Source organism: Brevibacterium siliguriense (genome assembly GCF_900105315.1).
In the GTDB taxonomy this organism is placed as follows: domain Bacteria; phylum Actinomycetota; class Actinomycetes; order Actinomycetales; family Brevibacteriaceae; genus Brevibacterium; species Brevibacterium siliguriense.
This window is the reverse complement of record NZ_LT629766.1, coordinates 3,731,801-3,847,143: the sequence shown is the minus strand read 5'-3', so window position 1 is coordinate 3,847,143 and position 115,343 is coordinate 3,731,801. Positions and strand designations below refer to the sequence as shown.

The 115,343-nt window shown below is 63.8% G+C and carries 86 protein-coding genes, 3 tRNA genes, 6 rRNA genes, 1 pseudogene and 1 riboswitch (2 of these 97 running past the window's edge); of the genes and pseudogenes, 56 read left to right on the top strand and 40 right to left on the bottom strand.

Annotated elements, in window-relative coordinates:
* Both betC and BLU88_RS17255 read left to right on the top strand, forming a co-directional pair.
* Positions 1 to 1,083 carry the 3' portion of a choline-sulfatase gene (betC, locus tag BLU88_RS17260; protein ID WP_092016682.1) on the top strand. 507 nt of this gene lie to the left of the window's left edge, so 1,083 of the gene's 1,590 nt are visible here — the last part of the coding sequence; its start codon lies beyond the left edge, outside the window; its stop codon occupies positions 1,081 to 1,083.
* Between the two features lie 121 nt (positions 1,084 to 1,204).
* Entirely contained in the window at positions 1,205 to 2,605 is a 1,401-nt protein-coding gene (locus tag BLU88_RS17255) for a TIGR01777 family oxidoreductase (RefSeq protein WP_092016680.1), read from the top strand.
* Positions 2,606 to 2,633: 28 nt separating this feature from the next.
* Here BLU88_RS17255 and BLU88_RS17250 read toward each other — a convergent pair whose 3' ends face one another.
* The 3 genes from BLU88_RS17250 to purL all read right to left on the bottom strand — a co-directional run bounded on the left by BLU88_RS17250 (position 2,634) and on the right by purL (position 7,192).
* On the bottom strand, positions 2,634 to 3,185 hold the full coding sequence (locus tag BLU88_RS17250) for a DUF1648 domain-containing protein (RefSeq protein WP_092016678.1): 552 nt from the start codon (positions 3,183 to 3,185) through the stop codon (positions 2,634 to 2,636).
* A gap of 108 nt (positions 3,186 to 3,293) precedes the next feature.
* Positions 3,294 to 4,523, bottom strand: a complete 1,230-nt coding sequence (locus BLU88_RS17245; protein ID WP_092016676.1) for a cobalamin-independent methionine synthase II family protein — start codon at positions 4,521 to 4,523, stop codon at positions 3,294 to 3,296.
* A gap of 284 nt (positions 4,524 to 4,807) precedes the next feature.
* Complete coding sequence (purL, locus tag BLU88_RS17240) at positions 4,808 to 7,192, bottom strand: phosphoribosylformylglycinamidine synthase subunit PurL (RefSeq protein ID WP_092016674.1); 2,385 nt, start codon at positions 7,190 to 7,192, stop codon at positions 4,808 to 4,810.
* Positions 7,193 to 7,421: 229 nt separating this feature from the next.
* On the opposite strand from purL, the gene trhO reads away from it, so the two are divergent.
* Entirely contained in the window at positions 7,422 to 8,333 is a 912-nt protein-coding gene (gene trhO, locus BLU88_RS17235) for an oxygen-dependent tRNA uridine(34) hydroxylase TrhO (protein ID WP_092016672.1), read from the top strand.
* 43 nt (positions 8,334 to 8,376) lie between these two features.
* On the opposite strand, the gene BLU88_RS17230 is transcribed toward trhO, so the two are convergent.
* Positions 8,377 to 9,387: an epimerase gene (locus BLU88_RS17230; protein ID WP_092017621.1), complete on the bottom strand. Its 1,011-nt coding sequence runs from the start codon at positions 9,385 to 9,387 to the stop codon at positions 8,377 to 8,379.
* A 609-nt stretch (positions 9,388 to 9,996) separates the two neighbouring features.
* Between BLU88_RS17230 and BLU88_RS17225 the strand changes: the two genes are divergently transcribed.
* From BLU88_RS17225 to BLU88_RS17185, 9 genes are all read left to right on the top strand, one after another.
* Positions 9,997 to 11,521, top strand: a 16S ribosomal RNA gene (locus tag BLU88_RS17225).
* A gap of 417 nt (positions 11,522 to 11,938) precedes the next feature.
* Positions 11,939 to 15,056, top strand: a 23S ribosomal RNA gene (locus tag BLU88_RS17220).
* Positions 15,057 to 15,254: 198 nt separating this feature from the next.
* A 5S ribosomal RNA gene (gene rrf / locus BLU88_RS17215) occupies positions 15,255 to 15,373 on the top strand.
* The 16S, 23S and 5S rRNA genes sit together here, the layout of an rRNA operon.
* A gap of 440 nt (positions 15,374 to 15,813) precedes the next feature.
* Positions 15,814 to 16,107, top strand: a complete 294-nt coding sequence (locus BLU88_RS17210) for a helix-turn-helix domain-containing protein (protein ID WP_092016671.1) — start codon at positions 15,814 to 15,816, stop codon at positions 16,105 to 16,107.
* Positions 16,104 to 17,345, top strand: coding sequence for a type II toxin-antitoxin system HipA family toxin (locus BLU88_RS17205; RefSeq protein WP_092016669.1), 1,242 nt, complete (start codon positions 16,104 to 16,106; stop codon positions 17,343 to 17,345). The genes BLU88_RS17210 and BLU88_RS17205 overlap by 4 nt, the downstream gene beginning before the upstream one ends.
* Positions 17,346 to 17,915: 570 nt before the next feature.
* A 16S ribosomal RNA gene (locus BLU88_RS17200) occupies positions 17,916 to 19,440 on the top strand.
* 417 nt (positions 19,441 to 19,857) lie between these two features.
* A 23S ribosomal RNA gene (locus BLU88_RS17195) occupies positions 19,858 to 22,973 on the top strand.
* A 198-nt stretch (positions 22,974 to 23,171) separates the two neighbouring features.
* Positions 23,172 to 23,290 (top strand): 5S ribosomal RNA (gene rrf / locus BLU88_RS17190).
* Positions 23,291 to 23,490: 200 nt separating this feature from the next.
* Positions 23,491 to 23,745 (top strand): hypothetical protein, encoded by a 255-nt coding sequence (locus tag BLU88_RS17185; protein WP_092016668.1) that lies wholly within the window; start codon positions 23,491 to 23,493, stop codon positions 23,743 to 23,745.
* A gap of 80 nt (positions 23,746 to 23,825) precedes the next feature.
* On the opposite strand, the gene BLU88_RS17180 is transcribed toward BLU88_RS17185, so the two are convergent.
* Positions 23,826 to 24,938, bottom strand: coding sequence for a DUF6882 domain-containing protein (locus BLU88_RS17180; protein ID WP_092016666.1), 1,113 nt, complete (start codon positions 24,936 to 24,938; stop codon positions 23,826 to 23,828).
* Between the two features lie 216 nt (positions 24,939 to 25,154).
* Here BLU88_RS17180 and BLU88_RS17175 point away from each other — a divergent pair, with 216 nt between their 5' ends.
* The 5 genes from BLU88_RS17175 to BLU88_RS17155 all read left to right on the top strand — a co-directional run bounded on the left by BLU88_RS17175 (position 25,155) and on the right by BLU88_RS17155 (position 33,153).
* Positions 25,155 to 26,888 (top strand): ABC transporter ATP-binding protein, encoded by a 1,734-nt coding sequence (locus BLU88_RS17175; RefSeq protein ID WP_092016664.1) that lies wholly within the window; start codon positions 25,155 to 25,157, stop codon positions 26,886 to 26,888.
* A 1-nt stretch (position 26,889) separates the two neighbouring features.
* Positions 26,890 to 29,019 (top strand): ABC transporter ATP-binding protein, encoded by a 2,130-nt coding sequence (locus tag BLU88_RS17170; protein ID WP_092016663.1) that lies wholly within the window; start codon positions 26,890 to 26,892, stop codon positions 29,017 to 29,019.
* Between the two features lie 402 nt (positions 29,020 to 29,421).
* Positions 29,422 to 31,128: a hypothetical protein gene (locus tag BLU88_RS17165; protein WP_157689184.1), complete on the top strand. Its 1,707-nt coding sequence runs from the start codon at positions 29,422 to 29,424 to the stop codon at positions 31,126 to 31,128.
* A 268-nt stretch (positions 31,129 to 31,396) separates the two neighbouring features.
* Positions 31,397 to 31,891: a peptidoglycan-binding domain-containing protein gene (locus BLU88_RS17160; protein ID WP_092016659.1), complete on the top strand. Its 495-nt coding sequence runs from the start codon at positions 31,397 to 31,399 to the stop codon at positions 31,889 to 31,891.
* Between the two features lie 482 nt (positions 31,892 to 32,373).
* Positions 32,374 to 33,153 carry a hypothetical protein gene (locus BLU88_RS17155; RefSeq protein ID WP_092016657.1) on the top strand — a complete coding sequence of 260 codons (780 nt, stop codon included), beginning with the start codon at positions 32,374 to 32,376 and terminating at the stop codon, positions 33,151 to 33,153.
* A 97-nt stretch (positions 33,154 to 33,250) separates the two neighbouring features.
* Here BLU88_RS17155 and purQ read toward each other — a convergent pair whose 3' ends face one another.
* From purQ to purD, 9 genes are all read right to left on the bottom strand, one after another.
* The gene (gene purQ / locus BLU88_RS17150) at positions 33,251 to 33,988 is read right to left on the bottom strand and encodes a phosphoribosylformylglycinamidine synthase subunit PurQ (RefSeq protein ID WP_092016655.1); all 738 of its coding nucleotides are present in this window, start codon (positions 33,986 to 33,988) and stop codon (positions 33,251 to 33,253) included.
* Positions 33,985 to 34,242, bottom strand: a complete 258-nt coding sequence (gene purS, locus BLU88_RS17145; RefSeq protein WP_039208104.1) for a phosphoribosylformylglycinamidine synthase subunit PurS — start codon at positions 34,240 to 34,242, stop codon at positions 33,985 to 33,987. The genes purQ and purS overlap by 4 nt, the downstream gene beginning before the upstream one ends.
* Before the next feature lie 115 nt (positions 34,243 to 34,357).
* Positions 34,358 to 35,779 (bottom strand): NAD(P)/FAD-dependent oxidoreductase, encoded by a 1,422-nt coding sequence (locus BLU88_RS17140; RefSeq protein ID WP_092016653.1) that lies wholly within the window; start codon positions 35,777 to 35,779, stop codon positions 34,358 to 34,360.
* A gap of 97 nt (positions 35,780 to 35,876) precedes the next feature.
* Entirely contained in the window at positions 35,877 to 36,740 is an 864-nt protein-coding gene (locus BLU88_RS17135; RefSeq protein ID WP_092016651.1) for an ABC transporter permease, read from the bottom strand.
* 1 nt (position 36,741) lies between these two features.
* Complete coding sequence (locus BLU88_RS17130) at positions 36,742 to 37,680, bottom strand: ABC transporter permease (RefSeq protein ID WP_092016649.1); 939 nt, start codon at positions 37,678 to 37,680, stop codon at positions 36,742 to 36,744.
* Positions 37,677 to 38,840 carry a polyamine ABC transporter substrate-binding protein gene (locus BLU88_RS17125; protein WP_167356914.1) on the bottom strand — a complete coding sequence of 388 codons (1,164 nt, stop codon included), beginning with the start codon at positions 38,838 to 38,840 and terminating at the stop codon, positions 37,677 to 37,679. The genes BLU88_RS17130 and BLU88_RS17125 overlap by 4 nt, the downstream gene beginning before the upstream one ends.
* 1 nt (position 38,841) lies before the next feature.
* Positions 38,842 to 40,029 (bottom strand): ABC transporter ATP-binding protein, encoded by a 1,188-nt coding sequence (locus tag BLU88_RS17120; protein WP_092016645.1) that lies wholly within the window; start codon positions 40,027 to 40,029, stop codon positions 38,842 to 38,844.
* Between the two features lie 15 nt (positions 40,030 to 40,044).
* Positions 40,045 to 41,730, bottom strand: coding sequence for an amidohydrolase (locus BLU88_RS17115; protein ID WP_092016643.1), 1,686 nt, complete (start codon positions 41,728 to 41,730; stop codon positions 40,045 to 40,047).
* A gap of 349 nt (positions 41,731 to 42,079) precedes the next feature.
* The gene (gene purD, locus BLU88_RS17110) at positions 42,080 to 44,320 is read right to left on the bottom strand and encodes a phosphoribosylamine--glycine ligase (RefSeq protein WP_092016641.1); all 2,241 of its coding nucleotides are present in this window, start codon (positions 44,318 to 44,320) and stop codon (positions 42,080 to 42,082) included.
* A gap of 33 nt (positions 44,321 to 44,353) precedes the next feature.
* On the opposite strand from purD, the gene BLU88_RS17105 reads away from it, so the two are divergent.
* The 4 genes from BLU88_RS17105 (at position 44,354) to BLU88_RS17090 (ending at position 48,282) form a co-directional block, all read left to right on the top strand.
* The gene (locus tag BLU88_RS17105) at positions 44,354 to 45,478 is read left to right on the top strand and encodes an asparaginase (RefSeq protein ID WP_092016640.1); all 1,125 of its coding nucleotides are present in this window, start codon (positions 44,354 to 44,356) and stop codon (positions 45,476 to 45,478) included.
* Entirely contained in the window at positions 45,478 to 45,879 is a 402-nt protein-coding gene (locus BLU88_RS17100) for a sterol carrier family protein (protein WP_092016638.1), read from the top strand. Before BLU88_RS17105 ends, BLU88_RS17100 begins: the two co-directional genes overlap by 1 nt.
* Entirely contained in the window at positions 45,876 to 47,318 is a 1,443-nt protein-coding gene (locus BLU88_RS17095; RefSeq protein ID WP_092016636.1) for an aldehyde dehydrogenase family protein, read from the top strand. The genes BLU88_RS17100 and BLU88_RS17095 overlap by 4 nt, the downstream gene beginning before the upstream one ends.
* Before the next feature lie 67 nt (positions 47,319 to 47,385).
* The gene (locus tag BLU88_RS17090) at positions 47,386 to 48,282 is read left to right on the top strand and encodes an EamA family transporter (RefSeq protein WP_092016635.1); all 897 of its coding nucleotides are present in this window, start codon (positions 47,386 to 47,388) and stop codon (positions 48,280 to 48,282) included.
* Between the two features lie 11 nt (positions 48,283 to 48,293).
* On the opposite strand, the gene BLU88_RS17085 is transcribed toward BLU88_RS17090, so the two are convergent.
* Complete coding sequence (locus BLU88_RS17085; protein WP_092016633.1) at positions 48,294 to 49,271, bottom strand: universal stress protein; 978 nt, start codon at positions 49,269 to 49,271, stop codon at positions 48,294 to 48,296.
* Between the two features lie 192 nt (positions 49,272 to 49,463).
* On the opposite strand from BLU88_RS17085, the gene BLU88_RS17080 reads away from it, so the two are divergent.
* Genes BLU88_RS17080 through purM form a run of 3 tightly spaced genes read left to right on the top strand, consistent with a single transcriptional unit; the run spans position 49,464 to position 52,586 of the window.
* Positions 49,464 to 49,961, top strand: a complete 498-nt coding sequence (locus BLU88_RS17080) for a hypothetical protein (protein ID WP_092016631.1) — start codon at positions 49,464 to 49,466, stop codon at positions 49,959 to 49,961.
* Between the two features lie 44 nt (positions 49,962 to 50,005).
* The gene (gene purF / locus BLU88_RS17075; RefSeq protein ID WP_092016630.1) at positions 50,006 to 51,487 is read left to right on the top strand and encodes an amidophosphoribosyltransferase; all 1,482 of its coding nucleotides are present in this window, start codon (positions 50,006 to 50,008) and stop codon (positions 51,485 to 51,487) included.
* Between the two features lies 1 nt (position 51,488).
* Entirely contained in the window at positions 51,489 to 52,586 is a 1,098-nt protein-coding gene (gene purM / locus BLU88_RS17070; RefSeq protein WP_092016628.1) for a phosphoribosylformylglycinamidine cyclo-ligase, read from the top strand.
* A gap of 299 nt (positions 52,587 to 52,885) precedes the next feature.
* Here purM and BLU88_RS17065 read toward each other — a convergent pair whose 3' ends face one another.
* Complete coding sequence (locus BLU88_RS17065) at positions 52,886 to 53,095, bottom strand: DUF3073 domain-containing protein (protein ID WP_039208206.1); 210 nt, start codon at positions 53,093 to 53,095, stop codon at positions 52,886 to 52,888.
* Between the two features lie 127 nt (positions 53,096 to 53,222).
* On the opposite strand from BLU88_RS17065, the gene BLU88_RS17060 reads away from it, so the two are divergent.
* The 3 genes from BLU88_RS17060 to BLU88_RS17050 all read left to right on the top strand — a co-directional run bounded on the left by BLU88_RS17060 (position 53,223) and on the right by BLU88_RS17050 (position 55,571).
* Positions 53,223 to 54,038: a hypothetical protein gene (locus tag BLU88_RS17060; protein WP_092016626.1), complete on the top strand. Its 816-nt coding sequence runs from the start codon at positions 53,223 to 53,225 to the stop codon at positions 54,036 to 54,038.
* A 127-nt stretch (positions 54,039 to 54,165) separates the two neighbouring features.
* Positions 54,166 to 54,690, top strand: a complete 525-nt coding sequence (locus BLU88_RS17055; RefSeq protein WP_092016624.1) for a hypothetical protein — start codon at positions 54,166 to 54,168, stop codon at positions 54,688 to 54,690.
* Positions 54,687 to 55,571 carry a hypothetical protein gene (locus BLU88_RS17050; protein WP_092016622.1) on the top strand — a complete coding sequence of 295 codons (885 nt, stop codon included), beginning with the start codon at positions 54,687 to 54,689 and terminating at the stop codon, positions 55,569 to 55,571. The genes BLU88_RS17055 and BLU88_RS17050 overlap by 4 nt, the downstream gene beginning before the upstream one ends.
* Here the strand turns inward: BLU88_RS17050 and BLU88_RS17045 are convergent.
* Entirely contained in the window at positions 55,568 to 56,473 is a 906-nt protein-coding gene (locus tag BLU88_RS17045) for a LysR family transcriptional regulator (protein WP_231939482.1), read from the bottom strand. The genes BLU88_RS17050 and BLU88_RS17045 overlap by 4 nt on opposite strands.
* Positions 56,474 to 56,545: 72 nt before the next feature.
* Between BLU88_RS17045 and BLU88_RS17040 the strand changes: the two genes are divergently transcribed.
* Both BLU88_RS17040 and BLU88_RS17035 read left to right on the top strand, forming a co-directional pair.
* Complete coding sequence (locus tag BLU88_RS17040) at positions 56,546 to 57,508, top strand: EamA family transporter (RefSeq protein WP_092016620.1); 963 nt, start codon at positions 56,546 to 56,548, stop codon at positions 57,506 to 57,508.
* Between the two features lie 25 nt (positions 57,509 to 57,533).
* Positions 57,534 to 58,739, top strand: a complete 1,206-nt coding sequence (locus BLU88_RS17035; protein WP_092016618.1) for a hypothetical protein — start codon at positions 57,534 to 57,536, stop codon at positions 58,737 to 58,739.
* Between the two features lie 24 nt (positions 58,740 to 58,763).
* Here BLU88_RS17035 and BLU88_RS17030 read toward each other — a convergent pair whose 3' ends face one another.
* Positions 58,764 to 59,645 (bottom strand): LysR family transcriptional regulator, encoded by an 882-nt coding sequence (locus tag BLU88_RS17030; RefSeq protein WP_092016616.1) that lies wholly within the window; start codon positions 59,643 to 59,645, stop codon positions 58,764 to 58,766.
* 93 nt (positions 59,646 to 59,738) lie between these two features.
* Here BLU88_RS17030 and BLU88_RS17025 point away from each other — a divergent pair, with 93 nt between their 5' ends.
* The gene (locus BLU88_RS17025) at positions 59,739 to 60,674 is read left to right on the top strand and encodes a DMT family transporter (protein ID WP_092016613.1); all 936 of its coding nucleotides are present in this window, start codon (positions 59,739 to 59,741) and stop codon (positions 60,672 to 60,674) included.
* Position 60,675: 1 nt separating this feature from the next.
* On the opposite strand, the gene BLU88_RS17020 is transcribed toward BLU88_RS17025, so the two are convergent.
* From BLU88_RS17020 to BLU88_RS17005, 4 genes are all read right to left on the bottom strand, one after another.
* Positions 60,676 to 62,157: a phytoene desaturase family protein gene (locus BLU88_RS17020; protein WP_092016611.1), complete on the bottom strand. Its 1,482-nt coding sequence runs from the start codon at positions 62,155 to 62,157 to the stop codon at positions 60,676 to 60,678.
* A 65-nt stretch (positions 62,158 to 62,222) separates the two neighbouring features.
* Positions 62,223 to 62,912, bottom strand: a complete 690-nt coding sequence (locus tag BLU88_RS17015) for a TenA family protein (protein ID WP_231939481.1) — start codon at positions 62,910 to 62,912, stop codon at positions 62,223 to 62,225.
* Positions 62,907 to 63,013, bottom strand: a riboswitch (TPP riboswitch). (Overlaps the previous gene by 6 nt.)
* Positions 63,014 to 63,056: 43 nt before the next feature.
* Complete coding sequence (locus BLU88_RS17010) at positions 63,057 to 63,659, bottom strand: nucleoside/nucleotide kinase family protein (RefSeq protein ID WP_231939744.1); 603 nt, start codon at positions 63,657 to 63,659, stop codon at positions 63,057 to 63,059.
* A gap of 71 nt (positions 63,660 to 63,730) precedes the next feature.
* On the bottom strand, positions 63,731 to 64,756 hold the full coding sequence (locus BLU88_RS17005; protein WP_092016607.1) for an ATP-grasp domain-containing protein: 1,026 nt from the start codon (positions 64,754 to 64,756) through the stop codon (positions 63,731 to 63,733).
* 122 nt (positions 64,757 to 64,878) lie between these two features.
* On the opposite strand from BLU88_RS17005, the gene BLU88_RS17000 reads away from it, so the two are divergent.
* From BLU88_RS17000 to BLU88_RS16985, 4 genes are all read left to right on the top strand, one after another.
* Positions 64,879 to 65,241 carry a VOC family protein gene (locus BLU88_RS17000; protein WP_092016605.1) on the top strand — a complete coding sequence of 121 codons (363 nt, stop codon included), beginning with the start codon at positions 64,879 to 64,881 and terminating at the stop codon, positions 65,239 to 65,241.
* Positions 65,242 to 65,288: 47 nt separating this feature from the next.
* On the top strand, positions 65,289 to 65,837 hold the full coding sequence (locus BLU88_RS16995) for a HutD family protein (RefSeq protein WP_092016602.1): 549 nt from the start codon (positions 65,289 to 65,291) through the stop codon (positions 65,835 to 65,837).
* Between the two features lie 171 nt (positions 65,838 to 66,008).
* Complete coding sequence (locus BLU88_RS16990) at positions 66,009 to 67,349, top strand: hypothetical protein (RefSeq protein ID WP_092016597.1); 1,341 nt, start codon at positions 66,009 to 66,011, stop codon at positions 67,347 to 67,349.
* A 235-nt stretch (positions 67,350 to 67,584) separates the two neighbouring features.
* Positions 67,585 to 69,063 carry a catalase gene (locus BLU88_RS16985; RefSeq protein WP_092016594.1) on the top strand — a complete coding sequence of 493 codons (1,479 nt, stop codon included), beginning with the start codon at positions 67,585 to 67,587 and terminating at the stop codon, positions 69,061 to 69,063.
* A gap of 173 nt (positions 69,064 to 69,236) precedes the next feature.
* Here BLU88_RS16985 and BLU88_RS16980 read toward each other — a convergent pair whose 3' ends face one another.
* Positions 69,237 to 70,889 carry an amino acid permease gene (locus BLU88_RS16980; RefSeq protein ID WP_231939480.1) on the bottom strand — a complete coding sequence of 551 codons (1,653 nt, stop codon included), beginning with the start codon at positions 70,887 to 70,889 and terminating at the stop codon, positions 69,237 to 69,239.
* A 284-nt stretch (positions 70,890 to 71,173) separates the two neighbouring features.
* Between BLU88_RS16980 and BLU88_RS16975 the strand changes: the two genes are divergently transcribed.
* From BLU88_RS16975 to BLU88_RS16955, 5 genes are read left to right on the top strand one after another with little or no spacing between them, the layout of a single operon-like run.
* Complete coding sequence (locus BLU88_RS16975) at positions 71,174 to 72,538, top strand: glutamine synthetase family protein (protein WP_092016590.1); 1,365 nt, start codon at positions 71,174 to 71,176, stop codon at positions 72,536 to 72,538.
* On the top strand, positions 72,519 to 73,289 hold the full coding sequence (locus BLU88_RS16970; RefSeq protein ID WP_092016587.1) for a gamma-glutamyl-gamma-aminobutyrate hydrolase family protein: 771 nt from the start codon (positions 72,519 to 72,521) through the stop codon (positions 73,287 to 73,289). Before BLU88_RS16975 ends, BLU88_RS16970 begins: the two co-directional genes overlap by 20 nt.
* A complete protein-coding gene (locus BLU88_RS16965; protein WP_092016585.1) occupies positions 73,286 to 74,638 on the top strand; it encodes an aldehyde dehydrogenase family protein in 1,353 nt (450 codons plus the stop codon). The genes BLU88_RS16970 and BLU88_RS16965 overlap by 4 nt, the downstream gene beginning before the upstream one ends.
* Before the next feature lie 52 nt (positions 74,639 to 74,690).
* Positions 74,691 to 75,503, top strand: coding sequence for a 3-oxoacyl-ACP reductase (locus tag BLU88_RS16960; RefSeq protein ID WP_092016582.1), 813 nt, complete (start codon positions 74,691 to 74,693; stop codon positions 75,501 to 75,503).
* Between the two features lie 12 nt (positions 75,504 to 75,515).
* Complete coding sequence (locus BLU88_RS16955) at positions 75,516 to 76,322, top strand: FadR/GntR family transcriptional regulator (protein ID WP_092016579.1); 807 nt, start codon at positions 75,516 to 75,518, stop codon at positions 76,320 to 76,322.
* A gap of 69 nt (positions 76,323 to 76,391) precedes the next feature.
* Here BLU88_RS16955 and BLU88_RS16950 read toward each other — a convergent pair whose 3' ends face one another.
* Positions 76,392 to 78,326 carry an aconitate hydratase gene (locus BLU88_RS16950; protein ID WP_092016576.1) on the bottom strand — a complete coding sequence of 645 codons (1,935 nt, stop codon included), beginning with the start codon at positions 78,324 to 78,326 and terminating at the stop codon, positions 76,392 to 76,394.
* Between the two features lie 233 nt (positions 78,327 to 78,559).
* Between BLU88_RS16950 and BLU88_RS16945 the strand changes: the two genes are divergently transcribed.
* Together BLU88_RS16945 and BLU88_RS16940 are read left to right on the top strand one after the other, a co-directional pair.
* Positions 78,560 to 79,405 (top strand): DNA-formamidopyrimidine glycosylase family protein, encoded by an 846-nt coding sequence (locus BLU88_RS16945; RefSeq protein ID WP_092016573.1) that lies wholly within the window; start codon positions 78,560 to 78,562, stop codon positions 79,403 to 79,405.
* Between the two features lie 126 nt (positions 79,406 to 79,531).
* Positions 79,532 to 80,494 carry an aldo/keto reductase gene (locus BLU88_RS16940; protein WP_092016571.1) on the top strand — a complete coding sequence of 321 codons (963 nt, stop codon included), beginning with the start codon at positions 79,532 to 79,534 and terminating at the stop codon, positions 80,492 to 80,494.
* A 74-nt stretch (positions 80,495 to 80,568) separates the two neighbouring features.
* Here the strand turns inward: BLU88_RS16940 and BLU88_RS16935 are convergent, their stop codons facing one another.
* Together BLU88_RS16935 and BLU88_RS16930 are read right to left on the bottom strand one after the other, a co-directional pair.
* On the bottom strand, positions 80,569 to 82,209 hold the full coding sequence (locus BLU88_RS16935; RefSeq protein ID WP_092016568.1) for a GMC family oxidoreductase: 1,641 nt from the start codon (positions 82,207 to 82,209) through the stop codon (positions 80,569 to 80,571).
* A gap of 194 nt (positions 82,210 to 82,403) precedes the next feature.
* Positions 82,404 to 84,341 carry a primary-amine oxidase gene (locus BLU88_RS16930; protein WP_092016565.1) on the bottom strand — a complete coding sequence of 646 codons (1,938 nt, stop codon included), beginning with the start codon at positions 84,339 to 84,341 and terminating at the stop codon, positions 82,404 to 82,406.
* A gap of 100 nt (positions 84,342 to 84,441) precedes the next feature.
* On the opposite strand from BLU88_RS16930, the gene BLU88_RS16925 reads away from it, so the two are divergent.
* The 4 genes from BLU88_RS16925 (at position 84,442) to BLU88_RS16910 (ending at position 89,360) form a co-directional block, all read left to right on the top strand.
* A complete protein-coding gene (locus BLU88_RS16925) occupies positions 84,442 to 85,038 on the top strand; it encodes a TetR/AcrR family transcriptional regulator (RefSeq protein WP_092016562.1) in 597 nt (198 codons plus the stop codon).
* 171 nt (positions 85,039 to 85,209) lie between these two features.
* The gene (locus BLU88_RS16920) at positions 85,210 to 86,172 is read left to right on the top strand and encodes an AraC-like ligand-binding domain-containing protein (RefSeq protein WP_092016560.1); all 963 of its coding nucleotides are present in this window, start codon (positions 85,210 to 85,212) and stop codon (positions 86,170 to 86,172) included.
* A 289-nt stretch (positions 86,173 to 86,461) separates the two neighbouring features.
* Positions 86,462 to 87,853: an APC family permease gene (locus BLU88_RS16915; RefSeq protein ID WP_231939743.1), complete on the top strand. Its 1,392-nt coding sequence runs from the start codon at positions 86,462 to 86,464 to the stop codon at positions 87,851 to 87,853.
* Between the two features lie 76 nt (positions 87,854 to 87,929).
* Positions 87,930 to 89,360, top strand: a complete 1,431-nt coding sequence (locus tag BLU88_RS16910; protein ID WP_092016553.1) for an aldehyde dehydrogenase family protein — start codon at positions 87,930 to 87,932, stop codon at positions 89,358 to 89,360.
* 51 nt (positions 89,361 to 89,411) lie between these two features.
* Here the strand turns inward: BLU88_RS16910 and BLU88_RS16905 are convergent, their stop codons facing one another.
* Positions 89,412 to 90,065, bottom strand: a complete 654-nt coding sequence (locus BLU88_RS16905) for a class I SAM-dependent methyltransferase (RefSeq protein ID WP_231939479.1) — start codon at positions 90,063 to 90,065, stop codon at positions 89,412 to 89,414.
* Positions 90,066 to 90,198: 133 nt separating this feature from the next.
* Between BLU88_RS16905 and BLU88_RS16900 the strand changes: the two genes are divergently transcribed.
* Together BLU88_RS16900 and BLU88_RS16895 are read left to right on the top strand one after the other, a co-directional pair.
* The gene (locus tag BLU88_RS16900) at positions 90,199 to 90,768 is read left to right on the top strand and encodes a helix-turn-helix domain-containing protein (RefSeq protein WP_092009028.1); all 570 of its coding nucleotides are present in this window, start codon (positions 90,199 to 90,201) and stop codon (positions 90,766 to 90,768) included.
* A gap of 8 nt (positions 90,769 to 90,776) precedes the next feature.
* Positions 90,777 to 91,643, top strand: a complete 867-nt coding sequence (locus tag BLU88_RS16895; RefSeq protein WP_231939705.1) for an IS3 family transposase — start codon at positions 90,777 to 90,779, stop codon at positions 91,641 to 91,643.
* 56 nt (positions 91,644 to 91,699) lie between these two features.
* Here BLU88_RS16895 and BLU88_RS16890 read toward each other — a convergent pair whose 3' ends face one another.
* Positions 91,700 to 92,596: a LysR family transcriptional regulator gene (locus tag BLU88_RS16890; RefSeq protein ID WP_092016547.1), complete on the bottom strand. Its 897-nt coding sequence runs from the start codon at positions 92,594 to 92,596 to the stop codon at positions 91,700 to 91,702.
* Positions 92,597 to 92,721: 125 nt separating this feature from the next.
* Between BLU88_RS16890 and BLU88_RS16885 the strand changes: the two genes are divergently transcribed.
* The gene (locus tag BLU88_RS16885) at positions 92,722 to 93,909 is read left to right on the top strand and encodes an acyl-CoA dehydrogenase family protein (RefSeq protein WP_092017613.1); all 1,188 of its coding nucleotides are present in this window, start codon (positions 92,722 to 92,724) and stop codon (positions 93,907 to 93,909) included.
* 22 nt (positions 93,910 to 93,931) lie between these two features.
* On the opposite strand, the gene BLU88_RS16880 is transcribed toward BLU88_RS16885, so the two are convergent.
* Positions 93,932 to 94,816: an oxidoreductase gene (locus BLU88_RS16880; protein ID WP_092016545.1), complete on the bottom strand. Its 885-nt coding sequence runs from the start codon at positions 94,814 to 94,816 to the stop codon at positions 93,932 to 93,934.
* A gap of 88 nt (positions 94,817 to 94,904) precedes the next feature.
* Between BLU88_RS16880 and BLU88_RS16875 the strand changes: the two are divergent.
* Together BLU88_RS16875 and BLU88_RS16870 are read left to right on the top strand one after the other, a co-directional pair.
* Positions 94,905 to 96,374 (top strand): annotated as a pseudogene (locus BLU88_RS16875) (ABC transporter transmembrane domain-containing protein); the annotation flags it as partial.
* A 239-nt stretch (positions 96,375 to 96,613) separates the two neighbouring features.
* Positions 96,614 to 98,401, top strand: coding sequence for an ABC transporter ATP-binding protein (locus tag BLU88_RS16870; RefSeq protein ID WP_092016540.1), 1,788 nt, complete (start codon positions 96,614 to 96,616; stop codon positions 98,399 to 98,401).
* 6 nt (positions 98,402 to 98,407) lie between these two features.
* Here BLU88_RS16870 and mgtE read toward each other — a convergent pair whose 3' ends face one another.
* Positions 98,408 to 99,775, bottom strand: a complete 1,368-nt coding sequence (gene mgtE, locus BLU88_RS16865; RefSeq protein WP_092016538.1) for a magnesium transporter — start codon at positions 99,773 to 99,775, stop codon at positions 98,408 to 98,410.
* Between the two features lie 105 nt (positions 99,776 to 99,880).
* Between mgtE and BLU88_RS16860 the strand changes: the two genes are divergently transcribed.
* On the top strand, positions 99,881 to 100,576 hold the full coding sequence (locus BLU88_RS16860) for an isocitrate lyase/PEP mutase family protein (protein WP_157689181.1): 696 nt from the start codon (positions 99,881 to 99,883) through the stop codon (positions 100,574 to 100,576).
* 236 nt (positions 100,577 to 100,812) lie between these two features.
* Here the strand turns inward: BLU88_RS16860 and BLU88_RS16855 are convergent, their stop codons facing one another.
* From BLU88_RS16855 to BLU88_RS16825, 7 genes are all read right to left on the bottom strand, one after another.
* The gene (locus BLU88_RS16855) at positions 100,813 to 101,304 is read right to left on the bottom strand and encodes a hypothetical protein (protein ID WP_092016532.1); all 492 of its coding nucleotides are present in this window, start codon (positions 101,302 to 101,304) and stop codon (positions 100,813 to 100,815) included.
* A 76-nt stretch (positions 101,305 to 101,380) separates the two neighbouring features.
* On the bottom strand, positions 101,381 to 102,364 hold the full coding sequence (locus BLU88_RS16850) for a patatin-like phospholipase family protein (RefSeq protein WP_157689179.1): 984 nt from the start codon (positions 102,362 to 102,364) through the stop codon (positions 101,381 to 101,383).
* Positions 102,365 to 102,423: 59 nt separating this feature from the next.
* On the bottom strand, positions 102,424 to 103,293 hold the full coding sequence (locus BLU88_RS16845) for an SDR family oxidoreductase (protein WP_092016527.1): 870 nt from the start codon (positions 103,291 to 103,293) through the stop codon (positions 102,424 to 102,426).
* A 148-nt stretch (positions 103,294 to 103,441) separates the two neighbouring features.
* Positions 103,442 to 105,391: an acetate--CoA ligase gene (acs, locus tag BLU88_RS16840; RefSeq protein WP_092016523.1), complete on the bottom strand. Its 1,950-nt coding sequence runs from the start codon at positions 105,389 to 105,391 to the stop codon at positions 103,442 to 103,444.
* 151 nt (positions 105,392 to 105,542) lie between these two features.
* A tRNA-Phe gene (locus BLU88_RS16835) sits at positions 105,543 to 105,618 on the bottom strand.
* A 70-nt stretch (positions 105,619 to 105,688) separates the two neighbouring features.
* Positions 105,689 to 105,762, bottom strand: a tRNA-Asp gene (locus BLU88_RS16830).
* A gap of 37 nt (positions 105,763 to 105,799) precedes the next feature.
* Positions 105,800 to 105,872 (bottom strand) — tRNA-Glu (locus BLU88_RS16825).
* A 162-nt stretch (positions 105,873 to 106,034) separates the two neighbouring features.
* Here BLU88_RS16825 and BLU88_RS16820 point away from each other — a divergent pair.
* A complete protein-coding gene (locus BLU88_RS16820) occupies positions 106,035 to 106,382 on the top strand; it encodes a metallopeptidase family protein (RefSeq protein WP_092016520.1) in 348 nt (115 codons plus the stop codon).
* A 207-nt stretch (positions 106,383 to 106,589) separates the two neighbouring features.
* Positions 106,590 to 107,090 carry a Cys-tRNA(Pro) deacylase gene (gene ybaK, locus BLU88_RS16815; RefSeq protein ID WP_092016517.1) on the top strand — a complete coding sequence of 167 codons (501 nt, stop codon included), beginning with the start codon at positions 106,590 to 106,592 and terminating at the stop codon, positions 107,088 to 107,090.
* A gap of 35 nt (positions 107,091 to 107,125) precedes the next feature.
* On the opposite strand, the gene BLU88_RS16810 is transcribed toward ybaK, so the two are convergent.
* Positions 107,126 to 107,737: a YigZ family protein gene (locus BLU88_RS16810; protein WP_092016514.1), complete on the bottom strand. Its 612-nt coding sequence runs from the start codon at positions 107,735 to 107,737 to the stop codon at positions 107,126 to 107,128.
* A gap of 88 nt (positions 107,738 to 107,825) precedes the next feature.
* Between BLU88_RS16810 and BLU88_RS16805 the strand changes: the two genes are divergently transcribed.
* Positions 107,826 to 109,190 (top strand): aspartate aminotransferase family protein, encoded by a 1,365-nt coding sequence (locus BLU88_RS16805; RefSeq protein ID WP_092016511.1) that lies wholly within the window; start codon positions 107,826 to 107,828, stop codon positions 109,188 to 109,190.
* Between the two features lie 345 nt (positions 109,191 to 109,535).
* Positions 109,536 to 110,612, top strand: a complete 1,077-nt coding sequence (locus tag BLU88_RS16800; RefSeq protein WP_092010052.1) for an IS110 family RNA-guided transposase — start codon at positions 109,536 to 109,538, stop codon at positions 110,610 to 110,612.
* A 46-nt stretch (positions 110,613 to 110,658) separates the two neighbouring features.
* Here the strand turns inward: BLU88_RS16800 and BLU88_RS16795 are convergent, their stop codons facing one another.
* Together BLU88_RS16795 and BLU88_RS16790 are read right to left on the bottom strand one after the other, a co-directional pair.
* Positions 110,659 to 112,290 carry an amidohydrolase gene (locus tag BLU88_RS16795; protein ID WP_092016508.1) on the bottom strand — a complete coding sequence of 544 codons (1,632 nt, stop codon included), beginning with the start codon at positions 112,288 to 112,290 and terminating at the stop codon, positions 110,659 to 110,661.
* A 70-nt stretch (positions 112,291 to 112,360) separates the two neighbouring features.
* Positions 112,361 to 114,082 carry a thiamine pyrophosphate-dependent enzyme gene (locus BLU88_RS16790; protein WP_092016505.1) on the bottom strand — a complete coding sequence of 574 codons (1,722 nt, stop codon included), beginning with the start codon at positions 114,080 to 114,082 and terminating at the stop codon, positions 112,361 to 112,363.
* Positions 114,083 to 114,270: 188 nt separating this feature from the next.
* Between BLU88_RS16790 and BLU88_RS16785 the strand changes: the two genes are divergently transcribed.
* On the top strand, positions 114,271 to 115,343 hold the 5' portion of the coding sequence (locus BLU88_RS16785) for an aminotransferase class I/II-fold pyridoxal phosphate-dependent enzyme (protein WP_092016502.1). It continues 1,750 nt past the right edge of the window; the window shows 1,073 of its 2,823 coding nt (coding positions 1-1,073); its start codon is at positions 114,271 to 114,273; the stop codon falls past the right edge of the window.

Here is a 115,343-nt window from a genome sequence, read left to right as displayed (position 1 = left end):
ACACTGCGTCACCTCAACGACCGCAAGCGCGCGAACCAGGCCGCCGGATGTGACCAGCCGTTCCTCATGGTCACCTCGTTCATCCATCCCCACGACCCGTATGAGCCGCCGAAGGCCAACTGGGACCGATTCGCCGAGGTGGCCATCCCGGACCCTGCCCACCCCGAGATTCCCGATCCGGCCGTGGACCCGCACAGCCACCGCCTGCGCACGATGTGCGGCTTCGACGAACGCGAGCCGGGCATCGACGACGTGCGGCGGGCTCGTCGGGCCTACTATGCCGCGGTCAACTACATCGACGACCACGTCGGGGCGATCCGACGCAGACTCGAGGAACTCGAGCTGGCGGACAACACGGTCATCGTCGTCACCAGCGACCACGGCGACATGCTGGGGGAGAAGGGCCTGTGGTTCAAGATGTCACCGTACGAACAGTCCTCCCGGGTCCCGCTCATCATCAACGGGCCCGCCGAGGTGATCACCCCCGGCCGGTATGCGAACCCGGTCAGCCTCGTCGACCTCGCGCCGACCCTGCTCGATATCGCCCAGGGCACGGCTGAAGACCCGGCGCCCTCCGTGCGCACGGGAGATGCGGAGGCGGGGACCGCCTCGGCGATCGACGAAGGACTGAGCGGAACCTCGATGCTCGAGTCCGCCAGGCGAGAGGCTGCCGGCGAAGTGAAGCCCGAAGATCGTGACGTCATCATCGAATACTTCGCCGAGGGCACGTACCGCCCGCAGGTCACTCTGGTCCGCGGCGATCTCAAGCTCACGGTGTGCCCGGGAGATCCGGTGCTGCTCTTCGATCTGGCTGCGGATCCCGATGAGCTGGCCAATCGTGCCGAGGACCCGGCCTATGCCCAGTCGCTGAAGGAGATGCGCGGAGAGCTCGAGTCCCGTTACGATCTCGAACACCTCGAAGAGCATGTGCTCGGTTCGCAGCGCAGCCGCCAGCTTGTCGCCGATGCGCTCAAGGTGGGACACGTCCGCCACTGGGACTTCGACCCGGAACCGGAGCACGGCTATGTGCGCGGGGACTTCTGGTCGGCGTTCCGCTTCGGCAAGATCCCCGCAGCCGACTGAACCGCTTCCACCGACTGACTGGACCGCAACCGCCTCGGCGTGAACAATTCACCTCGACTTGGGTGAGTTGCTGGTCACATTCTCAGAAACCGGTGGCATCATTCGAGGTAGGAGGGATGCCATGACCATCTTTGAGTCGTCGTCTGAAGTTCCGCTCGGTGTGGAGACCACATATGACTGGCACGCTCGGCCGGGAGCGTTGACTCGCCTCTCGCCACACTGGGCGCAGGAGATCGCCGAAGAGAGCTATCCTCCGATCGCACCGGGCTCGGTGGCGCAGGTGAAGACGAGCGTGCCGGGCACCTACGGACTCGTGCGACGGCCATTCAGCTCAGTGCACTCGGAGGGTCCGTCGCGTTTCTCCTTCGTCGACGAGTTGAAGAAGGGGCCATTGAGCCAGTGGAGGCACACGCACGAGTTCACCTCGGTCGCCGGCGGGACGAAGATCGACGATCACATCGAGTTCTCCATGGCTCCCCAGGGCTTCGACGTCATCGACCGAGGCCTCACCCACTATCTCGAGGCCACCTTCGACGCCCGCCGCAAGCGGATGCTTATGGATATCGACTTCCTCGAGTCCACGAACGCGCCCCTGCTGACGCGGAAGAAGGGCAGACACATCCTCATCGCCGGCGGCAGCGGAATGATCGGACGTCAGGTCGCTGCCCTGTTCTCCACCGCCGGGCATTTCGTCCGACTTCTCGTCCGCGAGACCCCGAAGTTCCCGTACGAGGTGCACTGGAATCCGGATCTGGGAATCCTCAATCCACGGGATCTCGCGTGGGCGGATGCGGTGGTCCACCTCGGTGGGCGATCGATCGCCACTCGGTTCACCAAGCACGCGAAGGACGAGATCTGGTCCTCTCGCATCGACTCGACGAGGCTGCTTGTCGAAACGATGCGCGGTCTGCCCGAAGCCAAACGCCCGGCTGTCTTCGTCTGCGCCTCCGCAGTCGGCTATTACGGGGCGAAAGCCGATGAACCTGTCGATGAAACCGGGCCCGCTGGCGAAGGATTCCTCGCCGAGGTGTGCCGGAAGTGGGAAGAGACAGCAGCCAGTGTCGAGGACGTCGGGATCAGGCGTGTGTCGATTCGAACCGGAGTCGTTCTGAGCTCCTTGGGCGGTCTGCTCAAACTGCAGGCGCCGCTGTTCCTTGCCGGTGCGGGCGGGCGTTTGGGCAGCGGGGAACAAGCCCTGGCATGGATCTCACTAGACGATGTTGCACGGTCCTATGTGCACGCCGTGCTCTATGACTACGTGCGCGGTCCGGTCAATGCGGTCGCCCCAGAGCTTGTCACGCAGGCGGAGTTCGCCGAGGCGCTTGCCGCTCACCTGCGCCGGCCCGCGTGGATCCCGACGCCCGGTTTCATCACCGAGATCATGCTCGGCCGTGACGGGGCGAAGGAACTCGCGCTGGCGGATCAGAGAGTGGTGCCGGAGAAGCTGCAGGAAACCGGCTACCAGTTCGCCCACCCGACCTTGAGTGACTGCTTCGATGAGGAGCTCGGCGGCGGGGCGTGAGGTGCCCGGTGATCGGCGTTTGGTCGCTCTAATCTGATTCAGTCGACTCGTCTGGGGACCACTCCGAGGGGCGAAGCCTGAGATAGTGGCGGACAGTCGCCGCTGCCAGTAGAGCAGCCAATGACGCGAAGACCATCGGCGGAATAGTTGACGGCACGGTGCGTCCGGTGGATTCGAACCACGACATCCAAAGAGCGGAGCTGAAAAGCGCACTGCTGAGCCCGGACAGAATATGCAGGTACTCGATCATCTCTTTCCGAAGGAAATCTGTTCTGTCCTCGGCGATCCAGAATGCGCCGTTGAAGACGAACGGCGCCGGCCACGCGTGCAGGGGAATTGCTTCATGCAGCGGGGCGAGGAGGAGCCCGCCGGAGATCAGCAGTGCGAGGGGACCTACGACAAACAGCAGGCCGCTCTTCGACGACCTGCCGTCGATGGTTCCGTCGATTCCGATATGGCTCGGCACGGTTTCTGGAGCATAGGCGGCGAACCACAGTATCGTGACCACCAGAACCGCCAGCAGTGCTCCTGCCGCGGTCGCGGCCCATCGGTTTGAACGCGGGGAAGACGTCGAAGCCATCGAATCAGTCTATCAAGATGCGTTGCAACAACGTCCCCTCCGTTCGGCGTGCGAGCCGAGCGGAGGGGACCGGTGTATCTGCTGTTCTGCTGTATCCGCAGTATTGGGTCAGAAGCGCTTCGAGGCGATCTCCGCGCCTTCAGTCAGGGACTGCAGCTTCGCAACGGCGATGTCCGGGTGGACTCGTCCGCCCAGGCCGCAGTCGGTGGAGGCGACGACGTTCTCGGGTCCGACGAGACCAGCGAACCGACCGATGCGTTCGGCGACGAGCTCGGGATGCTCGACGACGTTCGTCGAGTGGGAGACGATGCCGGGAATGATGTATTTGCCTTCGGGCAGCTTCTTCTCTTCCCAGATCCGCCATTCGTGTTCGTGGCGGACGTTTGCGGCTTCGAAGGTGATGCCTGCGGCGTTGATGGAGAGCACCTGGTCGACGATCTCGATGAACGGCAGGTCGGTCACGTGCGGCCCGTGCCACGAGCCCCAGCAGGTATGCACGCGCACCTGGGCCGGGTCGATTCCGCGCAGCGCATGGTTGAGTGCGTCGATGCGGATCTGGATGAACTTCCGGTAGTCGTCGAAAGCCGGCTCCGGGTTGATCTGGTCGAAGTTCTCCGCCAGGGACGGATCGTCGATCTGGACGGTCAGTCCCGCCTCGGTGATGGCGAGGTATTCCTCGCGGAGCACATCTGCCCATGCCCAGATGAATTCCTCGTCACTTGAGTAGTACTCGTTGGCGATCCGGGAGGCCGAACCGGGGGAGAGGGCATTGATGTAACCGGCACGCTCGTCGTAACCTGCGGCGGCCAGACCTGCCTTGAGGTTCGCGACATCACGGTTGACCTGGTCCTGGCCGATGTAGCTGATCGAGCCGGTGGCCTTGGGGAACTGGGGCTGCTGGCCGGTGTCGGTGCCGGCGTCAGCGTCGGAGTAGACCTTGGGGAACAGGTTGCGGTCGCGGCGGTCGCCGAAGCTGGTCAACACCGTCTTTCCGGGTTCGGAACGCACAGCAGGTGCATCCCACTTGTCGACGTCGTCGAGTTCGAGCCCACCGGTGCGGGCAAACGAGTAATGCCACCAGGCACCGTAGTCGAAGTCAGCGGCCATAGCGTGACCGTATTCGCCGTCATTGGGAAGCGAGATACCAAGGTCCTTCTGCCGCTTGACGAGGTCGGTGACGCTGGCGGTCAGCAGTTCGTCGAACTCCTGGGCCTGTTCCTGTGACACGGACTCGCCGGCGAGGCGCGCGGTGTTCTGCGCCTGCTTGACCTTGTTGGCCTCGATGAGTTCAGGGGTGCGGGGTAAAGACCCCGCGTGGGATGTGCGAATCTTCGCCATGACTGGCTCCTTAGCCTTGGACCGATCGTGCAGTGTAACTGCGGCAGGTGCGCCGCAGCATTCTCTCTCAGGCAACCACATTCGCAGTGGTGCATGTGTGGTTGTCGTCATCTAGGGACACGAGGGCAGAGCGAGTTGGCGGCTGTTCTTTCCAGCTGACACTCGTCCAGGTCGGTCGGACGCGGACCGACAGCGAAACGGCCTCTCGGCCTCGAGAGGACCAACTGCAGCTGGTCGTGTCGAGGCCGAGAGGCCGTCTTGCATCAGACTTCGCCGGTCGCGGCTCAGACCGCGGTTTCGGTCACCGCCGCGACGCTGCCGCCGAAGCGGTCGGCCAGCGTACCCTCGTGGGCCTGTCCGAGTTCGTCAAGGCCGATCGAGAAGTGGTCGACGACCTCGAGCGCGGGAGCTCCGTCGCCGGCATCGGTCATGCCGATGCGCACGAACGGGAATCTGCGTGCGGTGCACATGTCCTTGAAGCGGACCTCTTCCGACCGTGGCACTGCGACGATCGCACGCGCTGTCGATTCGGAGAACAGTGCCGTGAACACGTCGATGCCGTCGCGCTCACAGACCTCGTCGAGCCAGATCCGGGCGCCGGTGCCGTAGCGCAGCGACGATTCGACGAGTGCTTGCGACAGCCCACCTTCGGACAGGTCGTGTGCGGCATCGATCATGCCGTCGCGCGAGCAGTTGATGAGGATCTCGCCGAGTTCCTTCTCCGCTGTCGGCTTGTACTGCGGAGGAACCCCGCCGAGGTGGTCGGCCGTGACGTCGGCCCACGCCGAACCGTCGAGCTCCGCCTCGGTGGTGCCGAGCAGATAGATGGTTTGGCCCGGCTCCTGCCAGCCGCTCGGAGTGGCGCGGGTGACGTCATCGAAGACACCGAGCACACCGACGACCGGGGTCGGGTGAATGGCCACTCCGCCGGTCTGGTTGTACAGGGACACGTTGCCGCCGGTGACTGGGATTCCCATGTCCTGGCAGGCGCCTGCGAGGCCTTCGACGGCCTGCGCGAACTGCCACATGATCTCCGGATCTTCGGGGGAACCGAAGTTCAGGCAGTCGGTGACCGCACGCGGAATGGCGCCGGCGGTCGAGACATTGCGGTAGGCCTCGGCCAGAGCCAGTTGGGCGCCGCGCGCCGGGTCGAGGAAGCTGTAGCGGCCGTTGGCGTCGGTGGCGATGGCCACGCCGAGACCGGACTCCTCGTCGACGCGGACGACACCGGCATCATCCGGATAGGCCAGTGCGGTATTGCCCTGGACGTACTTGTCGTACTGCGAGGTGATCCACGACTTCGAGGCGAGGTTCGGCGACCCCGCGAGCTGCAGCATCGTCGACCGCAGCTCATCATCGGACTCGGGCTTCGCCAGGCCAGCGGCTTCAACGGTGTTCGCAGCCACCTCGGCCGTCCATGACGGTTCGGTGAACGGACGGTTGTAGACGGGACCGTCGTGGGCAACCGAGCGCGGGGGCACATCGACGATGACGTCGCCGTGCCATTCGATGACGAGACGATCGGAGTCGGTGACCTCGCCGAGCACGGAGGTCTCGACCTCCCATTTGCCGACGATCGCGAGGAACTCATCGAGGCGGTCGGGACGGACGACGGCCATCATCCGCTCCTGCGACTCCGACATGAGGATCTCTTCGGGGGTGAGCGTCTCATCGCGCAGCAGCACGTCGTCGAGTGCGATGTGCATTCCGCCGTCGCCGTTGGAAGCCAGTTCCGAGGTCGCACAGGAGATGCCTGCGGCGCCAAGATCCTGAATTCCTTCGACGACACCGGCGCGGAAGAGCTCGAGGCAGCATTCGATGAGCACCTTCTCGGCGAAGGGGTCACCGACCTGCACAGCGGGGCGCTTCGACGGCTTCGAATCGTCGAAGGACTCGGACGCGAGGATCGAGGCACCGCCGATGCCGTCGCCGCCGGTACGCGCACCGAAGAGCACAACCTTGTTGCCCAGGCCCGATGCGTTGGCCAAACGGATGTCCTCGTGCCGCATGACGCCGACGGCGAGGGCGTTGACCAGCGGGTTTCCCTGATAGACGGAGTCGAAGACGGTTTCGCCGCCGATATTCGGCAGGCCCAGGGAATTGCCGTAGTTGCTGATGCCCGCAACCACACCGTGGACGACGCGGGCGGTGTCCGGATGGTCGATGGCGCCGAAGCGCAGCTGGTCCATCACTGCGACCGGACGTGCGCCCATGGAGATGATGTCGCGGACGATGCCCCCGACTCCGGTGGCCGCACCCTGGTGAGGTTCGACGTAGCTGGGGTGGTTATGGGATTCGACCTTGAAGGTCACGGCCCAGCCGTTCCCGATGTCGACGACGCCGGCATTCTCACCGATACCCACGAGCAGGTGCTTCTTCATGTCCTCGGTGACCTTGTCACCGAACTTCGACAGGTGGACCTTCGATGACTTGTACGAGCAGTGCTCGGACCACATCACCGAATACATGGCCAGCTCCGCCGAGGTAGGCCGACGTCCGAGGATCGCCTTGATCTTCTCGTATTCGTCGGCCGTGAGACCGAGATCGGCGAAAGGCTGGTCGACGTCGGGGTTCGCCGCTGCGAACTCGACCGTCTCCTTGACCTTCTTCGATGCATTCTGCGGGGAATCGACCTGCGTGGAATCCGCAGAGCTGAGGTTAGACGTCATGTCCTCTTCGGGGCCCTTTCATACGACACGGCACTCACAGCCAATCTTAGCCGTGTCCCTGCGGCGGGGGCGAAGCGCGTCCACGGTTGAACCGCCTCGGGGGCGAGCGGGACGCCCATCCGGCGGCTTCCCCATTGATCGCCGCTGCCTCAACCTGGCGGATGATGGTCCTCGTCACGGCGGGCCGCCTCGGTGAAACCGACGCGCAGAGCCGCCTTAGAATGGGAGTATGGCAACTCCCAAGATCGTCCTGTTCTACGTCTTCACCCCGCTGGCCGACCCCGAAGCCGTCAAGCTGTGGCAGCACACGCTGGCCGAGAGCCTCGGTCTCAAGGGACGGGTGATCGTGTCGAAGGACGGGATCAACGCCACGATCGGCGGGGACATCTTCGACGTCAAGCAGTACGTCCGGGCGACGAAGTCCTATGCACCGTTCAAGGGTGCGGACATCAAATGGTCGAACGGCGAAGGTGATGACTTCCCGCGCCTGAGCGTGAAGGTCCGCGACGAACTCGTCACATTCGGCACCCCGGATGAGATCACGGTGACAGAAGACGGAGTCCAAGGCGGAGGGCAGCACCTCAAGCCGGGGGCCCTGCATAAACTCCTCGACGAACGCGGCGAGGAGGTCGTCTTCTTCGACGGCCGCAATGCGATGGAGGCTCAGATCGGGAAATTCCGGGACGCGATCGTCCCCGATACGGACACCACCCGTGACTTCATCGCCGAGATCGAATCCGGCAAATATGACGACCTCAAGGACAAACCCGTCGTCACCTATTGCACCGGTGGAATCCGCTGTGAGGTCCTTTCCGTGCTCATGAAGAACCGCGGGTTCGAAGAGGTCTATCAGCTCGACGGCGGCATCGTCCGCTACGGCGAGACCTTCGGCAGCTCCGGCTACTGGGACGGCTCGCTGTACGTCTTCGACAAGCGCATGCACGTCGAATTCGGTGACAACGTCGAATCGATCGGGCACTGTGTGTCCTGCGACAAGAAGACCCCAGAGTTCGTCAACTGTGCCAACCTCGAGTGCCGCAAACAGTACCTGCGGTGCACGGATTGCACTGACAAGGGTCTGCAGCCCGACTGCCCCGGCTGCGTCGAGCAGGGAATCCCCGCCGAGGCGGTCGCCGGCTGAACATTGCCGACTGAGTATCGCCGGTTGAATCCCGAGGACGGGCTCACCGGAGCAGGTGCTTCGTCGCCGCCTCGATATCTGTCCACTTGAAGGCGAAACCGGCAGACTCGAGTCTTTCGGGCAGAACCCAACGGCTCTTGAGAACGAGTTCCGACTCCTGCTGCAGGCCGATCATCCCTATCTCCAACAACCAGCGCGGGGCTGGAATACCGAGCGGCATGCGCACCGCTTTGCGCAACGCGGACATCAAGGCGGCATTGTCGGTGACTTGAGGGTTCGAGACGTTGATCGGACCACTGAGATCTGCGTGTGTGTCGATGAAGCGGATCGCGCGCAGGACATCGTCAATGTGGACCCAGCTGAACCGCTGTCGACCGTGAGTCGGCGGATGCCCGTGCCAGACGGTCGGTCCCGAAGCATCAGGGCCTATTCCACGGTAGCGGCGGTGGGGGAACCAGCGTCCTTCGTGCTGCGGGCCACCGGCACCGAACCTCGCTGCGGTGGCAAGCATGTTCAATGCGGCACCGTCGCCGAGTACGATGGCCATCCGCAGCGCCACCCGTCTGGTGGCGGGAAGCGTGCCTGCGAAGAACTCCTTCTCCCATGCCTTCGCGATATCGACGGAGAACCCCTCGCCGATGTCGCCGTTGCCCTCGGTCTGCGGCCGGTCGACCGCGTGCCGGTAGATAGTGGCAGTGCTCGCGTTGAGCCATAGCCGTGGAGGCGCCGAGGCAGCTCTCACGGCGTCATTGAGTGTGCGGGTGGTATCGATCCGGGAGTCCCAGATCTCGTGGCGGTTGGCATCGTTGTATCGGCACCCGACGCTGCGGCCGGCGAGGTTGATGAGCAGATCGCAGTCATCGACGAGATCTGCGATCACCTCCGGGGCATCCCAGGTGGCGTCGGCCCGCGAATGAGAGCGGCCGACGGTCCGCGTCTCGTATCCCCAGGACTTCAGTGCCTTGAGCAGCTCTCCGCCGATGAAACCGGAGGAACCGGCGACCACTGCGATCGGAGCACCAGCCGCAGCCGCAGAAGCTCGCTGTCCGCCCATGGAACGAGTGGGTTCTACGCCGAGGTCCCGGCCGTCCACAGAAGATGTCTCATCCGGCTGAAAGCTCATACAAGGACGCTAACACCTGGCGAAGTCGGGTCGCGGAAAGCGGAAGCGACAGACGTGTGGTGGGTGTCACGTGGGGAAAGTCGGTTTTGGATTTGCGTGGTCGGGTTTGCCTGGTCTAGAGTTATATCTCGTTGCCCCGCCGGAAACACCGTCACTGAGACAGGGTTTCTACCGGGTCTGACCAGGACAAACACGGTTTGATCCGGGGGTCAGAACATCGGGTGGGCAGCGGAAAATGAAACTGATACCCCCAGTGAACATGCTGTTTTTTGTGTGGTGTGGTGATGGGTGTGTGTTTGTGGTTTGAGAATCCAATAGCGTGTTTGTTTGAACAAGTTGTGATGCCAGAACATGTATTTTTCTGGTGAGACAATCACCTGATCGAACATGGTTCACCCTGGTGTGGGTGGTTCTTCGCTGAACCGTCCGCATGTGGTGGGGTGGTCTTCGTGTTTGGTTGGGAGTATTTTTTGGTCAACTGCGATCACCCCGTGGTCGTGTGTTGGCTGTCTTGCTGGGATTCATTCGTAACATAATTTTTTTATGGAGAGTTTGATCCTGGCTCAGGACGAACGCTGGCTGCGTGCTTAACACATGCAAGTCGAACGCTGAAGCCGGGTGCTTGCACCTGGTGGATGAGTGGCGAACGGGTGAGTAACACGTGAGTAACCTGCCCCTGATTTCGGGATAAGCCTGGGAAACTGGGTCTAATACCGGATATGACCATCTGACGCATGTTGGGTGGTGGAAAGTTTTTCGATTGGGGATGGGCTCGCGGCCTATCAGCTTGTTGGTGGGGTAATGGCCTACCAAGGCGACGACGGGTAGCCGGCCTGAGAGGGCGACCGGCCACACTGGGACTGAGACACGGCCCAGACTCCTACGGGAGGCAGCAGTGGGGAATATTGCACAATGGGGGAAACCCTGATGCAGCGACGCAGCGTGCGGGATGACGGCCTTCGGGTTGTAAACCGCTTTCAGCAGGGAAGAAGCGAAAGTGACGGTACCTGCAGAAGAAGTACCGGCTAACTACGTGCCAGCAGCCGCGGTAATACGTAGGGTACGAGCGTTGTCCGGAATTATTGGGCGTAAAGAGCTCGTAGGTGGTTGGTCACGTCTGCTGTGGAAACGCAACGCTTAACGTTGCGCGTGCAGTGGGTACGGGCTGACTAGAGTGCAGTAGGGGAGTCTGGAATTCCTGGTGTAGCGGTGAAATGCGCAGATATCAGGAGGAACACCGGTGGCGAAGGCGGGACTCTGGGCTGTAACTGACACTGAGGAGCGAAAGCATGGGGAGCGAACAGGATTAGATACCCTGGTAGTCCATGCCGTAAACGTTGGGCACTAGGTGTGGGGGGCATTCCACGTTCTCCGCGCCGTAGCTAACGCATTAAGTGCCCCGCCTGGGGAGTACGGTCGCAAGGCTAAAACTCAAAGGAATTGACGGGGGCCCGCACAAGCGGCGGAGCATGCGGATTAATTCGATGCAACGCGAAGAACCTTACCAAGGCTTGACATACACTGGACCGTTCTGGAAACAGTTCTTCTCTTTGGAGCTGGTGTACAGGTGGTGCATGGTTGTCGTCAGCTCGTGTCGTGAGATGTTGGGTTAAGTCCCGCAACGAGCGCAACCCTCGTTCTATGTTGCCAGCACGTGATGGTGGGAACTCATAGGAGACTGCCGGGGTCAACTCGGAGGAAGGTGGGGATGACGTCAAATCATCATGCCCTTTATGTCTTGGGCTTCACGCATGCTACAATGGCTGGTACAGAGAGAGGCGAACCCGTGAGGGTAAGCGAATCCCTTAAAGCCAGTCTCAGTTCGGATCGTAGTCTGCAATTCGACTACGTGAAGTCGGAGTCGCTAGTAATCGCAGATCAGCAACGCTGCGGTGAATACGTTCCCGGGCCTTGTACACACCGCCCGTCAAGTCACGAAAGTCGGTAACACCCGAAGCCGGTGTCCCAACCCTTGTGGAGGGGGCCGTCTAAGGTGGGACTGGTGATTGGGACTAAGTCGTAACAAGGTAGCCGTACCGGAAGGTGCGGCTGGATCACCTCCTTTCTAAGGAGCATACATAGGAACCCCAATGAACCGGCCGTGCGTGTTGGTGTTGGGTGCTCAAGGGTGGAACATCACTTCTTCCGCTCATACCTTCCAGCGTTGTCCGGTGACTGCCGTGTCGACGTTGATTGTTGTATGGGCTAGAACGGACACGTTATTGGGTCCTGGAATCACAAACCCCGCACAGTAGGTGTGGGTGTGGTTTCAACCAACAGGACCAACCCGACTACCGGGCGGCGGCGTGAAGCGGTTGTGTGGTGGTGGGTGTTTGGTAGTGGTTTGAGAATCGTATAGTGGACGCGAGCATCAAATAACACGTGAGTGTTGTTTATGTAATGTGATTTTTCTTGTCATCATCTAGTGAAGGTGAATGAAACAATTTTTCGCGCGCACGTCAGCCAGTCCCTGTGAGGGGTTGGGTGAGTGTGTAAGAGCGCATGGTGGATGCCTTGGCATCAGGAGCCGATGAAGGACGTGGAAATCTGCGATAAGCCTCGGGGAGCCGATAAACAGGCGTTGATCCGAGGATGTCCGAATGGGGAAACCCCGCCACTCGTGAGGGTGGTGACCCGTGTCTGAATATATAGGGCATGTGGGGGGAACGCGGGGAAGTGAAACATCTCAGTACCCGCAGGAAGAGAAAATAACAATGATTCCGGGAGTAGTGGCGAGCGAAACTGGATGAGCCTAAACCTTGTCAGTGTCAAGCGTGCTGGTTTTGCTGGCGGGGTGTTGTGGGGTGTGCATGGTCTGGTTCAGCATGGCTGGTCTGTGATGTGTGTTGGTGTAGTCGAACCTGGTGGGAAACAGGACCGGAGTGGGTGAGAGTCCCGTAGACGAAACGTCAGCCTGTCGCAGTGTGTGCGTTGCCCGAGTAGCACGGAACTCGTGGAATTTCGTGTGAATCTGCCAGGACCACCTGGTAAGGCTAAATACTTCCTGATGACCGATAGCGGATGAGTACCGTGAGGGAATGGTGAAAAGTACCCCGGGAGGGGAGTGAAAGAGTACCTGAAACCATGTGCTTACAATCCGTCAGAGCAGTATCTTGATGACTGTGATGGCGTGCCTTTTGAAGAATGAGCCTGCGAGTTAGCGGTGCGTGGCGAGGTTAACCCGTGTGGGGTAGCCGTAGCGAAAGCGAGTCCGAAGAGGGCGATTCTAGTCGCGTGTCCTAGACCCGAAGCGGAGTGATCTAGCCATGGGCAGGGTGAAGCGTGTGTAAGAGCGCGTGGAGGCCCGCACCCACTTCAGTTGAAAATGGAGGGGATGACCTGTGGTTAGGGGTGAAAGGCCAATCAAACTCTGTGATAGCTGGTTCTCCCCGAAATGCATTTAGGTGCAGCGTTGCGTGGTTCTTGCTGGAGGTAGAGCTACTGGATGGCTGATGGGCCCTACCGGGTTACTGACGTCAACTAAACTCCGAATGCCAGTCAAGGTTCAGCGTGGCAGTGAGACAGTGGGGGATAAGCTTCATTGTCGAGAGGGAAACAGCCCAGACCATCAACTAAGGCCCCTAAGCGTGTGCTCAGTGGGAAAGGATGTTCAGTTGCGAAGACAACCAGGAGGTTGGCTTAGAAGCAGCCATCCTTGAAAGAGTGCGTAATAGCTCACTGGTCAAGTGATTGAGCGCCGATAATGTAGCGGGGCTAAGTACACCGCCGAAGTTGTGGCAGCATCACGTATAGCCGTAATGGTGTGGTGTTGGGTAGGGGAGCGTCGAGTTGCTGGTGAAGCTGCCGTGTGAACGAGTGGTGGAGGCGATTCGAGTGAGAATGCAGGCATGAGTAGCGAAAGACGGGTGAGAAACCCGTCCACCGGATGACCAAGGGTTCCAGGGCTAGGCTAATCCGCCCTGGGTAAGTCGGGACCTAAGGCGAGGCCGACAGGCGTAGTCGATGGACAACCAGTTGATATTCTGGTACCGACACACAACCGACAGTACCAAAACACATGAAACTAACCCTGTGATGATCCCGTCAGGCCTTCGGGTCTGTGGTTGGGTTTGAGTGGGGGACCTGAGTGTGGAGTCGGTAAGCGTGAGGTGTGACGCAGAAAGGTAGCCAGGCCGTGCGATGGTAGTCACGGTCTAAGGTTGTAGCACGTGGGGGTAGGTAAATCCGTCCCCACACAGAGTGTGAGAGCTGATGGGCGCCCCACATGGGTGGGGTGATCTGGTGATCCTCTGCTGCCGAGAAAAGCATCGACGTGAGGGTGTGTGTTGCCCGTACCCTATAACCGACACAGGTGGTCGAGTAGAGAATACTAAGGTGATCGAGAGAATCGTGGTTAAGGAACTCGGCAAAATGCCCCCGTAACTTCGGGAGAAGGGGGACCATCCCGGTGAACTCACCATGCGTGGGGATGTGCTGGTGGTGGTCGCAGAGGCCAGAGAGAAGCGACTGTTTATTAAAAACACAGGTCCGTGCGAAGATGTAAGTCGATGTATACGGACTGACGCCTGCCCGGTGCTGGAAGGTTAAGAGGACCTGTTAACTCGTAAGGGTGAAGCGGAGAATTTAAGCCCCAGTAAACGGCGGTGGTAACTATAACCATCCTAAGGTAGCGAAATTCCTTGTCGGGTAAGTTCCGACCTGCACGAATGGCGTAACGACTTCTCTGCTGTCTCAACCACGAACTCGGCGAAATTGCATTACGAGTAAAGATGCTCGTTACGCGCAGCAGGACGGAAAGACCCCGAGACCTTCACTATAGTTTGGTATTGGGATTCGGTGTGGTTTGTGTAGGATAGGTGGAAGACGTAGAGGCCCTGACGCTAGTTGGGGTGGAGTCGATCGGTGAAATACCACTCTGACCATAGTGGATTCCTGAACTTCGGACCCTGATCGGGTTCAGGGACAGTGCCTGATGGGTAGTTTAACTGGGGCGGTTGCCTCCTAAAGAGTAACGGAGGCGCCCAAAGGTTCCCTCAGCCTGGTTGGCAATCAGGTGTCGAGTGTAAGTGCACAAGGGAGCTTGACTGTGAGACGGACGTGTCGAGCAGGAGCGAAAGCTGGGACTAGTGACCCGGCCATGGCTTGTGGAAGCGTGGTCGCTCAACGGATAAAAGGTACCTCGGGGATAACAGGCTGATCTTGCCCAAGAGTCCATATCGACGGCATGGTTTGGCACCTCGATGTCGGCTCGTCGCATCCTGGGGCTGGAGTCGGTCCCAAGGGTTGGGCTGTTCGCCCATTAAAGCGGTACGCGAGCTGGGTTTAGAACGTCGTGAGACAGTTCGGTCCCTATCCGCTGCGTGCGTAGGAAATTTGTGGAGGTCTGTCCTTAGTACGAGAGGACCGGGACGGACGAACCTCTGGTGTGCCAGTTGTTCCGCCAGGAGCATGGCTGGTTGGCTACGTTCGGGATGGATAACCGCTGAAAGCATCTAAGCGGGAAGCCGGCTCCGAGATGAGATTTCCAACTGACTGTTGTCAGGGGAGGTGTCCTATAGATGATGGGGTTGATAGGCCGGGTATGGAAGCACTGTGAGGTGTGGAGTTGACTGGTACTAATACACCGATCACTCATCAACCACTTTCTTTTTGTTGGGGTTGGTGTGTGTGCGAGTTTGTTTTGTGAGTAGTCTTTTCTAGTTGTGGCTGGAAGAGTTCATGCCCCGTTGTGGGTGTGCATGTTGCATAGGTTTTTTGGTGTTCGCGTTCGCTGTGCGGTTCTTGGACCATTACCGCTGATGACCTTGTGTGGGGTTGTGGTGGTGGTTTGTTGGTTTTGCGGTGGTGATAGTGGTGGGGAAACGCCCGGTTAACCGTTCCGATCCCGGTAGCTAAGCCCATTCGCGCTGATGGTACTGCAACTTGGTGGTTGTGGGAGAGTAAGTGACTGCCGCAATATTCTTTTTGGGGTGATGGCCTCGTCCAGTTTTTGGGCGGGGCCATCACTGTATTCACGAATGAGTGTGTTGGGTGGGTTGTGTGGTGGTTGGTGCTACTTGGCGGGGGCCCAGCTACCTGGCGCGGGGTTGCTGGGCCCCCGTCAGGTAGCAACCAGGGGAGGTGGAGGAAGCGTCGGAGTGCCTCGTGGCTGGTGACATGGAGATCGTTGTCCGTGTGTTCATAGTCGATGGGGTGGTCATCACAGCAGAGTTCTACCCGGTTCGTCGACGGCAACCAAGAGCGGTGTGCTCACGGAGATGCCGCGATTTTCTGGAGGCCATCCGCACAGCAGCGGTTCCCGATCTGCACGGAACCGGCATTGCCCGTTGAATTAATGACGCGTATCCTAGTCCGTAAGTCGGTATATGGTGGTTATTGCACTCATAAGGAGGGTTGATGAGCGTTACACGCCTTGTGGATCGCCGTCTCGCCGAGATTGGAACTTCGATTCGTCGGTGGCGACTCATGCAATCGCTCAAAGCCGTCGAAGTCGCAGAACGGGCCGGCATCTCTCGATCGACGCTGCAGAAGGTTGAACGAGGAGACGCCGGGGTCTCAATCGGGGCAGTTATGTCGGTCATGCAGGCCCTGGGGCAGCTCGACCACGTGTCGGCCTCATTCGATCCAATGAGCACCGATGTCGGAAGACTGCGTTCTGCTGAATCCTTGCCAGACAGGGTTCGTCGATGAGTGAGCAGATCCGGGTCGAGACGGACTATGGCGGAACGGCGGTATTCGTTGGTACGGCGTACTTCCACATTGCAAGGGGACAGATTTCGACGACGTTCAAATATTCCGATGAGTACGCGGGAGCTCGCTGGGCCTATTCCATCGATCCGGAGCTCCCGTTGTCGACAGCTCCATTCAACGTACCCGGTCTGCCAGGTGCATTCGCCGACTGCTCTCCTGACCGGTGGGGTCGTAATCTCGTAGCGAAGGAGCATCGGAGGCAAGTGGCCGAAGGCATCGTTCGTGACCGCCGTCTGACCGACATCGACTTCCTGCTTGGAGTCAGTGATCGCACTCGGCAGGGGGCTCTGAGGTTTCGTCGTACTGTTGACGAGGATTTCCTCAGCCCGACGAGCCGTGTGCCGAAGCTGCTCTCCTTGCCTGAGCTGCAGCGGTCTGCGGATGGGGCCGGAGAAGGGTCGGACCAGGCGGTGAAGCGTCTTCTCGATGCGGGGACAGGGTCTCTGGGTGGCGCGCGCCCCAAAGCATCTGTGGCAGACGATGAAGGCCGGCTGCTGATCGCGAAGTTCTCCCGTCCCGGCGATGAGCGGGACATCATCGCGTGGGAGGGCCTGACGCTCGACCTTGCCCGCAGCGCCGGAATCGACACCTCTGAATCTCGGCTACTGCGCATTGACGAGAGATCCGTGCTTCTTCTGCAGAGGTTCGATCGCACGGCCGACCGTCGAGTCGGATATATGAGCGCGATGACAGCAACCGGGCGTCGGGACGGAGAAGCCGGTGACTATCTCGATATCGTCGAAGCGATCGAAGACCACAGCCGACGCTGGCGCAGCGACTGCGCTGAATTGTTTCGCCGAGTGGCGTTCTCAGTGGCATTGCACAATACGGATGATCACTTGCGTAACCATGGATTCATTCGATCTGACGCGGGATGGCAGCTGAGCCCGGCTTTCGATATCAACCCGGAACCGGAAGCCGCAGTCGAACGGCAGACCGCTATCAACGGCGTCGTGTCCGCGGAGTTCGAGGCCGAAGCGCTGCTCGAGTTCGCCGCTCTCTGCCACCTCTCGAAGCCGACCGCTGTGTCGATGCTGAATGAGGTCGTGAGTGCAGTCGAGGGGTGGAGGGCGCAGGCTGTCGAACGCGGGATCCGACGGGCAGAGATCTCCGAGATGGGGACTGTCATCGACGCGCAGCTTGTACGCCTGCGCAAAGCTATCCGCACGGGCCGCTGAATCGCTCGGTATTCGGGCTCGGCAGTCGAAGAGACTGGGACTCAGCCGGCCTCTTCGCAAGGGGCACCATTGTGCGCCGAGGATCGTGTGGTGGGTGTCACGTGGGGAAAGTCGGTTTTGGATTTGCGTGGTCGGGTTTGCCTGGTCTAGAGTTATATCTCGTTGCCCCGCCGGAAACACCGTCACTGAGACAGGGTTTCTACCGGGTCTGACCAGGACAAACACGGTTTGATCCGGGGGTCAGAACATCGGGTGGGCAGCGGAAAATGAAACTGATACCCCCAGTGAACATGCTGTTTTTGTGTGGTGTGGTGATGGGTGTGTGTTTGTGGTTTGAGAATCCAATAGCGTGTTTGTTTGAACAAGTTGTGATGCCAGAACATGTATTTTTCTGGTGAGACAATCACCTGATCGAACATGGTTCACCCTGGTGTGGGTGGTTCTTCGCTGAACCGTCCGCATGTGGTGGGGTGGTCTTCGTGTTTGGTTGGGAGTATTTTTTGGTCAACTGCGATCACCCCGTGGTCGTGTGTTGGCTGTCTTGCTGGGATTCATTCGTAACATAATTTTTTTATGGAGAGTTTGATCCTGGCTCAGGACGAACGCTGGCTGCGTGCTTAACACATGCAAGTCGAACGCTGAAGCCGGGTGCTTGCACCTGGTGGATGAGTGGCGAACGGGTGAGTAACACGTGAGTAACCTGCCCCTGATTTCGGGATAAGCCTGGGAAACTGGGTCTAATACCGGATATGACCATCTGACGCATGTTGGGTGGTGGAAAGTTTTTCGATTGGGGATGGGCTCGCGGCCTATCAGCTTGTTGGTGGGGTAATGGCCTACCAAGGCGACGACGGGTAGCCGGCCTGAGAGGGCGACCGGCCACACTGGGACTGAGACACGGCCCAGACTCCTACGGGAGGCAGCAGTGGGGAATATTGCACAATGGGGGAAACCCTGATGCAGCGACGCAGCGTGCGGGATGACGGCCTTCGGGTTGTAAACCGCTTTCAGCAGGGAAGAAGCGAAAGTGACGGTACCTGCAGAAGAAGTACCGGCTAACTACGTGCCAGCAGCCGCGGTAATACGTAGGGTACGAGCGTTGTCCGGAATTATTGGGCGTAAAGAGCTCGTAGGTGGTTGGTCACGTCTGCTGTGGAAACGCAACGCTTAACGTTGCGCGTGCAGTGGGTACGGGCTGACTAGAGTGCAGTAGGGGAGTCTGGAATTCCTGGTGTAGCGGTGAAATGCGCAGATATCAGGAGGAACACCGGTGGCGAAGGCGGGACTCTGGGCTGTAACTGACACTGAGGAGCGAAAGCATGGGGAGCGAACAGGATTAGATACCCTGGTAGTCCATGCCGTAAACGTTGGGCACTAGGTGTGGGGGGCATTCCACGTTCTCCGCGCCGTAGCTAACGCATTAAGTGCCCCGCCTGGGGAGTACGGTCGCAAGGCTAAAACTCAAAGGAATTGACGGGGGCCCGCACAAGCGGCGGAGCATGCGGATTAATTCGATGCAACGCGAAGAACCTTACCAAGGCTTGACATACACTGGACCGTTCTGGAAACAGTTCTTCTCTTTGGAGCTGGTGTACAGGTGGTGCATGGTTGTCGTCAGCTCGTGTCGTGAGATGTTGGGTTAAGTCCCGCAACGAGCGCAACCCTCGTTCTATGTTGCCAGCACGTGATGGTGGGAACTCATAGGAGACTGCCGGGGTCAACTCGGAGGAAGGTGGGGATGACGTCAAATCATCATGCCCTTTATGTCTTGGGCTTCACGCATGCTACAATGGCTGGTACAGAGAGAGGCGAACCCGTGAGGGTAAGCGAATCCCTTAAAGCCAGTCTCAGTTCGGATCGTAGTCTGCAATTCGACTACGTGAAGTCGGAGTCGCTAGTAATCGCAGATCAGCAACGCTGCGGTGAATACGTTCCCGGGCCTTGTACACACCGCCCGTCAAGTCACGAAAGTCGGTAACACCCGAAGCCGGTGTCCCAACCCTTGTGGAGGGGGCCGTCTAAGGTGGGACTGGTGATTGGGACTAAGTCGTAACAAGGTAGCCGTACCGGAAGGTGCGGCTGGATCACCTCCTTTCTAAGGAGCATACATAGGAACCCCAATGAACCGGCCGTGCGTGTTGGTGTTGGGTGCTCAAGGGTGGAACATCACTTCTTCCGCTCATACCTTCCAGCGTTGTCCGGTGACTGCCGTGTCGACGTTGATTGTTGTATGGGCTAGAACGGACACGTTATTGGGTCCTGGAATCACAAACCCCGCACAGTAGGTGTGGGTGTGGTTTCAACCAACAGGACCAACCCGACTACCGGGCGGCGGCGTGAAGCGGTTGTGTGGTGGTGGGTGTTTGGTAGTGGTTTGAGAATCGTATAGTGGACGCGAGCATCAAATAACACGTGAGTGTTGTTTATGTAATGTGATTTTTCTTGTCATCATCTAGTGAAGGTGAATGAAACAATTTTTCGCGCGCACGTCAGCCAGTCCCTGTGAGGGGTTGGGTGAGTGTGTAAGAGCGCATGGTGGATGCCTTGGCATCAGGAGCCGATGAAGGACGTGGAAATCTGCGATAAGCCTCGGGGAGCCGATAAACAGGCGTTGATCCGAGGATGTCCGAATGGGGAAACCCCGCCACTCGTGAGGGTGGTGACCCGTGTCTGAATATATAGGGCATGTGGGGGGAACGCGGGGAAGTGAAACATCTCAGTACCCGCAGGAAGAGAAAATAACAATGATTCCGGGAGTAGTGGCGAGCGAAACTGGATGAGCCTAAACCTTGTCAGTGTCAAGCGTGCTGGTTTTGCTGGCGGGGTGTTGTGGGGTGTGCATGGTCTGGTTCAGCATGGCTGGTCTGTGATGTGTGTTGGTGTAGTCGAACCTGGTGGGAAACAGGACCGGAGTGGGTGAGAGTCCCGTAGACGAAACGTCAGCCTGTCGCAGTGTGTGCGTTGCCCGAGTAGCACGGAACTCGTGGAATTTCGTGTGAATCTGCCAGGACCACCTGGTAAGGCTAAATACTTCCTGATGACCGATAGCGGATGAGTACCGTGAGGGAATGGTGAAAAGTACCCCGGGAGGGGAGTGAAAGAGTACCTGAAACCATGTGCTTACAATCCGTCAGAGCAGTATCTTGATGACTGTGATGGCGTGCCTTTTGAAGAATGAGCCTGCGAGTTAGCGGTGCGTGGCGAGGTTAACCCGTGTGGGGTAGCCGTAGCGAAAGCGAGTCCGAAGAGGGCGATTCTAGTCGCGTGTCCTAGACCCGAAGCGGAGTGATCTAGCCATGGGCAGGGTGAAGCGTGTGTAAGAGCGCGTGGAGGCCCGCACCCACTTCAGTTGAAAATGGAGGGGATGACCTGTGGTTAGGGGTGAAAGGCCAATCAAACTCTGTGATAGCTGGTTCTCCCCGAAATGCATTTAGGTGCAGCGTTGCGTGGTTCTTGCTGGAGGTAGAGCTACTGGATGGCTGATGGGCCCTACCGGGTTACTGACGTCAACTAAACTCCGAATGCCAGTCAAGGTTCAGCGTGGCAGTGAGACAGTGGGGATAAGCTTCATTGTCGAGAGGGAAACAGCCCAGACCATCAACTAAGGCCCCTAAGCGTGTGCTCAGTGGGAAAGGATGTTCAGTTGCGAAGACAACCAGGAGGTTGGCTTAGAAGCAGCCATCCTTGAAAGAGTGCGTAATAGCTCACTGGTCAAGTGATTGAGCGCCGATAATGTAGCGGGGCTAAGTACACCGCCGAAGTTGTGGCAGCATCACGTATAGCCGTAATGGTGTGGTGTTGGGTAGGGGAGCGTCGAGTTGCTGGTGAAGCTGCCGTGTGAACGAGTGGTGGAGGCGATTCGAGTGAGAATGCAGGCATGAGTAGCGAAAGACGGGTGAGAAACCCGTCCACCGGATGACCAAGGGTTCCAGGGCTAGGCTAATCCGCCCTGGGTAAGTCGGGACCTAAGGCGAGGCCGACAGGCGTAGTCGATGGACAACCAGTTGATATTCTGGTACCGACACACAACCGACAGTACCAAAACACATGAAACTAACCCTGTGATGATCCCGTCAGGCCTTCGGGTCTGTGGTTGGGTTTGAGTGGGGGACCTGAGTGTGGAGTCGGTAAGCGTGAGGTGTGACGCAGAAAGGTAGCCAGGCCGTGCGATGGTAGTCACGGTCTAAGGTTGTAGCACGTGGGGGTAGGTAAATCCGTCCCCACACAGAGTGTGAGAGCTGATGGGCGCCCCACATGGGTGGGGTGATCTGGTGATCCTCTGCTGCCGAGAAAAGCATCGACGTGAGGGTGTGTGTTGCCCGTACCCTATAACCGACACAGGTGGTCGAGTAGAGAATACTAAGGTGATCGAGAGAATCGTGGTTAAGGAACTCGGCAAAATGCCCCCGTAACTTCGGGAGAAGGGGGACCATCCCGGTGAACTCACCATGCGTGGGGATGTGCTGGTGGTGGTCGCAGAGGCCAGAGAGAAGCGACTGTTTATTAAAAACACAGGTCCGTGCGAAGATGTAAGTCGATGTATACGGACTGACGCCTGCCCGGTGCTGGAAGGTTAAGAGGACCTGTTAACTCGTAAGGGTGAAGCGGAGAATTTAAGCCCCAGTAAACGGCGGTGGTAACTATAACCATCCTAAGGTAGCGAAATTCCTTGTCGGGTAAGTTCCGACCTGCACGAATGGCGTAACGACTTCTCTGCTGTCTCAACCACGAACTCGGCGAAATTGCATTACGAGTAAAGATGCTCGTTACGCGCAGCAGGACGGAAAGACCCCGAGACCTTCACTATAGTTTGGTATTGGGATTCGGTGTGGTTTGTGTAGGATAGGTGGAAGACGTAGAGGCCCTGACGCTAGTTGGGGTGGAGTCGATCGGTGAAATACCACTCTGACCATAGTGGATTCCTGAACTTCGGACCCTGATCGGGTTCAGGGACAGTGCCTGATGGGTAGTTTAACTGGGGCGGTTGCCTCCTAAAGAGTAACGGAGGCGCCCAAAGGTTCCCTCAGCCTGGTTGGCAATCAGGTGTCGAGTGTAAGTGCACAAGGGAGCTTGACTGTGAGACGGACGTGTCGAGCAGGAGCGAAAGCTGGGACTAGTGACCCGGCCATGGCTTGTGGAAGCGTGGTCGCTCAACGGATAAAAGGTACCTCGGGGATAACAGGCTGATCTTGCCCAAGAGTCCATATCGACGGCATGGTTTGGCACCTCGATGTCGGCTCGTCGCATCCTGGGCTGGAGTCGGTCCCAAGGGTTGGGCTGTTCGCCCATTAAAGCGGTACGCGAGCTGGGTTTAGAACGTCGTGAGACAGTTCGGTCCCTATCCGCTGCGTGCGTAGGAAATTTGTGGAGGTCTGTCCTTAGTACGAGAGGACCGGGACGGACGAACCTCTGGTGTGCCAGTTGTTCCGCCAGGAGCATGGCTGGTTGGCTACGTTCGGGATGGATAACCGCTGAAAGCATCTAAGCGGGAAGCCGGCTCCGAGATGAGATTTCCAACTGACTGTTGTCAGGGGAGGTGTCCTATAGATGATGGGGTTGATAGGCCGGGTATGGAAGCACTGTGAGGTGTGGAGTTGACTGGTACTAATACACCGATCACTCATCAACCACTTTCTTTTTGTTGGGGTTGGTGTGTGTGCGAGTTTGTTTTGTGAGTAGTCTTTTCTAGTTGTGGCTGGAAGAGTTCATGCCCCGTTGTGGGTGTGCATGTTGCATAGGTTTTTTGGTGTTCGCGTTCGCTGTGCGGTTCTTGGACCATTACCGCTGATGACCTTGTGTGGGGTTGTGGTGGTGGTTTGTTGGTTTTGCGGTGGTGATAGTGGTGGGGAAACGCCCGGTTAACCGTTCCGATCCCGGTAGCTAAGCCCATTCGCGCTGATGGTACTGCAACTTGGTGGTTGTGGGAGAGTAAGTGACTGCCGCAATATTCTTTTTGGGGTGATGGCCTCGTCCAGTTTTTGGGCGGGGCCATCACTGTATTCACGAATGAGTGTGTTGGGTGGGTTGTGTGGTGGTTGGTGCTACTTGGCGGGGGCCCAGCTACCTGGCGCGGGGTTGCTGGGCCCCCGTCAGGTAGCAACCAGGGGAGGTGGAGGAAGCGTCGGAGTGCCTCGTGGCTGGTGACATGGAGATCGTTGTCCGTGTGTTCATAGTCGATGGGGTGGTCATCACAGCAGAGTTCTACCCGGTTCGCAAAGGTGCTCAGGGGCTGATTCGTGACTCCATCGGCACAGTCGAGTGCCGGTACTCGAAGACGGGGGCGAGGGCGTTCTCGCTGCAATCGGACGACGCGGAACTGAAGCTGCGCAACGATGAAGAGCGACGGTTCCTCTTCAGCCGTGGCTTCCGGTGGGGCCCCGAGACACCTGTCAATCGCTGAAAGCCGATGAATCGTGAGGGACCCCACCGATCGGCGGGGTCCCAAAGGTGATGCCGGTGATCTACCAGCTCGTTGGTGTTTCAGCGCCCGAACAGCTTCGAGAACAGCCCCTTCTTCTTCGGCTTGGCCTCCTTGGCAGGCTCTTCCTCGATCGGAGTCTTCGCCGCAGCGGGCTCAACAGGTTCGTCTCCTGCCGACTGCTCGACCTCCGGCTGCTTGTCCTGTGTCGAAGCGTCTGCAGCCTCCGCTGCGGGCTCTGCAGCGTCGTCGGCCTGGGTCTCGGCCGTTGGGGTCGCCTCAGCGGCGGGTTCCTCGACCGGCTGGGTTTCCGTCCGGGACGGTTCCTCCACCGGAGCGGGCGCGGGAGCCGAAGGTGCCGTCGCAGCTGGTGCCGCAGCTTCCTCCGCGGCGGGAGCGGAGGCCGAGCCTGGCGTACGGGAGGAGGCGGCCGCCTCGGTGGGGGTGCCGGTGGACCCCGCAGCGGCGGCGAACTGCTCGGCAGCCTCGCCCTCGAGGGGCGCATTCAGGTCGCAGTTGGAGATGCGTCGCTGATCGTCGAACGACAGATCCGCGGAGCCGTCGGCGAACAGCATCCGCATGCCGCCCTCGGGGAGGTCCGCCGTCGGAATTCCGCGCTTGGCGACGTACGACTCGATGGCCGCCCGGTGGTCGGTGACTGTCGTCTGCGTCAACCCCTGCATGAGTGCCCGCACAGACACCTTGACCTGCGGTGTGGGCAGCGCGATCTCGGCGGCTTCGACGAGGAGCCACACAGTTGTACCGGCACCAGCGGCGGCAGGATAGTGGGCCCAATTGTCGGTGGCTTCCTTCGACGCCAGGGTCAGACGCAGAGCGAGTTCCTCATCGAGGGAGATCTCGGGGGTCGTGAGCTCGGTGACCTCTTCCGCGGCACCGAACTTGCGCACCTCGTGGGACAGGCCCACGACAGCATCGGGGAAGTCATTGACGTTCTCCCACCCCCACAGCCACGTCTTCTCCCGGTCGGACTCCGAACCGAGCAGATGCGGCCGGGTGCGCAGGACGGCGCCGTCGGCCGACGTGAACGTCAGGTGCGGGTCGGAGCTGAAGTCGACTTCCCACTCGGCGTCGGAGATGAGCGCACCGAAATGCGTCTGCACCTCCGTCGAATAGAAGACGGCGCGATTGACCAGATCCTGCAGAGTTGAGCTCATGCTTTCAAGCGTATGCGGGAGCGCCCGAGAATCGAGGAGGCACGCGGTGCGAAGCCCGTGTCAGTGCCTCATGATGAGGTAGAGGTCTCAACTGAAGAGCCCGATCCGCCGCCCCGATCATCTATCTCTGGGAGGAGAATCCATGTAAGGTAGTTTGTTGCGCTTCGCAACACTCACGACTCAATTGTCAGCCACTCTTCACTCAGGACGTTCAACGTGGCACTACTCCGCCTGTCCCTGAAATACGCCAAAAACTACTGGCCGTTCATCTTTCTCGTCGTCATCCTGCAATTGGCCTCGACCATAGCAGCGCTGTACCTTCCCAGCCTCAATGCTCGAATCATCGATGAAGGTGTCGCCAAGGGAGACACCGACTTCATCTGGTCGACGGGCATGACGATGCTGCTCGTCTGCTTCGTGCAGGTCGTCACAGCAATCACCGCGATCTACTTCGGCGCCCGCACGGGAATGGGCGTCGGTCGTGACCTCCGCAGAGCCATCTACCGGCAGGTCGATGACCTGTCGATGCTCGAAGTCGGAAAATTCGGGTCCGCCACCCTCATCACCCGGAACACCAACGACGTCCAACAGGTTCAGATGCTGGTGCTCATGACCCTGAACTTCATGGTCTCGACACCGATCATGTGCATCGGCGGCATCATCATGGCCCTGCGTGAAGACGCCGGGCTGTCCTGGCTGGTGTGGGTCTCCGTGCCGGTCCTGTTCATCGTCGTCGCCATCCTCGTCTACCTCCTCATGCCGCTGTTCCGCCGCATGCAGGACCAGGTCGACGATATCAACGGCGTTCTGCGCGAACAGATCACCGGCATCCGCGTCATCCGCGCCTTCGTCCGTGAACCCTTCGAGACCGACCGCTACGCCGATGCCAACCGTGCTCTGACCGAAACCTCGGTCAAGGTCGGCAATCTGTTCGTCCTCATGTTCCCCGCCATCATGATGATCCTCCACCTCGCAACTGCAGCCGTCCTGTGGTTCGGCGGTCACCGCGTCGATGCCGGACAGATGGAAGTGGGATCGCTGACCGCGTTCCTCCAATACCTGCTGCAGATCCTCGTGGCCGTGATGATGGGCGTATTCATGATGATGATGATTCCGCGCGCCGTCGTCTGCGCCGAACGCATCTCAGAGATCCTCGGCACCCGAAGCACGATGACAATCCCGGCCGGTGTCACGGATCTGCCCGGCCGCGGTGAGCTCGAATTCCGCAATGTCACCTTCGGATACCCCGGCGCCGAGGAGCCCGTGCTGGAAGGTTTGACCTTCACTGCCCAGCCCGGAACGACCACCGCCATCATCGGATCGACTGGTTCGGGCAAGTCCACGATCGTCAATCTCATCCCCAGACTCATCGATCCGCAGGCAGGCGAGATCTTCATCGACGGAAACCCTGTCACCGAGTTCAACCGCCACCAGCTGGCACAGCTCATCGGCCTGGTGCCGCAGAAGCCGTACCTGTTCTCCGGGACGATCGCTTCGAACCTGCGCTTCGGCAATGAGGACGCTACTGACGAAGAGCTGTGGGAGGCTCTGCGCATCGCTCAGGCCGATGGCTTCGTGGCCGAGAAGAACGATCAGCTTGAAGAGCGCGTCGCCCAGGGAGGCACGAACTATTCCGGCGGGCAGCGTCAGCGTCTGTGCATCGCCAGAGCCCTGACGGTGAAGCCGCGGATCTACGTGTTCGACGATTCGTTCTCCGCTCTCGACGTCGCCACCGACGCACGGCTGCGGGCGGCCCTCGACGAGTCGACGGGGGATGCCACCGTCATCGTCGTCGCCCAACGCGTGTCGACGATCCGGGACGCTGATCAGATCATCGTCCTCGAGGCTGGGAAGATCGTCGGTCGCGGCACTCATGAGGAACTCGCCGAGACGAACCCGACCTACCGCGAGATCATCGAATCGCAGCTGACCACGGAAGAGGTGAACTGACATGGCCAATGACACCTCGACAGAAACCGTGGTGGCAGCGGAAGACGAATATATCCCCAGCGGCGAAGAGCTCGAGATGAGCGGCGGCACACCTCCGCGCAAGGCCAAGCACTTCTGGCCTTCCGTCAAACGCCTGTTCGGACTCATGGCGAGTGAGAAGAAAGGCATGATCGGTGTCGTCGCCCTCGTCGTCGGTTCCGTCGTCCTCACCGTCATCGCTCCCAAGGTGCTCGGCAAGGCGATGGACGTCGTCTACTCCGGAGTCATCGGTGCGCAGCTGCCCGAGGGTGCGAACATCGACGACATCATCGCCGGTGCCCGAGCCGAAGGCCGCGACGACTTCGCCGATATGCTCTCCACCGCCGAGGTGGTGCCCGGGCAGGGAATCGACTTCACTGCGCTCGGCCAGATCATCATTGTCGTCCTGCTCATGTACCTGGTGGCCTCGATGCTGATGTGGGCGCAGGGGTACATCCTCAATGCCCTCGTTATGCGCGTGGTCTACCGACTGCGTGAGGACATCGAACGCAAGATCAACCGTCTGCCGCTGCGCTACTTCGACACTCGGCAGCGTGGCGACGTGATGTCTCGAGTGACCAACGACGTAGACAACATCCAGCAGGCCCTGCAGCAGGCGTTCTCGCAGCTCGTGCAGTCGGCGCTGACGATCATCGGCATCGGCGTGATGATGTTCATCGTGTCCTGGCAGCTCGCACTGCTGGCTCTCATCGCTCTGCCGCTGTCGGCGATCATCGCCGGTGTCATCGGCACCCGGTCGCAGAAGCTGTTCAAAGCGCAGTGGAAGCACACCGGTGAGGTCAACGGACACGTCGAAGAGTCGTTCTCCGGCCTCGACATCGTCCGGGCCTTCGGTCGGGACGAAGTCATGCTCGAGGAGTTCGACCGTCGCAACGAATCGCTGTACAAGGCATCGGCCGGAGCGCAGTTCGTCTCCGGCATGATCATGCCTTCGATGCAGTTCGTGTCGTACCTCAGCTATGTCCTCATCGCCGTCGCCGGCGGCCTCAAGGTGGCGACCGGACAGATGACGCTCGGCGATGCGACCGCGTTCATCCAGTACTCCCGTGAGTTCTCGCAGCCGATCTCCGAGATGGCCGGTGTCGCGAATATGCTCCAGTCCGGTGTCGCCTCGGCGGAACGGACTTTCGAGCTGCTCGACGCCGAGGAGGAGGACGCCGACGAAGTCCAGCAGGAGCTGCCCCCGCGCACCCCGGGAAAGGTCGAGTTCTCCGAGGTGAGCTTCCGCTACGCTCCGGAGGCGCCTCTCATCGAGAAGGTGTCCTTCACCGCCGAACCGGGACACACAGTGGCGATCGTCGGCCCGACCGGCGCCGGCAAGACCACTCTGGTCAACCTCGTGATGCGCTTCTACGAGATCACGGGCGGAACCATCTTCCTCGACGGCATCGACACCCGCGACCTCAGCCGTGCCGACCTCCGGTCGCATGTGGGCATGGTGCTTCAGGACGCCTGGCTGTTCGAAGGCACGATCGCCGACAACATCCGCTATGGTCGGTTGGGCGCCACCGACGAGGAAGTGGTCGCGGCCGCCAAGGCGACGATGGTCGACCGATTCGTCCGGCAGCTGCCCGATGGATACGACACCATCATCGACTCCGACGGCGGAAGCGTCTCGGCCGGTGAACGACAGCTCATCACCATCGCCCGAGCCTTCCTCGCCGACCCCTCGCTGCTCATCCTCGATGAGGCGACCTCCTCGGTCGACACCCGCACCGAGGTGCTCGTGCAGCAGGCGATGGCGGCCCTGCGGACCGATCGGACCTCGTTCGTCATCGCCCACCGGCTGTCGACGATCCGTGACGCCCACACCATCCTTGTGATGGAGGATGGTGCGATCGTCGAGCACGGCAATCACGAGCAGCTGCTTGCCGCCGAAGGCGCCTACCACCGGTTGTACATGTCGCAGTTCCGCGGAGAGGACGCTGAGGAGCAGTTCACCGCTGAGGTGCTCGCCGAGGCAGAGCCGGAGGTCGGTGCGCCGGTCGACGAGACTGCGGCTTCCGAAGGTGACGGCACAGACGGACCTGATACCGAAGGTGAAACCACTGAGGCGCCGGCAGAGGACGACGGTCCCTCCCCGCAGATCTGACTGTTGGGTCCTGTCGCAGGGTCCTCGTGCTCGAGCACGGGGACCCTGCCTCGCATTCACCGCAGAAATCTGGCGGAGAACGAAAATCCGGCATAACGTTTTCTGAGTCGAAAACGCTGAGAACGACCTAAATGTGACACAGCTCCGACCACGCTGTCGTGCGGAACTCTGTGGCCGAATCGACGTTGCTGCGCAGGTGAGGGTGCAGAACCTGGTGCGAATAGGCGGAGTGCCGGAATCGGGATGCGCGAACAGTATTGCGAAGTGATAAACATTCGGCAAAACACCTCTATCACTTCTGTCATGACCTAAATGAACTAAAGTCGTGCGCACCCCATCGCCTGCGTATGGTCCTTGCCACAAGTGAAAACGGCAACCGGCCAGAACTCTGGAAGGACCATCATGAAACGGTTGGCAATGGCGGCAACGTTCGCCCTGGCTCTCTCCATCGGAGGAGTGAGTCCGGCGGTCGCGCTGGCCGACGACAGCTCAGCCGATGCGACGGTCGTGCAGGCGTCAGGATCCGGAGACGCAGAATTCCCGGGGACTGAGGACCCGCCCACGGACCCCGGTGAGGACGCTGCTGATTCCGACGACGGCAGCACACCCGCAGAGCCAGGCGACGGTGAGGACTCGACTGATCCGGTCGGCGACGAGAACGCGGCTGATCCCGGTGACGGCGAAGGGCCAGCAGATCCGGACGAAGGATCGGACGAACCGACCGAGGACTCGGCCCCGATCGACGCTTCGTTCTCGCTCGACCAGTCAACGATGCCGGTCGACGAGGCGGCTGAAGCCATCCCCTACACGATCACCGGTCTGAAAGCCGGAGACACCGTGACTGCCAGCCCCGGTGAGAACGGTTCCATCACCGTCGACAACGACGGTACGTTCAACGGAGAGCTCCGCGGCAATACCGAGCTCAAGGTCGGCGATGTCGTCGATGTCACCGTGACCGTCGCCCGTGACGGCCAGGAGCCGAAGACGTTCACCGGCAACGTGGAGATCACCGAAAACCAAGATGATTCGGATGCGTCCGTCAGCGTCGATCCGCAGAGCCAGGGGATCGATTCGTATCTTGACAACGGTGTCGACATCACCGTGAGCAGCTGCGAACCGGGCGAAGATGTGACCGTCACCATCGTCCGCAAGGGCGAGAACACGAACATCTGGGAAGAGACGAAGACCGCCGGCGATGACGGTTCAGTCTCTGCGTCCTTCATGCCCGGCACCGGTGGCGACGGATGGATCGGTGAATTCGTGGTCAGGGCGAAGTGCGGCGACACAACGGCAGAGACGACGTATTCGGTCACTGAGAACGAGGACGGTGATGATGCGGATCTCAGCATCACTCCACAGAGCCAGAAGCTGGCCGTATTCCTCGAGAATGGTGTCAACATCACTCTCGTCAACTGCCACGTCGACTCCAACGTGAAGTTCGAGGTGAGCTCCGCGAAGAATCCCGACACCGTGATCTGGGAAGAAACCCAGAAAGCAGGTGAGGACGCAGCCGGATCCGTCCAGTTCCTTCCCGAAGGTGATGGCGGCACAGCATGGGTCGGTGACTTCAACGTCGTGGCCTCATGCGGCGACAAGAGCGCAGAGGCCACGTTCACAGTCACCGATGACGGCAGCGTCGTCGACCCGAAGCTCTCGATCAGCCCCGAGACGATCTCAGGGGAGGACTTCATCGACCGAGACCAAGGTGTGCAGCTGATGGTCAACAAATGCGTCCCGGATGCCGATGTGAATTTCGAGGTGTGGTCAGAGGGCAAGAAGGAAAAGCTCTACGAACAGACCGCAACGGCCAATGAAGAGGGCGCAGCCGGAATCCACGTCTACGGGCTCGGAGATGACCCTGCTTACTACGTCGGGACGTACCAGGTGATCGCCGAATGCATGGACGTCAGCCGGTCAGGCGAATTCGTCGTCACTGGCGGTGAGTCCGGTGGCGGGGACGGAGGAGACTCCGGTGGAGCCGGCGGTTCCGGAGGCGGCTCGTCGATGCCGCGCACCGGTGCTGAACTGACCGGTCTGGCTGCAGGCGCTCTGCTCATCCTCGGCGGCGGAACAGCCATCGGCTTGGCCCGCCGGAAGAACAAGAGCTGACAGCGACCGAAAACCCGTCGGGTTGGTGACTGAACCCGGCCCGACGGTGAGAGACGGTCCTGGCGGAAGCGATCGGTCCCGGTTCCTCGACTTCGAGTCGAAGAACCGGGGCCGATCCGTGCTGTATTCTGCGGCAGTGCTGAACCCGTTCGCGTGCACTCCGGCTGAGTCTCGTCCGGGCCTTGCAGGTGCAGAAACAACGGACTTAGCTTGGTCGTCGTGGAGGCAAGGAAGCTTCCACGATCCCCAAGGAAAGAGGAGCAGAAACATGTCCAATCCAGGACAGCCCGAAATCAAACGTGGCGACAAAGGCACCGCGGTCCTGCGTGCCCAGAGGGCATTGCGGAGGACACCTGATCTGAGTGTCGATGTCGACGGTGACTTCGGGCCCGATACCGAAGCCGGAGTCAAACGGTTTCAAAAGAGCGTCGGTCTGGATGACGACGGCATCGTCGGAAAGGACACCTGGGAGGCACTGCCGAACGGCGGACCGATGCCTCTGTTGAAGTCCGGGTCGAAGGGCGATGTCGTCCGCGATCTGCAGGAGGTCCTCGCTGCCGGGGCGGACAACGGCGACTGGCCGTCGCCCGGCGAAGCAGACGGTGACTTCGGAGCCGACACAGAGAAGTCCGTCAAAGGGTTCCAGAAGTGGGGCAAGGTCGACACCGACGGAATGGTCGGGGACAAGACCTGGGCCGTCCCTCTGCACGCCACGAACAGCACTCTCGAGACCGCCGTCGGACTCGATTGGGCCGACGACTGAACGCGTCCCGGTCACTGCAACCTCGGTCGATCCCCTGCTTTCGAACCCGGGAGCAGGGGAGGGCGGTCGCGGTAAACACCGAAACCTCCGATAACAATACATCCTGCCGAATTCTGCGGAGTGATGACGCTGTGATCGGAAATCTGATCAGTACCTGAGCACTGACAACTGCACGCAGAATCCGGCACAGCCCGCTCTGCCCCAGCCCCACCGGAGCAGCGGCGATGACCTGGAACGACAGTATCGCCTCGGTGAGGGCGCCACTGCGCGCGCCAATCGACTCTGAGTGCCGGTTCAGCGTTCGATTCGGCAGGTTACTTTGACGTCACGAAGCGGCTCGGAATGTTGTTTCGAAGTTGTCATGACCACAATGATCAGAACTCCACAGAATCCTTTCGTCCTGCCTACGGTCGCACCACTACCGAATACGGCAGAAACGCTTTCAGAACATCTCCGGCAAGGACGAAAGAAAGGTGATCACAATGAAGAAGCTCGCACTCGCTGCAACTGCAGCCCTCGGCATCTCGGCACTCGCAGTCGGAACGGCGGCAGCCTCGGCTTCGGGTACGGAAGTCGCCGTGTCGGACGGAGTTCATTCGAACGAGGCACCCTCCTCCGGAAGCGCCGATTCGAGCGATGACTCGGTGGTCAAAGAAGCGGACCTGGCGCTGAAATATCGGACGATGACACCGTATGAAGTCACCCACGGCAAGGGCATCGAATACACGATCGATGGGCTCAAGAAGGGCGACAGGGTGTCGACTAGCTTGGACAATGAGTTGCATGACGTGGAGAAGGACGGAGCATTCGACGGCGCTGTCACGATGGACAAGGAACCTGATGCCAGGGCGAACGTCGAATTCACAGTGAAACTCGAACGCGGCGCTGAACCGGAGCGAGTGTTTCACACACGAGTGCGCATCATCGAAGGCGATCGAGGCGACTACGATGACGGCACCCTCGTGATGGATCCGGATTCGACGATGCTCGACGAAGGACTCTACCAAGAGGGACTCAACCTGACGATGGTCAACTGCTCGGCCGAGGACGAGGTCGACTTCACCGTGTACAGGAAGGATGAAGACGGCAGGAAGAAGATCTGGGAGAAGAGCCAGGTGGCTGGTGAAGACGAGTCCGCGTCAGTGCGGTACATGCCGCGAGAAGGTATGCCGCCGACAGGCGAGTACGAGGCTGTGGCCGAATGCGGTGATCTCGAGGACTCGGCGAAGATCGACGTAGATCCCACCGAACCCACTGAGTGAAATCACCGCAGCGGACTTCGTCACAGGGAAGGACAAAGAGTCCCGAGGCTCGGCATCAATCCGGGCGTCGGGACTCTTCGTCCGAACGCAGGGTGGCTCAGCCCTTGGCGACGAGAGTGCGCACGGCCGAGGAGAAGAACCCCTGACCGTCGATTCCGCCGCCGTCCTCGGGACCGAAACCGGCCTCGACGGCGTGTTCGGGGTGCGGCATGAGACCGACGACGTTGCCCGCTTCGTTCGTGATTCCGGCGATGTCGCGCAGAGAGCCGTTCGGATTGAAGCCCTGGTAGCGGAAGACCACGCGTCCGGTGGACTCGAGTTCGTCGAGCACCTCGTCGGTGGCGACGAACCCGCCCTCACCGTTCTTCAGCGGAACGCGGATCGTCTGACCCTGCTCATAGTCACAAGTCCACGCGGTGTTCGCATTCTCCACGACCAGATCTTGGTCGCGGCAGATGAAATGCTGGTGATCGTTGCGGATGAGCGCACCCGGCAGCAGACGGGATTCGCAGAGGATCTGGAAGCCGTTGCAGATGCCGAGTACCGGCATGCCGGCGTTCGCCGCAGCGACGACGGACTCCATGATCGGAGCGAATCCGGCGATCGCACCGCAGCGCAGATAGTCACCATAGGAGAACCCGCCCGGCAGGATGACGGCGTCGACTCCGGACAGGGTCGAATCCGCATGCCACAGGTTCACCGGGTTCGCCCCGGCCAGACGGACGGCACGAGCGGCGTCCCGGTCATCAAGCGTTCCGGGGAACGTGACGACTCCGACGGAGACGCCGGACTCAGGCGCCGCCTCGGTGGTGGGATCAGCAGCGACAGCGGTCACGATGCGTCCTCGGCCACGCGGACTGCCACGACGTTCTCGATCACGGGGTTCGACAGGAGCTTCTCCGCGGCTTCGCGCGCCTGGGCGAGGACCTCCTCGGTGGCTTCGCCTTCGACCTCGAGCTCGAACCTCTTGCCCTGACGAACCTCACCGAACCCGGTGAACCCCAGGCGGGTCAGTCCGCCGGAGATCGCCTTGCCCTGGGGGTCAAGGATCTCGGGTTTGGGCATCACCTCAACGACGACACGTGCCATGCGTGTACTGCTCCTTTGTGAAAGTGTTCGGGAGTTCCTCCCGCGCTCACCCTGAGTCTACCAACCACGGCCGGATTCCCCGCCCGCGGTCCGGTCGCCGGACGAGTCGGGGGCCTCAGGAATCGAAGCCCATGCCAACCGCATCGAGGACTTTGAGCAGCGGTCCGCGCCTGCCCTCGTTCTCATCGGCCTTGATCAGCGCATTCGTCGTCATTCTGATTCCCAGCCACGCCATGGGCTCGGGCGGGAACGGCAGCGGCAGCTTCCGAACCATCTCGAGTTCGGTCAGCTCGGTGTCCTCACCGGACAGCAGATCGAGCATGACCGTCCCGGCGAACCGAGATGCCCCCACCCCGAGCCCGGTGAAGCCGGCAGCCATGGCGACCTTCCGCCCATAGGCGGAGGTGAAGAACGAGAAGAACCGCGAACAGGTGTCGATCGGCCCACCCCATTTGTGGGTGAACTTCAGACCGATCAGCTGCGGGAAGGTCTCAAAGAAGTGTTCGGCGAGGGTCTCGAAGGTCTCGGGCCGCTGATCGTACTTCCACGACACCTGCCGCCCGAAGTGGTAGACGGCGTCCCAGCCGCCGAAGAGGATCCGATTGTCCGCAGTCAGCCGGTAGTAGTGGAAGCGATTTGCACAGTCGCCGATGCCCTGGCGGCCCTCCCACCCGATCGCAGCCATCTGCTCATCGCTGAGGGGCTCGGTCATCAGCGCGTAATCGTAGACGGGAACCGTATGCAGACTCACCCGTTTGAGCAGTGAAGGGAACACGTTCGTCGCCAGTGCCACGCGCTTCGCCGTGATCGTGCTGCACGGAGCGGTTGCACAGTCTTCGATCGTCTCCGCAGTCACGCGGGTCTGCACCCGCACGGTCGTCTTCGCATCGCTGACATCGGTGACCTTCGTGCCTTCAAAGACCTCGACTCCGAGTTCGCGGATGACACGCAGCAGCTCCCAGCACAGCTTCGCCGGATGGACCATCGCGACCTCGCGAGAATCCCACAGCGCACCCTTGTACGTCGGCGACTTCACGATCCCCGCGAGCTCCTGCTGATCGAGGAAGATGAAACCGGAGTCGGGATCGTGTGCCTCCCGCAGCTCGGCGACCTGGTAGTCCTCGGTGGCGACATCGAGCTCGCCCGTGCGTTCGAACTCGACGTCCATCCCGTATTTTGCAACGGCGGCTTCGATGGCGTCGAGGTTCTCCCGACCCAGCTGCGCGAGACGCTCGTTCTCCTCCGGCAGGTGGGCTTCCCCGTTGTCATAGCCGTGAGTGAGGCTGGCAGCGCAGAAACCGCCATTGCGCCCCGAGGCGGCCCACCCGATCGAATTCGCCTCGACGAGAACGACACGACGATTCGGGTCCCGTTCCTTGGCCTGCAGTGCAGTCCACAGGCCCGTGAACCCGCCGCCGACGACGAGGAGGTCTGTCTCGCGGTCCTCGGTCAGCGGCGGCAGCGGCTCCGGACGGATCTCGGTGTCGAGCCAGAACGGGATGGTCGAGGCGTCGGCCAAAGCGGTATGCACGTCCATGTCACTTCACTTTCTTCACGGTGCGGTCGGTGTGCACTCTGCGAGGCAGCAGGTGCGGGTCGGAGCGGAACGGTGGGCCGCCTCGGCGAGGGGCACTTCAGGCGGCCATGGTCTTGATGATCTCGGTGGCGTTGCCGCCGGCCTTGCGCAGGACGAACCCGACGAAGCCGAGCGCGGCGAGGGTGAGCACGAACATCACCGTCGACATCGCCGCGACCTCGGGGCGCAGAGCCACGCGGACGGCGGAGAAGATGTAGACCGGCCACGGGGTGTAGCCCGGCTGTTGGACGAAGCTCGAGAGGATCGTGTTGTCGAGGCTGACGGTGAACGACATCAGCGCTCCAGCGAGGATGCCGGGGGCCGCGATCGGCAGGGTGATGTCCTTGAACCGGTTCCACGGGGTCGCACCGAGGTCGGCGGCGGCATCCTCGAGCTGAGTGTCCATTCCGGCCAGCCGGGCCCGGACGATGAACGTCACGATCGCCATGGAGAACATCGCATGCGAGATGATGAGCCTGACCAGGCCGTTGTTGAGCGGGGTGATGCCCCAATCGACGCCGACGGTGACGAACCACGGCAGGAACGAGATGCCGTCGACGATCTCGGGCGTGACCAGGGTCAGCCCGAGGATCGCGGTCAGTCCGAGTGCCCACCATGCGCCACGCGGGGCCCTGGCCAGAGCGACTCCGCCGAGCGTGCCGAAGATCGTCGAGACGATGGCAGTGCCCACGGCGGCCTGCAGGCTCGTGACGATGGAGGAGACGATGATGTCGTTGTTGATGCCGCTGATGTAGGCGTGCAGTCCGAAGCCGCGGAAGTTTGCGAGCACCTTTCCGTTGTTGAACGAATAGGCGATGATCACCGCGATCGGCACGAACAGGTAGACGAAGACGAGGATGCCCCAGATGTGCAGAGCGATATCGGTCGGTGTCCGCCGTGCGAACGTGTTCTTCTTCGGCATCTCAGGCCCTCCCATCGTGCAGCGGAACGCTGTTGAATCTGGCGGTGATCGACTGTCCGAGCCTGAGCAGTGCGAAGCCGAGACCGACGACGACCAGGGTGGAGATGATGAGGATCATCGCCATGGCCGCCCCGACCGCCCAGTTCTGTGCGGTGTTGAATTGGTTGGCGATGAGCTGACCGACCATGGATCCGCTCGCCCCACCGAGGACGGTCGCCGTGACGTAGTCGCCGTTGAGCGGGATGAACACGAGCAGGCAGCCGGAGACGACTCCCGGCATCGCCATCGGCAGCGTGACCCGCATGAAGGTCTTCACCTTTCCCGCGCCGAGGTCGTAGCTGGCTTCGCGCAGATTCTTGCCCGAGGCATCGATGGCGACGAACAGCGGCAAGATCATCAGCGGCAGATAGTTGTAGACGACGCCGATCTGCACTGCCGTTCGCGTGTAGAGGATGTCGAGGGGGCCGTCGAGCAGCCCGAGTCCCTGCAGCCAGTTCGACAGGAACCCGTCGGGGGAGAGCATGATCTGCCAGCCGAGGGTGCGGACGAGGAAGTTCGTCCAGAACGGCACCATCACCAGGGCCAGAGCCAGGGACCTGCGGGCGGGCGCGACCTTGATCGCCAGCCAGTAAGCGAACGGCAGAGCGATGATCAGGCACAGCAGGGTGCCGAGCAGCGAGATGCGCAGCGTCGCGAAGAAGGTCGAGACGAAACTTGAGCTCATCGCCTCCGGGTACCGGCCGAACGACAGATGGTCGGTGGCGATGGCCGTGAACTGGTCGGGTTTGTACCCGAAGCTGTAGAAGACGATGAGCGCCAGCGGGATGATGAAGAAGAACAGCGCGTAGGCCCACGTCGGAAAGGACATGGCTGCGGGGCCGAAGAACTTCGTCGCCGGCCTCTTCGTACGAGTCTGTTGGGGTCGTGTCTGAGTGCTCATGCTCCACTCCTGGCCTGGGCATCGGTGAGGATCTTCGTCCGGATCTGATCGGCCGGGGTCTGCTTGCTCGGTTCGAGTCGGTCGAGGACCTTCTGTGCGGGGAAGATGAGGTCCTGTTGGTCGAGCTCGGCTTTCTTCGCCTGCTCGGCCAGGCCTTTCGTCCCTATCGGGTAGCCGATGTAGTCGAGCTGGTCGACCGCCGTGTCGGGGGAGATCATCTGGTTGATGAAGGCGTGCGCCGAATCCGGGTGCGGCGCGCCGGTGGCGATCGCCCAGCAGTCCATCCACAGATTCGCCGAGGGGGTCGGGAAGACGAACTTCCAGTTCTCCGGATCCTTGACCTCGGTCAGACCCTGCCTGGCGTCGCCGTTGTAGGCGTGCAGAAGGGTGAAGCTGCCCTGGATCATGCTCGTGGCGGCATTGCCGACATAGGCCTTCACGTTTGGGGCCAGCTGGTCGACGATGATCTTCCGGGCTTTGTCCAGCTCGCCTTCGTCCTGAGTGTTGAGGCTGAAGCCCTGCGCTGCCAGGGCGATCGCCGAGACCTCCCACGGGTCCTCGAGCAGTGCGGTCGTGCCGGCCGCCTCCTTCTGCGCGGTGTCGAGGAAGTCCTGCCAGCTGGTGAGCTCGCGGTCGATCTGCGTCGTGTTGTAGACGAACCCTGTGGTGCCCCACGCTTTGCAGATCGAATATGTGTTGTCGGGGTCGAAGTACTGCTGTGTGAAGTTCGGATCCATATGCTCGAAGTTCGGGATCAGGCTGAGGTCGAGCTCCTGCAGCAGATCGTGTTCGAGCATCTGCGGAATGTTCGCTCCCGTCGGCACGACCACGTCATAGCCGGAGGTTCCGCGCGAGGTCGAGAGCTTCGCCACGAGTTCCTCGTTCGACCCGTAGGCATCGACCTGAACAAGGATGTCGTTCTGGGACTTGAAGGCCTGGATGAGTTCGGGATTGTCGTAGTCGCCCCATGAGTAGAGGTTGAGCTTCGACTCGAGCTTTCCATCGGTGGGCGGCGACGCAGCCATCTTCGTGGTCTTGCCGCAGGCGCTCAGCGCCCCGAGGCCGACCACCCCGAAACCGGCCAACAGCGCTCGCCGGCTCAACCTCGCCGAGGCGGCTCGCGGGGCCAGGAATGTTACATCGGGTTTCGTCCCCGCCATCTCAGGCACCGCCTTCGACGACCGCGGTCACCGCAGTGGGCTCTTGGTCGTACACGGCCACGGCGTCGGCATCCCAGCTCAGCTCCACCTCGGTGCCGGTGCTGATCGGCTCCCTCCCGGCGGCGGGCATGCGGGCAAGGATCTCATCATTGTCACCGACGACGATCATGTACTGGACGACATCGCCTAAGAACGAATACGAGATCACGGAGCCGCGGGCCGTGTTCGCCTCACCGGAGTCCTCGCCGGCCGGGGCGACGTGCATCCGCTCGGGCCGGATGGCCGCGCGCACCCGGTCGCCGACCGCGAGATCGCGGGGCTCGCCAGCTGCGGTGGACGGTCTGAGTTTGAGGGTCGGAGCTATGAGAACGGCGTTGGCCGTGCGCAGGGTCGCGGTCGTCGAATCGATGGAAGCCACCTCGGCGGGGATGAAGTTCTGCTTGCCGATGAAGCCGGCGACGAAGCCGTTGTGCGGATTCGCGTAGATGTCCTCGCCGGTCCCGATCTGCTGGATGACGCCGTCGTACATGACGACGATGCGATCGCTCATCGCCAGAGCCTCATCCTGATCGTGGGTGACGAAGACGAAGGTCGTGTCGAGCTTCGTGTGCAGACGTTTGAGCTCGAGCTGCATCTCCTCACGCAGCTTCCTGTCGAGCGCCGACATCGGCTCATCGAGGAGGAGGACCTGCGGCCGGTTGACCAGCGCGCGTGCCAGGGCGATGCGCTGTTGCTGACCGCCGGAGAGCTGCTCGGGCTTACGTCCGGCGAAGTCCTCCATCTGGACGAGCGCCAGTGCCTCTCTGACCCGCTGCGCGATCTCCGGTTTCGGAACCTTCGCCTGTTTGAGTCCGTAGGCGATGTTGTCGGCGATGTTCATATGCGGGAACAGCAGGTACGACTGGAACACCGTGTTGACGGGGCGGCGGTGCGGCGGCAGGGAAACGATGTCCTTGCCGGCGAGCAGGATCGCCCCGTCCGTCGGGGTCTCGAAGCCGGCGATCATCCGCAGCAGGGTGGTCTTTCCGCAGCCGGAGGGGCCGAGCAGAGAGAGGAACTCGCCCTTGCAGACGCTCAGGTCGAGGCGTTCGATGGCGGTGTTGTCGCCGAAGACCTTCTTCACGCCCTGGATCTCGAGGTGGTCGAGTCCGGTCTTCGCAGAGGGCGCTGAGGTGGCTGTGCTGGTCATGATGGCCTTTCGTCTTCAGCTGGCTGAGTCGGTGGTGGTCGGTGCGTGCGGCGGCAGGGTGTCGTAGACGATGCGTCCGTCGCAGATCGTCAGCTCATTCGTGATTCCGGCGACGGCGGCCGGCGGCAGCGAAAACGGGTTCGCACTGGCCAAGGCGAGGTTCGCCGGTTGACCGGGACGGATGCGGCCGTTGTCGGTCGAACGCAGCAGTTGTGCCGATCCAGCGGTGTAGGCACGCAGCGCCGTTGTCAGATCGATCGCCTCGTCCGGCAGCAGGGGAGCGGTGTCCGCGGCGGCCGGGTGTGAGCGGTTGAGCGCGACATGGATCGCCTCCCATGGGTTCGCCGTCGACACCGGCCAGTCCGAGCCCATCGCCAGATGGGCGCCGGTGCGGGCGAACGATCCGAAGGGATAGAGCCAGCCGCCGCGCTCGGTGCCCAGGAACGGCAGGTTGAGGTCGATCATCTGCTCGTCGTAACAGGCCCACAGCGCCTGCAGGTTCGCGGTGATGCCGAGGTCGGCGAAGCGCGGCACATCGGCTGGGTCGACGACCTGGACGTGGGCGATATGGTGGCGGCGTTCGCCGGTGTTGGCTGCTCCGGTCGTCCCGGTGCCGGCCGTTCCCGGGCTGCGGACGGCTGCGAAAGCGTCGAGGGCGGCCTTGACCGCGGCATCTCCGATCGCATGGCAGTGGATGTCGAAGCCGGCCGCATCGAGGGCGGCGAACGAGGCCTCGAGGTGGTCTTTCGTGAAATAGCTGGTTCCGAATCCGCCGCAGGTGCACGTGTATTCGTTCGACATTGCCGCGGTCCGGGACTCGACGATCCCGTCGAGCATGAACTTCACCGAGGTGGCGCGGAAACGGCCGTCGGTGCGCGCGAGTTCGGTCAGTCGGGCCACCTCGGCGTCGATGTCCTCGACTCCGCGCGGCCACCACAGACTGCCGACGACTTCGGAATGGAGCTCGCCCGATTCCGCTGCCCCGACATAGGTGCCGTACGGGTCGCGGTGACCGCCGTAGTCGCCGACGATGGCGTCCATCCACGCGGTCACGCCGAGGGAGTTGAGGTAGCGCTGACCCTCACGCAGACCGGCCAGGACCTCTTCATCGGAGGCGGCGGGAACGTGGGCGGAGACGAGGTCGATGGCCGATTCGTGCAGACACCCGGTGGGGCGGCCGGACGGATCGGTGATGATGACGCCGCCGGCCGGTGCCGTGGACGTCTCGTCGAGTCCGGCAGCGGTCATCGCCTTCGTATTCACCCACGCCGAATGGTGGTCGGCGCTGAGCAGGATCGCGGGCCGATCGGGGCATGCCTCGTCGAGGATGTCGGCGCTCGGGTCGCCTCCGGGGAAGTGGGCCATCGACCAGCCGCCGCCGATGACCCAGTCGTTCGCGGGGTCGTTCATGGCAGTCGTGTCTGCGACATAGTCCCGGATCATCTGCAGCGCCTCGTCAAGCGTTCCGGCAGCGCTGATATCGCAGGCCAGCGCCTCCTGGCCGCCGAAGGTCGTGTGCACATGGGCATCGACGAAACCCGGGGTGAGCAGTCGGCCGCCGGCAGCGATCGTGTGCGCTGCGGGAACAGCTGCGGGGCCGGTGCCGATCTCGGTGATGACCCCGTCGCGGATGCTCACGCGATTCTCGGGACGCAGAGCCTCACCATCGAAGATCGCGACGTCGAGGATGTCGAGTTCCATATGCTGCCTCCCGACTGCATTGTCGTGGCAGAGGCGGACCGCGACGTCCGCTCTCTGTGTGTGTCCTGAATCACTGTTAAATCACCTTAGCGGAACTTCCATTCCGATTCCACTGATTCCGTTGCCCATTTGAGGATCTATAGAGGGAAACTGCAGAGTCAGTTGTCGATGGCGCTGAATCAGCGTCTCACTCTGCGATATTCGCACGGGAGGCATTGGCGGACGCGGGCGTCAGCCGGAGAGTGCGTGCGGAGGCGGTGAGGCGCTGGACGCGAAGAAGCCGCGGGGCACCGACTGTGTGTCGGTGCCCCGCGGCTTTACTGCGATGCGCCCCGCCGAGCGCAGAGTCTCAGCCGGGGAAGGTCTCCCGGGTGAGCTTCTCAAATGCCTCGATATAGCGGGCGCGGGTCTTCTCGACGACCTCGGCGGGCAGTGCCGGGGGAGGAGTGTCCGATGCCTTGTCCCAGCCGGACTCCTCGGTCAGCCAGTCGCGGACGAACTGCTTGTCGAAACTCGACTGAGCCTTGCCTGCCTCATACCCCTCGGCGTCCCAGAAGCGAGAGGAGTCCGGGGTGAGCACTTCGTCGCCGAGGACGATCGTGCCATCGGGCAGGGTCCCGAACTCGAACTTCGTGTCGGCGAGGATGATCCCGCGTTCCCTGGCGATCTGCTCGGCGCGCTGGTAGATCTCCACGGTCAGGTCGCGCAGCTTCTCCGCGGTCTCGGTCCCGACGGTCTCGGCGACGGCGTCGAAGCTGACGTTCTCATCGTGTTCGCCGAGTTCGGCCTTCGTCGCCGGGGTGAAGATCGGAGGCTCGAGGCGATCGGCCTCGACGAGTCCGGCGGGCAGCTGGATTCCGCATACGGAACCGGTCGCCCGGTAGTCGGACATACCCGAACCGGTGAGGTAGCCGCGAGCCACACACTCGACAGGGAACATCGAGAGGTTCTTCACGATGAGTCCGCGACCGGCTACGGCCTCGGGCACATCCGAGCTGATGACATGGTTGCCGATGACATCGGCGAGCTGATCGAACCACCAGAGGCTCAGACCCGTGAGCACCCTGCCCTTGTCCGGGATCTCCGAATCGAGCACCCAGTCGTAGGCCGAGATCCGGTCAGAGGCGACCATGAGAAGCTGCTCGGCGCTCACGGCGTCGGCGGCATCAGCAGGAATATAGAGGTCGCGGACCTTCCCCGAATACACATGCTTCCAGCCCGGAAGCACCGGAGCCTGCGGTGCGGGGGCGGCGTAGCCGGAGGCGAGCTCGATACGACCGGCGGCGGCCGCCTCGGCGATATCGGTGCGGTGCTGCTCACCGTCCCACTTGATCTTCTCGACCGCGGCATAGGCCTTCGCCCGCGCATCGTTGAGGTCGTCGCCGAGGGAGACGACGGAGAGCACACGGCCGCCGGAGGTGACGATGTCACCGGTCTCGGCGATGTCCTTCGTGATCACGGCGTCCTCGGGGGCGAATCCGCCGCTGTGGCCGGTCGCGAGCTTCGTGCCCGCGTGAAGGATGCTGATGTCCGGCAGAGTTCCGGCAGTGTCGAGTCCGCGGATGATGTCCCCGGTGCTCGGCGTGCCCGGATAGTTCTCCGCGGCCATGACCACGGTCACCGAGGAGCGCGGATCCCATTCGAGGGGACCGACCTCGTTCAGTCGGCCCTCGGCGGCGGCGAGCATCGTCTGGCCCAGGGGACTGTTCAGGCGAGCCAGCACGGACTGCGTCTCCGGATCGCCGAAGCGGACGTTGAACTCGATGACCCTCAGGCCTTTCGACGTCAGCGCCAGTCCGCAGTACAGCAGGCCGGTGAACGGAGTCCCACGGCGGGCCATCTCATCGACGACGGGTTGGGCGACGGTGTCGACGATCTCTTCGACTGTGCCCGCAGGCAGCCATGGCAGCGACGAATACGCACCCATTCCGCCAGTGTTCGGGCCGGTGTCGCCGTCGCCGATGCGTTTGAAGTCCTGAGCCGGGGCCAGAGGGAGGGTGGTCTTGCCGTCGCAGAGGACGAACAGGGAGACCTCGGGACCGTCGAGGTAATCCTCGATGACGACCCGGTCGGAGACCTCGAGGCAGGAGCTCGCGTGAGTCAGCGCGGCATCGAAGTCGTCGGTGACGACGACTCCCTTCCCGGCGGCCAGACCATCGGCCTTGACCACATGCGGGGCACCGAACTCGCGCAGCGCGGCAGCTGCCTCATCGGGGGAGTGGGCGACCCTGGCGGCCGAGGTGGGCACGTTCGCGGACTCCATGACCTCCTTCGCGAACGCCTTGGAGCCTTCGAGCACGGCGGCTTCCGCGCTGGGGCCGAAGACGGGGAACGAGGCTTCGCGCAGAGCATCCGCCACCCCGGCGACCAGCGGGGCCTCGGGGCCGATGACGACGAGATCGACGTCGAGGGACTCGGCCAGCGCGGTCACCGCAGCGGCGTCCGAGGCGTCGACGGCCTCGGTGTGGGCGATCTGCGCGATACCGGGGTTGCCGGGAGCGGCGATGACGGCGTCGACCTGCGGGTCGCGCGAAAGAGCGAGGACGAGGGCGTGTTCACGGGCGCCCGAACCGATGACAAGAACCTTCACCCCACCAGCCTAAAGGGTCGTAGGCTAGAGTGCGTGACCTTCTCGACTTTCACCCCCGCCCAAGGCGCCGAGCTCGCCGTCGTCCGCCGCAGCGATTTCATCGAATCCCGGCACATCGGGTCCGCCGTCGTCCTCGACCCGCAGGGATCACCGCTGATCAGCCTCGGCGCCCCTGAGACTCCCGTGTTCACCCGGTCGAGCCTCAAACCGCTGCAGGCGATCGCGGCGATGAGCCTCGGTGCGCAGCTCGAGGGGCAGTCCGCGGCTCTGGCGGCGGCCTCTCACAAGTCCGAAGCCGGGCATGTGGCTGTCGTGTCCGCGATGCTGGAGACTGCCGGGCTGAGCGTGTCCGATCTGCAGTGCCCGTCCGCCCATCCGGCAGACGGAGCCTTCCGCCGTCAGCTGCAGGAATCGGCCCGGGCTCGGGGAGATGAGAACACGGACCCGCGCTCGCCCCTGTACTTCAACTGCTCCGGCAAGCATGCGGCGTTCCTCGCCGCCGCCCGCGCCATCGGTGCCGACACCTCGACCTATCTGTCCCCGGACCATCCCGTGCAGCAGAAGGTCGCCGAGGTGGTCGCCGCCTTCGCTTCGGAGGAGCCGTCCGCGGTCGGCATCGACGGCTGCGGGGCTCCCGTGTTCGCGCTCAGCCTCACGGGCCTAGCCCGTGCCGTCGGTCGCGTCATCCGGATGGGCAGCAGTGCCGGTGACGTCGATGAGCATGCAGGCGCATGGGCCGTCTATGAGAACGAGGCTCGCACCCTCACCGAGGCGGTCTTCGCCGACCCGTGGACCATCGAAGGCCACGGCCGATCGAACTCGACCGTCATCGATGAGCTCGGCGTCTTCGCCAAGGGCGGGGCCGAGGGCGTCATCGTCATGGCCACCCGCTCCGGGTATGCCGTCGCCGTGAAATGCCTCGATGGTTCCTCGCGGGCCACCGGGCTCGTCGCCCTCAGCCTGCTCCAGTGGGCCGGAGCGTTCGAGGCCGAGTCAGGAGCCGCCTCGGCGCCGGGGAAGGCCAAAGTGGACGACGTGATCGCGGCGATCACGGACCCGGTCACCGGGGGCACGGATTCCGAGGGGCGGACGAGCGTTGTCGGACGCCTGGAGCTCGGGGATGATATTGCCACAATCAGTGAGAGGAAGAGGGACTGATGGCGATTCGCAGAAGGATCGACCCCGATCAGGGGCTCAGCGCACTCGAGATGTGGCTGACCCAGGCGAGGCTCGACGCGGCCCCGGCCGACCGGTCGACCGTCGCCACCGCCGTGCGCTTCACGCTCGAAGAGCTCGCCGCCCGAGCCGAAGGCAACAGCGTCGAAGTCCGGGTCCCACCGTTCGGCGTCACCCAGTGCATCGCCGGACCCCGGCACACCCGCGGCACCCCGCCGAACGTCGTCGAAACCTCCGCCGAGGTATGGCTGAATCTGGTCACCGGACGCACTGACTTCGCCACCGCGCTCGCCTCCGGAGACATCGATGCCTCCGGGACCCGAGCCGACCTCGGCGATTTCCTGCCCCTCTTCACCATTGCAGAACTCGAGGCCCGAGCATGAGCGCACAGATCACGCAGACGACGTCATTCATCAGCGGGCGGCATGTCCCGTCCCTGCTCACCTACGCCAATATCGACCCGGCCACCGGCGGCCAGCTCGGCGATATCGCCCGCGCCGGAGCCGACGAGGTCGACCGGGCGGTGGCGGCGGCCGCGAAAGCGCAGCAGGAATGGAAACGCTCGAGCCCCGAACAGCGTTCCCGCCTGCTCATCGCCACCGCCGCCGTCATCACCGCCAACCGCGACGAGATGGCGCGCATCGAATCCGAGGACACGGGCAAACCGCTGACGCAGGCCTACGCCGACGTCGACGTGTGTGCCCGCTATTTCGAGTTCTACGGCCACACCATCGAGTCCTACTACGGCCACGCGATCCCGATGGCCGAGGACATGCACGTCTACACGCGCCGGGAGCCCTTCGGTGTGACCGGGCACATCGTGGCCTGGAACTATCCGCTCCAGCTCATCGGCCGGGCCGCCGCCACCTCGCTGGCCACCGGCAACTGCGCCGTCGCCAAACCCGCGGACGAGACGCCTCGGTCAACCGTGCGACTGGCCGAACTCATCCACTCCGTCGGCTTCCCGGCCGGAGCATTCAACGTCGTCACCGGTCTCGGCGCCGAGGCGGGAGCGGCGCTGAGCGCCCACCCGGGGGTGGCGCATCTGGGCTTCGTCGGGTCGACGCAGACCGGCTCGGCCATCGCTCATGCCGCCGCGGATCGGGTCGTGCCCACGGTACTCGAACTCGGCGGGAAGTCCGCGAACATCGTCTTCCCCGACGCCGATGTCGACGCGGCCGTCCCGTCGCTGGTGCGCTCCATCATCCAGAACGCCGGACAGACCTGCTCAGCCGGCTCCCGGCTCATCGTCCATCGCGACATCCACGCCGAGGTGGTCGAGAAGATGGCCGCAGCCATGGCGGAGGTGACCATCGGCTACGGCATCGACGATCCGATGCTCGGGCCGCTCATCTCGGCCAAACAGCATGAACGGGTCACCGGATTCCTCTCCGAGGTCGACTCCGGGCAGATCGTCACCGGCGGCACGAGGCCTGACGGCCTGGCCGACGACCTCACCGCCGGAGCGTTCATCACCCCCACCATCGTCGACTCCGTCGACCCGCGGGCCCGGATCGCTCAGGAAGAGGTATTCGGTCCCGTTGTCGTGACCCTGCCGTTCGCCGACGACGACGAAGCCGTGGCGCTGGCCAACGGCACCGACTACGGTCTGGTCTCGGCCCTGTGGACGCAGAACATCTCCCGCGCCCACCGGTTGGCCGCCGAGGTCGATGCCGGCCAGATCTTCGTCAACACCTACGGCGCCGGCGGGGGAGTCGAACTGCCCTTCGGCGGGTTCAAGAAGTCCGGCTACGGTCGCGAGAAGTCCATCGAAGCCCTAGACGAATACACGCAGACGAAGACCGTCGCCATCAAGCTGTGACGGTGCGGGTGCCGGTGCCGACCGAACGCGGCCGAATCACGGGCCGGGGCGGGGCGAGGGTGCGCCGATGACCTTCCCTGTGCTCGGGCTCGTCCTCATCGCCTCCGTCGCCCACGCCGTGTGGAACCTCGCCGCGAAGTTCGTCACCGGCAAGGGCTACGCCTTCGTGCTTGCCTACCACGGACTCTCCGCTCTCCTGCTCGCCCCGGTCGCGGTCGTCATCATCGCCACCGACACGCAGTCGCTGCACTGGAGACTGGTCGGGGCGGCAGCGCTGAGCGCGGTCTTCCATATCGCCTACTCCGTGGCCCTGCAGTCCGGCTACGACCACGCCCCGTTAGGCGTCGTCTACCCGACTGCACGCGGCACCGGGCCGGTCGTGACGATCATCATCGCCGTGGCCTTCCTCAGTGAGCGTCCCACCCTCGCCGAGGCGGTCGGAGCTTTCACCGTCATCGCTGGAATCGCTGTCGTCACGATCCGTCCCCGCGGTGGCGGAGACGGCCCCACCAGTGCTGACGGTCTGCGCCGAGGGCTCGCCTGGGGCGGGCTGATCGGGGCGTTCATCGCCTGCTACACGCTTTGGGACGACTTCGCCGTCAACCATGTCAGCGACTCCCCGCTGCTCTACTTCGCCGTCTCCGAGGCCTGCGTCGGGGTGATCATGACCGCGGGAGTATTCGCGCTTCCCGGAGGCCGGGAGAAGCGCGTGGACTTCCGTGAGATCCTCCGCAGCCACAAGCGCGCACTTGTGACCGTGGCGATCCTCTCACCCGTGGCGTATGTGCTCGTCCTCTATGCGATGCAGCAGGCACCGGTGGCGCTCGTGGCTCCCGTGCGGGAGACCTCGATCATCGTCGGCACGCTGCTGGCGTGGTGGTTCTTCGGAGAGAGGAACGTGCTGCTCAAACTCGCCGGTGCCCTCGTCGTGGTCTTAGGTATTGCACTCATCGCGCTCGGGTGAGTGGGCGCGACTCAGCGGCGGCGACCGGGTTGACGGCGGTTGACCCGCACCACCCGCACCGGGCACACGGCATGCGAGAGCACGCCCTGTGACGTCGACCCGAGAACGGTGGCGACGAACCCGCCGCGGCCACGGGATCCGATGACCATGAGGTCGGCGGTGTAGGTGGCGGACACGAGCACCTCGGTGGCGGGAGCGTCGAAGACCGAGAACCGTACCTCGAGATCGGGGAAATCGCCCGTCAGGGAATCGGCGGCTGCGGTGAAGGCCCTCGCCGCTTCGTCATACATCCGGATGAGATGCTCCTCGCTGGGCATCCACTCGGGCGAGAGGATGTGCGTGGCGGTCACCCCGACGAGGCGCAGCGGAACACCGTAGATCGCCGCCTGAGCGGCCGCGGCACGCAGCACCGGGGTGTCGGTCTCGAAGGGATCGACAGCGGCGACGACCTCCCCGGAGAAGTCGGGGCGGGTGCGTCCGTCCGCCTCGGCGACGGGACCATCTGTCGTGCGGACGGGAACGTCGACGGGCAGGGGCGTCGTCGGCATGAGCCGGGTGGGCCATGTGCTCGGAACGACGACGGTGGGGCACTGCGAATGCGCGGGCATCGCCAGGGCCACGGACCCGAGGAGGCGGCCCGTGAACCCACCGCGACCGCGCGCTCCGACGACGGCGAGGGCGGCGTTCTTCGAATGTTCGACCATCACCCCGGAGGCGTCACCGGGAGCGATCGTCGTCGACACGGGAACGGCGGCTTCGGTGACGGTGGCGGCGGCTGCCTCGGCGATGTCCTCGACGGTCTTCTTCACGGCACTGTCGAAGTCGGCGGGGAAGACGATATCGGCTTGGCTCATGTTGACGCCCGGAACGGTGTAGGCGGAGACGATGCGGATCTCGGCGGATGTCTTCTGTGCGTGAGTGATCGCCCACTGCAGGGCGCATTCGGCGTTGTCGGAACCGTCGATGCCGACGATGATCGTGTGGGACATATCGCAAACCTCTGTCTTCAGTGACCGTCAATCTGGTTGAGTCCAGTTTAGTTGTGTCCAGTTTATGGGAACTGCCGTGAGACTGCCTGGGAGGAACCTCAGGCTGACTCGACTAGACTGTTCGCGACCTATTGTTCCGGGGGCATTCCCGGCGATCCATCGGCCTGATCGGGCCACGTGTCCAAGGAGATCATGAAGGACCAGATCGACGTCTCCGTCCGTCGCAGCCCCAAGTACTCAGTGTTCATGGGCATCGGCGCGGTGCTCGGCATCGTGCTCGCTGGAGTCCTCGCGGTCTTCGTCGACCCGGCCGATATGCCGATGGGCTACACGGTGGCCAAGGGGATGGGCCTGATGCTGCTCGTCCTCGGTATCGGGGGACTGTTCCTCGGCGGACTCATTGCTCTCATCCTCGACTGGAGGGGACGGAAGACGTCGAAGGAATACCGAGTCGACGCGCAGATCGACATGGTCGACGATCCGAAGGAGATCGCACGCCGTCGCATCGCCGAGTCCCGCGGGGAGGACCCGGATGCAGGCGAGACCGAAGACGGGGCCGCCTCGGCGGGTCAGGATGCGATCCCCGAGATCGATGAGTCCGCACCCGCAGTCGACGAACCGGAACCCGCAGTCGACGATGCGGGCGATGCGGGAACCGGCAGGGATTCGGCCCCCGGTTCCACAGTCTGAGCACCGGGTCAGACCGCCTGCACGGGTATGAGACAATTACACTCGTGGCAAGAGGAGACGGGCAGCTGACGCACGAAATCGACCCCCAGGACCGCGGACCGCAGGACGAATGCGGTGTGTTCGGAGTCTGGGCCCCCGGCGAGGAAACCGCCAAACTCACCTATTTCGGGCTCTACGCCCTGCAGCACCGCGGACAGGAGTCCGCGGGGATCGCTGCCAGCAATGGCAAGCAGATCCTCATCTACCGCGACATGGGCCTGGTCTCGCAGGTGTTCCATGAACGCGATCTTGAGCTACTGCAGGGCCATATCGCCGTCGGGCACACCCGGTATTCGACGACCGGATCGCCGTCGTTCGAAAACGCTCAGCCCACCTTGGGCCCGACCCCGTTCGGAACCGTGGCGCTGGCTCACAACGGCAATCTGACGAACTTCGACGCCCTCGAAGCCATGGCCGATTCCCGCCGCGACCACGCAACGAAGGTCGTCGAGGAGGCCACGAAGAAGTCGGCCCGCACCCGCCCCTTCCGCGATTCTTCGAACGACACCTCCCTGGTCACCGAGCTCTTCGCGACCGAGGAGGGAGAGAGCCTCACCGAGGCGGCCCTGAGCCTGCTGCCCCATGTCGAAGGTGCGTTCTCGCTGGTCTATATGGACGAGCACACCCTCTACGCTGCCCGTGACCGTCACGGGGTCCGACCCCTGTCGCTGGGACGCTTGGAGAACGGCTGGGTCGTGGCCTCCGAGACCGCCGCACTCGATATCGTCGGCGCGAAATTCGTCCGCGACATCGAACCCGGCGAACTCATCGCCATCGACGAGGACGGTCTGCGTTCGCACCGCTTCGCCGAACCGAATCAGGCCCGCTGCGTCTTCGAATACGTCTACCTCGCGCGTCCCGACAGCAAGCTCAACGGCAAGAACGTCCACGCCGCGCGCACCCAGATGGGCAGGCAGCTGGCCGAAGAGTACCCGGTCGACGCCGACCTCGTCATCGCCACCCCAGAATCCGGAACCCCGGCGGCCGTCGGCTATGCCGAGGCCTCGGGCATCCCGTTCGGTCAGGGGCTGATGAAGAACGCCTATGTCGGACGCACGTTCATCCAGCCTTCGCAGACCCTGCGGCAGCTGGGCATCCGCCTCAAGCTCAACCCGATCCGGGAGAACATCGAAGGCCGGCGCCTCGTCGTCGTCGACGATTCGATTGTGCGCGGAAACACTCAACGGGCGCTGATCCGGATGCTGCGGGAGGCCGGAGCGGCCGAGGTGCATGTGCGCATCTCCTCCCCACCGGTGAAGTGGCCGTGCTTCTATGGCATCGACTTCGCCACCCGTGCCGAGCTCATCGCCAACGGACTGACCACGAACGAGATCTGCGAGAACCTCGGCGCGGACTCCCTGGGCTATATCTCTCTGGACGGCATGATCGCCGCCACCGAGCAGGAGCGCAGTCAGCTGTGCACCGCCTGCTTCTCGGGCGAGTACCCGATTCCCGTCAACAACACCCCCGCCGACAAAGGATGCTGAGTTGAGTTCCGAAGCGAACCCGAAGTCCACCACCTATGCCGCCGCCGGCGTCGACGTCGAGGCCGGAGACCGCGCCGTCGAACTCATGAAGGCTGCCGTCTCGGCCACCCACAACTCCTCGGTCGTCGGTGGGATGGGCGGATTCGCCGGACTCTTCGACGTCTCCGTGCTCAAGGACTTCGAGCGTCCGCTGCTCGCCTCGTCGACCGACGGAGTGGGCACGAAGGTCGCCATCGCTCAGGCCATGGACAAGCACGATACTATCGGCTTCGACCTCGTCGGTATGGTCGTCGACGACATCATCGTCTGCGGTGCCCGCCCCCTGTTCATGACCGACTACATCGCCTGCGGCAAGGTCGTGGCCGAACGCATCGCCGATATCGTCCGCGGAATCGCCGATGCCTGTGCTTCAGCCGGTGTCGCACTGGTCGGAGGGGAGACCGCCGAACACCCGGGTCTGCTCGGTGTCGACGAGTACGATGTCGCCGGTGCCGCCACCGGTGTCGTCGAGGCTTCGAAGCTGCTCGGGCCCGACAAGGTCCGTGCCGGCGACGTGCTCATCGGTCTGCCGTCCTCGGGCATCCACTCCAACGGCTACTCCCTGGTCCGCCACATCATCACCGAAGCGGGGTGGGGCCTGGACCAGCAGGTCGAGGAATTCGGCCGCACCCTCGGCGAGGAGCTGCTCGTTCCCACCCATGTCTACACCGGTGAGCTCGCCGCTCTCTTCGATGCTCTGCCCGATGCCGTGCATTCGGTCTCGCACGTCACCGGCGGCGGGCTGTCGGCGAATGTGGCGCGTGTGCTTCCGCAGGGATTGGTCGGGACGATGTCGCGGGCCTCGTGGGAGATCCCGGCGGTGTTCTCCGTGCTCGGCGATCTCGGCGGAGTGCCGCAGGACGACCGGGAACGCACCTGGAACCTCGGCGTCGGCATGGTCCTCGTCGTCGACCGGGACGCGGTCGACGGTGTGCTTGCCGCAAGCCCCGGAGCCTGGGTGCTCGGCGAGGTCGCCGCCGATGACGGTTCTTTGGCCACCGATCCCTACTATGTGCAGGGTGCCAAGGGCGTCGACGGCGGCGCCGCGATCCTGCAGTAGCGTCTGCGCGCCTCGACGCTCAGCGGGGTTTCCTTCACCCGTACTCTCATGCCCTCGTGCTCCTGCACGGGGGTGTGCTGCTTACTGCGGGTGATGTCCACCGAACAGGAGGAAAAGAGCGCAACGGTGGGAGGTGCGTGAGTGCACGGCCGCCTCGGCGAGGGGATACCCGGGCGCGAGAGACCGCACGTCCACACGACATCGGGTCAAAACCACATGCGCGCACGACAGAGGGCGGGGACCGAAGTCCCCGCCCTCTGGTCATCAGATCAGCCGTCTGCGGCTGGACTCATCTGAGCTCAGTTCTCGTACTCGTCGTCATCGTCGACGTTGTACTTGTCGGCGTACGCCGAGTAGTCGGGTTCATCGTCGTACGGATCGGACGGACCAGACTTGTGCGCGTCGGCGCCCAGCTCCTGCTGGAGTCTATTAAGGTCGGTATCCGGGCTGTAGTACTTCAGCTTCCGAGCTACCTTGATCTGCTTTGCCTTTGCGCGGCCGCGACCCACTGGCGTGACCCCCTCCGTCGTCTATGGGGCGAACCGCCCCGGACTAGATCTCTGCTATGCGCTTAAATCCTACCTGTTCATACTGGGAAGTTCCATTTTGTGAGTGGACCTTGGATAGGCTGAACCCATGGCCTACCGTCGCGATTATGTCGTTACCCTGCGGATCTTCGAGCCCCTCGTGGTGCATTCCGAATTGCAAGACAGGAAGGTGGAGGACAACCGGGCACGCATCGAGGAGCAGATCTCCCACGACGCCGACAAGCGCTTGATCTCACTGCCTCCTTCGCCCGTGGCCGACTCCTTCAGGCGCACTCCGATCTTCCTCCCGGCGTCTCAGACCTCGGACGGAGTGGACCGTTTCTGCCCTGCTCAGGAGGACATCCGGGGGTGGGAGGCTCTCGAATCGCTGACCGAACACACCTCGAAGGCGACCCTGGACATCGTCGCTCCGAAGTCCGCTCGCCGACGTGCCGCCAGCCGGCGCGCGGAATGGCTGCAGGACGCCAAGGACACACGCATCTTCACCCGGGTCTCGGCCTGGGACGTACCGCCGTCGTGGTGGCTGTTCTTCTCCCTGACCGAGGACCAGATCATCACCGAGGAGACCGACGAGGGGCTGCGGGTGCTCATCCGCACGGACATCCTGGCCGCCTCGGCGCGCATGGAATGGGCCTCGGAGACGATCGCGGACACCTCGAAGGTCGTCGATATGGTCGAACAGACCTCGGTTCTGGCCGAGTGGATCGACACCTTCGACATGAACTCGATCCTCGAGCTCGACCTCGGCGGTATGTCCGATGTGCTGTGGCCGAGCGAGGCTGCGGAACTCGTCGACTCGTGGGTCACGGCGCTGAGCAACAACGATTCCGAGTCTGCGGTCGCTGCCTTCCAGAAGTATGCGGCCGGGTGGGAGCAACTCAACCTCTACGCCCGCAGCTCCTGACCCCAATTGCTACCTGACGGCGGCCCAGCAACCTCGCGCGAGGTTGCTGGGCCGCCGTCAGGTAGTGCTGGACGGATAGGATTGTCTTCGAACGAGCCGCACCCGAGAGGACGAGTCCCGTAAGCGTATGGAAGAGAAGAAGCGCCGTCTCCTGACGAGCCAGGATCCCGCCGCCGGAGTGTGCGATTCGAATCCCGCGGCCCGAGTGAAGCCGCTGTCGAAGATCTCCATCGGCTGGCGCATCGTCGTTCCCGCCATCGCCTTCGTCATTCTCACCTGCGGACAGTTCCTCAACACAAATGACTTCTTCCCGCTCGGATCGCTCACCCAGTACGCGACCGCCAAAGACCTCAACGGCACCGTGGGCTCCACGTGCATCGAAGCTCAGTTCCCCGGAGAGGACGAACCGCGCCGCCTCGGCTTCAACACAGCGACCGTCGGCATCGAGCGCGGTGACGTCGAATCCCAACTCGACCGAGTCATCGCCCACCCCGAACTCCTGCAGTCGATGGCCGACTCGTACATCCGGCTGCATCCGGGCGAACCGAAACCCGAAACCATGATCCTCTGCCGCACCACCACCCAACTGAAGGACGGCCTGGCCGTCGGCGAACCCGAGCAGGCGACGCTGGCGAAGTGGGAGGTCCGATGAGCGGCACCCCGACTTTGGCCAACACCCGCAACGAGGCGGCCCCCACGAATCCGTTCCTCCGCTGGTTCATGCCCGCCGTGCCCTTGGCCCGGGTGGCCGTGTTCCGCATGTTCATCTACGTCTTCATCATCATCGATGTGCTCACGATCTCCGGCGACGTGATCGCCCACGGTTGGACTCCCGAGTTCTATCAGCCGCTGTGGTTGGCGAGGTTCCTCCACATCCCCGCCGTCAGCGTCCTCGGCGCGCAGATCCTGCTCACCCTCATCATTGTCTTCTCCCTCCTCGCCGCCGCGGGGATCCTCCAGCGCCTCAGCGGGTGGGCCGTGGCGATCAGCTTCGGGGCGTGGATGTTCTACACACAGGGCTACGGGTATGTGGCACACGATCACATGGCACTCGTCATCGCCGCCTTCGTCCTGCCCACGATCGGAGCTGCACGCTTCCGTGACGTCGGCACCGCCTCGGCGAAGGCGGGATGGGCGCTGCGCATCGTGCAGATCGCGGTCGTCCTCACCTACTTCTACTCGGTGGTGATGAAGTGGATCGCCTCGGGCAACATCACCCACTGGGCGAACGGTGCGGTCATCATCTGGGCGCTCATGCGCCGCGGCGCCGAATGGTCGAAGCCGTTCCTCGAGATGCCCGGCCTCCTCATCGCCGCACAGTGGGCGACACTCGTCTTCGAGTTCCTCTCACCCGTCGTCCTGTTCCTCAAGGACAAGTGGCTGTACGGGGCTGTCGCCTTCTTCTTCCTCTTCCACCTCATGACGTATCTCGCGCTGGGCATCCACTTCCTGCCGACCGTCATCTGCTGGGCGGCGTTCCTGCCCCTGGAGAAGCTCGTGCCCAAGCGCTTCACCAGCACGGGCACCGCCTAATCTGCGGCGGCGTCGACCCGGCTGAGCGCGCTGATCACAGCGCGCACCGCGACACGTTCGGCCGTGTCCGGACGCATCACCGCCACGATCCAGCGTGTCGTCGTCACCCCCGTCAGCGGCACCAGTGACAGTCCCGCATCGCGCGGCGTCGTGAACCGGGGAAGGAGCGCGACCTGGTCCGAGGAGGCGACGATCGCTTCGATGAGCCGGTTGTCTCGGATGCGTTGGACGACGTCGAGGTCGCGACCGGTGAGATGCTCGATCGAGGTGAGGATCGTGTCGAAGGGGTATCCGCGGGGCACTCCCACCCAGCGACAATCGACGACATCGTCCGGGGTCAGTTCGGCGCGATCGGCAAGCCGATGGCCGATGGCGAGGGCCACGTCGATGGGTTCGCGGGCGAGCGGGACGACGGTGAGTCCGTCGGTGCCCAGGGGGCGTTCGGCGACGAGGCTGTGTGCGACGACGATATCGACATCTCGGGTCAGCCCCGCGAATTCGTGCTCGGCGAGGTCGACATCGTCCATGCGCAGATCGATGTGCGGGTGGTCCTCCCGCAGCCTGCGCAGCGCATCGGGGAGGAGGTGGGTGAGCGCGCTTGGCAGCCCGGCCAGGGTGATCTCTCCGACAGCTTCGCCGAGGTGGCCCTCCCATTGGGCCTGCACCCGGGCGAGCGTGCGGGCCACGTCCCGACCACCGTGGGCGAGCAGTCGTCCCGCAGCCGTGAGCGTGAGTCCGCGACCGGCGGGTTCGACGAGAGCATGGCCGATCTCGCTGCCGGCCTGCCTCAGCTGCTGAGAGACGGCCGACGGGGAGCGATGGGTGACATCGGCGACGGCGGTGACGCTGCCGTATTCGTCGAACAGGCGCAGCAGCTCGAGATGTTTCGGATCGATGACCATGAAGTCATGCTACATAATTGGTGAAGCACTCTGCGATTGTGCTTCACTGTTGTTGCGGTTGAGAATGGGGCCATGTCGTTCAAGCACTGTCTGCTCGCCGCCTCGGTGGCGGTGATGTGGGGACTGAATTTCCTCGCCATCGATTTCTCCCTGGCCCAGTTCCCGCCCTTCTTCCTCGTGGCTCTGCGCTTCGCCCTGCTTGCGGTTCCCGCGCTGCTCTTCGTCCCGAAGCCCGACGTCAAAGCGCGGTGGATCATCGGCTACGGACTCGGCTTCGGACTGCTGCAGTTCCTTTTCCTCTACTGGGCGATGGCCGCCGGCATGCCTGCGGGACTCGCGTCCCTCGTCCTCCAAGCCTCCGGGCCTTTTACAGTGCTGCTGGGCATGACGTTCCTGCGCGAGAGGGTCCGCGGTTCGCAGATGGCCTTTCTGCTCGTCGCGATGGCAGGACTCGCCGTCGTCGGATGGCAGCGCTTCGACTCGAACGCGAGCTTCCTGCCCTTCCTCCTCACCCTCGCCGGGGCTTTCGGCTGGGCGATCGGCAATATCTGCAACCGGCAGGCCCACACCACCGAGCCGATCAAGCTGACGATGTGGATGTCGCTCGTCCCGCCCGTGCCGATGCTCGCCCTCTCCCTTGCGGTCGAAGGACCTGAGAAGGTCGGCGCATCGATTTCGGGACTGACCACACCGACAGGGCTGCTCGCGATCGCGGGGCTGATCTATACAGTGGTCGTCGCGACGATCATCGGGTCGGGCGTGTGGTCGTGGCTGATGTCGCGCAACCCCGCCGGAATCGTCGCCCCCTTCTCGATGCTCGTGCCCGTCGTCGGAATGAGCGCGGCGTTCGTCTTCCTCGGCGAGCGGGTCACCGTCGGCGAGCTGTGCGGGGCCGTCCTTGTCATCATCGGGGTCCTCGGCGCGGGTCTCAAAGCCGCGAAGGGGGCACGGATCCTCGCCGCCGCCGAGGTGGCCGTGCCCGTGAGCGCACAAGCGGAGGATTCCGACGCAGGCGGTTCCATCAGGGCCAGTTGACAGACGCTCACGTAGCCTGAGAGGCATGACCGCCGACGATGCGCCTCCGACTGTTCATGACGACCGCCTGACCGCCGAGGATCTGCTCGCGTCCCCGCGGGGACGCTCGCTCGTGTTCGGGCTGGCCCTCGAGCAGGTCGAGAGTTTTCCGCGGACTGGCGATGAAGAAGCCCCAGGCGTGGAGGCGGTGGTGCGCAATCTGAGGTGCCTGTGCCCGGTTGCGCCGACTTGGAGTGCTGTTAAGGAAGCCATGTCCGACGTAGTCGACGCTGCAGTGTATTGGCAGCCTCCTGATGATGACGATTGGGGGACCGCAGAAATCGGCGCGGTTCGTGAAATTCTGCGTCCCTTCGCCGAGAAGCTCGTTTCCACGGGCTTGCTAGATGCTTGGTCAAAGCCACTCGATCCCGATGATCAATGGGCGCTGGCCTGGGACGACAAAGAACTCAATGAAGTCAATGGACGCCACTCAGAGTTGCCGGCGGTCTTCAACTGCTCTTTGGTCCCGGTCGACACGGTTGCGGGGAGACCAACGATCGCTCTCGCCGACCTCTTCCCTCCACTCGACAGAGACGGAACGAGACTTCCTTGGGGTTTGGACGAGTGGCTCGCCGACGTCCTCACCACAGAAACCGCATACCGCCACGACTTCGCCAAGAACCCCTATGAGGAGGTCAGCGGCGAATGGTGGTCGACTCCGCCGATCGGCCTGTGGTCTTCGACCGGCACCTGGCCCGACGGGACTCCGATCGGCGTCGAACTCGTCGAGGACGACCTCGGTCTCGAGCGTGCCCGAGCCTGCCGTCTGAAACTGCGCCCGGACGCCCGCATCGCTGAGATCAGCAGACCCGAGGACTGGGCTGAACTGTGCCGGCGCTACCCGCTCGACGTCACCGCCCAACGCCGTTATGTCTGGTTCGAGACCACCGGCCGGAAGGGCCGCTGGGTCATCCCCGACTGGTCACGGGTGGCCGAGGAATTCGACGGCGTCCACGTGGGCATGGCGGGATATCTACTCACGGCCGGTGCGGTCATCGACGTGACGGAGGGCCGCCTCGGCGAGGAATCGGAGAATATCCCCACGGCAGGGAACACGGACGATCGGACGGCGAGTGTCATGGCGGGTTGGCATCCCGATGCGACGTTCTGGCTGAACGACGTCATCGACGCCGTCACCGAGGTGGTCGAATGGCATTATGACGGCGACGCCGACCGGTGGGTGCGAGGCTGACCTCTGCGCGACCCGAGAGCTCGGTCAGCCAGCGAGCAGCGCGTCTCGGACGGTTTCGACGGCACGAGCGGGCACCCGGTCGTCAGTGAGCAGCAGAATAGTGCGCTCGGTTGTCGGAGCGAGCCTGCGGAAGATGACCGCGTCGGTATCGGCCGGAGCAGTCGAATACGCCAGACACGCGAGAGCGAGGCCGCCGGCCACAAGGCTGAGCTGAGTGAGGGGATCGGCGACGAAATGCCGGATGGAGAGTTCGGCTCCGTGGGATCGGCCAACCTGGACTAGTGCCTCGTGGTCGCGAGAATCGCGCGCGCACGTCGACCACGTTTCGGCAGCAAGATCCGCGATGTGGACCTCCGTCACCGCGACGGCCCAGTGATCGCTCGGCGCGGCCACATAGGCGGTCTGCCTTGTCAGCTCGGTCGAGACCACTCCTGTAGGCAGAGTCAGCGGTGCGTTCGTCCACGATTCGGCGAGGACGATGTCGAGGTGCCCGTCGGCCAGGCGCTGCAGGTGGTCATCGGTCTCGCCGTCCTCGATCGACACGGCGATGTCCGGATGAGCGTTGCCCAACTGTCCGAGACGAGGGGTGAGCAGGTCGCGGATGCTCGAGGCGATCGCACCAATCTTGACAGTCCCCGTGACCTCGTTGTGTTGGAGATCGTTCTCGGCGCGCTGCATGAGCTCGGTGACCTGCCGGGCGTAGTCAGCAAGAGTGCGGCCGGCATCGGTGAGGCGAAGGCCGCGCCCATCGGCCACGACCACGCGGGTTCCGGCTTCCCGTTCGATGCGGCGCAGCTGCTGGGAGACGGCGGGTCCAGTGAGATGGAGCAGTACGGCAGCCTGATTGACCGATCCGGTTCTCGCCACGGCGTCGAGGATCCGCAGCCGTGACCATTCGAGTCTCATCGTCTCACCCCTACTTTCGGTAAGCAGTCCTTATCAATACTAGATCGAAATCTGAACTGGTGCTGAATAGTCAGGTGGCCATAGCGTCGAACTATGAGTCAGACACCAACCCCCGCAGCCATCCCCTCGGTGCTCGCCGGAGCGCTGTGCCTGTCTGCGTCCGCGATCATCGTCAAGCTTGCCGAAGTCGACGCGGCGACCACTGCGGTGCTTCGCTGCGCCATCGCCATTGTGCCCCTCATCCCACTTGCGCTCGCCGAAAGGCAGCGACATGAGAGCCTGAGCACGAGTGGTGTCCTGTGGTCGCTTGCGGCGGGCATTGCGCTCGGCATCGACTACAGCGCGTGGACCGCATCGATCTACCTCGCCGGAGCGGGAGTCTCTACGGTGCTCATCAACGTCCAGGTCATCGTCCTGCCGCTGCTCGCTCTCATCATCGATCGTGAGCGTATGGAGCGGAGATTTCTGATTGCACTGCCGATCATGATCATCGGCATCATCCTCGTCAGCGGTGTGGGCCTCAGCGAAATCGGAATCGGACCGAGCACATCGGCGGCAGGGCAGGGCCGCCTCGGCGGGGTTCTTCTCGGGCTGTTCGCCGGAATCGGATACGGAACGTACCTCTTCCTCAGCCGCAAAGCCACACGGACGCAGTCGGATCTCGCGCTCCAGCCGCTGACGTGGGCGACGGCGGCGGCCGCGGCCACCTCGACGATCATCGCCCTCTTCTCACAGGGACTTTCGGTCTCGGATATCCGCGGGCGTTCGTGGGTTCTGCTGATCGTGCTCGCGCTCGTCGGACAAGTCGCGGCGTGGCTGCTCATCCATCACGGAAGCGGTCGGCTGCCTGCCGAAGTCACGGCTAGCCTGTTGCTTTTTCAGCCGGTGCTCGCGCTCGCTCTCTCGGCGGTGGTGCTCGGGGAACGGTTCGGTTTCGGACAGATCTTCGGAGCAGCCGCCGTCGTCGGTGGGGTCGCGGTCTCGAGCGGGCTCGTGCGCAGGCATGGTGCTCGACCGGAGGGGCCGTAGGTCAGTCGCCCGGAGCCAGACTGGGTGCCTCGTCGATGCCAAAGCGGGTCTTGAGAGCCCGGCGGGCGGCGAACCAGCCGTTCATGCCGTGTACGCCCGGGGCAGGCGGGGTCGCCGCCGAGCACAGGAACGCGCCGGGAACGCCGAGGCTGTAGTTGTCCCAGCTGGTGCGCGGACGGGCCATCATCCGGTAGAAGGACACGATGCCGGTGGCGATGTCTCCGCCGATGTAGTTCTGGTTGTGTCCGGCCATCTCGGCGGCGGGGATCGCATTGTGGGCGACGATGCGGTCGCGGAATCCTGGGGCGAATCGTTCGATCTGCCTCGTGATGTATTCGGTCGGGTCGAGAGGGCAGTCGAAGGGCACATGCGCGTACGTCCACAGCGGTCGCAGTCCGTTCACCTCTCGGGAGGGATCGAAGACGGTCGGATCGGAAACGAGGCACACGGGGTCTGCGGGCATGCGCCCATTCATCACCTGCGCCTCGGCGGCGGCCATCTGCGCCCGGGAACCGCCCACGTGGATGGTTCCGGCACGTCCGACATCGGGGTCGGACCAGGGGACTGGGCCGTCGAGGACGAAGTCGACCTTGGCGGCGGCATTGCCGTGCTTGAACCTCCGCAGACTCTTGTCGACGTGCGCGGGCAGCAGGCCGGAGAAGATCTGCGCCGCATTCAGCGCCGAGGTGTCGAGCAGGTAGGCGCGGGCCTTGGGCATGTCCGAGACATGGTCGACACGGGCGTTCGTGGTGACCTTCCCGCCGTGGGCTTCGAGATCGGCGACGAGGTGGTCGATGATCGCCTGCGACCCGCCGATCGGGGAGGGCCAGCCGCCGGCGTGGGCGACCGTGGAGAGCATTGTGGCAGTGGCGGCCGTGCCCATCGCCGGCAGCCCGCCGATCGCGTGCGCGGCGACCCCGGTGAACAGGGCCTGGGTCGATTCGTGGGAGAGCGGAATGTTCCATGCGGGGCTGGCCTGACTGAGCAGGCGCAGCCCGAATTTCACGACGTTCGCAATACCGGGAACATCGCGGAGGGTCTCCGGCACCGAACGTTTGTCGCCGAGGGAGAGCCAGATCGCGTCGTCGACACGGTCGAGCAACGGGGCGAAGAATCGTCGCCATTCGGGTCCTGCCTCGCCGAGGCGGTCGACCGTTTCATCGAGATCGTGGAAGGCCAGCGCGGCCGGTTTCCCGTCGAGGGGTTGAGCGTAGGAGATCTCGGGAGTGGTCAGCTCCATGCCGCGGGCGCGCAGGTCGAAGTCGACGAAGAACGGACTGGCGATGGCCAGCGGATGGACCGCCGAGCAGATGTCATGAGTGATGCCGGGTGCCAGACCGAGGTCGAGGGTGCGGGCACCGCCGCCGGCGGTCGGCTGAGCTTCGAACACCTCGACGGAGAGCCCGGCGCGGGCCAAGGTGACCGCGGCTGCCATGCCGTTGGGGCCGGATCCGACGACGACTGCATCAACACCTGTGCTCATGGAGCCAGTCTAGGTCAGTGGGCTGTGCGGCTGCGGAGTGCGGCTCCGGGCGGCTGGGGGGCGGCTCAGCTGTCGTACACGTGGTCGAAGAAGGCACATTCGAGATCGACGGCATGCTTCCAGCTGCGGGCGAGAGCCTCGGCATCTGAGCCCTGATCGCCGTCTCTTGGGAACACCCGCTCGAGCTCGTCGACGAGGAACTGCACCCAGCCGCGAAAGGCATCGCCGCGGTGGAGGTCGATCCATGCTCGGTGAACCGCTCGCTGCGGTACTTCCTCCCGGGATTCGGCCCAATCGAGGTAGAGCCACTCGGCGACAACGAGGACGATGAGCAGCTGTGGATACGACGCCGAGGCGACGGAGTCGTCCATGAGATCGCGGAAGCCCACTGTCGGTGCGGCGAGTTCAGGTCGGAGGTAATCGGCGGGATCGACGCCCAGCTCGGCGAAGGAGTCGACGAAATACGTGTCCTCGTCGGCGACGAGCATGCCCAGTTGGCGGGCGAATCGAAGCTTTGCGTCGAGCTCATCGGCATAGGCCACGCAGGCGCCGAGCATGGACAGGAACGACTCGAAGAACTGGTAGTCCTGGATGAGATAGTCGCGCATCACCGTGTCGTGGACGGTGCCGGCGAAAAGCTCTCGGACGAACCGGTGGTTGACGGCCCTCACCCATCGCCGCTCCGTCGAACGGAGCAGTTCGGCCACCGCTCCGCCGCTGTCAACGATGATCGAGGAATTGTCGATGGTGCTCAAGTGTCTTCCACTCCCTCCGCCGGTGCTCACCGGATCAGGTTCAAAGGGTCTGCACACGCACTCTCAGCGCCGCCTCTTGCGGCGCTCCCCTGTAGCCTTTCGACACTATCACCGGCGATAGAGAAAGTAGTCAGAGCGGTCGGATCAGATCCGGTGGACCAGGGCTGGCCGCTCCAGGTCGCGATTGTCGAGCACCCACGTGGCTTTCTCACACGGAGACGCCTCGGCGAAGTAGAGACGCTGACCGCCGACATATCGGCGGTTCGACCGATCCTCCGGATCGGCATCGAAGCGTCCGGGAAACCGCTCGTTTCCGCGCGGGACCGAGACCTCGAATGGGACTTCGATCCACACGCTCGCATCCCAGAGATCGACGAGTTCTGGTCGGTGGAGGAAGATCCCCTCGACCAGGAGAACACAGTCGCTCGGCAAGATCCGAGGCTGCGACTCAACCGGCAGGTCCGCATCGACGTCCCATGACGAGGGAATGATCGCCTCGCCTCGGCGGAAGGGTCCGACTACCGACTCGAGGAATGCGTTGTAGTCGTAGGAGCTCCGGTAGAACGTCTCCGGCCCGGTTCCGTCGGCATGACGAACGGCCCGCGGATGATGGAAGCCGTCGATGCCGACCGACGCGACGGGACGAGCAGGAGCCGTCCAAGAATTCCCCGCGTTCTCCTCGGCGAGGTCGACGAGTTCCCGGGCGATCGTCGTCTTCCCGGCTCCGTCTACTCCGTCCAATGCCACCAAGGCACGACCTCCCGGTCGGACGGTACTCAGCTCTGCCAGCAGTTCGATCAGAACTCGGGTCCGGGGCTTCACCACGCTGTCGACCCGGCGGGGGAGACGGACGGCTCGGCCACCTCGGCGAGGGTGTCCGCCACGTACTCCGCGATACGGTCGGCGGCAGACTGACGACCCGCCGTCTGTTCGGCGGACTCGACAGACGGGTTGTAGTTCGTGTTCGTGTTGATGTCGTAGACGACCTGCCGGCCATCGCGAGTCTCGATGAACTCGATGCCGGCGATCTCGATGCCGAGGTCGGCCAGCAGTGTCTCGAGGCGAGAGATCAGCGGGGTGTCGGCAGTGACGTCGTTGCGGCGGGCGAACGGTGGAGCCGCCTCGGCGATGGAATCCGCCTCAGCCCCCGGGATCGTGCAGGCATCGGCCGGGCACAGCTCGAAGGACCCACCGGAGACGTCGACGAGCACCGCATAGTGGAAACGGCCGCCGATGAACTCTGCGCGGGTGATGAACGACTGGGCCGGCTGCACGTACTCCTGGATGAGGGTGATGCCGTCGATCGGCGCATTCGCTCCACCGGGTGCGAACTCGGCGGCGACGGCCTCGAGCTCCGCATGGGAGTCGAAGCGACGGACGCCGAGTCCCTTCCCTCCCTGATTGTGCTTCGTGATGAACGGGGGAGCGAAGCCGGCAGCGGCCTCGACGAGCGCCTGCGGGCCGAACGCGGCCGCGGTGTGCGGCACATCGAAACCATGACCGGACAGCCCGCGATGCTGACGGATCTTGCTCACCTCGAGCTCGTAGACGTCGCGACCGTTGATGACCCGGCGGCCCGCGGCGGCGAGCCAATCGAGAACCGCACGCCCGTACTCCTTCACCTGCGGATCCGTGCGAGTGTGCGCCGAGGCCGACAGCCGCGACCAGAACAGCCCCTGCGGAGGTTCGGCAGCAAGATCGATCGTGGTCTCGGGCAGCAGCCATTCGATATGGGCGACGCCGAGGCGGTCGAGCGCCTCCGTGAATGGAGCGATCCATTCCGGGTTGTCGTGGATGATGTGAACCGCGGGACCGTCGCCGACGGGAAGTGCATGAGAACTCATCGCAAACCTTCACTGGTGGGGTGCCGATGCGGACTGCGGAAGCATCGGCGGATCTGCTCAACAATCCTACGCCCCAGAGTCCACCCCTTCGCAGTGTCAGTGCGGCGGCGTAGACTCGGGACATGGCTATTGCAAAGCAGCCCGTTGTCGTGCTCGACGCCCCTGACGCCGGTGAACTCGCGGAGTTCTACGGAAAGCTCCTGGACTGGTCCGTCTCCGTCGACGAGGACGGTACGTGGGCAGAAATCGTCTCCAACTCCTGGCCGCCGATCTGCATCCAGCAGGTTGAGGACTACCACGCACCCAGTTGGCCCGGCCAGGCCCACCCGCAGCAGATGCACCTCGACGTCATGGTCGACGATCTCGACGACGCCGAGAAATCCGTGCTCGAGATCGGCGCAGGCAAAGCCCCCGAACAGCCGGGAGAGACGTTCCGAGTGTTCCTCGACCCGGCAGGTCACCCGTTCTGCCTGTGCAAAGGATGATCACACCACCACCGAGGCGGCCCCACCCGCCCGTGGCGCGCTGAGTCATGCGCGCGCTCGCCTCCTTCGCAGACCGTGACCCCGTCCCGTGGGCCAACGGAGCTGGTCAGACGACTGAGCTCGTCTCTCTGAGCGACTCGGCGCAGTTGACTCCGGGGCTGCGCCCATGGCGACTGAGCATCGCCCGGCTCGAACGCCTGGGTCCCTTCTCCGCTCTGCCCGGAATGGCACGCACCTTCCTGCCTACCGCCGAGGTGGCGCTTGAGATCGACGGACGCGTGCACCCGGTACCCGCCCTCCAGCCGGAACGCTTCCACGGAAGTCAGGACGTGAGCCTCGTCGACATGGCAGAGCCCTGTTTCGCCGTCAATCTCATGGTCGCCGACTCGGGTAAGGAGCCTGAAACTGGTTCCGGCGAGCTGCAGATGAGCATCGATCAGCCGGCCCCAACCGACGGGTACCGGTTTGTGCTCGCTCTCGAATCCAGTGCTGAATATCCTCGTTTCCAACTGCTCGAATTGGAAACGGGCGAGGCTGTTCCGAATGAGGTTTCGGTTGCTGTTCTCCACGCCGAGAGAGCCGCCACGCACATCTGAGAAATTGATGGGAACCGATTGTCTCCGGCGTCACATCCTCGTGTATCTATCCAGGTGACAGGCCAGTTTTCGGGTTCTTCCATCAGGTCTCTCTCAGCTTCGGACAAGAAGTGTCAGGATGCCCGAACATAGGCGTCCGAGAATGGTTCTCCACCGGATTTTGGAGGAACTTTGACGGTCGGAAACAGCGATGAGAACGAACAGCGTGGGCGCAACGATGAGAATCGTCTGCCGGAACATTCACAGACCCTGCCGCTGATCACCGAAGAGATCGTCAGTTCTCACCCGACTCCAGCGGCCGAACCCACCGAGCATGTCGCCACCAAAGTGATTCCACCCAATCCGATCAGCCACGACAGTCGGGGCACGCAGCAGCCGATGACGACCCCGCCGCACATGCCCGCCGGCTCACAGACAGCCGCTTCATCTGCGGCGGCCTCCCCGACCGCCGTCGTCGAAGCGGCAGAGGTGGTCGAAGACAAGAAAGAGGAGAAATCCTCAGAAGGCCGGATCTCCGCCACTCAGCTGCTGGCGGGCGCGGGAGCGGCCGCGACCTCCTCGGTGATCGGCGGACAGCTCGGTGTCGCCGGCACAGTCGTCGGAGCCGGAGTCGCCAGCATCGTCACAGCCCTCGCCGTCACCCTCTACGGTCGCAGCCTCGACAAAGGCAAGGAGAAGATCCAGGAAGTCGGGTACAAGCTCGCCCCGGCCGTCAAAGCGAAGATCGCGAAGAACCCCTCCGGGAAGGCTGCCTCTGTCGATCCCTCCTTGGCAGAGGATTCGGCCTTCGCCCCACCGGAACCTGCCAGTGGCGACGCCGAGCGGACGGCCGCCTCGGCGAAGGACGATGACAGCGCTCCCACTACAGAGAACGCCGAACCTCAGAGCTGGTGGCAGAAGCTGCGCCGTAAAAGAGTTCTCTACCCGCTGACGATCGGCGTCGCCGCCTTCGGAATCGGACTCGGCGCGGTCGTCATGGCCGAGAACTTCACCGAAGCAGATATCTCACCCGGCACCTCGCAGATCTCGCGATCGGTCTCGGGACAGTCGACGAGCGACGAACCCGTCACCAACGACGGGGCCTCGGACTCCGGTACCGCCGGGGACGAATCGTCGAGCGGATCCGGGGCCGGCTCCGACAGCGGCCAAGGCGCATCTAACAGCGGATCGAGCACGCAGAACGGACAGTCTGCCTCGGCGGGGGAGACCGGCACCGAAGGTGCGACCAGTGGCCAGAGCTCACAAGGCACGGACTCGGCCGCGGGCACGAGCGATTCCACAGGCGGGTCGACGACCACCGATGGCACCGATACGAGCAGCGGCACCACCTCGGCCGATGGCACTGGCAGCACCGGGGACACCACCGGCGGCACGGACGGTTCATCGGCCTCCGGCGGCAGCGGATCCACCACGGGCGGCGGATCCTCTGCAAGCGGAGACTCATCGGCCTCGGGCACCGGCGGATCGGCCGGCGGTTCGAGCGGTGGATCGGCCGCCTCGGCGGAGGGGTGAGTCGGGCAGCGTCGAGGGCGGGAATTTAGACAGCCCACCCTTGGTTGTACCCGGTAGAGAACATCGCTATGTTGAAGGCAATTCCGATGACGCAATGCCGAAGTCGGGAAATCGAGATCAGGTGAGGCGCGTGCAGCGCTCCGATCCACAGCACCGGCGGGATTCATCTCTCCGGTGCGGCAGATGCGGTGGACTGCGCGAGGTCGCCTGATGTCTAACGGTTGAAGGAGATGTTATGACGCAGCATAAAGATCATGAATACGCCGGACACGACAACACCAAGGCCTCGACGACCGAATCCGGTGCGCCGAGGGAATCCGATGCCCACTCGCTGAGCGTGGGACCGAACGGTCCGCTTCTGCTCCACGATGTGGCACTCGTCGAGAAACTGGCCCGCTTCGACCGTGAGCGCGTGCCCGAGCGCAGCCCTCACGCAAAGGGATCCGGCGCTTTCGGTGAACTCGAAGTCACCGAGGATGTCTCCAAGTTCACGAAGGCGGACTTCCTGCAGCCGGGCAAGAAGACCCCGATGCTCGCCCGCTTCTCCACCGTCGCCGGTGAGCTCGGCTCGCCCGATTCGTGGCGTGACGTACGCGGATTCGCGCTGAAGTTCTACACCGAAGAGGGCAACTTCGACATGGTGGGCAACAACACGCCCGTCTTCTTCGTCCGTGATCCCATGAAGTTCCCCGACTTCATCCACTCGCAGAAGCGCACCCCCGATTCGGGTCTGCGCAGCAACAACATGCAGTGGGACTTCTGGTCGCTGTCGCCCGAGTCGGCCCACCAGGTCTCCTACCTCATGGGGCCGCGCGGTCTGCCCAAGAGTTGGCGGAACATGAACGGCTACTCCTCGCACACCTACATGTGGGTCAACGCCGATGGTGAGAAGTTCTGGGTCCAGTACCACTTCCACACCGATCAGGGCGTGGAGAACATGTCGAACGAAGAGGCGGGCCGTATGGCCGGTGAAGATGCGGACATGCATCGTCGCGACCTGTTCGAAGCGATCGAGGCCGGCAACTACCCGTCGTGGACCTTCTACGTCCAGATCATGCCGTACGAAGAGGCCAAGGATTACCGGTTCAACCCCTTCGACCTGACGAAGACCTGGTCGAAGAAGGACTACCCGCTCATCAAGGTCGGCAAGTTCACCCTCAACGAGAACCCGTCGAATCACTTCGCACAGATCGAGCAGGCTGCATTCAGCCCCTCGAACACCGTGCCGGGCACCGGGCTCTCGCCGGACAAGATGCTGCTGGGACGCGTGTTCTCCTACCCGGATGCACATCGCAACCGGATCGGGACGAACTTCAACCAGCTGCCGGTCAACGCTCCTGTCACGAAGACGAACTCGTACGACAAGGAGGGCCAGATGCAGTACCACCACTCGGGTAATGCACCGGTCTACGCTCCGAACTCGTACGGACGCCCCTACCAGGACGAACAGGGTCCCGTCGACAACGGCTGGGAGGCCGACGGCGAACTCGTGCGCAGCGCCTACAGCCTGCACGCCGAGGACGACGACTTCGGCCAGGCACACACCCTGGTCCGTGAGGTCTACTCCGAGGAGGAACGTCAGGGTCTCATTGAGACCGTTGCCGGCGCGCTTTCCGACGGAGTCGAGGAACCGGTGCTGTCGAACGCGATCCAGTACTGGAAGAACATCGACGCCGAGGTAGGCGCGGCCATCGAGGCCAAGGTCAAGGGCTGATGCAGCTTGAGGCTGTGAGCGCCTGACCGCTCGAGAGTTCGGCACGAGACGGCGGCCCGGACACCCTTTTTCGTGGGTGGCCCGGGCCGCCATCTCTTTACCAATTGCTACCCGACGGCGGCCCAGATACCTCGCGCGAGGTATCTGGGCCGCCGTCGGGTAGTTCTTAAGGGTCAGTCGTCGATTTCCTCGAGCAGCTTCTTCTCGTCGATGGCCAACTGTTCCTTGTCGAGGTGCTGCATAAAATGCTTCTTGCCGCGGACGTACCAGAGGACTACAGCGATGAGAGCCACAGCGAGCACCGCGATCGGCGAATAGTTGAACGTCGAGATGGTGATCGGCAGGCTCGGCGGGAGGACGAAGAGGATGCAGATGAAGATCACCCACACCACTGCGATCCAACCGATGACACCGCTCCACCGTCCGAGATTCCACGGACCGTCCTTGAAGTCCTTGCCTTTGAGGCGCCGCAGCAGGACGGGTGCTACATACGCGATGTAAAGACCGATCACGGCGACGCTCGTCACTGCCAGGTAAGCGGTCTCGTTGAACAGCGCGGGCATCGTGAGCACCGTCGAGAGCACTATGCACAGCCAGATCGAGTTCGTCGGGGTACCGGTGCGCGGGTTGACTTTCTTCCACCACCTGGATCCCGGAATCGCATCATCGCGGGAGAACGCGTAGCTCATCCGCGAATTCGCCGTCACCGAAGCCATGCCGCAGAAGAACTGAGCACCGCAGACGATGAAGAGCAGGAACTTCGCCATCGTCGGATTGTTGAGAGCGTCGAGGAACACCTGCGCCGGCGGCAGTCCGGTCTCCGTGGCGTTGAGTGCGGTCAGTCCCGCTTCGGAGCCGTCCTGAATGGACGCGGTGATCGAATAGAGCAGGATCCAACCGCCGATGATCGAGATGAGCACGCTCATCACGATGCCCTTCGGCGCCGCGATCGCGGCGTTCTTCGTCTCTTCCGCAACGTGAGCCGACGCGTCGTAACCTGTGTACGTGTACTGGGCCATGAGCAGACCCATGAGGAAGACGAACGGCATGAAAGTGAAGCCGGTTTCGTTGTGCCAGGCCGTCATCGTCCAGCTGAACGACTGGTGCTTGGTCGGCATGATCCACAGGGCGCCGACGATGATGAGCACTCCGACGATGTGCCACCAGGCCGAGACACCCGAAAGCAGGTTGACGAGGTTGACGCCGAAGGTGTTGAGCAGGCCGTGGATGACGATGATGACGAGGAAGAGCCCGAAGGTGTTGAGCGCCGTGGGTACGACACCGAAGGTGAGCGCCGCGAAGGCCATCATGGTCGTTGCGGCACCGTAGTCGATAGCAGCCGTGACGGCCACCTCGCCGAGGAAGTTGAACCACCCGACGTACCAGGCCCAATGCCGTTTGTTGCGTTTGGCAAGCCGACCGGCCCAGAAATAGAGGCCGCCCGCGGTCGGGTACTTCGAACACACCTCGGCCATGGCCAGAGCCACGCAGAGGACGAAGATGCCGACTAAGGGCCAGCCGATGGTGATCGCCGACGGGCCGCCCGAACCCAAAGCGATGCTGTAGGAGGTGATACAGCCCGCGAGGATCGAGATGATCGAGAACGACACGGCGAAGTTGCCGAAACCTGACATCCCGCGCTTGAGCTCCTGCTTATAGCCGAGCTCGGCGAGGCCGGCTTCATCATCGCTGAGGCCCGCCGTCGCCGGCGAGGATCCCGCCCGTGGAGGAGGCTGTTGCGGATCTGAGGGGGGAGTGGCGTCGTTGACCATGGAGAACACCGTTCTGCTCGAAGCGAATACGTCTGCGCGAAATCTTCTGCGCATCGGCGGCACCGCGAGGTCGACTCTGATGGCGGTGCCGGGAGTGCCTGGTCGGGGCGGAAAAGCGGCGCGTGACCGGGCTCACAGCTCTGTTCTGTCGTTGAGCTTCTCACTTCGATAAATGGTTTGTCAATGGTCAATTTAGAGTGCCGATCTGCCGACTTGATGGAATTCATCCCGAGTCTCTTGCCAATAAAAGGATTGGTGCCATACCTTAAATACGAGCCTTGATTGAGAGCGCTTCCAACAGCTGCCGCAACGATGCGCCACCACTGAGAAGAGGAACCATGAGCACTGCTCCATCCCCGCTGACGCTTGACCAACTGCAGGAACAGATCGCCTCCGGACAGGTCGACACCGTGCTCGTCGCGGCCACCGATATGCAGGGTCGTCTGCAGGGCAAACGGATCACCTCCCGGTTCTTCATCGACGAAGTGATGGACAACGGCACCGAGGGGTGCAGCTATCTGCTCGCCGCCGATGTCGAGATGAACACCGTCGACGGATACGAGCTGACCTCATGGGAACGCGGCTACGGCGATTTCATGTTCGTGCCCGACTATTCGACCTTGCGCCACATCCCCTGGCACCCGGGCACCGTCATGGTCCAATGCGATCTCGCCTTCATCGACGGTTCCCCGATGACCGTCTCACCACGGCAGGTCCTCAAGGCTCAGCTCGAGCGCCTCGACGCTCTCGGATTCAACCCGATTGGGGCCACCGAACTCGAGTTCGCGCTCTACAACACGAGCTACCGGGACGCGATGGCCGGAGAGTACCGAAATCTCGAAGCCGCGAGCACCTACAACATCGACTATTCGCTCTTCGGCACCGGACAGGTCGAAGGCTACCTCCACCGGCTTCGCACCGAGATGGACGGTGCGGGACTGTACACGGAGAGTGCGAAGGGCGAATGCAACCTCGGCCAGCTCGAGGTCGGATTCCGCTACGCCGATATCCTCTCCACCTGCGACAACCATGTCGTGTACAAACTCGGTGCGAAGCAGATCGCCGACCAGGAGGGCAAATCCGTGACCTTCATGGCCAAGCCCAATGACCGTGAAGGCAGCTCCTGCCACATCCACTTAAGCCTCAATGACAGCGACGGCAAACCCGCCTTTCCGACCGGGCACGGTACGGAGATGTCGGAGACGATGAAGCACTTCGTCGCCGGCGTCGTGGACACCCAACACGAATTCACCTACCTCTACGCCCCGAACATCAACTCGTACAAACGATTCGCCGACGGCTCCTTCGCCCCGACCGCTGTCGGCTGGGGCTGGGACAACCGCACGTGCGCGGTGCGCATCGTCGGCCACGGACCCGGGCTGCGCCTCGAACAACGAGTCCCCGGCGCCGACGCAAACCCCTACATCGCTTGCGCGGCGCTCATCGCCGCCGGCATCCATGGGCTGGAGAACAACCTCGAACTGCCCGAGGCGCTCGCCGGCAACGCATACACCCAGGACGTGCCGCACATTCCACGCCGCCTCCACGACGCGGTCGCCGCGTTCGACTCCTCGACGGTGGCCAGGAGAGCATTCGGCGACGAGGTCGTCGACCACTATTCGCACGCCGGGCGCGTCGAAATGGCCGCCTTCGACGCTGCCGTGACGGACTGGGAGGTCAAGCGTGGTTTCGAACGACTCTGAGCCCGCGGACCGGCCCCGCCCCCTCATCGGCCTGCCCACCTACTACGGGCGCGGCCAGTACGGAGTGTGGGACCGGGACGCGGCATTCCTGCCCAGCGTCTACGTCACTGCGATCACTCGCGCCGGAGGCCGCGTCGTGCTCCTGCCGCCGGAACAGCCGTGGTCGGCCGCGGAAGTCGCCGCACTCGACGGCATCGTGCTCACCGGCGGCGACGATGTAGACCCGACCCTCTACGAGGCGACCGCCCACCCCCGCACCCAGGTGCCCAACGCCCGCCGTGACAGCTTCGAGACCACGCTCTATCGCCACGCCCGCCAGTCCGACATTCCGGTCCTCGCGATCTGTCGCGGAGCGCAGATCGTCAACACCGTCCACGGCGGCACCCTGCACCAGCACCTGCCCGACCTCACCGGATTCGGTCCGCACGAAGCTGAAGTGAAGGATGAGTTCGCGGTCGTGGACGTGGTCACTGTTCCGGGCACGACCACCTCGGCGACGATCGGCGAAACCGTGTCGGTTCGATGCCATCATCACCAGGCGATCGACCGCCTCGGTGAGGGCCTGAACGTGAGCGGGCACGCCGGGGACGGGTGCATCGAGGCCTTCGAAACGCCCGATGCGCGGATGCTCGCGGTGCAGTGGCATCCGGAGGAGACCCTGGATGACCTGAGACTATTCACCGAACTCGTCAACGCTGCGGGCGACCGCGCCCGCATGACCATCGATCCGACAGTGGAGGCCCGACCATGACCGAAGTCCTCAACCCCGCCACAGAGACGACCATCACCGAGGTGGCCGGACATTCCGTCGAATCGACGAAGGATGCCATCGGCCGAGCCGCGGATGCGTTTGCGAAGTGGCGGGCCACCTCGGCGGCGGAAAGGGCTGAACTTCTGCGCAGCTTCGCCCGTGCCGTCGATGCAGACATCGACAATCTTGCCCGACTCGAAGTCGCCGAGGCGGGGCACACGATCGGCAACGCCCGCGGGGAAGCCGCGAACGTCCGCGACGTCCTCAACTACTTCGCCGGCGGGGTCGAACGCCACCTCGGAGATCAGATCCCCGTCGCAGGTGGTGTCGACATCACCTTCCACGAACCGCTCGGCGTGGTCGGGATCATCGTGCCGTGGAACTTCCCCATGCCGATCGCCGGGTGGGGATTCGCCCCGGCCCTGGCCGCGGGGAACACGGTAGTGCTCAAGCCCGCGGAACTGACCCCGCTGACGGCGATCCGCCTCGGCGAACTCGCCGTCGAATCCGGCATCCCTGAGGACGTGTTCCAGGTCCTGCCGGGGCGCGGTTCCGTCGTCGGGCAGACCTTCACCGACGATCCTCGGGTGGCGAAGATCGTATTCACCGGGTCGACCGAGGTGGGAGAGAAGATCCTCGTGGACTCGGCGAAGACGATGAAGCGCACCACCCTCGAACTGGGCGGCAAATCGGCGAACATCGTCTTCGCCGACGCGGATCTTGAGAAGGCGGCGGCCACGGCCCCGTACGGAGTGTTCGACAACGCCGGTCAGGACTGCTGCGCACGCTCACGCATCCTCGTCGAGGAGTCGGTGTTCGACCGGTTCCTCGAGCTCCTCGAACCCGCGGTCAAGGGCGTCAAGGTCACTGACCCTGCGCAGGAGGACGCGGAGATGGGCCCGCTCATCTCCGCCGGCCACCTGCAGACAGTGTCGGGGTTCCTCGAAGGGGTCGACGTCGCATTCACCGGGCAGGCGCCCAGCGGAGCCGGGTACTGGCTGGCACCGAGCGTGGTGCTGCCGAGGACGCCCCGTGATCGCATCGTCACCGAGGAGGTCTTCGGCCCCGTCGTCACCGTCCAGCGCTTTCGTGATGAAGCCGAAGCGATCGCTATGGCCAACGACTCCCACTATGGTCTCTCCGGCTCGATCTGGACCCGCGACATCGGACGCGGGCTTCGGGCCGCACGTGGAGTCGAGACCGGAGCGCTGTCGGTCAACTCGCATTCCGCGGTGCGCTACTCGACACCATTCGGTGGGTTCAAACGCTCCGGCATCGGCCGGGAACTCGGCCCGCACGCGATGGATTCGTTCACGGAAACGAAGAACGTCTTCATCGCCACCGACTGACCCGACGCTCCATCCGCAGCGATTTCCACCTCCCCGAACAAAGGACAGATCCATGAACGCAACACCGACGCCCTCCGACGCCGCATCCGACGAGATCATCTGCCGCCGCCTGCCCGGCCGCACCGCTGTCGTCACCGGCGGGGCCAGCGGCATCGGCCTCGCTACGTCGAAGCGGCTGGCCTCCGAAGGAGCCAACGTCGTCATCGCCGATACGAATGCCGAAGCCGGAGCGGCGGCCGCCGAGGCGGTCGGTGGACTCTTCGTCGCCACCGACGTCACCGATCCGACAGCCGTAGAGAACCTCTTCGACACCGCCGCGGCCACCTACGGCAGCGTCGACGTCGCCTTCAACAATGCAGGAGTCTCGCCGACGGCGGACGCTTCGATCACAGAAACTGGCCTCAACATATGGCGTAAGGTTCAGGACATCAACCTCACCTCCGTCTACCTGTGTTCGCAGGCGGCGCTCAAGCACATGCGCAAGCAGGGGCGCGGGTCGATCATCAACACAGCCTCCTTCGTTGCGCTCATGGGGTCGGCCACCTCGCAGATCTCCTACACCGCCTCCAAAGGCGGGGTGCTCGCCATGAGCCGGGAGCTCGGAGTCGAATTCGCGAAGGAGGGTATCCGCGTCAACGCCCTGTGCCCGGGGCCGGTGAACACGGAACTGCTGCGCGAACTCTTCGCCAAGGATCCCGAGATGGCGGCGAGGCGGCTCGTCCATGTGCCGATGGGCAGGTTCGCCGAGGCCGAGGAGATGGCAGCCGCGGTCGCGTTCCTCGCCAGTGACGACGCCTCCTTCGTCACCGCACAGTCGTTCACCGTCGATGGGGGACTGACGAACGCCTACACGACTCCGCTGTGAGATCGTGAAGATATGAGTGCTGAGGGAGTGAGCGCACTGCAGGCGCAGATGACCGCCCTGCGGGCGATCGCCCCTGCCCGGTCCGGCAACGTCTTCGAGGAGACGATCGAATGCCTGTTGCAGATCATTCGGCTCGGTATCATTCCGCCCGGTCAGCGCTTCCCACCCGAGCGGGAACTCGCCGATCAACTCGGAATCTCCCGGGCCACACTGCGTGAGGCGATCTCCGAGCTCCAGTCGGCCGGGTGGGTGAATGTGCGCCGTGGCCGCGGCGGCGGAACATTTGTGACGAAGTCCCGAGCGGAGGCGGCAGCCGGGGACGCTGGATCTGGGAGCGGAGTCTCTGCGGGCGCGAGGACGAAGCGGATCGATGACAGTCCCGGCAGCGGATTCTCACCCGAAGAAGTCGATGACACTCTGATGTGGCGCAAAGTCATCGAGATCGGCATTGCCGAGGTTGCCGCCGCACAGGACCTCACCGCGGCACAACGCGGTCAGTTGGCGTCCGCTCTCGACGCGAGCCGGGCTTCTGATATGGCCTCTTACCGCCGCCTCGATTCGCAGCTGCACCTGACCTGGGCGCAGATGACCGGCTCGCCGAGTCTCGTGCGTTCGATGGTCGAAAGCCGGACACGTGCGAACAAGCTGCTCGAACGCATCCCGATGATCGAACCCAACCTCGTCCACTCCCACGAGCAGCACCGGCATATCCATGAGGCGATCCTCGCCGGCGACTCCGAAGCTGCTCGCAGTGCCATGGCCGAACACCTCGACGGCACCGCGGCCCTTTTGAGAGGCTTCCTCGCCGCTCCCCAATAATTGCTACCCGACGGCGGCTCAGCAACCTGGCGCGAGGTATCTGGGCCGCCGTCGGGTAGTCCTGAGGGGTCAGGCGAGGTGGGCGGCGCGTTGGGCGATGCGACCTCCGGCGAGGACCATCTCGACCTGACGGGGCGAAAGGCCATGGTGGAATTCGAACTTTCGACCGGCCGCCTCGGCGGTGATCGTCGTCCCCTCACCGAGCTCATCGCGCAGGCCACGGAACTCAAGCACATCGCCCTGGGACAGCGACTCATAGTCGGCCTCGTTCGTGAACTCGAGTGCGAGGACACCGAAGTTCGCGAGGTTCTGCCAGTGGATCCGCGCCAATGATTTCGCCACCACGACCCGCAGGCCGAGGTAACGGGGAGCGATGACCGCATGCTCACGTGAGGATCCCTGACCGTAGTTCTCCCCACCGACGATCGCGTGCCCGCCGTCGTGCTCGGCGGCGCGGGCGGCATAGGTGTCGTCGACCTGGATGTAGACGAACTCGGAGATCTTCGGAATGTTCGACCGGTACGGCAGAACGCGGGAACCGGCGGGCATGATCTCGTCGGTGGAGACGTTGTCGCCGACCTTGAGCAGGATCTCCAGATCGATGTCATCGGACAGCCGTTCGAAGTCCGGCAGAGTCGAGATGTTCGAGCCCTTGACAAGCTCAACCGCCCGAGCTTCCTCCAGCTCCAGCGGTGGGACGAGCATCTTGCGATTCGCGGAGAACTTCTCCGGAAGCCGCACCTGCGGGTAGTCCATGTCGAAGTCGCGAGGGTCGGTGATCTTCCCAGTCAGAGCAGCAGCCGCCGCGGTCTCCGGCGAGCACAGCCACACGGAATCCTCATCGGTGCCTGACCGGCCGGGGAAGTTCCGCGGCATGGTGCGCAGACTGTTGCGCCCGACCGCAGGGGCCTGACCCATGCCGATGCAGCCCATGCAGCCCGACTGGTGGATCCGGGCGCCTGACCCCACCAGCGAGGTCAGCCATCCGCCGGCGATGAGGTCGGCGAGGACTTCACGGGATGTGGGGTTGATGTCGAGTGAGATCTGCGGATGGATCTGGCGGTCGGCCAACGTTTCGGCAACGACGGCGAAATCTCGCAGACCCGGGTTCGCCGAGGAGCCGACGACGACTTGGAAGACGTCATCACCGGCGACCTCGCGCACCGGAGTGACATTGCCCGGAGAGGAAGGAGCGGCGATGAGCGGTTCGAGCTGCGAGAGGTCGATGCTGTCGGTGAGATCGTATTCGGCACCCTCGTCGGCTTCGAGACGCGTGAAGTCCTCGCCGCGGTCGACGGCTTCGAGATAGTCGCGGACGGCATTGTCGGCGGGGAAGACCGTAGCGGTGGCACCGAGTTCGGCGCCCATATTCGCAATCACGTGCCGGTCCATGGCCGTGAGGTTCTTCAAACCGTCCCCGTGGTATTCGATGATCTTGCCGACTCCGCCCTTGACCCCATGGCGACGCAGCATCTCGAGGATGACGTCCTTGGCCGAGACCCAATCGGGCAAGGTGCCCGTGAGCTCGACGCCCATGATCTGCGGGGCGCTGATGAAGAGGGGCTCACCGGCCATGGCCATGGCGATCTCGAGCCCGCCGACGCCGATGGCGAGCATTCCCAAGGCGCCGGCGGCGCAGGTGTGCGAGTCCGAGCCGATGAGAGTCGCCCCGGGCTTGCCGAACCGGGACTGGTGAACAGGATGGGAGACGCCGTTGCCGGCAGGGGAGAACCACAGCCCGAAGCGTGCCGCCGCCGAGCGGAGGAACTCGTGGTCCTCCGGGTTCTTCTCATCGGTCTGGAGCAGGTTGTGATCGACGTACTGCACGGACAGGTCCGTGCGGATCCGGTCGAGGCCGAGCGCCTCGAGCTCGAGCATGACCAGTGTGCCCGTCGCATCCTGGGTGAGAGTCTGGTCGATACGGATCCCGAGTTCGTTTCCGGGAACAAGCTCCCCGGACTCCAGATGCGATCGGATGAGCTTCTGAGCAACGTTCTCAGCCATTGTCCGCCTCCTTCGGCAGTCAGGGATTCACCGAAACCACACGGCTTCCGATGGGCAATCCACGCTAGTCCTCGACTCAGGGGTTCTCAAGGGCCGTCACCTCCCGCGACCGGGAATGGGAGTCCCGGAACTACCTGACGGCGGCTGAGCTACCTGGCGCCAGGTTGCTGCGCCGCCGTCAGGTAGCAAGGAGGGGGCTGTTGTGATCGGCGGGCGGAGCGCATACTGGTCTCATGCCGGAACTGCCCGAGGTCGACGCCCTCGTGGAGTTCCTGCGTCCGAGGCTCATCGGCGAATTCGTCACCCGAGTCGACATCGCCGAGCTTAGCCTGCTCAAGACCGTCGACCCGAACATCGATGCGCTCGCCGGACTCGATATCACCGAGGTGTACCGCCGTGGGCGAGTCCTCATCATCGGCTTCGACGGTCTCGTCCTAGTCTGCCGTTTCGCCCGAATGGGCTGGCTGACCTGGCACGACACCGCGCCGAGCGGTCCGACCAAGATGGGCAAGGGACCGTTGGGAATGCGCGTGACCCTGGCCTTGGGAGCTGCTTTCGACCTCATCGAACCCGGATCGAAGAAGAACGCCGCAGTCTCCCTCGTCCGCGACCCCTCTGAAGTGCCCGCTCTCGCATCACTCTGCCACGATGCCCTGTCCATCACCGTCGACGAACTCGCTGCCGCATTAGCCGAATCGCCCTCTCGTATCAAGACCGTGCTCGAAGACCAGCGGATCATCGCCGGACTCGGCAACGCCTATACCGACGAGATCCTCCACACCGCGAAACTCTCCCCATTCGCCACCGCGAAGACCGTCGACCCGCAGAATCTGCACGACGCCATCCACGAGGTGCTCAACAGCGCGCGCAGCACCCTCGTCGGCCTTCCGCCGGGGAAGATCAAGACCGCGAAGAAACGCGGATTCTCAGTCCACGGCCGCACAGGCGAGACGTGTCCCGTCTGCGGGGAGACCATCGCCGAGGTGTCATTCGCCGACAAATCCCTCCAATACTGCCCCGGCTGTCAGACCGGCGGGAAGAAGCTGTCGGACCGCCGCATGGACCGATTGCTGAAATGACGGCGGGTGCCCGCGCAAAACTTCCCCGATCTCGGTGGCCTGGGAATTTCCGATCGGGGAAGGACCGTTATCAACGGTGAGCCGCCTCGTCGAGGTGGCCCTCACCCGAGAACGAAACGGAGCACCATGACGCAGGTCCAGATTCCCGGCACAGATTTGTCCATCTTCCCGATCAACCTCGGCACGAACACCTTCGGATGGACGGCTGATGAATCGCAGTCCCATGCCGTCCTCGACGCCTTTGTGGCTGGAGGCGGCAACTTCCTCGACACCGCCGAGTCCTACCCCGCGTGGGTGCCCGGCAATACCGGCCGCGAATCCGAGACCATCATCGGCACCTGGCTGGCATCACGGGGCAACCGCGACAAGGTCGTCCTCGCCACGAAGGTCGGTGACCATCCCGACCACAAAACGCAGGATCCCGACTACATCCGCACCGCCATCGACGCATCCCTCCAGCGCCTGCAGACCGATCACGTCGACCTCTACTATGCCCATCGCGATGATGAGGTGACCCCCATCGCCGAGGTGGCCCGCGTCTTCGATGAGATCGTGCGTTCCGGGAAGGCCTCGCATATCGCAGTATCGAACTACTCCGCCGCGCGACTGGCCGGCTGGTTCGCTGCGGCCGAGGACGAAGGGCTCGTCAAGCCCGTGGCCGTCCAGCCTCAGTACAGCCTCGTCTATCGACGGGAGTTCGAGACCGATCTGCGCCCGGTTGCCGAACGTCGCGATCTCGCGGTGTTCTCCTATTTCAGCCTCGCGGCCGGCTTCCTCACCGGCAAATACCGCACCGAGGCGGACCTCGAAGGCGCCGATCGCGGTGGAATGGTGCAGGGATATTTCAACGCCGAGGGACTCAAGGTCGTCGACGACCTCGTCGCGATCGCTGATTCGCACCATGCCGCTCCGGCGACAGTGGCGCTGTCCTGGCTGTTGGCCAAGGGGGTGACGGCACCGATTGCGTCGGCTCGGACACCTGAGCAGCTCGAAACGCTCCTGGCCGCACCCGGACTCGAGCTCAGCGCCGAAGAAGTCGACCGTCTCGACCGGGCCTCGACTCCGTTCGCCGAGGAAGAACCCTCCTGACCATTACTACCCGACGGCGGCCCAGCTACCTCGCGCGAGGTAGCTGGGCCGCCGTCGGGTAGCAATTAGGGGAATCAGTGGGTGGCGGGGGCGGTGATGCCCTCGGCGGGAGAACCGACGAGAGCGGCGGCAGCGCGTTCGGCGATCATGATCGTCGGAGCGTTCGTATTCCCGGTCGGTACGAGCGGCATGATCGACGCATCGGCCAGCCGCAGCCCACTTACACCCCGGACCTCGAACGTGGCTGGGTCGACGACCGCCTCAGAATCCGTGCCCATCCGACAGGTCCCGGCCTGGTGATGATAGGTCACGACCGACCCGCGGACGTAGTCTTCGAGGTGCTCGTCGGCCACCTCGGGGCCGGGGTGGATCTCGGTGGGCTGCCACGACGACAAGGCCTCGGCCCGCCCGATTTCACGGCATTGCTTCACCGAGGCGACGAGGGCGTCGACATCGGCCTGCGCCGAGAGCACCTGCGGATCGACGACGAGCGGATCCTGCGGGTTCGGCCCGCTCAGCCGCACCTCTCCGCGACTCTCCGGGCGAACCAGGCCGCCCTGCAGGGTGAAGGCTCCGCCGGGGCCCGGTCCGGTCTGCGCAGCAGGGGCGGCATCTTGGGCATACATCGGCACGGAGAAGAACAACGGCTGCGTGTCGGGGGCCGGCAGCTCCGGCTGGGACTTCGCAAAGAAGTGAACCTCGGCCGGAGCGACCTCTCCCATCGGCACCTCCTGATCTCCGGTGGAGAAGACGACCGGTGAGAGCCAATGATCCTGGAGATTCTTACCGACTCCCGGCAGATCGAGGACCGAGTCGATTCCGATCTCGGCGAGCTCCTCGGCGGGACCGATGCCCGACCGCAGGAGCAGCTCAGGCGATGCCAGGGCACCGGCGGAGAGGACGACCTCATCGGCGGCCAGAGTACCGACGCGGCCGCGGAAATCAATTTCGAGGCCGGTGATTGCAGTCCCGTCGAGGAGGAGCCGACGGGCGTGAGCGGAGGTGAGGATCGTGAGGTTCTCATCGCCGAGGCGGGGCTTGAGGTAGGCGCGCCACGTGTTGAGCCGTTTGCCGTCGCGGACGTTGAGCTGGATCTTACCGATGCCTTCGACGGTGCCGGAGTTGTAGTCGTCATTGACGGGCACGCCGGTCTGTGTGGCGGCCGTGAACATGTCCTCCTGCAGGGGATTGCGAGCGTAGTCGACACGCACATCCATCGGTCCGTCGGTGCCTCGGTTCTCGGTGATTTCGCCGTCATAGTTTTCGATGGCTTTGAACACCGGCAACACTTGGTCCCACGACCACCCTGGGCATCCGGAATCGACCCACTGTTCGTAATCCCACGCGTCACCGCGGACCCAGATGACGGCATTGAGGGCATTCGACCCGCCGAGGACCTTGCCGCGCGGGAGGTGGATGCGCCGATCCATCGCCGCCGGCTGCGGGGGAGTGTAGTAGTCCCAGTCCTGCTGCGAATGCCAGATCAGTCCGAGGTTGTTGAGGTGGTCGATGTTCGGATTGGTCTCGTCTCCGCCGGCTTCGACGAGGCAGACCTTCTTCCCGGCATCGAGCAGTCGACGGGTCAGCACGCACCCGGCTGATCCGGCTCCGACCACAATGTAGTCGAATCGCTCGTTCGGCAGCTCGGTGGGGAACGTGTCCGATTGGTCTGCGATGTTCGAGGCGACAGTGCCTGCATCATTTTTGGTTGTCATGCCCACAGGCTAGTGACGTCGGTCTCCGGTGAGGAATGCCTGCAATTGAGGTGTGCGCGATTCGGCAAGTCGGCGGCGACGGTCGTGCGCGCATCGTCAATTCCGTTTCCCTCCGACGTCTCCGTGCTACCCGACGGGGGCCCAGCAACCTGGCGCCAGGTTGCTGGGCCCCCGTCGGGTAGCAATTGGGGAGGTTAGGAGTCGCAGCAGTGGCCGCCGGGCTCGGGGGCGGGGACGTCGAGGACGGGGGAGCGGTCGAAGAAGCCCTCCGGGCGCAGCTTGAAGCCGACGGTGTCGACGGGCATGATCGGCCAGTCCTCGACTCGCGGGAAATGGGTGAGGCCGAAGCTGTGCCAGACCACGATGTCTTCCCCGTCGACGCCGCGATCGGCCGCCGTCCATGCAGGAAGTCCCGCATGCCCGGGGTGCTGATTCGGGAAGTCCCCGGTCGGATAGCGTTCGTCCTCGCGATACTGAGACACCCACAGCGACTTCGACGCGAACGTCGCGCGGCGATGAATCGACGAATCCTCGGCGGCCAGCAGGGTGGGAAGCCCGGTTGGGTGCAGCTTGTAACCGACCGGTTCGCCGAGGCGGTTGGTCGACTCCGGGTTCGTCACCACCCACGTCCGTGCCTTCGCCTGATCTGCATCCCGCTGCGCAGCCAGCTCGGTGGCCAGAACGGTTCGGGACCGGCTGAAGGCATTGCCGCGGGGATTGTCCTGCGAGACCGGCAGACGCACGACATCCTCTTCTTCGACCCGGCACCTGCCGCCGTCGAGCGCGAAGTCGAGACGTGCCCCGAAGAGATGCTGATGGAAGGGTGCGCCGAGGCCCGGCGCGATCTCCGAGGCGAAATCCGTAGACCCGTTCGGCAGCGCCGAGGTGAAGACGACGCCGGTGGCCTTGGCCTCGAACTCGATCGTGCCGTCGAGATAGAGGTACCAATAGAACCCGTAGTCGTAGTTGCCGACCGTGGTGAAGAACGAGACGACGAAGCGCCGATTGCGCCGGGTGTAGGCAACACCGGACCACAGGTCGGAATGTTTGGCCAAGATCGACGCGTCCTCCTCGTGCATGCAGATGCCATTCTTGATCTGCCGAGGTTCGCCGAGGTTGTTTGCCACCCACGGCGACAGGTAGGTGATATCGCCGAGGCAGTCACACCCGAGTTCGAGCGAGTTCGCCCATTGCCCGACAAGGTATTCGCCGGTGTCGAAATAGTTCTGCCACGACCGCACCGGTGACGGATCACCATAGGGAACGACCATCTCGGCGATCGCCGCCCGGTCGAGGATCGTGCGGCGGCGATCGCCGTCATCGAAGGCGATGTTGTGCAGGACGAGGCCTTCGCGCATATCGAAGCCCACATCGAATGACCACTTCTCCCATTCGATGTGGTTGCCCTCGGTGACGGTGAAGCTCGGGCCCTGAGGCTGCGTGATCGAGATCGGCTTCTGTGTGGTCCGCGCCGGGCCGGTGAGCTCCGGATCCGTGTAGTTTCCGTGTTCGGAGGGCACCGGAACGTCCTCGAGATCAAGGACACGATCGACGGTTCTGTGCGTAACGTCGACATAGGCGACGAGTCCATCGATCGGGTGCGCCCACGCCGAGTCGGACTCATGCTGCTGATGGAATGCCAACCCGCGCAGGATCCGCCGTCCCTTCTCCTCCGGGTATTCGAAGACCCCGGCCGACAGCGGCGCCACCCGAACCTCTTCGACGGGCAGACCGCGCCGGGCAAGACTGGCCTGCCATGTCGGGTCGGCGGCGAGGACGTCTTCGACGACCTCGAACTCCTCTTCCATGACGGGGAACTCGCCGTCGGCGGCGGAGTCCACCTCGACGACGGAATCGACGACACGTCGCGTCGCGGAGACGACGATGTCGTGGGCGGTGCCGGCGGATTTGTCGAGGACGAGGGCACGGAAACGACGATCCACCTCGGCGGTGGTCCGATCTGTGCCGCGCACGGGATCGAGCAGGCCGACATAGGACATGCGCGCGGATTCGGGGAAGTGGCCGGCAGCGCGCAGCACCGCGGTGACGGTCGAGATCTCGGCCTCGGTCGGCAGGGTGAAGGGGGTGGCGGTGGTCGCCTCGGCGACGGGAGCAGAAGTATGGCAGGACATTGTGCACCTTTGCGGTCTGGAGCTGTGGGCTGAGTCACGCTAAACGCTACACTTGTAGCAAATAAAGTCAAGACCCGATCTGAACCGCTGTGGAGGAGCCATGCCCAAGATCGTCGACCATGACCAGCGTCGACTGGACCTCGTGCAAGCGACGCTGCGCCTGATCGTCCGGCAGGGCCTTGGCGGGGCGACAATGCGCGATATCGCGGCAGAGGCAGGCTTTGCCAACGGGGTCGTCAAAACGTATTTCGGTTCGAAGGCGGATCTCCTCGCGGCCACCTACCTGTACGTCTTCGAGGCCACGAACGCCAGGGTGGCGACCTCGACGGCGAGTCTGCGCGGACTCGATGCTCTGCGTGCCTTCGCGCACGAGGTGCTCCCAGTGACGCCGGAACTGCACGATGAAGCTCGCGTCGTCCTGTCCTATCTCGCCGAGGTGGCCCAGGACTCCGAGCATGCCCGCGCGACCGCTGAGACCATGGAGCTCTGGGGCGCTTGGATCGTCTCCTGGCTCCGCGAGGCCGATGCCGACTCTCGGCTGCGGACCGAGATCGACATCGAATCCGAGGCCGAGGTGTTCCTCACGTACCTCCTCGGTGCGCAGACCACCGCGATCATCGGCGGGCACGGATTCGACTTCGCTGGCCTCCGGACCCAGCTCGACTACGTCATCGCCCGACTCGGGCGGCAGGACTGAACCCGGGCCGACCGTGCAGGGGTCGGGACCGGAAGGGGCTTTGCCGAAGATAGGCGACCGAATGGTCAGTAAAAGGGCCCGGAGCCGTGACTGGCGCGATGGTTGGGGATAGAGTGACCGGACAACGGGCCTTCGACGAAGCAGATGGGGCCGAGTGAGCTAAGGACGACGATGTTGCTTGAAGACACCGCGAACGATTTCGACGGCTGGCAGGGGCTGGTCTCCGACTCGTTCGTGCCGCTCGATACCGAGCCCCAGCGCCGAGGCGGATTCCGAGGTCGCATCAGTGCGCGCGACTACGATTCTGTGGTGATGTCGCAGGTCAACGCCAATCCCCATGCCGTCCTGCGCACCCCCGAACTGATCGCCCGTGCCCGATCGCAGGCACACGGACGCGCGGCCGGTACGAACTACTTCAAGGTCTCGCTGCAGCTCGACGGGCACGGCCTGCTCATCCAGGACGGGCGAGAGATGGCCCTGGCTCCGGGATCGCTGGCCATCTACGACACGTCCCGGCCGTACACGCTCAGCTTCGATTCGGACTTCTCGTCCTACGTCATGATGTTCCCGCAGTCGCGGGTCAACCTTCCTCCCGGAACCGTCGGCCAGCTCACCGCCACCCCGATCGGTGCCGACCATCAGCTCGGAGCGGTCGCCGCCCAGGTCATCTCCCAGGCCGGAGCCATGTTGCCGAGCCTCAACCGGGCAACCGGTGTGCGGCTGGCAGGCAACGTCGTCGATCTGCTCACCACGGTGATGGCCGACGAGCTCTCGGCCGCGAGCGGCGATGTCGACGAACGGCAGCGACTGTGGGCCGATATCACCGACTACATCGATACCCACCTCTCAGATCCTCACCTCACGCCGTCGACCATCGCTTCCGCCCACTTCATCTCGGTGCGGACCCTGCACCAGATCTTCGAAGGCAGCGGGGAGACCGTGGCCGGGGAGATCCGGCGGCGCCGCATCGAGAAGTGCCGGCTCGACCTCGCCGACCCCGGGCAGCGACAAACCCCGGTGGCCGCCATCGGCGCCCGCTGGGGACTGAACGATCCGGCACACTTCTCCCGACTGTTCCGCAGCGCGGTCGGCCAGCCGCCCGCCGGGTATCGCCGCAGCGTCCACGCCGACTGAGAAGGAATGACCGGCACCGAGTCGCACTGCGCGGGTGCGGATGCGCGAATCGTCAAGAACTCTGCCTGCAAAGCCAAGACGCGGTGAGCAGGCAGCGCTCACACTGACAGTAATCACATATGACTGTTAGGCGGATCACATGAGCACTCTCAGCTCGTACCCGGCCAAAGGCGGCCCGGGTTCACCGATCGGCAATGCCGCCGATCGGTCCTCCACGGACGGCGGGCACGCACCGGCGGCCACGGCTGCACTCGATGCCCGCCGCATCGGAATCCCCGCGCTCGTCTTCATGATCATCGCCGCCTCGGCGCCGTTGACCGTCGTCGCCGGCGGAGTTCCCAGCAACTTCGCCGTGACCGGCCTGGTCGGGGTTCCCCTGTCGTTCGTCGTCCTCGGGACCGTACTCATCCTCTTCGCCATCGGCTATGCGGCGATGAGCCGCCACGTCCACAATGCGGGCGCCTTCTTCGCCTACATCTCGAAGGGGCTGGGCAAGCCTGCCGGAGTGGGGGCGGCGATGACCGCGCTCGTCGCCTATAACGCCATGCAGATCGGCATCGCCGGAATGTTCGGTTTCGTCTTCTCCTCCTTCCTCGACACCCTCTTCGGCATCTCCTGGCCCTGGTGGGTCTGTGCGCTCATCGCGTGGGTCATCGTCGGCATCATGGGAGTGCTGCGCGTTGACTTCTCCGCCAGAGTGCTCGGCATCATCGTCGGCGCGGAGTTCCTCGTCGTCATCGTCTTCGACATCATCGGACTCGCGCACAGCCCCGAAGGCATCACCGGCGACGGGCTCGCGTTCGACCATCTCTTCGCTCCCGGAGTCGGCGCGGCCCTGGCATTCTCGATCGCGGCCTTCATGGGCTTCGAATCCGGGGCCATCTACAACGAGGAGGTCAAGGATCCTCGTCGCACTGCCGGTCGGGCCACCGTCATCGCCGTGAGCATCATCGCGATCTTCTACGCGTTCTCAGCCTGGGCGATGGTGGTCGGCGAAGGGGCCTCGAAGGTCATCGGCCGGTCCCAGGAACTCGGGCCCGACCTCATGTTCGTCTTCCTCGGCGCACACGCCCCAGTGTGGTTCGTCGACCTCGGCAACCTGCTGTTCCTCACCTCACTGCTGGCCGCTCTCGTCGCCTTCCACAACATCGTCGCCCGCTACGTCTTCGCCCTCGGGCGAGACCGGGTCCTTCCGCAGTCGCTGGCCAGGACCTCCCGGCACACCGGTGCACCCGTGGCAGGTTCTCTCGTCCAATCAGGGCTGGCACTGGTCATCATCGTCATCTTCGCCGTGGTCGGCTCCGGCAGCGATGACCCACTGTTCCCCGTTGTCACGCTCTTCACATGGCTGACGAACATGGGCGCCTTCGGACTCGTCCTGCTCATGGCGCTGACCGCGCTCGCCGTCGTCGGATTCCTGTGCACGAAAACGGGGGAGTACTCGCTGTGGACCAGAGTCATCGCCCCCGGCCTCTCCGCAGTCGGACTCCTCGCTCTCTTCGTCGCCATCGTCATCAACTTCAATGTCCTCATCGGCGCAGAGGGCACCACGATCCTGTCCTGGCTGCTGCCGGCCATCGTTCTCGTCCCCGGACTCATCGGTACGATCTGGGCCGTCGTCCTCCGCTCGTCCTCGCCGGGCCTCTATGCAGGGATCGGATCCGGTGGAAGCCTGGGATGAGAGACCGGACCATGCCCCCGACCATCAACCGATCCGCCCATCACAAGCCGCATATTCCCGCAACTAAAGGAGCATCATGACCACGGACACCACCGTCACCGACCTCAGCACCACCGCTGCCATCCTGGCCGCGATCGCGGACCCCTCCGGCCGCGAGATCCACGACCCCGCCACCGGCGAAGTCGTCGGCCGCACCGCCGAGGGGACTCCCGCCGATATCGACGCGGCTGTGTCGGCCGCACGCAAGGCTCAACCTGTCTGGGCAGAGCGCAGCTCTCAGGAGCGCAGCGACCTTCTGAGCAGGGCCGCCGACGCGATCGAAGCCTCAGCCGAGGCTCTGGCCGAGCTGCTCTCCCGCGAACAGGGCAAACCCCTCAACGGGCCCAACGCTCGTTTCGAGGTCGGGGCGTGCGCGGCCTGGCTGCGTGCGAATGCCGCGTTCGAACTCGAACCGGAGGTCCTCGTCGATGACGATGAGACCCACGCTGAACTCCATTACAAGCCCGTCGGCGTCGTCGGTGCGGTCGGGCCCTGGAACTGGCCGATGATGATCTCCGTCTGGCAGTTCGCGCCCTCGCTGAAGATGGGAAACACCGTCGTCCTCAAGCCCTCGGAGTACACACCGCTGTCCGTGCAGGCGCTCGTGGCCGTGGTCAATCAGGTGCTGCCGACTGGCGTGCTTTCCGTCGTACCCGGTGACGGGGCGGTCGGCGCCGCATTGACCAGTCACGAAGACGTCGACAAGATCATGTTCACGGGTTCGACGAAGACCGGGCAGGCGATCATGCGCACCGCTGCGGACAACCTCGCCCGCATCACGCTCGAACTCGGGGGCAACGATGCAGGCATCGTCCTCGACGATGCCGATCCGGCTCAGATCGCCGGAGATCTGTTCTGGGGCGCGTTCATCAACACCGGGCAGACATGTGCGGCGATGAAGCGGCTCTACGTCCCCGAATCGCTCTACGATCAGGTCTGCCAGGCCCTCGTCGAGGTGGCCGGACAGTCCCCGATGGGCGTAGGGCTGGAAGAAGAGAACGTGCTGGGGCCGTTGCAGAACAAGCAGCAGTACGACATCGTCGCTCGTCTCGTCGAGGCAGCCAAGAACGGGGGAGCACGCGTGCTCCTGGGCGGCGATCCCGTCGCCGATCAGCCCGGCTACTTCTACCCGACGACCCTCGTCGCCGACATCGACAACGACAACCCGCTCGTGTCCGAGGAGCAGTTCGGCCCGGTGCTGCCGATCATCAAGTACACCGACCTCGATCAGGCCATGGAGTGGGCCAATGAGCTCGAAGTCGGTCTCGGATCCTCGGTGTGGGGCACTGACCTCGACGCCTGCCGACAAGTCGCTGCCCGACTCGAGGCAGGTACTACGTGGATCAACAAGCACGGTGCCGTCGATCCCCGAGTGCCCTTCGGCGGGGTGAAGAAGTCCGGCTTCGGCCTCGAATTCGGCCTCGAGGGACTCAAACACGTGAGCGTCCCCCAAGTCATCTCCTGGTAATTACTACCTGACGGCGGCTCAGCAACCTCGCGCGAGGTTGCTGAGCCGCCGTCAGGTAGCAGGGAGGGTCAGCTGGGGCGGTAGTACGTGGATTCCGTCGGGGCCCTCGGTAGTGCGGCGGGACCCGTGAGCTGAATAGACGCTGACCGACCATGGTGAGTCGGCGTCGAAAGTGCCGAGGTGCCAGTCTGCGTAACGGTGCTCGAGTCTCAGCGATGTGCGGGCCGCATAATGGTCGAGATCGGCTGGGCCGCCTCGGCGATGAGTAGTCGTTCCGACGATTAGGCGGCCGCCTGTTTTCAAGAGCTCGTCGGCTGCTGCGAACGTGGTCAAAAGCTCCGCCTCGGTGAGAAAGGCGGGCACGTTGCCGGACATGAGGATGAGATCGAAGGTCTTCGGCAGCTGGTGACCCTCCAACGTTTCGGACGGTAGCTCTTCTGCCGATAGCTGCCGGAACCAAGTCGGGGCAAAGAGCTCGCTAGCCACCTGCAGGACTTCGGGGTTCGGGTCGATGCCGAACGCCAGATGCCCGGCTGAGCGCAGCGCCGCGACCGTGTTGCCGATGCCGCAGCCGATGTCGAGGATGGTCGCCTCGCGGGGTGCCAGCATGTCGACGAACCGAGCCGCGACTTCGAGGTCGACACCCGAATGCGTCAGCCAGCGCATCTTTGCGGCGTAGTCAGAAAGGTCAGGCGAAAGAGCCACAACCACAGTCTCTCACCGATTCCGACGCGACTTCGCGCTCCCAGGCACCTGACGGCGGCGCAGCAACCTGGCGTGGAGTGGTCCCCGAAAGTTGGACTGTGATCAACACAAACCAACTTGAAGGGACTACTCCATGCGCAAGGACTGTCTGATCACCAACGTCCAAGCCCGTGCCGCGATCGAACTGTTCGACCACGGCTACGGATACGCTGCGACAGCCACGAAGCTCGACGTCCACAAACCCACACTCAAACTCCTCCACGACCGGTGGTTAGTGCGTGGAACAATATCGGTCATGGAACCCCACCAGCCCCGGCGCATACCAGCAGAGCAGAAGATCGCGACCGCGAAGCGATACCTCGACGGTGAACACAAAGTCGAACTCGCCAAGGAACTCGGCCTGGCATCATCGCGACCGATCCTCGACTGGGTCAAGGAATACCGAGACAAGGGCGAGGACGCTTTCACCCCACGCAAAGCATCGGGGAAGGGCAAAACAGCTCGCATGCGCGCGATCGATCACGGGCAGGACCCGGATGCCGACCCGGCACCGTCGAAGCCGGATGTGATGGCGAAGAAGACTCGGGTCGAGGACATCAGCCTGGCCGAGTACCGGCAGTTACAAGACCGGCTGCTGCGGGCGGAAGCGGAGAACGCGTACTTAAAAAAACTGAAGGCCTTGAGGCAGAACGGGCAGCTGTAAAAGCACGCATTGTTGCCAGTCTCAAGGCGGACTACCCACTGTCACTGCTGCTGAGCATTGCGGGGTTGGCGCGGTCGACGTTTTTCTATCACCAGAAACGCTTCGGTCAGAGACCTGACCCGTATGTGCAGGTGAGGGCCCGGATCCGGGAGATCTTCACCGACAGCAACGAACGCTACGGGCACCGCAAGATTATGACTGTCTTGGTCAAAGAGGGCCTGTCGATTGCGAAGAAGACCGTGCTGCGGTTGATGCAGGACATGGGGATCAAGACCAAGGTGCGCCGGAAGCGGTACAACTCCCACCGCGGCACGGTCGGCCGTGTGGCTGGCAATGTCCTCAACCGGGACTTCACTGCTGAGGAACCGAATGAGAAATGGGTCTCTGACGTCACGGAATTCGCTGTGGCGGATCAGAAACTGTATCTGTCACCGGTCATTGATCTCTTCGATACCAGTGTGGTGTCGTACTCGATGTCGACGTCACCGAACACGGCGTTGACGAACGAGTCACTGATCAGGGCATGCCAGGGGCTTCGGCCGGGTCAGGCACCGTTGGTGCACACGGACCAGGGGTTTCAGTACCAGCACGTGTCGTGGGCGGCGATCTTGGCCGAGTATGGTGCACGCCCGTCGATGTCGCGGAAGGGAAATTGTTGGGATAACGCGGTCGCGGAGAACTTCTTCGGGCAATTGAAGTCTGAAATGTTCTATCTGCAGAAGTTCGACACTGTCGAGGACCTCAAGACCGCGATCGATGAGTACATTCACTGGTATAACTTTGAGAGGATCTCGACACGACTTGGCGGTCTTGCTCCGATGGAGTATCGGACCAAGACCGCCAATGCCACAGAGGCCGTAACCGCTCTATGCTGACCCCACAGCAGTCCAACTATTGGGGACCACTCCAGCGCCAGGTTGCTGCGCCGCCGTCAGGTAGTAATTGGGGAGGGGAAATCGGTGCGGATGATGTCGAGGACCCGGGCCAGCGCCTCGGACGGATTGTTCCGGCGCCAGCCGAGGGCGAGTGTGAAGGAATCCCCGCCCTCGACGAGGCGAACATAGCGCACCCCGTCGATGCGGATGTGATCCGAGGACTCGACGACGACGGCCAGGCCGACCTGCGCGCCGACGAGCGCCAGAAGACTGTAGGGATCCGGTGCCTCCTGGACGACCTGCGGGAGGAAGCCGACGTCATCGGCCAGCCGCATCATCACCTCTCTGACCTGCGATCCGTGCGACGGTGCATAGGAGATGAACGGCTGACCGGCGAGCTCGCTCATGCTGACCGACTCACGTTCGGCCAGCTCGTGTTCTGAGGGCATGGCGATCATGACGCTCTCCTGCCGGATGACGTGGACCTCGACTCCGGCCGGCACCGGCGGGCTGATGATCGCAAGATCCATCTCCCCGTCGCGCAGAGCGATCGCGGCCTCTCCGCAGTACATCTGCGGCTGCAGGTCGAGGCTGATGCCCGGGTGCCGCTGACCGACCTCGCGAGCCAGCCGCGACAGGATGGAGTAGCCGCTGGTGCCGCCGAATCCGATGCGCACCCGGCCCGCCAAACCCTGCTGCGCGGAGCGCGCGATGCGCCGGGCGCCGTCCACCTGGGTCCCGATGGCCGCGGCAGGTTCGACGAGCGCCTCGCCCGCCGGAGTCAGCCGGACCCGCCGCGTCGTCCGCTCGAACAGGTCGACGTCGAGGTCCTTCTCGAGCGCGCGGATCATCTGGCTGAGCGCGGGCTGCGCGATGTGCAGACGCTCCGCGGCCCGCCCGAAATGCAGTTCCTCGGCGACGGCGAGGAACGCCGTGACCTGCCTGAATTCCATTCCGTACCCCCACCGCCCGGATTGATAAGAATCTATGCTTAATCACCTCGATATTACCTCTTGGACTCTGAGTAATTCCGATGGCACTGTGGAAGGCGAAACCGATGCCCAAGGAGACCCACCCCATGACCGCAACCACCACAGACACCACCTTCGACCCCTCCGACCTGCTCGACCTCGCCGGACTTCTCACCGACGACGAGCTGGCCCTGCGTGCGCGAGTGAGAGAATTCGTCGACGAGCGGATCCGCCCGAACATCGCCGACTGGTACGAAGGCGCGATCTTCCCGACCGAGATCGTGCGTGAGATGGGTGAGCTCGGCCTCCTCGGCATGCACCTGCAGGGGTACGGCTGCCCGGGACGCTCCGCCGTCGAATACGGACTCGCGGCACTCGAACTCGAAGCCGGCGATTCGGGACTGCGCACATTCGTCTCCGTCCAGGGATCGCTGGCGATGTCGGCCATCCACAAATTCGGCTCCGAGGAGCAGAAGAACCGCTACCTGCCCGGAATGGCCAAGGGCGAGATCATCGGCTGCTTCGGACTGACCGAGCCCACCGCCGGATCCGACCCCGCCTCGATGGCCACCACCGCAACACGTAACGCCGACGGGTCCTGGACGCTCAACGGCGCCAAGCGATGGATCGGCCTGGCCTCGATAGCCGATATCGCGGTCATCTGGGCCGCCACCGACGACGGCATCCGCGGCTTCCTCGTGCCCACCGACACCCCCGGTTTCACCGCCACCCCGATCACGCAGAAGCTGTCGATGCGCGCGTCCATCCAGTGCGATATCGACCTGACGAACGTGGAATTGCCCGCCGAGGCGGTCCTGCCGGATGTCACGGGACTGAAGGGGCCGTTCTCCTGCCTCAACGAGGCCCGGTACGGAATCATGTGGGGCGCCATGGGCGCGGCCCGCGACTCCTTCGAAGCGGCACTCGACTACGCCCAGAACCGCCTCCAGTTCGACAAGCCGCTCACCGCTTACCAGATCACTCAGGAGAAGCTGGTGAACATGGCCCTCGAGATCCAGAAGGGCACTCTCCTGGCCATCCGGACCGGACGGCTCAAGGACGCCGGCACACTCGAACCCGTTCAGATCTCTGTCGGCAAACTCAACAACTGCCGCGAAGCCATCGCCATCTGCCGCGAGGCCCGGACGATGCTCGGCGGCAACGGCATCACCCTCGAATACTCACCGCTGCGGCACGCGAACAACCTCGAGTCCGTGCGCACCTACGAAGGCACCGACGAGGTCCACACCCTCATCCTCGGTCGCTACATCACCGGCCAGCAGGCATTCCGCTGATCCGAAACAAGGGCAGCGCCCCTCACACCTCCGCTAATCCGACACCTGTCAGCTCTTCGGACACGGCCCACAGGCGACGGGCCACCTCGGTGTCGGTGGATTTCGACGACCGGGACGCGAATCCCGGTTTTCCTCGGATCTCGAACGGACCGGTCGGACCGACATAGCTGCCCCCGGGCAGATCGGCGACGGCGGCGCACAGCGTCGGCCGTGCCCCATCCTGCTCGCTCTGCGCGACCACGCGGGTGAACGCACGGCTGACTCGGGTGTCGAAGGAACCGTCATCGCTGGAGCCGAAGAGGTTCGTCGCCGCCAACCCCGGGTGGGCGGCCGTCGCGATCACCGAGGATGACCGCTCGGACAGCCGGCGCTGGAGTTCGGAGACGAAGAGCAGGTTCGCCAGCTTCGACTGACCATAGGCGGCCATCGGCCGATACCCTCGGCGCTCCCACTGGAGATCGTCGAAATCGATCGTGCCGAAACGGTGGGCGATGGAGGCGACGGTGACGACGCGCTCACGCACCTGCGGGAGCAGCAGATTCGTCAGCGCGAAATGGCCGAGGTGGTTCGTCCCGAACTGCGATTCGAACCCGTCGACGGTCCTGTACAGGGGCGGGATCATGATCCCGGCATTGTTGATGAGGAGATCGACCGGTTCGGTGAAGCCTGCCGCGAAGTCGCGGACCGAGGACAGGTCGGCGAGGTCGAGGTCGCGCACCTCGGTGCTGCCGGGCATCGTCTTGGCGGCGGCTTCGCCCTTCGCGCGATTGCGCACGGCCAAGACGACATGAGCGCCCCTGCCCGCCAGAACCCGGGCAGCGACCCGGCCGAGTCCGCTGTTCGCGCCGGTGATGAGAGCCGTGCGCCCGGTCAGGTCTGGGATGCCGAAGCCGATCGGAGCAGTCATGTGCTCATCCTAGATATCTGCCCTGGCAGTCAGATGTCCAGGCAGAACGGCGGATCGCCGCCTGGCCGAATTTGTTAGGGTAGCCTTCGTGCCGAAGATCCCTGAAACCGGTGCGCAATTGCTGCGCCGAGCCGCCCGTCGGCGCATCCGTCCGCTGCTCGGTGGATCGGGTGCACTGTCGATCTGGCAGGTCTGCGAAGCACTCGTGCCGGTGGCGATCGGCATCATCGTCGACCGGGCGATCATCCCGCTGTCGGTCCCGGCGCTCATCGTCTCGGTCATCGGCCTCGGTGTCCTCTTCACCGTGCTCAGCGTCGTCGGCTACCGATTCGGCGCTCGTCTGTGCAATGCCGCCCGTGAGCACGAAGCCCACGCGCTGCGCGTCGAGATCTCTCACGCAGCGCTGACCGCCCCGAACCTGCCGGCCGACCGCACCTCGGGAGAGATCTTGTCCATCGCTTCCGCTGACGCCGATACCGCCGCCGCGTCCTTCCAACAGGCCGGACGCGGAATCGCCTCGGTGCTGGGCATGATCACCGCAGCGGTCTTCCTCCTCATCGCCGACCCCGTGACTGGGCTCGTCGTCCTCGTCGCCGTCCCCATCGGTCTGATCATCGTCGCCTTGCCCGGACGGTCCGTCTCGGCGCGGGCGGCGGCGCAGCTCGAAGCCGTCGCCTCGGCGGGGCGCTCGGCCTCCGACCTCATGCACGGACTGCGTGTGATCAAGGCGATGGGAGGGGAGCCGTGGGCGGTGCGTCGTTACCGCGCGACCTCCGATGCGGCCGCCTTCGCCGGCATCGCCACAGGTGAGAGGACCGGACGCCTGGCCGGTCTCGGGGCGCTCGTCATGTCTGCGGTGCTGGCGATCGTCCTCATCGTCGCAGGCCTGCGCCTCATCGACGGGCAGATGAGCGTCGGTGCCCTCATCGGCATCCTCGGCATGACCGCCTTCCTCACCGAACCGATGCGCGCACTCGCCGAGATCGTCGGTCTCTTCGCCCAATCCCACGGCGCCGCCGAACGCATTGCTCGACTGCTCACCACGCTCGCCGAGGCGGCCCCCACCACCCGTGATGCCGCCGACAACCGCCCGACAGTTTCGACCGCCGAATCCGGAATCACCATCACCGGATGGCCGACGAAGGCAGACGAACTCACCACCGCCGGCGGCTCGCTGACCTGCATAGTCGCCGAGCACGCCGAGGATGCCGCCGTGCTGCTGGCGGCGCTGACCTCTCATGCCCGCAGCCTAGGCCCCGCTCGGATGCTCGTCGCACCCCACCACGTCGACCTGTTCGAAGGCACCATCGGATCGAACATCACGATGGTCGTCGCCGACGAGCGACCAGACACAGACGGCCGACCAGACGGAGCCGGCCATCCGCCGATCTCGGCCGAGGTGCTCACCGCCTCGGGAGCAGCGGAACTGCTCGACCTCGTCGACGGTGGTCTCGACTACCGGATCCAGGAACTCGGCGGGAACCTCTCCGGCGGTCAGCGGCAGCGCGTCGCATTGGCTCGTGCCCTGAACATCGATCCTGAGATCCTCGTCCTCGCCGAACCCACCACCGCCGTCGACGCCGTCACCGAAGCGACGATCGCTCAGGGACTCAGCCGACTGCGCCGCAGGAGAAGAGAACGGGCCACGATCATCCTCACCTCCTCACCGGCTTTCCTCGCCGCCGCGGACACCGTCGTCTATCGCCCGACCACCGGTCCGCTGCTCATCGGCCGTCATGCCGACCTCCTCGAGGCCGACACCGACAGCGCCGGAGCATACAGAGATGCGGTGACCCGATGACGGCACCGACGCAGACCACCCTGACGATCGCCTCGCGACGTCGTTCCTTCGCCCATCTGGCCCCGCTGCTGCGCCGGCGAGCCGGCTGGATCGTCCTCCTCGTCCTCGCGGGATTGGCCAACGCCGGGGCCGGCCTCGTCGGGCCGTGGGCGATCGGCCGCCTCGTCGACGAACTCCCCGCCGGCGCCGGCCCCGAACTCGTGTGGACGTGTGCCATCGCCGTCGCGGTCGCCGGCATCGTGATGGCCGCCGGCACGTGGATCGGCGCCTGGGCGCTCGCCCGCATCGCGATGCCCGTCGTCGCCGAACTGCGCACGGAGGTCGTCGGCTCCGCCCTGACACTCGAGTCACAGCGGATCGAGCGCACAGGCACCGGCGACCTCGTCTCCCGCGTCGCCGATGACTCCCGCAAGATCGGCGAGGCCGCCGGCCAAGTGCTGCCGCTCGTCGTCGAATCCCTCCTCGTCGTCGTGGTCTCCGCCTTCGGCCTGGCCGCCATCGATTGGCGCCTCGGCCTGGTCGGACTCGTCGCCATTCCGATGTATTGGCTCACCCTGCGCTGGTACCTGCCCAGATCAGAACCCATCTACAAAGAGGAACGCGCGGCCTTCGGCCGGCGTGCCGGCCGGCTCCTCGGCGGCCTCACAGGTAGCGCGACCCTGCGCGCCTATCGCGCCGAGGCAGGCGAGATGCGACGCATCGACTCCGCGTCCGCCCACGCTCGCGACCTGTCGATCGACGTCTTCCGGTTCGTCACCCGCGCCTTCGGACGCAACAACCGCGCCGAGGCGGTCGTGCTCTCACTGCTGCTGGCCGCCGGTTTCGTCCTCGTCTGGTTCGGCGAGTCCACCGCCGGAGCAGTGACCACCGCCGCCCTGGTATTTCACCGCCTCTTCAACCCCATCGGCGCCCTCGTCGCACTCTTCGACCAGGTCCAGTCAGCCGGCGCCTCCCTGACCCGCATGGTCGGAGTCATCGACGAAGCGGCCACCGCGCCGAGCCGATCGACCCAGACAGCGCCCGCCGCACCGAGCCTCGTGCTCGAGAACCTGTGGTTCTCCTACGACATCGACCCGGACACGGACAATCACGTGCTGCGCGGGGTGAACCTGAACATCGCACCTGGTGAGCACATCGCCGTCGTCGGCACCACCGGTGCCGGGAAGTCGACGTTGGCGAAGATCGCCGCGGGGTTGTCAGCGCCCGGTCACGGATGGGCGCGTCTCACGGAGGGCGGGGCCGCCTCGGCGAACGGGGTGGACGTGGGAGCGATGGACGAATCAGTGCTGCGCCGGCATATCGCCATGGTTGCGCAGGAGGTCCACACTTTCTCCGGCAGTCTGTGGGACAACGTCGCCCTGCCGCGTCCGGACGCGACCGCCGAGGACGTGCGCAACGCGTTGGACGTGGTCGGCGCTGGGTGGGCGACCTCTCTGCCGAACGGCATCGACACGCTGATCGGGGAGGGCGGAGTTCGCCTGACCGCGGTCCAGGAGCAGACGATCGCGCTCGCCCGCCTCGTCCTCGCTGACCCGGACTTCGCAATCCTCGACGAGGCCACCGCAGAGGCGGGATCGGCGGGAGCCCATGTCCTCGAAGCCTCCGCCGAGGCGGCTCTTAACGGCCGCGGCGCGCTCATCGTCGCGCACCGGCTGAGCCAAGCCGAGAAAGCCGACCGGATCCTCGTGATGGAACACGGACGCGTCGTCGAAGAAGGCGCCCATGCCGAACTCGTCCGTGCCGGCGGCCGCTACGCAAAACTGTGGGAAGCCTGGTCAGGCTGAACCCGATCAGCTCAGGCCGAGCACCGTCGTGGCGATCGTGAAATAGATGATGAGGCCCGTGGCATCGCAGAATGTGGAGATGAACGGGTTGGAGAACACCGCCGGATCCGCCCCGACCTTCTTCGCGATGATCGGCATCAGACCGCCCACCGTCGCGGCCATTATGCACACCGACAGAAGCGTCAATCCGATGACCAGGCCGATCGCCCAACCGTAGACGAGTCCGGCGATGACGAAACCCAAAGCGCCGAGCACGGAGCCGAGCACCGCGCCCACACGCAGCTCTCTCCAGATCACTCGCCCGAGGTCGCGGACGCGCACCTCACCGACGGCCAGGGCGCGGGTGACGGTCGTGGCCGCCTGATTGCCGGTGTTGCCTCCCGTGCCGGTGAGCAGCGGAATGAAGAGGGCGAGGATGACAACCTGATCGAGCCGGTCCTCATAGACCTCGAGGACCTGGACGGTGAGGATCGCGGACACGGCGAGGACGAGCAGCCACACGATACGGCTCTTGACCAGATGGATGATGGTCGACCACAGGTAGGACCGATCCAGCGGCTCCGTACCGGACCCGCGGGCGAGGTCCTCCGCGTCCTCCTCATCGACGATGTCGAGGACGTCGTCCATGGTGAGGATGCCGACGAGCCGCTCCTCCTGGTCGGTCACGGGCATCGCGATGAGCCGGTGGGAGAGGAATTCACGCGAGGCTTCCTCACGGTCGGTCAGCGCATGAGTGCTCAGTGAGTCACGCACCATGTCCTCGATGACCGTATCCTCGTCGGCGGCGAGGAGGTTGCGCAGCGACACCACTCCCCGCAGCACCCGGCCGGGACCGACGACGGGCAGCAGATAGACGGTCTCGGGGCCGTCGATGCGGGCGCGGACGACCTCCATCGCCTGGGCAGCCGTCCAATCCTCGTGGATGCCGAGGACCTCCGGAGACATGTATCGACCGATCGCGGACTTCGGGTAGCCGAGCACCGCAGACGTCATCGACCGCTCGTCCGGCGTCAGTCCCTTCATGAGGCGACTGGCCACACTCGCGGGCAGCTCGCCGAAGAGTTCGGCACGGTCATCGGGGTCGAGGCCCTCGACGATATCGGCGACTTCAGGTTCGCGGAGATTGCCGATGAGCTCGGCCTGATAGGCCGGAGGCAGATCCTCGAATACGTCGAGAGCCTCCTCCTTCGTCAGGACTCGGAAGAGCATCGCCGACTGCAGCGGGGTCGAGGTGTGGACAAGGCGGGCGATCTCGGCGCGCGGAACCTGCCGGGCGAGGCCGGCGATCTCGTCGAGAGTACCGGGATCGATTCTGCTGGTGAGTGCGGATTCGAGTCGGTCGGCCGCCTCGGTGCCCTCTGTCGTATCGGCCACGCATGCCCCCTCACCTCGGACGGAAACTTCCGCAATCAAGCCTAGGCCATGCCACGAGGCGACAATTCGGCCAGCACCCAAACGACTCCGTCCAACGATGGAGCCATGACATCCTTTCGCAAGCTCCACGTCCCCGGCGACCCGTTCATCCTGCCGTGCGCCTGGGACGTGGCCAGTGCGCAGTTATTCGCTGAGGCGGGACACCCGGCCACCGGAACGACGAATCTGGGCGTCGCCGCACCCATCGGTGCCGCCGATGAGGACCGGGAAACCCTCACCGCAACCGCGAGCCTGGTCACAGCCCTGCGACGCACGCTGCCGGACCTGCCGCTGACCTGCGATTTCGAAGACGGCTATGGTGACGATCCCGAATCCGTCGTGGCAGTCGTACGTGAGACCTTCGCCGCCGATTCAGCCGCCGGGCTCATAGTCGACGGCATCAACATCCAGGACCCGCGCCAAGGCCAGATGCACGACCCGGCCGCTCTGGCTGCGAAGGCCAGCGCGCTCAAAGACGCGTTCCCTGAACTGTTCGTCAACGCACGGATCGATACTTTCTGGGTCGGGGGCGACAACTTCGGCGAGGTGATCTGCCGCATCGACGCCTATGTCGATGCGGGTGCCGACGGCCTCTTCGTCCCCGGCGGACTCGATCTCGAGACGATCGAGACGATCACCGGCCACAGCCGAGTTGCGGTGAATGTTGCTGGCCAGTCCGCGGAATTCGCTGTCCAGTCTCGCCGAGGCGGGAGTGGGGCGGATCAGCATCGGATCGCTGCTCTACCGCGCGGCGATGTCTGAGGCGCGGCGTTCACTGCAGATCCTCGCCGAAGACCGCGTCGAAGGCAGCCCCGACAATGAGGGAGGCGGTGGACGGGGCGACCTGTGCCGACGTGGGGGGGGGGGGGGAGTTCGAAGTTCGTGCTCGCGGTGGACGTCGATCGGCGACGCGGGGATCCGGGTGGCATTTGCGTCTCCTTTCCCCTCAGCCCTAACACATGGGAGCCTGCCGCAAACGAACGGGGTGAAGCTCAGTCCTACTGATGCGAGTCGTCGATGACCTCGGGCATTCCATCGATCACCGAGACCTCTTCGGTCCCGTCCTCGGCCAGGGCATCGACATTGAGATCGTCCCCATCGAGCTCAGCGACTTCGAATTCGTCCTCATCGTCGGAGACCATCTCGTCGCCGACGCGATTTCCCTGTTCGGCTGCAGGCGACTGATCGGTGTTGAACTCGTCAGAGAGTCCGGGAGCTTCATTCTCGTCCTCCCAACCGGCGTCGTCGACGAGAGCATCGTCGGCACCTTCGATCCCGGTGCCCTCCGGCCCTTCGGCGCCGGGTTCGACGGGAGCGTCGGCGGGCTCGTCGTCGATGCTGGAATCGAGGTCGACTTGTTCGGCCTCGGCTTCAGCAGCCGCGAGCTCGGGATCGTCCAGTTCGTCTCCCGTCGGCTCGCCGAGTTCGGGGTCCCCGAGGATGGGGTCGTCTTCCAGCCGGTCTGCCCCTTCCGAATCGAACTCGCTCATGATCTCTCCTTCGCTCGTCGTCGATCTCGGGCCCTCATTCTTGCACGTCGTCGGTCTGCAGGCTATGGGTGCGCACTCACTTCCGATCGAAGTGCTCCTTCCACCGTGTCCAGTCCCAATCGGTCAGAAACTTCTCCCCGGCACTTCGACCCGCCGAGACGAGGTCGAGCTTGTCGGCAGTCGTCAGTGCGAAGTTCGTGCTGCTGTGGCCGGTCGTGTCGACGAACACAGTCCGTTCGGTCACCGAGGGATCGTCGATGTGTCTGCGGTCGTGGGCGTTGAGCATGGTGGTCAGCAGCGACTTCGCGTATTGGAAGGTCGTCGCATTCGGCTGCCATTCCGCAGCCGCAGTCTGCCGGGCCGAGAGCATGACACCGAAGGTCGGCCAGCGAGCAGGTTTCGCGTCCTTGCGGTCGAAGACGTCGACGGGAAAGTTCGACAGCAGTCCGCCGTCGGCACCGAGGACGGAGTCGCCGCCGGCCACGTCCGGCCGGGCGGGCAGACCGCGCGGCCGGAAGAAGAACGGACTGGCCGCCGAGGCGCACACCGCCTCGGCGACGGACTGACTGTCCGCATCGACACCGAGGGCACCTTCGTAGTCCCAGGGCAGGCGGAGCATACGACCGCGGGAAACATCGGAGACGATGACGACGAGCCGATACGACCGCTCGGGCGGGATCGCACTGCCAGGATCGTGGAGCTTGAGGTCACCCCACGTGCGCACTCCGTGATCGGCCAACGCCGAGGCGAGGAAGTCGTGAAGCGCCTGCCCTACATACATCCCCTTGTGCAGCAGCAGTCCTTGTAATCGCCCCAGCCAGGGGAAGAGGCGGAAGGCTGGTGGCAGGTCCTCGAACTCGGTGAAGTCCTGCTCGAGGACCTGCTGCCGCAGGCTCGATGCTGAGATCCCCGCCGCGGTCAGCGCACCGACGATGGCCCCGGCCGAGGTGCCGGCGATTCGGTGGAAGTGATAGCCGCCGTCGACGAGAGCCTCGACCGCGCCGACAAGCCCCGGCAGCTTCGCCCCACCGCCCTCGAGAACGAGATCGGTCATCGCCATGGCGTCTCCTTCCTCTTTCATTCTGATCCCATTGTGGACCAGCGCCGAGGATGCGCCGCTCAGTGACGTGCGACGGTGGCCGGAACGTCTCCTTCCGGTGACCTGTGCTTCTGGTTCGGACCGGTCCGACCGGTGAAGTGGTCCATCGTCTGGTTGACTCCGAGGAAGTCCATGACTTTGTCGAACGCGCGGGTCGGCAGGAGACGGGCACCTGGGACCAGCCGGACGAGCGAGGGCATGACCAGCTGCTCGCGACCGGATTCGACGGAATCGAGGACGCGTGTGGCCACGTCGGTCTCTTCGAGGATCGGGAGCAGGCGCGGGAACTTCGTCTGCACACCCTTGAACATGCCGGTGTTGATGTAGAAGGGGCAGACGGCGAGCGTATTGACTCGGCTGCCGTCGGCGCGCAGCTCTCCGCGCAGCGATTCAGTGAAGCCCACCGCCGCCCATTTGCTCGCGGAGTAGTCGGTCTGTCGAGCGACTCCGGTCAGACCGGCCGCGCTGGCGATGGTAACCACTGAACCGCGATCACGCTCGATCATTCCGGGCAGGAATGCCTGGGTCGTCCAGTACAGGGCGAAGGTGTTGACGTCGTAGAGACGACGAACCGCCGCCTCCTCCATGTCGAGAAGCTTCTTGCCGGAGACGATCCCGGCGCAGTTGATGAGAACGTCGATCGGTCCGGTCTCCTCGGCGGTGGCGGAGACCTGGTCGGCATCTCCGACGTTGATGGTGAAGGATCTGGCCGCGGTCCCGGCGGCCTCCACCTCGGCGCGTACTGCGTCCCCACGTTCGTCCGAGAGGTCCCAGATGATGACCTCGGAGGCGCCGCGAGCCGCTGAATCGAGGGCCATGAGCCTGCCGATTCCGCTTCCGGCTCCCGTGATGAGGATGCGGCTTCCGGCGATCTTCGTTCCACGCGTCATGTCTATGCGTCCTTGCAGTAGGTATCAGTGCTGTCCCTCTCGAGCAGAATCCGCCCTTGCGGATCGCCACGAGATGTTACTCAACAGTACATCAGTGTGTCATGGCTCACGCAAGGGCGGATTCGAAGTTCGCTCGTCGACGAGGCGCTCAGCTCTCCTTCATGCCTTTCTGGATGAGGTCCATCACCGAGGAGTCCGCCAGGGTTGTGACATCGCCGACCTCGCGATTCTCGGCCACGTCCTTGAGCAGTCGTCGCATGATCTTGCCCGACCGGGTCTTCGGCAGATCGGGCACGATCATGATCGAACGGGGAGTTGCGATCGGTCCGATCGAGGATCGCACATGACCTCGCAGCTCACCCACGACATCGTCCCCTCCGTCGTTCGCGCTCTCGCGGAGGATGACGAAGGCCTCGATCGCCTGCCCTGTCATCTCATCAGCAGCCCCGACCACGGCCGCCTCGGCGACCTTCGGATGCGCGACGAGGGCGGACTCGATCTCTGCGGTCGACATCCGGTGACCGGAGACGTTGAGCACGTCGTCGACGCGTCCGAGGACCCAGAAGTCGCCGTCGCGGTCGATCTTCGCTCCGTCCCCGGCGAAGTACACGTCCGGATATTGCGACCAGTAGGTCTTCTTGAACCGTTCCTCATCGCCCCACAGGGTGCGCAGCATCGACGGCCACGGCTCCTTGATGACGAGGTAGCCGCCGTTTCCGGGTTCGACGGAATTGCCCTCATCGTCGTAGACGTCGGCGATGATGCCGGGCAGCGGGCGCATCGCCGAGCCCGGCTTTGTCTCGGTCACGCCCGGCAGAGGGCTGATGAGGATGCTGCCGTTCTCCGTCTGCCACCAGGTGTCGACGACGGGGCAGCGATTCCCGCCGATGTGCTCGCGGTACCACATCCACGCTTCCGGATTGATCGGTTCGCCGACGCTGCCGAGCAGACGCAGACTCGACAGGTCGAACTGTGCGGGGATGTCGCGGCCCCATTTCATGAATGACCGGATGGCCGTTGGCGCGCAGTAGAGGATGGAGACCTTGTACTTCTGCACGATCTCCCACCACCGTCCCCGGTGTGGTGTGTCCGGGGTGCCTTCATAGAGCACCGAGGTGGCTCCATTGGCCAGCGGACCGTAGACGATGTACGAATGGCCGGTCACCCAGCCGATGTCTGCGGCCGTCCAGTAGACGTCCGTCTCGGGTTTGATGTCGAAGACCGCCCAGTGGGTGAAGGAGGCGCCGATGAGGTAGCCGCCCGTGGTGTGCATGATGCCCTTGGGCTTTCCGGTCGTGCCCGAGGAGTACATGATGTAGAGCGGATGTTCGGAGTCGAAGGCCTCCGGGGTGTGGGTCTCCGGCTGCCGTTCGACGACCTCGTGCCACCACAGATCGCGATCGTCGTTCCAGGCCACGTCCTGGCCGGTGCGGCGCACGACGAGGACGTTGCGCACCTCGGGGCAGTCCTCCATGGCCTCGTCGACGACGGATTTGAGGCCCGATGGCTTGCCCTTGCGGTAGCCGCCGTCCGCGGTGATGACGAACTCGACTCCACAGTCCTTGACGCGGTCAGCGATCGCCGAGGCGGAGAAGCCGCCGAAGATGACGGTGTGCGGGGCGCCGAGGCGGGCGCAGGCGAGCATCGCGAACACTGTCTCGGGGATCATCGGCATATAGATGGCAACCCGATCATCCGTCTTCACACCGAGTTCGGTGAGTGCATTCGCGGTCTTCGAGACCTCGCGCAGGAGGTCGGAGTACGTGATGGTGCGGGTGTCTCCGGATTCGCCTTCGAAGTAGTAGGCGACGCGATCGCCGAGCCCGTTCTCGACGTGGCGGTCCACGCAGTTGTAGGCGGCGTTGAGTCTGCCTCCTGTGAACCACTTCGCGAAAGGCTTGTCCGACCAGTCGAGGACCGAGTCGAAAGGGGTGTCCCAGGTGATCCGCTTCGCCTGTTCCTCCCAGTAGCCGATGCGGTCGGCCGCGGCCTTGTCGTACTCATCGGCTTTCGCGTTCGCGGCGGCCGCGAAGTCCGCTGGGGGAGGGAAGGCCCTGTCCTCGTGGCTGAGTTCCTGAATCGTCGGATTGTTCGTCATCGTGCTCTCCTTTCACCCTGCGCCACCACGACGTGGGCGGGTCATCGAACTCCTCTTCAACCTACTCCAGTCGGTGCGGATTTCAAGAGGTGTCCGCAGGCGCGAAGAAGCCCCGCTTCCCAGTCCTGGACTGGGGAGCGGGGCTTCCGGGTGGTGGCTCCGACCGGCGTCGATCCGGTGACCTTTCGATTTTCAGTCGAACGCTCTACCAACTGAGCTACAGAGCCGAGCCGCCGACACACCGATAAGTATGCCGAGAGAAACAAAGGCTCTTCCGAAGAAGAGCCTTATGCTCCGCGACCCTGACGGGACTCGAACCCGCGACCTCCGCCGTGACAGGGCGGCGCGCTAACCAACTGCGCCACAGGGCCTTGCTGTTGTGATGGAAGACCTTACGATCTTACACCGTACCCCCAACGGGATTCGAACCCGTGTCGCCGCCGTGAAAGGGCGGTGTCCTAGGCCTCTAGACGATGGGGGCCCAGGTTGTCCTCGGATTCCCCGTGGGCAACGACGTTAAGCTTATCCCACCCGATTCGCGGAATGCAAAACGAAAAGGGGTGTCCTCGGTCACACGATGAAAACGGTGGTTTTAGACGTTTCTCCGCGCCGCCTCGGCGAGGGGGGCGCTAGAGTGGGAGGCATGGAGGCCCTGAGCGATGAGGAGTTCGATGCGATCCTCGAAGAAGCCCTTGATCTGCTGCCCGCGGGCGTGACCGAGCAGCTGGACAATGTCGCCCTGTTCGTCGAGGACCGGCCCGAGGGCGGCGACCGGCACCTGCTCGGCCTCTACGACGGCACGCCGATCGGGGAGCGGGGGATCGCCGGGTACGAGATGCCCGACAACATCTTCATCTACCGCGACAACCTCATCGACTTCGCAGAGGACCGGGACCATCTGCGCGAGGAGATCGTCATCACCATCGTCCACGAGATCGCACACTTCTATGGTCTCGATGACGATCGACTCCACGAACTCGGGTGGGGCTGAACATCCTCGACCGACGGGGCTGACAGGATTACCGGGGAGTCATTTGAGGTCTTGGGGATTGGCGTCGACAAGCCCCATTCGCCTATTGTGGGCGGGTACCTATCAGCACCGATACAACGTTCCGTCCGTATCGATGCGGGGACACGGAGTCGTGAACACTGCGCCTCCTGGCCCCGTTGACCTGCGGGCAGGAGGCACTACCCCCTTATGACAGTTGCATCCAAGACTTCCAGCGCGGCGACCCCGGCCGTGCGAGTGCTCAACCTGGCTGGCATCGATTACAGCCTGCGCAGCTTCGATCACGACCCGGCTACTCGCCGCTACGGCTCGGAGGCTGCCGACAAGCTCGGAGTCAGCTCCGATCAGGTGTTCAAAACCCTGATGATCCAGGTCGACGGGACGCCCGTGACCGCGCTCGTGCCCGTCTCCGGTCAGCTCGACCTCAAGGCCCTGGCCTCCGCGCGCGGAGCGAAGAAAGCCCAGCTGTCGGGCGTCGCCGAGACCGAACGCCGCACCGGCTACCCCGTCGGAGGAGTCTCTCCGTTCGGGCAGCGCCATGCCGTGCCGGTCGTCGTCGACCGCACCGCGCTCGAGCATTCCGCCGTATTCGTCTCGGCCGGCCGTCGCGGTCTCGAGATCGAGATCCGCCCCGAGGATCTCGTCATGCTCACGAACGCGCAGGTTGCGAAGATCGCCGCGCTCGACTGATCGGTCCTCGCCGATCTGAGCGTCGATTCAGTTCCTCACACCCATTCGACCTCGCCGACCTCGGGCGCTGCCCGACCGGCGGTGAGGTCGGCGTACATCGCCACGGCATCGGTTACCTCGGCCAGGGGAACCAGGACGTCGAGTCCGACCTCACCGCCGTAGTCGGCTCGCGTCGTCCACCCCCGGTTCCCGGCCGCCCGCTCCAGGGCATTGGCCTGGGCATAGTCGACGTGCGCGGACACCGGGACGCGTTCACGGCGGGTGATGATCCGGGCCTCATCCACCGCCGCCGAGGTGGCCTGACCATAGGCGCGCACGAGTCCTCCCGCTCCCAGCAGAGTCCCGCCGAAATACCGGGTGACGACGGCGACGACGAAGGTCAGATCATGGCCGGTGACGACATCGAGGATCGGAGCGCCCGCAGTTCCAGCCGGTTCCCCGTCATCGCTGAAGCGCTGAGTGCGCGAATCGGTGTCGAGGACGAAGGCCGAACAATGGTGGCGGGCCTTCGGATGCTCGGCGCGCGCCTCGGCGATGACGGCCCGAGCCTCGGCCTCATCTGCGGCGGGGGAGAGGCGGGTGAGGAAGCGGGATCTCTTGATCTCGATCTCGGCCTCGACGGGGCTGACGATGGTCCGGTAAGACATGGTCGTCACTGTAGTCGAATGTGTTCTACGATGAGCCCACGGGCGCGGATTCCGTGCTCATCCCCGGTACTTCAGCGAAAGAGTGACAATGGTGCACCAATTCGACGACGGCGACTTCGCAGCGCTCAGGGACGAATCCGCCCGAGCCCGTGAACTCGACCGCGCGCACGTCTTCCATTCGTGGTCGGCACAGCGCCTCATCGACCCACCGACCGTCGCCCGCGCTCAGGGATCGACGGTCATCGACGGTGAGGGTCGGGAGTTCCTCGACTTCTCCTCGCAGCTGGTGAATACGAACATCGGCCACCAGCACCCGGCTGTCGTGCAGGCGATCAAGGACCAGGCCGATGTGCTGTGCACGATCAGCCCGGCCACCGTCAACACCGCCCGCTCCGAGGCCGCTCGGCTCATCACCGACCGCACCCCGGCTGGGCTGGATCACGTGTTCTTCACCAACGGCGGCGCGGACGCGAACGAACATGCCATCCGCATGGCCCGACTGCACACCGGTCGGACGAAGGTGCTCTCGCGCTACCGGTCCTACCATGGCGGAACCCAGACCGCTGTCAACGTCACCGGTGACCCGCGCCGGTGGGAGAACGAGACCGGGGAGTCGGGCATCGTCCACTTCTTCGGACCCTTCCTCTACCGCTCGGAGTTCCACGCCGACACCGAAGCCGAGGAGACCGAGCGCGCACTGCAGCACCTGCGGCGGACCATCGAACTCGAGGGACCGGCGACGATCGCAGCGATCATCCTGGAATCCATCCCAGGCACGGCCGGAATCATGGTGCCCTCGCCCGAGTACATGCAGGGTGTGCGGGCGCTGTGCGATGAGTTCGGGATCGTGCTCATCGCCGATGAGGTGATGGCCGGATTCGGACGGTCGGGCAAGTGGTTCGCCTTCGAACACTTCGACATCGTCCCCGACCTCGTCACCTTCGCCAAGGGCGTGAACTCCGGGTACGTGCCGCTGGGCGGGGTCGTCATCAATGACGCGATCTTCGAGACTTTCGCCGAACGCGTCTACCCCGGCGGACTGACCTATTCCGGTCATCCGCTGGCGTGCGCGGCCGCGGTCGCGACGATCAACGCGATGGCCGAGGAGGGTATGGTCGAGCACGCTGCGCGCATCGGGGAGAACATCATCGGCCCCCGTCTGCGGCAGATCGCGGAGAACTCGAAGCATGTCGGCGAGGTCCGCGGCACCGGAGCGTTCTGGGCGATCGAACTCGTCTGGGACAAGGAGTCCAAGGAGCCGCTGGCTCCGTACGGCGGCGGCTCACCCGAGGTGGCCTCGGTGGTGGCGGCGCTGAAGGAACACGGCGTCATCCCGTTCAACAACTACCACCGGCTGCACGTTGTCCCGCCGATCAACATCAGCGAAGAGGACCTCGAGCGCGGCCTCGGAGTCTTCGAGAAGGTCCTCACCGACCTCGACTTCCCCCGGTAGTTACTACCTGACGGCGGCTCAGATACCTCGCGCTGTGAGTATTGACAGTGGCTGGTCTGGGACTGGCTGGCAGAGTAGGTGTTGGCCTCTCCGTCCAGTGATCGTGACTCCACCTCGCGCTGACCCACACCGTGGTGTCTTGCCCTCGATTTGTCCGATCACATGGATGGTGCGGCCGGCACCAGCTCGGCCCACATCGGTAACTTGATCAGAAGGCTGTCCACCCCCGAAAATCCAGGGGTGTGACTCATCACAGTGTTGTTCCGAAGTGATCTCTAACCCGGACCGGTACCGGCCGCAAGCGGCCACGCAACCCATCGGTCAAACAGGGAGCTTCGAACCGCTATGTCTATTGTCGCGCACTTATACAGTTTCTTCATCGGTGTTGATACACACGCCAGAAACCACGTGTATTCCATCGTCACCAACACTGGAATTCTCGTCGAAACCCGTTCCTTCCCCACCACGTCAGCAGGAATCAAACGAGCCCTCACCTGGGCCGGCAGGCGCACCAGCGGTGACCTCGACACCCTCTGGGTCGTTGAAGGTGCTGCCTCGTACGGTGCGGTGCTGACCGGACACATCGCCGCAGCCGGGTATCCGGTAGTCGAAGCCGGGCGTATGGATGCCAAAGCCCGCCACGGTGTCGGTAAGAGCGACGAGCTTGATTCCCGCCGGATCGCGGCATCTGTATTGCCTCTCGACGCCGATCAACTGCGGTGGCCGCGTCACGGTGAAGGTGTCCGGCAGGCGCTGCGTGTCCTGCTGGCAGCCCGGGACGCGATGACCACGGAACGGACTCGGATGATCAACTCCCTGACAGCTCTGGTGCGCACCATCGATCTGGGCATCGATGCCCGCAAGTCATTGACCAGTGACCAGGTCGACGAGATCGCGAAATGGCGGACCCGCAACGAAGACGTCGACTTGTCCACCGCCCGGGAAGAAGCGATCCGTCTGGCCAAACGCGTCCTCGTTTTGAACGATGATCTGCAGACCAACCATGACAGGCTCACCGAGCTTGTTGAAGCTAGTCCGGCCGCACCCTTGCTGGATGAGCCCGGGATCGGCCCATTCAGCGCCGCTGTGTGCTTCACCGCGTGGTCCCACCCGGGGCGGGTGCGGAACGAGGCCGCGTTCGCAGCTCTGGCGGGAGTGAACCCGATACCTGCGTCGTCGGGCAACACGCGCCGGCACCGGTTGAACCGGGGCGGGGATCGGCAGTTGAACCGGGCCCTACACACAGTGGTCATGAACCGAATGGTCCATGACGAACGGACCAGGAACTACGTGGCCCGCCACTACGGTGAAGAACCGACGAAGAAATCCAAGAGGGAGATCAAGCGCAACCTCAAACGGTATCTAGCGCGCCGGGTCTACAAGATCCTCAACGCGCTCGATACCGTTCCTCAACCCGCTTGACAAGACATAGAAGGATCGAGGTAGCTGGGCCGCCGTCAGGTAGTAATTAGGGCGTCTGGTGGGTGTAGTTACCGCCCAAGACCGTGGCCTTGACCGGGATCTGCGCGATCTTCGACGCGTCCACGTTCCGCGGGTGGGTCTCCAAGGCGACGAAGTCGGCGAGCTTGCCTCGGCTCAGCGTCCCCTTGTCCGCGCCCTGGCCCGAAGCCTTCGCCGCCTCGATCGTATAGGCGGCGATCGCCTCATCGACGCTCAAGGATTCGGCGGCCGAACCCATGACATCCCCGCCCCGGGTCCTGCGGGTGACGAAGGCTTCGATTCCGCGCAGCACATTGCCGTCGGCGCACGGACGGTCCGAGCTGCCGGCCATCGGCACACCTGCATCGACGAACGACTTCGCCCTGTAGATGAGGTGCCGGCGGGCCGGGCCGAGCGAAGCGTTCATCCCGTCGCCTATGCCGTCGGCGAACGCCGCCTGCGGGGTGACGACGATTCCGTGTTCGGCCAGCGTCGCCAGATGCTCATCATGGACCAACGCGGCATGCTCGATCCGGTTCGGCACTGCCCGGCGGCCATAGCGCTTCTGCGCCTCGACGATGTTGGCGATCGCAGCATCCACGGCGGCATCACCGATGGCATGCACGGCCAACGACCAGCCGGAGGCATAGGTGTCGAGGATCTGCTGACGCAGCACCTCGGCGTCATCCTGCAGATAGCCGGGATGGTCCTTGCCCGCATAGTTCTCCCGCAGCGCTGCCGTCTCACCGGACAGCGCCCCGTCCATGAAGAACTTCACGGGTCCGATCGAGATGAGGTCATCTCCGAGACCGGTGCGCAGTCCCGCATCCAAACCGATGCCGAAACCGTCGGCGGAGTTCGCCGCGATCGGATGCAGACCGTCGGCCTGCGGCATGAGCTGAGCCCGCGCCCGCAGCTTGCCTTCCTCCCGGGCCCGCAGATAGCCGCTGATCTCGATGGGGGAGTGCCCGATCCAGCCGTAGGCGATTCCGCATTCTCCGAAGGACGTGATGCCCTCCTTCGCATAATAGGCTGTCGCCAGATCGAGGGCGTCGACGACGGTGTCGAGCGAATACGGACGGATGAGGTCCTGGACCAGCGTCTGCGCGGTCTCTTCGATCAGACCCGTCGGGTGCCCGGCCGCATCACGCACGACCTTGCCGCCGACGGGTTCTTCGAAATCGGGCTCCAGGATCCCGGCCCGGCGCATCGCCTCGGTGTTGGCGATCGCGGCGTGACCGGACGTCTGCCGCATGAACAGGGGCCGGTCCCCGGTGATCTCGTCGAGACGGGCCAGGTCGGGATACTGACCGTCATAGTCACGGTGGGCGTACCCCGTGGCTTCGATCCATTCCCCGGACGGAGTCGTCGCCGCGGCCTTCTCGAGCGCCGCATACACATCGGGCAGACCGCCGGGCAGCGCCGTGACATCGACCGAGGCCAGGGTGAGACCGAACCACGTCGTGTGGCAGTGGACGTCGTTGAAGCCCGGCAGCACCGTCGCCCCGCCCAAAGACTCGACCCGGTCGGCGTCGATGCCGTCGAGTTCATCGTCGAAGCCGATGATCCGGTTGCCCCACACCCCGATCTTCTGCGCTCGCGGTCGCGTCGGATCAAGCGTATATGCGTCGAGGTCGGTGAAGATCGCGTCGATTCTCATACGGCCACCTTAGTCAGATTCGCGCGGTGTCCGCTCCACCGTACACGGCAGACCGTTCACAACAGCCCACTCACGGCAACCTGGCCCCGCGAACGGACGGATCCGTGATGCAGTGGACGAGCGAGAGCCCCTTGTGTCCCAGTGCCCGTTCGAAGGCGTCGCGGAAGTCCTCGGTGGCCTCGACGCGGATGCCGAGCCCGCCGAAGGCCGTGGCCATCGCGGCGAAGTCAGGGTTCTGCAGTGCCGTGGCGGTGGCCCGGCCCGGGTACTCGCGGTCCTGATGGCCGCGGATCGTGCCGTAGACCGAATTGTCGTTGAGCACCACGGTGATGTCTGCACCGTATTGGACGGCCGTGGCCATCTCCTGCCCGTTCATGAGGAAGTCCCCGTCGCCGGCGATGCAGAACACCGGCCGTTCCGGATGGACGAGCGCGGCGGCGATCGCGGCCGGCAGGCCGAATCCCATCGACCCGTTGCGCGGCCCCAGCGCCGAAGGGAACCCGTGCGTGGGCAGGAACCTGGTCGCCCAGCCAGAGAAGTTCCCCGCCCCGTAGGTGATGATCGCGTCCTTCGGCAGCAGCTCCTTGACATGGACGAATGCTTCGTCCATATCGACAAACCCCGCCGAGGCGGCCGACCCCGACGCGCCCACCTGCGGTTTCCGCCACGCTTCGAGCTCGGCCCGGGCCTCGGCGACCCAGCCCGGCAGGGGCACGGCATCCCCGGCCGCCTCTGATAAGGCATCGCCGAGCGGCGGTTCGTCGATCGACCCGTCGGAGGACACCGAATAGGTGCGCGTGCCCTCCTCGGTGAACAGGGATTGAGCGAACCTGCTGACCGAGGTGACGATGTGCTGGTCGAGGCGGCCGAAATGGCCGTGCGCATCGGCATCGGGGCCGATGACGACCGTGCGCTGGTCGACTCCGTTCGTGAAGCCGTCGGTGGCCACATCGGTGCGGACACAGCCCAAGAAGATGTGCAGGTCCGCCTCGGCGAGGGTGCGTTTGGCCACGGGAGCCGCACCATAGCCCAAGATGCCGAGGAAGTTCGGGCTGTCGTGGTCGATGCCGTCATAGGCGCGGAAGGTGCCGAGCACGCCGAGGCCGCGGTCGCGTGACCATTGGGCGATGCGTCGCGAGGTCGACGGCGACCAGTCCTCTCCGCCGATGATGAGCACGGGGCGGTCGGCGGCGGTGATGCGGGCCCGCAGCTCCGTGACATCCCCGGCATAAGGTGAGGCCGAGCCGTGCACGCGCGGGGGCAGCACCGTTCCTGAACTGGGGTGGACGAGGACCTCTTCGGGCAGGCCGACGATGACGGGACCGGGCCGCCCGGTCACGGCGGTGTGCATGGCGTCGACGACCACCTCGGCGGCTTTTTCGGGGTCATCGAGGGTGAGCACCTTCTTCGCGGTCGAGGTGAACCAGCCGTCCAGATCGAACTCCTGGAAGGATTCGCGGCCGCGATGATCGGTGGGGATGAGGCCGACGAAGACGACGAGCGGGGTCGCATCCTGGAAGGCGGTGTGGACGCCGACCTTGACGTTCGCCGCACCGGGACCACGCGTGACCATGGCGATTCCGGGCACCCCGGTCATCCGCCCTTCGGCGACGGCCATATAGGCGGCCCCGCCCTCCTGGCGGCAGACGATCGGGGTGATCGCCGAATCGCGGAGTCCGTCGATGACGTCGAGATATGACTCGCCGGGCACCAGATAGGTGCGAGTCACACCGTGTGCTTCGAGTTCCTCGACGATGAGATGACCTGCAGAAAGAGACGCGGAGGTGTCCATACCTCATGCTTATCATCATTTCGCCTCCTGTGGTTGTCTCAATGGTCCACCACCGTGCCCATTCGAAACCCTGAGGTCGTATGATCGTGCAACAACGGAATCAGTGCGGTCCGCCGACTGAGCCCGTGAGCAGGAAATCCTCACCGGATCGGGGTGGGGCCGCAGACTGACAGCCAGGAGGCTCTCGCATGACCGGAATCGACTCCGACCAGGTAACGGCGCAGGAGTTTGAGCCCACCGACCTCGGCGGCGGCCGCAGGCACGGTCGCGCCGGAGCCCCCTCGACACCGCGCCGGGCTCAGCTCGAACGGGACCCGGGAATGCCCGCGAGCACGTGGCGTCTGCGCTCCGATGCGTGGGAGTACCTGAAGTTCGCGATCAAACGACTGGCCGTCAGCGGCGGGGACTTCTCGATGATCGCCGAAGACGGTGAGGTGTGGCGTTCCCTGCGGTCGCTGAAGACGATTGAGCTCTATTGGGCCGGTTTCGGTCAGCGCTATGTCGAGGAGATCACCGACCTGCTCTCCAACGGCGAATTCGATCGGGCGCACGACATGATCACGCGTGCGGTCAATCGGCTGCGCGGCACCACCGTGCCCGACACCGGTGAAGACGACCTCACCGAGGATGAGCGCGCCGAGCTCAAGGATCGCCAGGACACCCGCCCCCGCTTCGAGGTCCTCATCGTCGATGAGACCACCGAAAGCGGCCGAGACGAGCTGCACACGGACCTGCTCAAACTCCGTAACGCCTCCGACCAGTTCATCTACGACTACGTCATCGTGCCCACGGCCGACGATGCGGTGGCGGCGGCCCTGACGAACCCGAACCTGCTCGCCTGCGTCATCCGCCCCGGATTCACCGACAACACCCGCGAAGTGCTCAGCCGCGATCTGCGCGATTCCATCGAGTTCGCGCACACCTCGACGAAAGAATCGCCGTCGGCGCCGATGAGCCCGCTCAATTCGGTGCGCCGCGTGCTGCGCCTGGCCGATACCCTGGCGAATCTGCGCCCTGAACTCGACCTCTACCTCATGGCGGGCGCCCATATCGAAAGCCTCGCAGGTGCCCTGACCCACCGGTTCCGTCGTGTCTTCCGTCGCGAGGACCAGTTCGAACTCCACCTGTCCCTGCTGCGCCGCATCCAGCACCTCTACGACACTCCGTTCTTCGACGCGATCCGCGAGCACGCCCGCCGTCCGGCTGGTGTCTTCCACGCCCTTCCGGTGTCGCGCGGCGGCTCCGTCGTCGGCTCCAAATG

Coding starts and splice junctions, on each gene's coding strand:
- BLU88_RS16880 (WP_092016545.1), bottom strand. CDS start 94,816: ATGACTGCTCCGATCGGCTTCGGCATCCCAGACCTGACCGGGCGCACG.
- purL (WP_092016674.1), bottom strand. CDS start 7,192: ATGACGTCTAACCTCAGCTCTGCGGATTCCACGCAGGTCGATTCCCCG.
- BLU88_RS17040 (WP_092016620.1), top strand. CDS start 56,546: ATGTCGTTCAAGCACTGTCTGCTCGCCGCCTCGGTGGCGGTGATGTGG.
- BLU88_RS17090 (WP_092016635.1), top strand. CDS start 47,386: ATGACCTTCCCTGTGCTCGGGCTCGTCCTCATCGCCTCCGTCGCCCAC.
- BLU88_RS16805 (WP_092016511.1), top strand. CDS start 107,826: ATGGTGCACCAATTCGACGACGGCGACTTCGCAGCGCTCAGGGACGAA.
- BLU88_RS16935 (WP_092016568.1), bottom strand. CDS start 82,209: ATGACAACCAAAAATGATGCAGGCACTGTCGCCTCGAACATCGCAGAC.
- BLU88_RS17180 (WP_092016666.1), bottom strand. CDS start 24,938: ATGAGCTCAACTCTGCAGGATCTGGTCAATCGCGCCGTCTTCTATTCG.
- BLU88_RS17205 (WP_092016669.1), top strand. CDS start 16,104: ATGAGTGAGCAGATCCGGGTCGAGACGGACTATGGCGGAACGGCGGTA.
- BLU88_RS17120 (WP_092016645.1), bottom strand. CDS start 40,029: ATGACCAGCACAGCCACCTCAGCGCCCTCTGCGAAGACCGGACTCGAC.
- BLU88_RS16885 (WP_092017613.1), top strand. CDS start 92,722: ATGACCGCAACCACCACAGACACCACCTTCGACCCCTCCGACCTGCTC.
- BLU88_RS16915 (WP_231939743.1), top strand. CDS start 86,462: ATGATCATCGCCGCCTCGGCGCCGTTGACCGTCGTCGCCGGCGGAGTT.
- BLU88_RS16890 (WP_092016547.1), bottom strand. CDS start 92,596: ATGGAATTCAGGCAGGTCACGGCGTTCCTCGCCGTCGCCGAGGAACTG.
- BLU88_RS17080 (WP_092016631.1), top strand. CDS start 49,464: ATGAAGGACCAGATCGACGTCTCCGTCCGTCGCAGCCCCAAGTACTCA.
- BLU88_RS17165 (WP_157689184.1), top strand. CDS start 29,422: ATGAAACGGTTGGCAATGGCGGCAACGTTCGCCCTGGCTCTCTCCATC.
- BLU88_RS16870 (WP_092016540.1), top strand. CDS start 96,614: ATGACGGCACCGACGCAGACCACCCTGACGATCGCCTCGCGACGTCGT.
- BLU88_RS16940 (WP_092016571.1), top strand. CDS start 79,532: ATGACGCAGGTCCAGATTCCCGGCACAGATTTGTCCATCTTCCCGATC.
- BLU88_RS17250 (WP_092016678.1), bottom strand. CDS start 3,185: ATGGCTTCGACGTCTTCCCCGCGTTCAAACCGATGGGCCGCGACCGCG.
- BLU88_RS17020 (WP_092016611.1), bottom strand. CDS start 62,157: ATGAGCACAGGTGTTGATGCAGTCGTCGTCGGATCCGGCCCCAACGGC.
- ybaK (WP_092016517.1), top strand. CDS start 106,590: ATGACAGTTGCATCCAAGACTTCCAGCGCGGCGACCCCGGCCGTGCGA.
- BLU88_RS17155 (WP_092016657.1), top strand. CDS start 32,374: ATGAAGAAGCTCGCACTCGCTGCAACTGCAGCCCTCGGCATCTCGGCA.
- BLU88_RS17100 (WP_092016638.1), top strand. CDS start 45,478: ATGGCGATTCGCAGAAGGATCGACCCCGATCAGGGGCTCAGCGCACTC.
- BLU88_RS16960 (WP_092016582.1), top strand. CDS start 74,691: ATGAACGCAACACCGACGCCCTCCGACGCCGCATCCGACGAGATCATC.
- BLU88_RS16850 (WP_157689179.1), bottom strand. CDS start 102,364: ATGGCGATGACCGATCTCGTTCTCGAGGGCGGTGGGGCGAAGCTGCCG.
- BLU88_RS17055 (WP_092016624.1), top strand. CDS start 54,166: ATGGAAGAGAAGAAGCGCCGTCTCCTGACGAGCCAGGATCCCGCCGCC.
- BLU88_RS16975 (WP_092016590.1), top strand. CDS start 71,174: ATGAGCACTGCTCCATCCCCGCTGACGCTTGACCAACTGCAGGAACAG.
- BLU88_RS17210 (WP_092016671.1), top strand. CDS start 15,814: ATGAGCGTTACACGCCTTGTGGATCGCCGTCTCGCCGAGATTGGAACT.
- BLU88_RS16800 (WP_092010052.1), top strand. CDS start 109,536: ATGTCTATTGTCGCGCACTTATACAGTTTCTTCATCGGTGTTGATACA.
- BLU88_RS16950 (WP_092016576.1), bottom strand. CDS start 78,326: ATGGCTGAGAACGTTGCTCAGAAGCTCATCCGATCGCATCTGGAGTCC.
- BLU88_RS17035 (WP_092016618.1), top strand. CDS start 57,534: ATGACCGCCGACGATGCGCCTCCGACTGTTCATGACGACCGCCTGACC.
- BLU88_RS17245 (WP_092016676.1), bottom strand. CDS start 4,523: ATGGCGAAGATTCGCACATCCCACGCGGGGTCTTTACCCCGCACCCCT.
- BLU88_RS16980 (WP_231939480.1), bottom strand. CDS start 70,889: ATGCGCAGAAGATTTCGCGCAGACGTATTCGCTTCGAGCAGAACGGTG.
- BLU88_RS17030 (WP_092016616.1), bottom strand. CDS start 59,645: ATGAGACTCGAATGGTCACGGCTGCGGATCCTCGACGCCGTGGCGAGA.
- BLU88_RS17185 (WP_092016668.1), top strand. CDS start 23,491: ATGGAGATCGTTGTCCGTGTGTTCATAGTCGATGGGGTGGTCATCACA.
- BLU88_RS16955 (WP_092016579.1), top strand. CDS start 75,516: ATGAGTGCTGAGGGAGTGAGCGCACTGCAGGCGCAGATGACCGCCCTG.
- BLU88_RS17160 (WP_092016659.1), top strand. CDS start 31,397: ATGTCCAATCCAGGACAGCCCGAAATCAAACGTGGCGACAAAGGCACC.
- BLU88_RS16925 (WP_092016562.1), top strand. CDS start 84,442: ATGCCCAAGATCGTCGACCATGACCAGCGTCGACTGGACCTCGTGCAA.
- trhO (WP_092016672.1), top strand. CDS start 7,422: ATGGCAACTCCCAAGATCGTCCTGTTCTACGTCTTCACCCCGCTGGCC.
- BLU88_RS17130 (WP_092016649.1), bottom strand. CDS start 37,680: ATGAGCACTCAGACACGACCCCAACAGACTCGTACGAAGAGGCCGGCG.
- BLU88_RS17115 (WP_092016643.1), bottom strand. CDS start 41,730: ATGGAACTCGACATCCTCGACGTCGCGATCTTCGATGGTGAGGCTCTG.
- BLU88_RS17000 (WP_092016605.1), top strand. CDS start 64,879: ATGGCTATTGCAAAGCAGCCCGTTGTCGTGCTCGACGCCCCTGACGCC.
- BLU88_RS17095 (WP_092016636.1), top strand. CDS start 45,876: ATGAGCGCACAGATCACGCAGACGACGTCATTCATCAGCGGGCGGCAT.
- BLU88_RS17005 (WP_092016607.1), bottom strand. CDS start 64,756: ATGAGTTCTCATGCACTTCCCGTCGGCGACGGTCCCGCGGTTCACATC.
- BLU88_RS17140 (WP_092016653.1), bottom strand. CDS start 35,779: ATGGACGTGCATACCGCTTTGGCCGACGCCTCGACCATCCCGTTCTGG.
- BLU88_RS16795 (WP_092016508.1), bottom strand. CDS start 112,290: ATGAGAATCGACGCGATCTTCACCGACCTCGACGCATATACGCTTGAT.
- BLU88_RS16920 (WP_092016560.1), top strand. CDS start 85,210: ATGTTGCTTGAAGACACCGCGAACGATTTCGACGGCTGGCAGGGGCTG.
- BLU88_RS17230 (WP_092017621.1), bottom strand. CDS start 9,387: ATGGGCGGACAGCGAGCTTCTGCGGCTGCGGCTGGTGCTCCGATCGCA.
- BLU88_RS16810 (WP_092016514.1), bottom strand. CDS start 107,737: ATGTCTTACCGGACCATCGTCAGCCCCGTCGAGGCCGAGATCGAGATC.
- BLU88_RS17255 (WP_092016680.1), top strand. CDS start 1,205: ATGACCATCTTTGAGTCGTCGTCTGAAGTTCCGCTCGGTGTGGAGACC.
- BLU88_RS16910 (WP_092016553.1), top strand. CDS start 87,930: ATGACCACGGACACCACCGTCACCGACCTCAGCACCACCGCTGCCATC.
- BLU88_RS17135 (WP_092016651.1), bottom strand. CDS start 36,740: ATGCCGAAGAAGAACACGTTCGCACGGCGGACACCGACCGATATCGCT.
- BLU88_RS17025 (WP_092016613.1), top strand. CDS start 59,739: ATGAGTCAGACACCAACCCCCGCAGCCATCCCCTCGGTGCTCGCCGGA.
- BLU88_RS16965 (WP_092016585.1), top strand. CDS start 73,286: ATGACCGAAGTCCTCAACCCCGCCACAGAGACGACCATCACCGAGGTG.
- BLU88_RS17045 (WP_231939482.1), bottom strand. CDS start 56,473: ATGGTCATCGATCCGAAACATCTCGAGCTGCTGCGCCTGTTCGACGAA.
- acs (WP_092016523.1), bottom strand. CDS start 105,391: ATGACGAACAATCCGACGATTCAGGAACTCAGCCACGAGGACAGGGCC.
- BLU88_RS16995 (WP_092016602.1), top strand. CDS start 65,289: ATGCGCGCGCTCGCCTCCTTCGCAGACCGTGACCCCGTCCCGTGGGCC.
- BLU88_RS16985 (WP_092016594.1), top strand. CDS start 67,585: ATGACGCAGCATAAAGATCATGAATACGCCGGACACGACAACACCAAG.
- BLU88_RS17060 (WP_092016626.1), top strand. CDS start 53,223: ATGGCCTACCGTCGCGATTATGTCGTTACCCTGCGGATCTTCGAGCCC.
- BLU88_RS17170 (WP_092016663.1), top strand. CDS start 26,890: ATGGCCAATGACACCTCGACAGAAACCGTGGTGGCAGCGGAAGACGAA.
- BLU88_RS17125 (WP_167356914.1), bottom strand. CDS start 38,840: ATGGCGGGGACGAAACCCGATGTAACATTCCTGGCCCCGCGAGCCGCC.
- BLU88_RS16900 (WP_092009028.1), top strand. CDS start 90,199: ATGCGCAAGGACTGTCTGATCACCAACGTCCAAGCCCGTGCCGCGATC.
- BLU88_RS16930 (WP_092016565.1), bottom strand. CDS start 84,341: ATGTCCTGCCATACTTCTGCTCCCGTCGCCGAGGCGACCACCGCCACC.
- BLU88_RS16945 (WP_092016573.1), top strand. CDS start 78,560: ATGCCGGAACTGCCCGAGGTCGACGCCCTCGTGGAGTTCCTGCGTCCG.
- BLU88_RS16820 (WP_092016520.1), top strand. CDS start 106,035: ATGGAGGCCCTGAGCGATGAGGAGTTCGATGCGATCCTCGAAGAAGCC.
- BLU88_RS17085 (WP_092016633.1), bottom strand. CDS start 49,271: ATGTCCCACACGATCATCGTCGGCATCGACGGTTCCGACAACGCCGAA.
- BLU88_RS16790 (WP_092016505.1), bottom strand. CDS start 114,082: ATGGACACCTCCGCGTCTCTTTCTGCAGGTCATCTCATCGTCGAGGAA.
- BLU88_RS16845 (WP_092016527.1), bottom strand. CDS start 103,293: ATGACGCGTGGAACGAAGATCGCCGGAAGCCGCATCCTCATCACGGGA.
- purS (WP_039208104.1), bottom strand. CDS start 34,242: ATGGCACGTGTCGTCGTTGAGGTGATGCCCAAACCCGAGATCCTTGAC.
- BLU88_RS16855 (WP_092016532.1), bottom strand. CDS start 101,304: ATGAGCGAGTTCGATTCGGAAGGGGCAGACCGGCTGGAAGACGACCCC.
- BLU88_RS17050 (WP_092016622.1), top strand. CDS start 54,687: ATGAGCGGCACCCCGACTTTGGCCAACACCCGCAACGAGGCGGCCCCC.
- BLU88_RS16860 (WP_157689181.1), top strand. CDS start 99,881: ATGACATCCTTTCGCAAGCTCCACGTCCCCGGCGACCCGTTCATCCTG.